At 46.7% G+C, this 115343-nt stretch carries 98 protein-coding genes, 1 pseudogene and 1 riboswitch (1 of these 100 only partly in view); of the genes and pseudogenes, 71 read left to right on the forward strand and 28 right to left on the reverse strand.

Features of this window, described 5'->3' with window-relative positions; genetic code table 11:
* Positions 1-85: 85 nt before the first annotated feature.
* Together ACTJKB_RS25390 and ACTJKB_RS25395 are read right to left on the reverse strand one after the other, a co-directional pair.
* Positions 86-1072 (reverse strand): hypothetical protein, encoded by a 987-nt coding sequence (locus ACTJKB_RS25390; RefSeq protein WP_440837120.1) that lies wholly within the window; start codon positions 1070-1072, stop codon positions 86-88.
* Complete coding sequence (locus tag ACTJKB_RS25395) at positions 1050-1967, reverse strand: helix-turn-helix domain-containing protein (protein ID WP_440837121.1); 918 nt, start codon at positions 1965-1967, stop codon at positions 1050-1052. Before ACTJKB_RS25395 ends, ACTJKB_RS25390 begins: the two co-directional genes overlap by 23 nt.
* 156 nt (positions 1968-2123) lie before the next feature.
* On the opposite strand from ACTJKB_RS25395, the gene ACTJKB_RS25400 reads away from it, so the two are divergent.
* Genes ACTJKB_RS25400 through ACTJKB_RS25420 form a run of 5 tightly spaced genes read left to right on the forward strand, consistent with a single transcriptional unit; the run spans position 2124 to position 7044 of the window.
* Entirely contained in the window at positions 2124-2366 is a 243-nt protein-coding gene (locus ACTJKB_RS25400; RefSeq protein WP_440837122.1) for an acyl carrier protein, read from the forward strand.
* Positions 2363-3703, forward strand: a complete 1341-nt coding sequence (locus ACTJKB_RS25405; RefSeq protein WP_440837123.1) for a hypothetical protein — start codon at positions 2363-2365, stop codon at positions 3701-3703. The genes ACTJKB_RS25400 and ACTJKB_RS25405 overlap by 4 nt, the downstream gene beginning before the upstream one ends.
* A 16-nt stretch (positions 3704-3719) precedes the next feature.
* Complete coding sequence (locus ACTJKB_RS25410; RefSeq protein WP_440837124.1) at positions 3720-4841, forward strand: UDP-glucuronosyltransferase; 1122 nt, start codon at positions 3720-3722, stop codon at positions 4839-4841.
* Positions 4841-6034 (forward strand): radical SAM protein, encoded by a 1194-nt coding sequence (locus ACTJKB_RS25415; protein WP_440837125.1) that lies wholly within the window; start codon positions 4841-4843, stop codon positions 6032-6034. Before ACTJKB_RS25410 ends, ACTJKB_RS25415 begins: the two co-directional genes overlap by 1 nt.
* Entirely contained in the window at positions 6031-7044 is a 1014-nt protein-coding gene (locus tag ACTJKB_RS25420; protein ID WP_440837126.1) for a Gfo/Idh/MocA family protein, read from the forward strand. The genes ACTJKB_RS25415 and ACTJKB_RS25420 overlap by 4 nt, the downstream gene beginning before the upstream one ends.
* A 67-nt stretch (positions 7045-7111) precedes the next feature.
* On the opposite strand, the gene ACTJKB_RS25425 is transcribed toward ACTJKB_RS25420, so the two are convergent.
* From ACTJKB_RS25425 to ACTJKB_RS25450, 6 genes are all read right to left on the reverse strand, one after another.
* The gene (locus ACTJKB_RS25425; protein ID WP_440837127.1) at positions 7112-7900 is read right to left on the reverse strand and encodes a nucleotidyltransferase domain-containing protein; all 789 of its coding nucleotides are present in this window, start codon (positions 7898-7900) and stop codon (positions 7112-7114) included.
* 98 nt (positions 7901-7998) lie between these two features.
* On the reverse strand, positions 7999-9297 hold the full coding sequence (locus ACTJKB_RS25430) for an MFS transporter (protein ID WP_440837128.1): 1299 nt from the start codon (positions 9295-9297) through the stop codon (positions 7999-8001).
* A gap of 303 nt (positions 9298-9600) precedes the next feature.
* The gene (locus ACTJKB_RS25435; RefSeq protein WP_440837129.1) at positions 9601-12186 is read right to left on the reverse strand and encodes an ABC transporter permease; all 2586 of its coding nucleotides are present in this window, start codon (positions 12184-12186) and stop codon (positions 9601-9603) included.
* Positions 12183-12869, reverse strand: a complete 687-nt coding sequence (locus ACTJKB_RS25440) for an ABC transporter ATP-binding protein (protein ID WP_440837130.1) — start codon at positions 12867-12869, stop codon at positions 12183-12185. The genes ACTJKB_RS25435 and ACTJKB_RS25440 overlap by 4 nt, the downstream gene beginning before the upstream one ends.
* Before the next feature lie 82 nt (positions 12870-12951).
* Positions 12952-13941 carry a sensor histidine kinase gene (locus tag ACTJKB_RS25445; RefSeq protein WP_440837131.1) on the reverse strand — a complete coding sequence of 330 codons (990 nt, stop codon included), beginning with the start codon at positions 13939-13941 and terminating at the stop codon, positions 12952-12954.
* Entirely contained in the window at positions 13928-14614 is a 687-nt protein-coding gene (locus tag ACTJKB_RS25450; protein WP_440837132.1) for a response regulator transcription factor, read from the reverse strand. The genes ACTJKB_RS25445 and ACTJKB_RS25450 overlap by 14 nt, the downstream gene beginning before the upstream one ends.
* 224 nt (positions 14615-14838) lie before the next feature.
* Here ACTJKB_RS25450 and ACTJKB_RS25455 point away from each other — a divergent pair, with 224 nt between their 5' ends.
* From ACTJKB_RS25455 to ACTJKB_RS25495, 9 genes are all read left to right on the forward strand, one after another.
* Positions 14839-15828, forward strand: a complete 990-nt coding sequence (locus ACTJKB_RS25455) for a tRNA dihydrouridine synthase (RefSeq protein ID WP_440837133.1) — start codon at positions 14839-14841, stop codon at positions 15826-15828.
* A gap of 132 nt (positions 15829-15960) precedes the next feature.
* The gene (locus ACTJKB_RS25460) at positions 15961-16530 is read left to right on the forward strand and encodes an SF0329 family protein (protein ID WP_440837134.1); all 570 of its coding nucleotides are present in this window, start codon (positions 15961-15963) and stop codon (positions 16528-16530) included.
* Between the two features lie 178 nt (positions 16531-16708).
* Positions 16709-17017 carry a hypothetical protein gene (locus tag ACTJKB_RS25465; RefSeq protein ID WP_440837135.1) on the forward strand — a complete coding sequence of 103 codons (309 nt, stop codon included), beginning with the start codon at positions 16709-16711 and terminating at the stop codon, positions 17015-17017.
* A 345-nt stretch (positions 17018-17362) separates the two neighbouring features.
* A complete protein-coding gene (locus tag ACTJKB_RS25470) occupies positions 17363-19171 on the forward strand; it encodes a cache domain-containing sensor histidine kinase (protein ID WP_440837136.1) in 1809 nt (602 codons plus the stop codon).
* A gap of 4 nt (positions 19172-19175) precedes the next feature.
* The gene (locus tag ACTJKB_RS25475) at positions 19176-20030 is read left to right on the forward strand and encodes a response regulator transcription factor (protein WP_440837137.1); all 855 of its coding nucleotides are present in this window, start codon (positions 19176-19178) and stop codon (positions 20028-20030) included.
* 236 nt (positions 20031-20266) lie between these two features.
* On the forward strand, positions 20267-21562 hold the full coding sequence (locus tag ACTJKB_RS25480) for an ABC transporter substrate-binding protein (protein WP_440837138.1): 1296 nt from the start codon (positions 20267-20269) through the stop codon (positions 21560-21562).
* 117 nt (positions 21563-21679) lie between these two features.
* Entirely contained in the window at positions 21680-22564 is an 885-nt protein-coding gene (locus tag ACTJKB_RS25485) for a carbohydrate ABC transporter permease (RefSeq protein WP_440837139.1), read from the forward strand.
* 12 nt (positions 22565-22576) lie between these two features.
* Positions 22577-23404: a carbohydrate ABC transporter permease gene (locus tag ACTJKB_RS25490; RefSeq protein ID WP_440837140.1), complete on the forward strand. Its 828-nt coding sequence runs from the start codon at positions 22577-22579 to the stop codon at positions 23402-23404.
* Between the two features lie 45 nt (positions 23405-23449).
* Complete coding sequence (locus tag ACTJKB_RS25495) at positions 23450-25060, forward strand: bifunctional metallophosphatase/5'-nucleotidase (RefSeq protein ID WP_440837141.1); 1611 nt, start codon at positions 23450-23452, stop codon at positions 25058-25060.
* Between the two features lie 75 nt (positions 25061-25135).
* Here the strand turns inward: ACTJKB_RS25495 and ACTJKB_RS25500 are convergent, their stop codons facing one another.
* Positions 25136-25477: a DUF1801 domain-containing protein gene (locus ACTJKB_RS25500; protein ID WP_440837142.1), complete on the reverse strand. Its 342-nt coding sequence runs from the start codon at positions 25475-25477 to the stop codon at positions 25136-25138.
* 209 nt (positions 25478-25686) lie between these two features.
* On the opposite strand from ACTJKB_RS25500, the pseudogene ACTJKB_RS25505 reads away from it, so the two are divergent.
* From ACTJKB_RS25505 to ACTJKB_RS25535, 7 genes and pseudogenes are all read left to right on the forward strand, one after another.
* Positions 25687-26170: pseudogene (locus ACTJKB_RS25505) on the forward strand (SF0329 family protein).
* A 414-nt stretch (positions 26171-26584) separates the two neighbouring features.
* On the forward strand, positions 26585-26779 hold the full coding sequence (locus ACTJKB_RS25510) for a hypothetical protein (RefSeq protein ID WP_440837143.1): 195 nt from the start codon (positions 26585-26587) through the stop codon (positions 26777-26779).
* A 233-nt stretch (positions 26780-27012) separates the two neighbouring features.
* Positions 27013-27231, forward strand: a complete 219-nt coding sequence (locus ACTJKB_RS25515; protein WP_440837144.1) for a type I restriction-modification system subunit M N-terminal domain-containing protein — start codon at positions 27013-27015, stop codon at positions 27229-27231.
* An 8-nt stretch (positions 27232-27239) separates the two neighbouring features.
* Positions 27240-28574 (forward strand): type I restriction-modification system subunit M, encoded by a 1335-nt coding sequence (locus tag ACTJKB_RS25520; protein WP_440837245.1) that lies wholly within the window; start codon positions 27240-27242, stop codon positions 28572-28574.
* Positions 28571-29833, forward strand: a complete 1263-nt coding sequence (locus ACTJKB_RS25525) for a restriction endonuclease subunit S (RefSeq protein ID WP_440837145.1) — start codon at positions 28571-28573, stop codon at positions 29831-29833. Before ACTJKB_RS25520 ends, ACTJKB_RS25525 begins: the two co-directional genes overlap by 4 nt.
* A gap of 1 nt (position 29834) precedes the next feature.
* Entirely contained in the window at positions 29835-31031 is a 1197-nt protein-coding gene (locus ACTJKB_RS25530; protein WP_440837146.1) for an AAA family ATPase, read from the forward strand.
* A 36-nt stretch (positions 31032-31067) separates the two neighbouring features.
* On the forward strand, positions 31068-34166 hold the full coding sequence (locus ACTJKB_RS25535) for an HsdR family type I site-specific deoxyribonuclease (protein WP_440837147.1): 3099 nt from the start codon (positions 31068-31070) through the stop codon (positions 34164-34166).
* 544 nt (positions 34167-34710) lie between these two features.
* Here the strand turns inward: ACTJKB_RS25535 and ACTJKB_RS25540 are convergent.
* The 3 genes from ACTJKB_RS25540 to ACTJKB_RS25550 all read right to left on the reverse strand — a co-directional run bounded on the left by ACTJKB_RS25540 (position 34711) and on the right by ACTJKB_RS25550 (position 35436).
* Positions 34711-34848: a hypothetical protein gene (locus ACTJKB_RS25540; RefSeq protein ID WP_440837148.1), complete on the reverse strand. Its 138-nt coding sequence runs from the start codon at positions 34846-34848 to the stop codon at positions 34711-34713.
* 62 nt (positions 34849-34910) lie between these two features.
* The gene (locus ACTJKB_RS25545) at positions 34911-35051 is read right to left on the reverse strand and encodes a hypothetical protein (RefSeq protein ID WP_440837149.1); all 141 of its coding nucleotides are present in this window, start codon (positions 35049-35051) and stop codon (positions 34911-34913) included.
* A 136-nt stretch (positions 35052-35187) separates the two neighbouring features.
* Complete coding sequence (locus tag ACTJKB_RS25550; protein WP_440837150.1) at positions 35188-35436, reverse strand: helix-turn-helix domain-containing protein; 249 nt, start codon at positions 35434-35436, stop codon at positions 35188-35190.
* 152 nt (positions 35437-35588) lie between these two features.
* Here ACTJKB_RS25550 and ACTJKB_RS25555 point away from each other — a divergent pair, with 152 nt between their 5' ends.
* From ACTJKB_RS25555 to ACTJKB_RS25605, 11 genes are all read left to right on the forward strand, one after another.
* Positions 35589-36086 (forward strand): hypothetical protein, encoded by a 498-nt coding sequence (locus ACTJKB_RS25555; RefSeq protein ID WP_440837151.1) that lies wholly within the window; start codon positions 35589-35591, stop codon positions 36084-36086.
* 184 nt (positions 36087-36270) lie between these two features.
* Positions 36271-37056 (forward strand): TatD family hydrolase, encoded by a 786-nt coding sequence (locus ACTJKB_RS25560; protein WP_440837152.1) that lies wholly within the window; start codon positions 36271-36273, stop codon positions 37054-37056.
* A gap of 127 nt (positions 37057-37183) precedes the next feature.
* Positions 37184-38350, forward strand: coding sequence for a cobalamin-independent methionine synthase II family protein (locus tag ACTJKB_RS25565; protein ID WP_440837153.1), 1167 nt, complete (start codon positions 37184-37186; stop codon positions 38348-38350).
* Between the two features lie 151 nt (positions 38351-38501).
* Complete coding sequence (locus tag ACTJKB_RS25570) at positions 38502-40235, forward strand: ABC transporter ATP-binding protein (protein ID WP_440837154.1); 1734 nt, start codon at positions 38502-38504, stop codon at positions 40233-40235.
* Complete coding sequence (locus ACTJKB_RS25575; protein ID WP_440837155.1) at positions 40232-41956, forward strand: ABC transporter ATP-binding protein; 1725 nt, start codon at positions 40232-40234, stop codon at positions 41954-41956. Before ACTJKB_RS25570 ends, ACTJKB_RS25575 begins: the two co-directional genes overlap by 4 nt.
* Positions 41957-42021: 65 nt before the next feature.
* Positions 42022-42588, forward strand: coding sequence for a DUF4256 domain-containing protein (locus ACTJKB_RS25580; protein WP_440837156.1), 567 nt, complete (start codon positions 42022-42024; stop codon positions 42586-42588).
* 146 nt (positions 42589-42734) lie between these two features.
* Entirely contained in the window at positions 42735-43304 is a 570-nt protein-coding gene (locus ACTJKB_RS25585; protein ID WP_440837246.1) for a GNAT family N-acetyltransferase, read from the forward strand.
* A gap of 176 nt (positions 43305-43480) precedes the next feature.
* Positions 43481-44011 carry a DUF3841 domain-containing protein gene (locus ACTJKB_RS25590; RefSeq protein ID WP_440837157.1) on the forward strand — a complete coding sequence of 177 codons (531 nt, stop codon included), beginning with the start codon at positions 43481-43483 and terminating at the stop codon, positions 44009-44011.
* Between the two features lie 175 nt (positions 44012-44186).
* Positions 44187-44396 carry a hypothetical protein gene (locus ACTJKB_RS25595; RefSeq protein ID WP_440837158.1) on the forward strand — a complete coding sequence of 70 codons (210 nt, stop codon included), beginning with the start codon at positions 44187-44189 and terminating at the stop codon, positions 44394-44396.
* Positions 44397-44574: 178 nt separating this feature from the next.
* Positions 44575-45738 carry a DUF4317 domain-containing protein gene (locus ACTJKB_RS25600; protein WP_440837159.1) on the forward strand — a complete coding sequence of 388 codons (1164 nt, stop codon included), beginning with the start codon at positions 44575-44577 and terminating at the stop codon, positions 45736-45738.
* A gap of 90 nt (positions 45739-45828) precedes the next feature.
* Entirely contained in the window at positions 45829-47076 is a 1248-nt protein-coding gene (locus ACTJKB_RS25605; protein WP_440837160.1) for an MFS transporter, read from the forward strand.
* 6 nt (positions 47077-47082) lie between these two features.
* Here ACTJKB_RS25605 and ACTJKB_RS25610 read toward each other — a convergent pair whose 3' ends face one another.
* On the reverse strand, positions 47083-48024 hold the full coding sequence (locus ACTJKB_RS25610; protein WP_440837161.1) for a helix-turn-helix domain-containing protein: 942 nt from the start codon (positions 48022-48024) through the stop codon (positions 47083-47085).
* Positions 48025-48184: 160 nt separating this feature from the next.
* Here ACTJKB_RS25610 and ACTJKB_RS25615 point away from each other — a divergent pair, with 160 nt between their 5' ends.
* The 3 genes from ACTJKB_RS25615 (at position 48185) to ACTJKB_RS25625 (ending at position 52161) form a co-directional block, all read left to right on the forward strand.
* Complete coding sequence (locus ACTJKB_RS25615; RefSeq protein WP_440837162.1) at positions 48185-49204, forward strand: glycoside hydrolase family 88/105 protein; 1020 nt, start codon at positions 48185-48187, stop codon at positions 49202-49204.
* 11 nt (positions 49205-49215) lie between these two features.
* Positions 49216-51390, forward strand: a complete 2175-nt coding sequence (gene gnpA, locus ACTJKB_RS25620; RefSeq protein WP_440837163.1) for a 1,3-beta-galactosyl-N-acetylhexosamine phosphorylase — start codon at positions 49216-49218, stop codon at positions 51388-51390.
* A gap of 144 nt (positions 51391-51534) precedes the next feature.
* The gene (locus ACTJKB_RS25625) at positions 51535-52161 is read left to right on the forward strand and encodes a type 1 glutamine amidotransferase family protein (RefSeq protein WP_440837164.1); all 627 of its coding nucleotides are present in this window, start codon (positions 51535-51537) and stop codon (positions 52159-52161) included.
* 2 nt (positions 52162-52163) lie between these two features.
* Here the strand turns inward: ACTJKB_RS25625 and ACTJKB_RS25630 are convergent, their stop codons facing one another.
* From ACTJKB_RS25630 to ACTJKB_RS25640, 3 genes are read right to left on the reverse strand one after another with little or no spacing between them, the layout of a single operon-like run.
* The gene (locus tag ACTJKB_RS25630) at positions 52164-52823 is read right to left on the reverse strand and encodes an ABC-2 transporter permease (protein ID WP_440837165.1); all 660 of its coding nucleotides are present in this window, start codon (positions 52821-52823) and stop codon (positions 52164-52166) included.
* The gene (locus ACTJKB_RS25635; RefSeq protein WP_440837166.1) at positions 52823-53683 is read right to left on the reverse strand and encodes an ABC transporter ATP-binding protein; all 861 of its coding nucleotides are present in this window, start codon (positions 53681-53683) and stop codon (positions 52823-52825) included. The genes ACTJKB_RS25630 and ACTJKB_RS25635 overlap by 1 nt, the downstream gene beginning before the upstream one ends.
* A 2-nt stretch (positions 53684-53685) precedes the next feature.
* A complete protein-coding gene (locus ACTJKB_RS25640) occupies positions 53686-54063 on the reverse strand; it encodes a GntR family transcriptional regulator (protein WP_440837167.1) in 378 nt (125 codons plus the stop codon).
* 202 nt (positions 54064-54265) lie between these two features.
* Here ACTJKB_RS25640 and ACTJKB_RS25645 point away from each other — a divergent pair, with 202 nt between their 5' ends.
* The 9 genes from ACTJKB_RS25645 (at position 54266) to ACTJKB_RS25685 (ending at position 66571) form a co-directional block, all read left to right on the forward strand.
* Positions 54266-55348: a nucleotidyltransferase domain-containing protein gene (locus ACTJKB_RS25645; protein WP_440837168.1), complete on the forward strand. Its 1083-nt coding sequence runs from the start codon at positions 54266-54268 to the stop codon at positions 55346-55348.
* Between the two features lie 23 nt (positions 55349-55371).
* Positions 55372-56298 (forward strand): serine hydrolase domain-containing protein, encoded by a 927-nt coding sequence (locus ACTJKB_RS25650; RefSeq protein WP_440837169.1) that lies wholly within the window; start codon positions 55372-55374, stop codon positions 56296-56298.
* Between the two features lie 26 nt (positions 56299-56324).
* Positions 56325-57308, forward strand: coding sequence for a phosphotransferase (locus ACTJKB_RS25655; RefSeq protein WP_440837170.1), 984 nt, complete (start codon positions 56325-56327; stop codon positions 57306-57308).
* A 38-nt stretch (positions 57309-57346) separates the two neighbouring features.
* Positions 57347-57955: a Crp/Fnr family transcriptional regulator gene (locus tag ACTJKB_RS25660; protein ID WP_440837171.1), complete on the forward strand. Its 609-nt coding sequence runs from the start codon at positions 57347-57349 to the stop codon at positions 57953-57955.
* Between the two features lie 64 nt (positions 57956-58019).
* Positions 58020-58829 (forward strand): SDR family oxidoreductase, encoded by an 810-nt coding sequence (locus tag ACTJKB_RS25665; RefSeq protein ID WP_440837172.1) that lies wholly within the window; start codon positions 58020-58022, stop codon positions 58827-58829.
* A 332-nt stretch (positions 58830-59161) separates the two neighbouring features.
* Positions 59162-61258, forward strand: a complete 2097-nt coding sequence (locus tag ACTJKB_RS25670) for a CAP domain-containing protein (RefSeq protein WP_440837173.1) — start codon at positions 59162-59164, stop codon at positions 61256-61258.
* A gap of 39 nt (positions 61259-61297) precedes the next feature.
* Positions 61298-64666 (forward strand): HEAT repeat domain-containing protein, encoded by a 3369-nt coding sequence (locus tag ACTJKB_RS25675; protein ID WP_440837174.1) that lies wholly within the window; start codon positions 61298-61300, stop codon positions 64664-64666.
* 302 nt (positions 64667-64968) lie between these two features.
* Positions 64969-65607: a glycoside hydrolase family 11 protein gene (locus ACTJKB_RS25680; protein WP_440837175.1), complete on the forward strand. Its 639-nt coding sequence runs from the start codon at positions 64969-64971 to the stop codon at positions 65605-65607.
* Positions 65608-65695: 88 nt separating this feature from the next.
* Positions 65696-66571, forward strand: a complete 876-nt coding sequence (locus ACTJKB_RS25685) for a formylglycine-generating enzyme family protein (RefSeq protein ID WP_440837176.1) — start codon at positions 65696-65698, stop codon at positions 66569-66571.
* A 40-nt stretch (positions 66572-66611) separates the two neighbouring features.
* On the opposite strand, the gene ACTJKB_RS25690 is transcribed toward ACTJKB_RS25685, so the two are convergent.
* The 3 genes from ACTJKB_RS25690 to ACTJKB_RS25700 all read right to left on the reverse strand — a co-directional run bounded on the left by ACTJKB_RS25690 (position 66612) and on the right by ACTJKB_RS25700 (position 68595).
* The gene (locus ACTJKB_RS25690) at positions 66612-67154 is read right to left on the reverse strand and encodes a CDP-alcohol phosphatidyltransferase family protein (RefSeq protein WP_440837177.1); all 543 of its coding nucleotides are present in this window, start codon (positions 67152-67154) and stop codon (positions 66612-66614) included.
* A gap of 17 nt (positions 67155-67171) precedes the next feature.
* Positions 67172-67594: a VOC family protein gene (locus tag ACTJKB_RS25695; RefSeq protein ID WP_440837178.1), complete on the reverse strand. Its 423-nt coding sequence runs from the start codon at positions 67592-67594 to the stop codon at positions 67172-67174.
* Positions 67595-67755: 161 nt separating this feature from the next.
* Positions 67756-68595: an aminoglycoside 6-adenylyltransferase gene (locus ACTJKB_RS25700; RefSeq protein WP_440837179.1), complete on the reverse strand. Its 840-nt coding sequence runs from the start codon at positions 68593-68595 to the stop codon at positions 67756-67758.
* A gap of 220 nt (positions 68596-68815) precedes the next feature.
* On the opposite strand from ACTJKB_RS25700, the gene ACTJKB_RS25705 reads away from it, so the two are divergent.
* Positions 68816-69721, forward strand: a complete 906-nt coding sequence (locus ACTJKB_RS25705) for a GNAT family N-acetyltransferase (protein WP_440837180.1) — start codon at positions 68816-68818, stop codon at positions 69719-69721.
* Between the two features lie 116 nt (positions 69722-69837).
* On the opposite strand, the gene ACTJKB_RS25710 is transcribed toward ACTJKB_RS25705, so the two are convergent.
* The 3 genes from ACTJKB_RS25710 to ACTJKB_RS25720 all read right to left on the reverse strand — a co-directional run bounded on the left by ACTJKB_RS25710 (position 69838) and on the right by ACTJKB_RS25720 (position 74518).
* Positions 69838-71613 carry an ABC transporter ATP-binding protein gene (locus ACTJKB_RS25710; protein WP_440837181.1) on the reverse strand — a complete coding sequence of 592 codons (1776 nt, stop codon included), beginning with the start codon at positions 71611-71613 and terminating at the stop codon, positions 69838-69840.
* Positions 71600-73375: an ABC transporter ATP-binding protein gene (locus tag ACTJKB_RS25715; RefSeq protein ID WP_440837182.1), complete on the reverse strand. Its 1776-nt coding sequence runs from the start codon at positions 73373-73375 to the stop codon at positions 71600-71602. Before ACTJKB_RS25715 ends, ACTJKB_RS25710 begins: the two co-directional genes overlap by 14 nt.
* A gap of 153 nt (positions 73376-73528) precedes the next feature.
* The gene (locus ACTJKB_RS25720; protein WP_440837183.1) at positions 73529-74518 is read right to left on the reverse strand and encodes a DUF4003 family protein; all 990 of its coding nucleotides are present in this window, start codon (positions 74516-74518) and stop codon (positions 73529-73531) included.
* Positions 74519-74703: 185 nt separating this feature from the next.
* Here ACTJKB_RS25720 and ACTJKB_RS25725 point away from each other — a divergent pair, with 185 nt between their 5' ends.
* Together ACTJKB_RS25725 and ACTJKB_RS25730 are read left to right on the forward strand one after the other, a co-directional pair.
* On the forward strand, positions 74704-76257 hold the full coding sequence (locus ACTJKB_RS25725) for a glycosyltransferase family 39 protein (protein ID WP_440837184.1): 1554 nt from the start codon (positions 74704-74706) through the stop codon (positions 76255-76257).
* A 2-nt stretch (positions 76258-76259) separates the two neighbouring features.
* Positions 76260-76556 (forward strand): hypothetical protein, encoded by a 297-nt coding sequence (locus ACTJKB_RS25730; protein ID WP_440837185.1) that lies wholly within the window; start codon positions 76260-76262, stop codon positions 76554-76556.
* Here ACTJKB_RS25730 and ACTJKB_RS25735 read toward each other — a convergent pair.
* The gene (locus tag ACTJKB_RS25735) at positions 76484-77065 is read right to left on the reverse strand and encodes a ClbS/DfsB family four-helix bundle protein (protein WP_440837186.1); all 582 of its coding nucleotides are present in this window, start codon (positions 77063-77065) and stop codon (positions 76484-76486) included. The genes ACTJKB_RS25730 and ACTJKB_RS25735 overlap by 73 nt on opposite strands.
* A 523-nt stretch (positions 77066-77588) precedes the next feature.
* Here ACTJKB_RS25735 and ACTJKB_RS25740 point away from each other — a divergent pair.
* The 9 genes from ACTJKB_RS25740 to ACTJKB_RS25780 all read left to right on the forward strand — a co-directional run bounded on the left by ACTJKB_RS25740 (position 77589) and on the right by ACTJKB_RS25780 (position 89286).
* Positions 77589-79490, forward strand: coding sequence for an AAA family ATPase (locus tag ACTJKB_RS25740; RefSeq protein WP_440837187.1), 1902 nt, complete (start codon positions 77589-77591; stop codon positions 79488-79490).
* A 5-nt stretch (positions 79491-79495) separates the two neighbouring features.
* Positions 79496-80797, forward strand: coding sequence for an McrC family protein (locus ACTJKB_RS25745; RefSeq protein WP_440837188.1), 1302 nt, complete (start codon positions 79496-79498; stop codon positions 80795-80797).
* Between the two features lie 55 nt (positions 80798-80852).
* Positions 80853-82322, forward strand: a complete 1470-nt coding sequence (locus ACTJKB_RS25750) for a type I restriction-modification system subunit M (RefSeq protein WP_440837189.1) — start codon at positions 80853-80855, stop codon at positions 82320-82322.
* A gap of 1 nt (position 82323) precedes the next feature.
* The gene (locus tag ACTJKB_RS25755; protein WP_440837247.1) at positions 82324-83445 is read left to right on the forward strand and encodes a restriction endonuclease subunit S; all 1122 of its coding nucleotides are present in this window, start codon (positions 82324-82326) and stop codon (positions 83443-83445) included.
* Positions 83446-83514: 69 nt separating this feature from the next.
* Positions 83515-86862, forward strand: a complete 3348-nt coding sequence (locus ACTJKB_RS25760; protein WP_440837190.1) for a DEAD/DEAH box helicase family protein — start codon at positions 83515-83517, stop codon at positions 86860-86862.
* A gap of 34 nt (positions 86863-86896) precedes the next feature.
* Positions 86897-87643 carry a Fic family protein gene (locus tag ACTJKB_RS25765; RefSeq protein ID WP_440837191.1) on the forward strand — a complete coding sequence of 249 codons (747 nt, stop codon included), beginning with the start codon at positions 86897-86899 and terminating at the stop codon, positions 87641-87643.
* 191 nt (positions 87644-87834) lie between these two features.
* Positions 87835-88062 carry a hypothetical protein gene (locus ACTJKB_RS25770; RefSeq protein ID WP_440837192.1) on the forward strand — a complete coding sequence of 76 codons (228 nt, stop codon included), beginning with the start codon at positions 87835-87837 and terminating at the stop codon, positions 88060-88062.
* A gap of 16 nt (positions 88063-88078) precedes the next feature.
* Positions 88079-88258: a hypothetical protein gene (locus ACTJKB_RS25775; RefSeq protein WP_440837193.1), complete on the forward strand. Its 180-nt coding sequence runs from the start codon at positions 88079-88081 to the stop codon at positions 88256-88258.
* Between the two features lie 32 nt (positions 88259-88290).
* Positions 88291-89286 (forward strand): hypothetical protein, encoded by a 996-nt coding sequence (locus tag ACTJKB_RS25780; protein ID WP_440837194.1) that lies wholly within the window; start codon positions 88291-88293, stop codon positions 89284-89286.
* On the opposite strand, the gene ACTJKB_RS25785 is transcribed toward ACTJKB_RS25780, so the two are convergent.
* Both ACTJKB_RS25785 and ACTJKB_RS25790 read right to left on the reverse strand, forming a co-directional pair.
* Positions 89220-90584 carry a M56 family metallopeptidase gene (locus ACTJKB_RS25785; RefSeq protein ID WP_440837195.1) on the reverse strand — a complete coding sequence of 455 codons (1365 nt, stop codon included), beginning with the start codon at positions 90582-90584 and terminating at the stop codon, positions 89220-89222. The genes ACTJKB_RS25780 and ACTJKB_RS25785 overlap by 67 nt on opposite strands.
* A complete protein-coding gene (locus ACTJKB_RS25790; protein ID WP_440837196.1) occupies positions 90581-90940 on the reverse strand; it encodes a BlaI/MecI/CopY family transcriptional regulator in 360 nt (119 codons plus the stop codon). Before ACTJKB_RS25790 ends, ACTJKB_RS25785 begins: the two co-directional genes overlap by 4 nt.
* A gap of 189 nt (positions 90941-91129) precedes the next feature.
* On the opposite strand from ACTJKB_RS25790, the gene ACTJKB_RS25795 reads away from it, so the two are divergent.
* Positions 91130-92827 (forward strand): hypothetical protein, encoded by a 1698-nt coding sequence (locus ACTJKB_RS25795; protein ID WP_440837197.1) that lies wholly within the window; start codon positions 91130-91132, stop codon positions 92825-92827.
* Positions 92828-92902: 75 nt separating this feature from the next.
* On the opposite strand, the gene ACTJKB_RS25800 is transcribed toward ACTJKB_RS25795, so the two are convergent.
* Both ACTJKB_RS25800 and ACTJKB_RS25805 read right to left on the reverse strand, forming a co-directional pair.
* Positions 92903-93466 (reverse strand): GNAT family N-acetyltransferase, encoded by a 564-nt coding sequence (locus ACTJKB_RS25800; RefSeq protein ID WP_440837198.1) that lies wholly within the window; start codon positions 93464-93466, stop codon positions 92903-92905.
* Positions 93467-93939: 473 nt separating this feature from the next.
* Positions 93940-94821 (reverse strand): LysR family transcriptional regulator, encoded by an 882-nt coding sequence (locus ACTJKB_RS25805; protein ID WP_440837199.1) that lies wholly within the window; start codon positions 94819-94821, stop codon positions 93940-93942.
* 99 nt (positions 94822-94920) lie between these two features.
* Between ACTJKB_RS25805 and zwf the strand changes: the two genes are divergently transcribed.
* From zwf to gndA, 3 genes are all read left to right on the forward strand, one after another.
* The gene (gene zwf / locus ACTJKB_RS25810; RefSeq protein ID WP_440837200.1) at positions 94921-96432 is read left to right on the forward strand and encodes a glucose-6-phosphate dehydrogenase; all 1512 of its coding nucleotides are present in this window, start codon (positions 94921-94923) and stop codon (positions 96430-96432) included.
* Positions 96433-96471: 39 nt separating this feature from the next.
* A complete protein-coding gene (gene fsa, locus ACTJKB_RS25815; protein ID WP_440837201.1) occupies positions 96472-97140 on the forward strand; it encodes a fructose-6-phosphate aldolase in 669 nt (222 codons plus the stop codon).
* Between the two features lie 236 nt (positions 97141-97376).
* Positions 97377-98792: an NADP-dependent phosphogluconate dehydrogenase gene (gene gndA, locus ACTJKB_RS25820; RefSeq protein WP_440837202.1), complete on the forward strand. Its 1416-nt coding sequence runs from the start codon at positions 97377-97379 to the stop codon at positions 98790-98792.
* Positions 98793-99076: 284 nt separating this feature from the next.
* Here gndA and ACTJKB_RS25825 read toward each other — a convergent pair whose 3' ends face one another.
* Positions 99077-100054, reverse strand: a complete 978-nt coding sequence (locus ACTJKB_RS25825; protein ID WP_440837203.1) for a transcriptional regulator — start codon at positions 100052-100054, stop codon at positions 99077-99079.
* A gap of 227 nt (positions 100055-100281) precedes the next feature.
* Between ACTJKB_RS25825 and ACTJKB_RS25830 the strand changes: the two genes are divergently transcribed.
* The 11 genes from ACTJKB_RS25830 to ACTJKB_RS25880 form a co-directional block, all read left to right on the forward strand.
* The gene (locus ACTJKB_RS25830; RefSeq protein WP_440837204.1) at positions 100282-100848 is read left to right on the forward strand and encodes a TetR/AcrR family transcriptional regulator; all 567 of its coding nucleotides are present in this window, start codon (positions 100282-100284) and stop codon (positions 100846-100848) included.
* Positions 100849-100909: 61 nt separating this feature from the next.
* Positions 100910-102745, forward strand: coding sequence for an alpha/beta fold hydrolase (locus ACTJKB_RS25835; RefSeq protein ID WP_440837205.1), 1836 nt, complete (start codon positions 100910-100912; stop codon positions 102743-102745).
* Positions 102746-103385: 640 nt separating this feature from the next.
* Positions 103386-103733, forward strand: coding sequence for a YciI family protein (locus tag ACTJKB_RS25840; protein WP_440837206.1), 348 nt, complete (start codon positions 103386-103388; stop codon positions 103731-103733).
* Between the two features lie 48 nt (positions 103734-103781).
* Entirely contained in the window at positions 103782-104267 is a 486-nt protein-coding gene (locus tag ACTJKB_RS25845) for a VOC family protein (RefSeq protein WP_440837207.1), read from the forward strand.
* 258 nt (positions 104268-104525) lie between these two features.
* On the forward strand, positions 104526-104600 hold the full coding sequence (locus ACTJKB_RS25850; protein WP_440837248.1) for a hypothetical protein: 75 nt from the start codon (positions 104526-104528) through the stop codon (positions 104598-104600).
* 226 nt (positions 104601-104826) lie between these two features.
* Positions 104827-109554 (forward strand): InlB B-repeat-containing protein, encoded by a 4728-nt coding sequence (locus tag ACTJKB_RS25855; RefSeq protein ID WP_440837208.1) that lies wholly within the window; start codon positions 104827-104829, stop codon positions 109552-109554.
* Between the two features lie 200 nt (positions 109555-109754).
* Positions 109755-109886: a hypothetical protein gene (locus ACTJKB_RS25860; RefSeq protein WP_440837209.1), complete on the forward strand. Its 132-nt coding sequence runs from the start codon at positions 109755-109757 to the stop codon at positions 109884-109886.
* 226 nt (positions 109887-110112) lie between these two features.
* Positions 110113-110267, forward strand: a riboswitch (cyclic di-AMP (ydaO/yuaA leader).
* A 159-nt stretch (positions 110268-110426) separates the two neighbouring features.
* Complete coding sequence (locus ACTJKB_RS25865; RefSeq protein ID WP_440837210.1) at positions 110427-110999, forward strand: hypothetical protein; 573 nt, start codon at positions 110427-110429, stop codon at positions 110997-110999.
* Positions 111000-111022: 23 nt separating this feature from the next.
* Entirely contained in the window at positions 111023-112444 is a 1422-nt protein-coding gene (locus ACTJKB_RS25870) for a flotillin family protein (RefSeq protein WP_440837211.1), read from the forward strand.
* 195 nt (positions 112445-112639) lie between these two features.
* A complete protein-coding gene (locus ACTJKB_RS25875) occupies positions 112640-115021 on the forward strand; it encodes a GH36-type glycosyl hydrolase domain-containing protein (RefSeq protein WP_440837212.1) in 2382 nt (793 codons plus the stop codon).
* A 52-nt stretch (positions 115022-115073) separates the two neighbouring features.
* On the forward strand, positions 115074-115343 hold the 5' portion of the coding sequence (locus ACTJKB_RS25880; protein ID WP_440837213.1) for a GGDEF domain-containing protein. The gene runs 957 nt beyond the window's last position; the window shows 270 of its 1227 coding nt (coding positions 1-270); the start codon lies at positions 115074-115076; the stop codon falls past the right edge of the window.

The raw sequence follows: 115343 nt of genomic DNA on the forward strand, positions 1-115343 counted from the left end.
ACTTCGTCCAAATGAAAAGAAGACGCAGGAGACTCCTAATTCCTGTCCGTCTTCTTTTTTTATGCTTGTACAGAATAAAGGAGAACTAATATTGGTTGTTGACGATCATTGTTAACTGTACCAATTCATCCAGAAGCTGCTCTTCCAGGCTGATGATCTCACACATCTTCTTATGAATCTTCACCCGTGCAGCCGGCTTATTGCCGGAACACATCACCTTGATTATAAATTGATTAATCAGATCCCACTGCTCCCCTGCATGCCGGTAGCCCTCGATGGCCCGGGAGAGTGCGGGCACATTGGCCTCGCGGTTAAGCAACTGCAGGAACAGGCTGAACCGGATCCGGCTGATGGGCAGGGCGTTCGCGTACAGCTTGAAGGCAGAGCTGGCTTCTGCAGTCCCATCGGCGGTGATCCCTGTCTCCAGATAGGCGTCGGCATAGGCGGTTAGCTGTGCGGCAACCTGGTCCGGCTGAATCTGATGGGTTGGATTCGTCAGCATTCCTTGAAGCGTAGTCTGCCAATCGGTGTATGAACGCGAAGCATCACAAAGATCAAATAAGGCATAGAAATGGCAGGCTTGCTCAAGGAGATCAAAATCCACAGCTTCAAGCCCTTTGCCATAGTAGGCATCCGTCAGATAAATGATGTTGCTCGAACGGTCCAGTCCAACGGCGAGACAGGCATGGCTGGTATGCAACCTGCGGAAGGCCACACACCAGTGGCAGTCATAAGAATCGAATCCGACCAGAACCGGCATTCCTGAAGACAGCTGGCTCTCCAGGATGCCAAACAGAAAGTCCTTATCCATAGCCGGCCCCTTCCGTTCTATATAACTGAACCTAAGGCCATGGTACGCAGACAGGGATTCTGTACTGATCCGTGGCAGCACTAACCGTTCAATCAAGGGCTGATCCGGGGACTGCTGTGCTTCAAAGGACATCTTCCAGGCATTTCCATACATGCACTTGCTGTCCTTGCCCTGCCATTGCGCAACAGACTGGATGCAGTCATCAATACAACTGCGCAGAGTAGGGTAGGGGGTACTCTTAATCGGAGCAATGTTCAACACTGCTCATCATCTCCTTCGCCGACAAAAAGTGACTATGCAACCGGTTTCGATAAGAAGCCGGAGTCATACCGCTATACTCACGGAAAAGCCGGTAGAAATATTTCATGTCGTAAATTCCGACCTCCAGGGCAATAGACTGTACTCCAAGCTCCGTGAACATGAGCAGGATGCAGCTGTATTTCATGCGGATTTCCTGAAGCATCTGGATGTAGGATTTGCCGGTCTTACTCTTGAATAATCTCTGAAACTGGCGGGAGCTTACTGCAATCTGCCTGCTGATCTCCTTCAGCGTGATTTTCTCCCTGAAATGACTGATCATATACAAGATGACGTCATGCAGCGGATCATAATCCATCTCTGACTGCTGAGCGAAAGGAACGGCGGCTGCAGGCATAATGAGGTTCGCCAGTTCGAACAGCAACGGGTACAGCTGCTGATCCCCGAGTGAGCCATAGCTCTGCCTCTCATGTATACGCCGGAGCAATAAGGCCAGCTCCATGCAGTTGTCCCTGTATCCGAACCATTGCTTCACCTCCAGAAGCTTCAGGAGCGGCAACATCTCCTCTTCAGAGAAGGGTCCCGGCAGCTTGCTGAGAATCCTGCCAAGCTTAGGCCTGAGCATGCAATTGAAGATGAGGAGCGGCTCAGCGCCAGTCAGATCCTGCGGTTGAAAGACATGGGAAACCCCGGGAGGTATAACTAACAAATCCCCTTGCATAACCTGCATTTTATCCTCACCCGCCAGATGGATGCCTTCCCCTTGAACTACATAAGCGAGCTCCAAAAAATCGTGCTGATGACGGACGGAAGTGACCGTTTCCTGAGTCAGGAGCATTTGTACCGGCGAACAGGAGTTAAATAAATATTCCCCAGTAAATACCGGAAAAATTTCCATAATCAAACCTCCGTTTTCTGCTTCCTGATGATGGACTTCTGGAATCCACCCTAGTATATCTGAATATTTTGGCGCATTCAACCATATATTAACAAATTCAATTTTGGTATATTCATCCTATTCATTCCTATTATGCATACTGAAAGGGGTATTCACATGCAGCAGAAGGTCATTGAGATTATCGCTGAAATCAAGGAGGAACCGGGCCTGCTTCAGACACTGAATGGAGCTTCCGATCTGACAATGGACGCCGCACTAGATTCGCTGCAAATCATCAACTTTATTCTGAGAATCGAAGACGAATTCGATGTCGAAGTAGATTTCGATACCTTTGATCTTGAACATTTGAAATCTGTTGACCGTTTCACCGATTATGTCGCGGGGCTTGCGGTACGATGAAGAATACTGTGCACTGCGGCAGCCTGGAGTCGGAACGCTACTGGCGGGAGGAAGACTTGGCTGCTTTGCCATCCGTTCCTGATGCGAAGGCTATGGCTATCGTGCAGGCCATGGATGAAATGCTGTTTGTCTTCTGCGGAAGTGGAGACATTCTATTAACCCGCCATGGGATGGACAAGGCTCAATATGACTATCTGCAGTCTCTCAATTATTCATTCAGGACCAATATGAATCCGTTAACCCTAGGAGTGGAGGAGCCTGGCACAGCACAGAATGCACTGAATGTATTTGAATTGCTGGGCAGGCTGAATCCCGGGCAGGAAGCGGGCAGGTTAATACCGGAGGGATCGTTGCTTGAACCTTTTGCCGTGCTTCCGGGGACGCATGAGGCGGTTAGGCGATATAAGCTTCTGCCCGTGCTCCCGGATGAACAGACTGTACGCCGAGTGAACACCAAAACCTACTCTGCAGCTATACGGGACAGGCTGCTGCTGCCGAATATCGCTCTTGTCGTTCATAGTATGGAGGAGCTGCTGCAATCAGGAGAAGCTCTGCTGGAGAAGGGGGCTTTTCTGATCAAGGATGAGTATGGTGTCTCGGGCAAAGGCAATCAGCTCGTGGACTCCGGGCGGATGCTGCGCAGAATTGCCGGGTACCTGGAGTCCAGCCGCAACCAGGACAAAAGAATAAAGTTTGTGCTCGAACCCCTGCTGGACCGGGAGACCGACTTCTCTTGTCAATTTCATATTGATCCGGAAGGCCGTATCTCAATATTGTCCGTTCAGCAGCTGGTCAACCATGGCTTTGCCTTTGGAGAGTCCCATTCCCCGGAGCCGTCTCTACTTGAAAGGCTGGACCGGGAAGGGTATTGGGAGACCATGCACAGTATTGGGCGGGAGCTATATTCAGACGGTTATTACGGTGATGTATGCGTGGATTCCATGCTGCTGCGCGACGGAAGCCTCACCCCTCTGGTGGAGATCAATGCGCGGAAGTCGATGAGTCTGATCAAGCATAATGTAGACCGCCATTTCAAGCAGGAGGGAATGAATACCTGTCTATTACAGGTACCGCTGGCAACCCTGGGGGAGGTTCATTATGAAGATCTGCTGGGGCGGCTTGCGCAAGAAGGCATATTATTTTCACTGGGAGCGGGGGAAGGAGTGATTCCCCTGACTTCAGGTACACTCCGGCCTCCTGACCCTTCCCGATCTGCCGGTTCCGCCAAAGGCAAGCTGTATGCAGCACTCGCTTACCGGAATGAAGACAGCAAGAACAGACTCACCCGCAAGCTGGACGAATCGCTTCTGCGCACGGGCTACACTATATTGCGATAAAGAGAGGAACCCTCCAATGAATAATACCGTGACTATTCTATGTTCTGGTTTCGGTCTGGGCTTCTACGTCCCCGGTCTGTTGATTGAACGGGAACTCCATGCACTTGGAATCCAGGCGGAGATTGAAGTCTTTGAAGCACTCATGCCCGACAGCAAAAAAAAGCAGACGGACAACAGCCGCAAGGCGTACCAGCAGAATTTTGCCGTAGCCTTGACTTCACAGAAAATACCGTCGGATATCCGGAGCAGTCTTGATGCTGCAGCCGTTGAACATTTATTGCAGCAATGGAAGCAAGAAGCAAGGCAACGCTTCATTGTATTATCCGGGCACTGGGTGCATGTGATGGACAGGTACCGGGAGATGGCCGGCTATCCTGTAGATACTGACTTGCTCTATATTGATGCCGAGCTTTCGCCGTCATGGAAGAATCTCCGCAGGCTGAACCCCGGTTACTCAAAAGGTTACCGTGAAGTAAGTATGTATGATCCTGTGAAAAGGGAGATTCTATACAGCATAGCTGCCGGACCCAAGGAAGTGCTGCCCGCATCGGCAAGGAATGGGAGATTGGTTGTTCATGGCGGCGGCTGGGGAATTGGAACCTTCCGCGAGAAGTTCGATGCCCTGGAGACGGCAGGATATGAACTGGATATTGCCGCTTACAGTTCGCAGGAGATTGGAGCGGCCATCCAGGGAAGACGGTATTATATGAACGACCCCGAATGGCGGACCTGGAAGCGCAACAGCAGCAGGCAATATACCTTCCCACCTTTTGCAGAGGTAACCGGGAGCCAGGCAGACCGCTTTCCGCCTTGCCGTCACTACCAGGACGGGATGTATGGTGTTATCCGGCAGGCATCCGCAGTCATCAGCAAGCCGGGAGGCGGCGCCTTGATTGATTCACTGGCTTCGGGCACTCCGTTGGTGCTGCTGGACCCTTTCGGTCCGCATGAGAAGGTTAACAGCGATCTGTGGGTAGAGCTTGGTTACGGCATCCGTTACGGGGAGTGGGCGGAAACGGGCTTTGACCGTGGGGAATTGCGTAAGCTGTCGGATAACCTCCAGTCAGCCAGGGGCCGTTATCCGGATTATGCGGCAAGCTATGCGGAACAACGATCCGCAGCGGAAGGGAGAAGCTAATGCAGCCTACCAGTAGAGTGAACCTGGATGCCAAGTCCTTTGAGGCGCTGAAACGCACGATCAAGAATGTCGTAATTCCGCACCGGGAGCGCAAGCATGATCCCGGGTTCAGAACCGTTATGCCGGAGATTATATCCCTGAAGCTGACCAACCGGTGCAATCTCCGCTGCAAGCATTGCTACCAGTGGAATGAATCCGGATATCATCATGATATGGACATTGCCGAGCAGAATCTGGATATGGATCTGGAGATGATCCAGCGGCTTCTGGAGGAGACGGATGAAGCACAGTCCCGTTTGTATTTATGGGGGGGCGAGCCGCTTTTTCACCGGAATACCCGGCAGATTCTGGAGCTGCTGAAGGAGCATCCCCGGGATACAACGATCTGCACCAATGCCTATCTGATTCCTAAGTACGAAGAGGAGCTGTGTGCGATCTCTGACAACCTGGAACTGCTGATTCCGATAGAAGGGTTCGAGGAGGAACATGATTTGCTGCGCGGCAAAGGTTCCTTTCATAAAGTGGTCGAGAGCGTCGAACGGCTGCTTGAACTGCGCAAGCAAGGCCGCTTCCGCGGCCGGATCTCTGTGCACAATGTGATTAATGACAATATGATCGGCCGATTGTACGAGCTGGTGGAGTTTTTTGAGCAAAAGGGTGTCGATCTGGTCCTGCTCTGCTTCCCGTGGTATATCTCTGCGGAAACCAGTCTGGAAATGGACCGCTTCTACGATGAACACTTCCAGTGGCTGGCGGAGCTTCCGCCGGATCACCGGAGCAGCTGGCATGCCTTCAAATACCATATCAAGCCCGAGAATGTCACTAAGCTAACCGAAGACCTGCAACGGATCAACAGCAACACTTGGCATAATACCCGAATCCGTTACCAGCCGGGGCTCGACTTTGATGAAATCGAAGATTTTGTGGCCGGCAAGCCGATGAAATCCCGCAGTACGTCGAAATGTCTGGCGCTCAGTACCCGGGTGGATATTGCTCCCAGCGGTATGGTGAGTGCCTGCAAGTTTTTTGGCGAGCTGGCTATTGGCAATGTGAAGGAGCATTCGCTGACCGACATATGGAATTCAACCCGCTACGACAGGCTGCGGCGGATTCTGGATGAAGGATTGTCGCCGGCCTGCTCCAAATGCAATGTGCTGTACCTGAATACCTATGCTGCGCTGACGCATGTATGAAGAACGTGGGTGAACAGCTTGTCTATAAGCTCGGAATCTTGGGTTCGGCGAGGATTGCTGTACCGGCCATACTGGAGCCTGCGCGGGTTGTGGAGCAGGTAAGGATAACCGCAATCGCCAACCGGACCCTGGATAAAGCGGTGACAATGGCGGAAGCGTACCGGATTCCTTATGTGGCGGGCAGTCTGGAGGAGCTGCTGGAGCTTGGCGATCTGGATGGAGTATATATTTCACTCAGCAATGAGCTTCATACAGAATGGGCCGTCCGGGCTCTGAAGGCGGGTAAGCATGTATTGGTAGAAAAGCCGATGTGCCTACATCCCGAAGAAGCTGAGCGGTTACGGCTGGTAAAAGAACAATCCGGTGCTCCGAAGCTCGCCGAAGGGCTGATGATCGCCTTCCACCCCTGGCAGCAGGCCTTGAAATCCATTGTTGACTCCGGGCAATTCGGTCCGCTCCACAGGATCAGCACAAGAATTTCGGTGCCCGCCAAAGACAGATACGCCGGGAATTACCGCAGTGCCAAGGCGAAGGGCGGAGGCGCTTTTGCCGATCTGGGCTGCTATTGGCTGCAGTTCCTGCAGACCCTGGTCGGTCATCAGCCCCGAGAGATTAGGGCGCAGTCGGCTTTTGACGGGCCGGATGGCTGTGATTGGACCTTTCGGGCGTCGCTGCAATATGAGAACGGTCTGGAAGCGGAGTGTCTCACTTCCTTTGAGCTTCCTTTCCGGGCTTCGCATACCTTGTATTTCGAGCATACGGTGCTGACGGTCCCGGATTTCTTCCGGCCGGTCAAAGGATTCTACAAAATCAAAATACGACATGATCTTCCGGACAACCGCAGCACCCTGTGCGAATTTGAGCCGATGAACTATTATGTCAACCAGCTGGAGGCTTTCGCAGAGATAATGAGCGGGCAAAGGGTAGAAGCGCTGGAAGCTACGTGGGAACGCGTACACCTTCAATCCCTGATCATGGCCGAGGCCCAGCAGTGCCGGGTCTATCCATGAAGCTGCGTATCCATAGCCCAAACGCACAACAGCGCCCCCCCGTCACCGGAGGGGCGCTGCTTTTGTCTTAACGGTCCTGCAAGGAAGGAGGCTGCTCTGTCCAGAAGCGCTCGTTGTTCAGCACATAGATCCCTAGCGCCTGCTCGAAGGAAAGCCCGTGATTATAGAAAGCCAGCATCCTCGCAGCAAAGCGCATACTCTTATCCGCACTGGGCGATTGCAGCAGCTCTGTTGCCAGCTTACGGAAGTCCTTCGGCTTAGCTTCTGCAGCAGCTACGGCATCCAGCAGCCCCTTGTGGCTTGGAAAGAGCAGCCGGTTATATGCCAGAATCATTCTCCCGCTGAAGAAGACCAGATTACTGGCGCTGTGAGCGAGCAGATAGGCGTCATTCTTCCGGGCGGCCTCTTTGGCGAAATAAAAAGCGTACAGAAAGATCTGGGCGCAAAAGTCCCTTAGATTGCAGTCCCGGTTCTCTTCAGGATAGATAGGGATTCGGGCTACCAGTTCATCCAGCTCCGGAATTCTGGAGAACACAACCTCAGAGCCGGTAAAAGCATACCTCGTCGGCTCGTTGCCCTGCCCCGCGGCAAGCTCCAAAAACCGGAGGTTAATCACTTTGATATCGGCGTATCCGCCTTCATAGGTACTGACTTCCCGGTCCACGTAGGACAGCATATGATCCTGGTCATATGCTGCGTAGGCTTCATCGGATAATACGAGGTGAACATCCACATCCGAGGTCTCCTTGGCGGTTCCTTGGGCTACCGAACCACTGGTGATTACTGCCAGGCAGGAAGGGTTCTTCTCAAGCTTCCCCACCAGCTTCTCCAGCGTCTGTCTATGGTGCTCATACATCTCTTTCATCCTCCCTTAACGTGCTCATGCACATTAAGCGTACCCATTGGACAGCTTGCCAGCTATGGTCAATTCAGACATTTATTTACCCGGGACGACTATTCTTCCAATCTCCAGATATGTTTGTCCGCCCGGAACGGCAGACAAGAACATGCACCGAAAATTCCGATTACAAGAAATAGCAAAGCTGCTCCGGAACCTTTTCCTGCTCCGACCAGTGCGACCCACAGACTATCCATTGGTTGCACTGCCATAAACGGTTCAAACACCCTGTCAACCAAAACACCACCGCATAGATATCCCAAAGGAATGGTGAAAAACTGTAAGGTATTCCTTGCCGAATAGACACGCCCCTGCATCTCAATAGGGATTTTCGAGCGGAAAAGTACATCCATATTAGCGTTCATAACAGGAATGAATACCCATCCGAGGATGGCGCCCAAACACCACACAGGCGTACTCCTGCCGAAAGCAAGGATGAAATTCTCGGAGCTCATGGAAAAAAGCAAGCAATTCAAAATGACCCGAACCCGGCTTTTAGGCGGCGGCAGGATAGCTACCGAAATGCTTCCCATCATCATTGCTATCCCTGAAACGGTATTGACCATACCTAGCGCTAACTCTCCGCCGCCAACACGTGAGAGCATCATTGCGGGCAGGGCAGCATTGAAGATGGAGGCGGTAAAATTGATCACAGCCAAAAATAGGATTAGATCCAGAATTCCCCGGTTGTCCCGGAGATACCGCAAGCCGCTTTTAGCAGACTGCAATATCGTCTCGTTCCCAGCGCTGTCCCGTTTTGGAACTTGCGGGATATTGACAAAGCATAGCAACGCGATAAACGCTGTGGCAAATGTAATTAAATCAAATAGGATAACAAACCGAATACTTGTAAAGGAAAGCATTGAAGTGGCGAGTACAGGCGTCAGTATGGTGACCAACGAATTGGACAAGGAACGCATCCCGCTAACTCTCTGATAGTGCCTTTGCGGAGCCAGCAGGCTGATGGCTACATCCGACGCTGGCTGCTGTACAGTGTTCATCAGTCCGTTCAAGGTATTGATCAAATACAGATGCCAAATCTGGAGTTTGCCCGTTGTCAGCAGAATAAGGACCGAAACGGTACAAAGTGCCGCAAAGCTGTCACTGAGCAGCATGGTGGCCTTCTTGTTCCATCGGTCGCTCAGTGCACCTGCGAAGATACTCAGTAGGACATAGGGTGCATAGGAACAGATGGTCAAAAGCGAGGTAGTAAGAGCCGACCCTTGTTGCTGATAAGACCAGATCACCAATGCAAAGGCGGTCATTGCACTACCTAGTGCCGAAAATGACTGTGTAATCCATAAAATCAGGAAAGTACGAAGCTCTCTGATGTTCGTTTTGAATTTTTTTATCATGACTCTGCTCCTCTTTCAAAGATTCTTAGCGATTCAATGAAAGTGCAAAGTCGAACGGACGAACTGTAGTTCGCTCCGTGCAATTTCGTCCGGTTCAGACCTTGCACGGAGCAGTGCCACTGCATATTTTCATTTTATTCTCCTTCTTTATCGCTGGTAGTTAAATTCACCCGAAAGTAAATTCTTCTTTATTTTACCATAAGGGACTAACCTGGAGCCCAACTTTTACACGGGAAAAGCCCTTAGGATTAATCCTTTGGGCTTTAGTTAATTTTTTTGATTTTCTGTCAAGTCAATATCGAATTAATTCATGTCGTCCCGAAGCGCGTCAATAATATTTTCTCTTTTGATCTTGCTAATGGCATATAGCATTGTAATGAACACCACAAAGAACACGCTGAACACGCTGATTCCGATACTGCCCCACGGGAATACAAAATCGATATTGTCCTCCCCGCCGCCCATCCCTTTGTAAATCAGCCAAGAAGAGATTGCGCCTATGGGAAGCCCGAAGATTAGCGCCCTCATGCCATAAAAGGCACACTCGAAATTCATCATCTTTTGGAAACCGCGTTCAGACATCCCCACAGAGCGGAGCATGGCAAGCTCCCGCCGGCGCAGCTTGATATTCGTGGAAATCGTGTTGAACACATTGGCAACCGCAATCAGCGAAATCATAATGATAAAAGTATAAGCGAACACGTTGGCAATGAATATCATATTGCGGTTCTGATCAAGCATTTCAGAGAAATTGATCAGGGTGTAACTGGATGTAATCCCCACATCCTGAATCATCGTTTTCATTTCAGCCATCGACTGTGTGGGGTGCTTTGACCGAAAGGTCAAGCCCTTAATAGCCAGTTGGGTATCGGAGGTTTCAAACTTCTCTTTGAGCGAATAGGGGGCCATCACCTTAAAAATGAACGGATTCTTCGACCCGGAGTTTCCTGGGATCGGAGGGCCATCAGGCGGCACGGTATTGACAAACTTAATACTTACGTTTCGCCCCTGTTCCATCTTCGGCTTGCCATTGGTTTCGGGAGCGATGGTAAAATTCATGGAAGAACTCTTGAACATATCTATAAACTCGTCAAGCTCATGCTCCCGATTGGCTTTCATGTGGTTTGTCATTTTTGCAACGGCGATCATTTTCGCACTTTGCCCGGTATATTCCTCTGCGGGCAAGCCCAAGCTTTTGATAATGTTCAGATAGGCGCTGTCATCAAGAAACTGAACTTCCATTGGCAGATTAACCGTTTCATCCGGCGAATGTGAACCCGCGTCCTCCCAGTAAGCGTCTGAAAGATCGCTTGCTTTGGCAACGCCTGAATACTTCATGAGCGCTTGATAAGAGCTTTCGTAAACCCCGTCGGCGGTTTTTAGTTTGTCGTAAAGCGACAACATTTCTCTATCGTCCATGTCCTGCGTGGCCAAACTGATGTCAATGTCAGTAGCCACTACTGCCCGCTCCGACGCCTGCTTCAGATCCGTTACAAAAGCACTGGCCGATATAAACAGCACTACGCTTAGAATAAGTGATAGCACAATGCTGCGATAGCGTTTCTTGTTTCTTTTAAAATTCTTTAGCGCAAGAGTTCCCTCCAAACCGTAAATACGCTGCGCCAGTTTTGACGTTTTCACGGCCTTGGATTCAACTTTGACTTCGTTTGACTGGCGAATACTCTCCATTACGGGAGTGTTTGCGGCCTTCCTGGCCGGGATATAAGCCGAAATCAGAATCGTAACCATGCTGACCGCCGCCGCAACGACAATGGCGGGGATGGACACCGTTAAGGTAAAAGGGAGGTTGCTGTAGAGAACGTCCTCAAAATTCTTGGCTACAACGGAAATCACAAGCCCGATGCTGCCTATGCCAACGATAACGCCAATGGGTATACCGGCCGCACCGATACAAAGCCCCTCAAACAGCACCGAATTTCGCAGCTGCTTTGCTGTGGCTCCCACCGACGAGAGAATCCCGAACTGATGTGTGCGTTCGTTCAGCGAGATGGTGAATGCGTTATAAATCAGAAAAATCGAGCCGATCATGATGATGGCGACCACAATGCCGCCAACCGCGTACAGAAGCGTGTTGAAAATATTATCGTCCGAAAGACCCATGAAGCGCAACACATTATCGTTAAAGACGTAAGCTTGGCTTCCGGCTGTGCTGCTTGAGTAAGCGTGAACACCACGCGGGTTTTTAAGCGTGACAAATAGGCTGAAACTGTCCGCTTTATCTCCAGCATCTGCTTTTGTGATCAAGGTATAGCCCGGCGCGGAAGATTCCTCAAAGTAGGCTTTTTGGTAGATACCGACAACCGTGTAAGTTCTCTTGGCTTTTGGCACAAGAGTTTCTTGCCCCGAAATGTAAGGGGTGTGTTGACCGAGTTTCTTGTCGCCATTCATGCGGCTTCCAACACCAAGTGAAAGCTTGTCACCCACCGCAAATTTAACGCCGCCCTTTACTTCGACGCTCATTGGAACAAGAATCTCTCCGCTGTTTTCAGGCAGCCTGCCGGACATCAGGTTGATGGGCAAGGTATCAAAGGTTTTCTTGCTAAATCCGGCTATAAAAAGATACGGCTTGTTGGGGCTTTGCCCGTCCTTAAGTGCTGCGTAGCCGATATTTTCAAATGCAGCGGTGTTAGCGACCCCCTTGTCGTGGGTTCGTTCCTGTACGAAAGAAGAAGGGGCGTCCAAGAACTCAACGTGCCAATCGCCGTATTTCTGGGCCGCGCCGTTTGTCATATAGTTCAGCAGGGAAATGCCAAAGGTGAGTACGCCCGTGATCATAGCAGCGGACAGAACAACTCCGATAATCGTGACAATCGTTCGGGTACGGCTTTTTTTCAAGCTTTGCAGGGTGACTTTGTTAAAAATATTCATGGCCGCACCATTCTCTCATCCCGCACGACTTTGCCGTCTGATATGCCGATAATGCGGTCCGCTTGCAGGGCGATATTTTCGTCATGGGTGACGAGGAGCAGGGTCTGCCCATATTTTTTATTGCTTTCTTTCAGCAGCTTGATGATTTCATGTCCATTCCGGCTGTCCAAACTGCCCGTGGGTTCGTCGGCAAGCATGACCGCCGGGGCGTTCATCAAAGCGCGTCCTATGGAAACACGCTGTTGCTGACCCCCCGAAAGCTGATTGGGTAAATGCGTTTTGCGATCTTGCAGCCCAAGCATTTCGAGCAGGTCATTCAGCCGTTCCTCGTTGACCTTGCGCTTGTCCATCAGGATAGGCAAGGTGATGTTCTCCACCACATTCAGGGTGGGAATGAGGTTGTGAAACTGGTAAATCAGTCCGACCTGCCGTCTGCGGAAGATGGCGAGTTTTTCATTGTTTTTGGCATATACATCCTGCCCGTCCAAATACACCTTTCCGCCTGTTGGCACATCCACGCCGCCGATGATGTGAAGCAATGTGGATTTACCGGAGCCGGAGGAGCCGATGATTGCGGTAAACTCCCCCTTTTCGATGGTAAGCGAAACATGGTCAAGCGCAGTAACTTGGTTTTCGCCCTTGCCGTAGACCTTGCATAAATTTTCGATTTTTAAAAATTCCATTATGTAAGTCCCCTATCTCATGGTTTACCCAAATAGTAGCACCTTCAACTTACATCTCTGTGACTTTCAGGTGAGAGATTCGTCACTTTGGGAAACGGATGGCAAAGTTCGCGCCGCCCTGGGGGTGGTTTTTTGCGGTAATCGTCCCTCCTTGACGGGTTATAATCATCTTGCAGAGAGCCAGTCCAATCCCGTAGCCTGTAGCGTTGGGGTTCTTCCCACGATAAAACCTGTCGAACAGATAGGGTAAATCTTCTTTTTCAAAGCCCGCGCCGCTGTCGTGGATGGCAATCTCGGTATACAGTGGGTTGTCCTTACATGCAATCGCAATCCTCCCGTTATCGCCTGCGCTTTCTATGCAATTCTTGAGGATGTTCTGAATGGCTTCCGCAAGCCAACCTGAATCCCCCTGAATCATCATCCCTTTCGGTGCATCTATTTGCAGATCAATATCGTGCAGTTCCATTGGGATTAGGAACGGGCGAAGCGCGGCGCGTATCAAGTTGTCGACATCGATCTGCTCGCTTTGGAACACCACAATGCCCGCGTCCAGGCGGGATAATTTCAACAGGGAAGTAAGCAGCCAATCCATCTGTACAAGCAATTCCTCTGTTTCCCGCACAAATGCTTTCCGGTCATTTTCGTCAGGGTTATTCTCTAACAATGACAGAATAAGGTTCACCGATGTGAGAGGGGTGCGGAGTTGGTGGGCTATGTCGGCCAATGAATCGGCAAGATGCTCTTTTTCTTTTTTTAGTGCGTCGTTTTGCTCCCGAATACGCAGCGTCATTTTTGTGATCTCGCTGTGTAGAATGGAAAGCTCGCCCTCGTCCGATTCACCAATATACAGATGGTCAGCGTTATGAAGCACAAGATCGATTTGATCTGAAATCTGCGCAATGCTTGTATAACGGGCTTTGGTAAACGCAAAAAACGCTGTGCCAAAGGCTGCGGAAGAAGCAATGGCAAGGATTCCAGCCGCTGTATGGATGGCAAATCCCAGCGCCACAGCGGCGGCTGCTATGAAGGAGAACAAAATGGCAAACTGCCGAAACTCTCTATTCCGCAGCATTCCCGTCCCCCAATCTATATCCTGTCCCACGAACAGTCAGAATGATTTGCGGGTTTGCAGGGTCGTTCTCGGTCTTCTCCCGCAAGCGTTTGATGTACACGGTCAGTGTATTGTCATTGACAAACTCGCCCGCAGCGTCCCACAATTCGTCAAGTAGCCTGCCCCTCGTGATAATACTTTTGGGGTTGCTAACAAACACCAACAACAAGCGGTATTCTAATGCTGAAAGAAAAACCTCGTTGCCGTTTTTTTTCACAACACCGCTTGCCGTATCGACATGAAGACCGCGAATTTCAAAATCCGACCCGGAACGCCCGCTTTTTCGCAAGGCGGTTCCAATTCGCGCGATCAATTCACGCGGACGAAAAGGCTTGGTGATATAGTCATCCGCGCCCATGTTCAGTCCGGTAACAACACTTGCTTCATCACCGGAAGCCGTCAGAAAGATAACGGGAACATCCTGCGTTTCTTTGATTTCCGTGCAAACCGAAAATCCATTTCCATCAGGCAAAGAAATATCAATCAACGCCAAGTCGAATTTATTCCCGGCAAGCGCTGTAAGAGCGTCACCACGCGTTGGGGCGTGAGTGACTGTAAATCCCTCCGAGCGGAGTAAAAGAATAAGGTTTTTAGCGATTGCCTTATCGTCCTCAACCAAAAATATCCGTTTCATTTATGTTCACCGTCCTTTATTTTACTGCTCCTATATCGCCCGTGTTTTATTATATTTCTTTTGACGGAAATATACAGGCTAGGTGGCGTTAAAGGTCAGTATATATTTTGAATGTATTGGGTGAGTATGCTTCTCCCGGGGTTATGATATACTTTGTCATGAACAGGTTCGTTTACTATTTCGGGATAAAGATTTGTCCTGGTATATATAGAGAGGTTAATGATATGACAAATAATTTCTGGCTTGATTTACCACGGCCTTTTTTCATATTGGCGCCCATGGAAGATGTGACGGATGTTGTGTTCCGCCATGTCGTAAGTAGAGCGGGTAGACCGGATGTGTTTTTTACGGAGTTTGCGAATTCAGAGAGCTATTGTCACCCGGAGGGGCACCATGCTGTGCGCGGGCGTCTGACGTTTACTGAGGATGAACAGCCGATTGTAGCGCATATCTGGGGAGATAAGCCGGAATACTTCCGTCAGATGAGCATCGGGATGGCCGAGGAAGGCTTCAAAGGCATAGATCTTAATATGGGTTGTCCTGTAGCGAATGTAGCAGAGAACGGGAAGGGAAGCGGCCTGATCTGCCGTCCTGAACTCGCAGCGGAGATCATCCAGGCCGCAAAGGCCGGGGGATTGCCCGTCAGTGTCAAAACAAGGCTCGGGTTCACTGACATCGACGAATGGCGCGGCTGGTTAACCCATATTTTGCAGCAGGACATTGTGAATCTGACCATTCATCTGCGCACCAGAGAGGAAATGAGCAAAGTAGATGCTCACTGGGAGTTGATTCCGGAGATCAAGAAGCTTCGTGATGAGGTGGCACCCCATACACTGCTGACCATTAACGGGGATATCCTTGACCGTCAAACTGGCCTGAAGCTCGCTGAACAATATGGTGTAGATGGGATTATGATCGGGCGCGGTATTTTTCATAATCCGTTTGCGTTCGAGCAGGAGCCGAAGGAACATAGTAGTAGCGAATTGCTTGATCTGCTGCGGCTGCATCTGGATCTCTATGATCAATACGCAGGACAGGCACCACGTTCATTCAGCCCGCTGCAACGATTCTTCAAAATCTATGTCCGCGGATTCCGCGGGGCCAGTGAATTAAGAAATACTTTAATGAACACCAAGTCCACAAGTGAAGTGCGTGCGCTGCTTGATGAGTTTGGGAGCAAGGAGCAGGACGGGGCGGGGGAGCTTGGGGATTAGGCAGCCAGAATTATTGAATTTCGAGCGGGAAATAGAATAGACGTAAAAAGAGTGTGAGGATCGGATGATGGGGAAGGGACAAGCCCGGAGCCAGCAAGCCGTTCCTCATTTTTTATATGGGAGGGGGATCACATGTCCTGGAGCAAATTGAAGCAACAACTGGAGGGCTTTCTCAGTCCTGCGTTACAGGGAAGGGTAGAATACCGCGCACCGGGGTACCGTTATCTGCCTGATAAATCAGGGATTTGTTATATCTCCGTAGATAAAAAGAACGTGCTCAATATGAGTGATAAAACGAACCCTATCAGATGGTATCAAACAGAACTGGAGATTAAAAATGATCCGGATATCCAAATTCCTATTAGCAATGACGACATAGAAGCGGTCAGACAAGCCACCAAGGGGCCAGTGCCGGAGGATCGCCTAATCGTAATGGCCAGAAGCAGAAAAAGTACAGAACACGCCAAGGAACTAATGTCAGCACAGGCTGCACTCGTTAAATCGAATTTTATCGTGGTGGCTAATCAGTTCTTAACGACGCCTATAGAGGAGAGCTTAGAGAGTAATGATATGGTATTGAATATTCTGGCTTTGGTGGACCGGAGAGTTGGGAAGAAGCGGATTTTAAACATGGCTGAGAAGATGGAGTTAAAGCATCCGGTTGTGCGGTATTTTTATGAGCTAAGGCGGGGGGCGTTGTGAGATATGATGCCTGGGAATGATCGCCCTCTCTTCACTGAGAGGGTTTTTCTGTTTGTCTAGGCTAGGAATGGCTGGCACATTTTTTCGGCAACTAAAAGTGAATATTTTGCGATAGGACGGAAATTCCAACATATGGTACGATGGGAACGAAGTTTAATTGGAGGTTGTGACTAGGCAAATGGATAGAATACACTCTCATCATTGTAATCTGAATATATGGGCTCATCTACCTGATGAAGTATGGAATAAAGTTGCTAATATATATGAGCTTATGCCTGGTTGGGTTGGGTACACAGATGGAATTCCACACTGGTTTGGGCAGGAAAATGATGATGTTTTTATTCAGGCATCCGTTGAGCCGAGCGGATTATCATTTTATGCACAGATGAATAAGAGTGAATGGGATTCTTGGATAGAACGCTTTAAATCAGAAGCAACAAAAGCATTAGGGTTTAATATTGGTGAACCTGAGGATGGGTTTCATTAGGTAATAGATGAGTATACAGAGGTACTTGGAGATTAAGCGGCCGGGATTGGAGAAATCCGTGTGAAAATAGAAAAAGACGCAAAAAGATCGAGGATCGGCAGAATGGGGAAGGGGACCAACCCGGAGCCAACAAGCCTTTCCTTTTTTTGATATTAAGGGGGATTACTATATCCGGGAGCCGGGTGGTTAAAATTTAAAGGAGATTTATGGAGACAAATTGCAGTCTTCCGATAGAGTTGAATGGGTGTGTATAATAGTGGGGGATAACAAGCAGGCAGATTATACTGAACGATTCAACAACCATCGGAGGGGAATATGAAGAAGCTACTGTCTCACCAATCCCTCTTGAAGAAATTCCGGGCGGGTAAACCTTTGGCGTTCAGACAGAATATGCCGCTTCGGAGGAAGATTCTAATCAGTAACATCCTTATTGTTCTACTGGCTCTGGTGATATTCGTTCTAAGTATTCATAGAATTGTCTTTAATCAGACGCTCGATAGAACCTCAGCCAGCTCGCAGCAGGAAGTGAAGCTGGTAAGCCAGTCTATGAAGACCGTGTTCCAATCGGTTCAGAACTTCTCGAAATTTGCTCTGATTAACCAGGATACACAGAATGTGCTTAGCCGGGATACCGGAGCAGACGGGGATGTCTCCGCGCTGAAGTCCATACATAACACGCTGGCTGCAATGCTGGAGACAGAGCCTAACATCGACTCGGTCATTATCGAATCGATCGGGGGCGATCTCTACTATACCTCCAACCTGACCGGTGTGACCTCGCAGAGTCTCGCCATCTATCCCAAAGATAAGATTGATGCGGCAAAAGGCGGTGCGGTCTGGGTAGATACGCTGAAGCCTTCATTTCTGTCGGGGATGACTGCTAAGCATATGATTAGTGTGTGCAGAGTCATTATGAGCATGGAGAAGGGGACGCCGATCGGTTATATTTATGTCAATATTGACGAACGGACGCTCGCCCGGCTGTACCATAATGAACAGGATAATCAGAATCCTACCCTGGTCATCAACCAAGAAGGAGTGGTGATCTCCGCGTATGAAGCTGCACTCGTCGGCCGCACCGTTGAGGATCAGTCGCTTGCCCGGTGGGTGAAGTCGGCATCGGGAGGAAGCCGGACCGAGCGGGTGGGAGACAAGCGTTATCTGGTATCCTTACAAAGGCTTGATCCCTATGGCTGGAAGGTAATCCACCTTGTCCCCACTTCGGAATTGACGAACGGGTATTGGAAGATCGCCTTATCTATAGCTGTTTTCGGGCTAATCAGCATGTTGTCCGCCATGGTCCTGTCGGTTGTATTCGCGCGCCGGCTGACCCGGCCCCTTAGTGAGCTCAGTGAGGTGATTGTTGAGGTGGGGGCCGGGAATTTCGAGAGACGCGCATCTGCCGGCAGCCATGATGAAATAGGCAGGCTGGGTGCGACATTTAATGAAATGGTCGAGCATATTCAGGACTTGATGCTAACCATTGAAACGGAAGAGAAGACCAAGCGGCTGTTGGAGCTGAGGCTGCTGTATTCGCAGATCAAACCGCATTTTCTATATAATACGCTGGACACGATTCGTGCGATGGCTGTGATGACCAATGCTAAGGAGATTAGCAGTATCTTGAAGGCGCTGGGGGAGTTCTACCGGATTTCACTTAGCAACGGACAGGAATTGATTGCGGCTGCACAGGAGAAGAAGCATCTGGAGAGCTATCTGTATATTCAGCAGATCCGCTTCAAAAAGCTGAATTACCGGATTTCGTTTGAACCGGGAATCGAGTCCTGCCAAGTACCCACGATGCTGCTCCAGCCTCTGGTCGAGAATGCGATTCACCATGGAATCAGGGGGATGCCGGACGGAGGTTTATGTGAGATTACCGGCTCTATGGAAAGTTCGGGAGAGGAGCGTATGCTGTGTTTTATAGTCCGTGACAACGGCAAAGGCATGAGCGAAGAGGAACAGCGGCAGATCTGGTTAAGTTCTAGTGAAGAAGAGGAGTACAGCTTCGGACTTAAGAATATCCAGGACCGGATTCAGCTGAGATTCGGCGAAGCTTATGGTATCGTCCTGTCATCTGAACCGGGACATGGAGTAGAAGTGAAGGTACGGTTGCCGCTGATTATGCAAGCGGACGAGCAGGGGAGGGGATAGCTGAATGAGAACTACAGCGCCGGCAGCACGCGTCCTGATCGTAGATGACGAATATTATTTCAGGCAGCTGCTAATCCATTTGATAGACTGGACTTCTGCCGGTTTCGAAGTGGTTGCAGAGGCAGAAGACGGTTCGGAAGCCTTGAGGATCATGGAGGAACAGCCGATTGATCTGATTATTACAGATATTGAAATGCCGAATATGAACGGGCTCGAATTTGTGAAGGCTGTCCGTGCCTTAGACTCAGCGGCTAAGCTGATTTTCATCACAAGCTATGATAACTTCACGTATGCCCAGCAGGCTATATCGCTCGGAGCGGATCATTATTTGCTGAAGCCCGTTGATGAGGAGGCGGTTGAACAGGCGCTTCATACCATCCGTGCGCAGTTGCAGGAGAAATGGGAAGAGGAACGTTATATTAACCGGCTGAAAATAGAGGCGGGTTACGGGGGACAGCCGGCCGCGGACCAGACTTCTGAGGATGGAGGCCGCCAGGTTAGCGGGAAACGGCTGATCCACAAAGCAGCTGCGTATGTAACTGCACATTATGCCGAGGATACCTTATCGCTTCAGAGCACAGCGAGTGCCCTCTTCGTGAATCCGAGCTACTTAAGTCATGTCTTCAAGAAGGAGACTAACGAGTCTTTCGTGGAGTATGTGACGAATATCCGCCTGGGCAAAGCCATGGAGCTGTTGCGCCAGGGGGCGGCCACCGAGGATGCTTCGGTTCCCAAGGTAGCAACGATTGCCCATCAGGTCGGCTACAGAGATCCGTTCTACTTCAGCAAATGCTTTAAGAAGAAGTACGGAATTACCCCGAATAAAGTATACGGAGGAACCTATTCCGGGAAATATTGAGCCATTGCCAGCAGAAGTCCGGTTATTCAACCGGGCTTTTTTGTTGATGCAGAACGGTTATTGTGTAAACCTGATGTTAATCACAAGGAGCAATGTAAAGTACATGTAAAGTAACGTAACATACCTAAAAATTTTACTGTCAAAGCCAATATATCTCCATTCGAACCTGGCCTCGTACTTGTTAAGATTGTACCTGTGGTTCGTATCCGTAAATTGTGAAAGGTGGTCCAAATCAGATGTTTGGTAAAAAGTTTGGGGTTGTTGCAGCATCCGCCGCGCTCGTCAGTGTAGTGCTTACTTCGTGCGGAGGTGCGGAAGCCAATAATGGGGGAACCCAGGGTCAGGAAGCGGCGGCAGCGGATAGTAAGAAATCTGTCACGCTGTGGATTTTCGATGCAGATCCGATGTACCAGTCAGCAGCTGAGGCTACCGCAGCGGAAATGGGTGTTGAACTGAAGTATGAATACATTCAAGATGAGACCTACAAAACCAAACTGAGTGTTGCGCTTGCCGCAAATGAGCTTCCGGATGTATTCCAGCAGCATGCCGGCAAGTCCTACCGTACCCCTGTTCTGCAGTCGAAGACAGTGGCTCCGCTTAACGATACCCTCGATTCCACGGGCCTGGGCGCACAATTCCTGGACAACCAGCTGGTGACGGAAAAGGATGGCAACATCTATTCGGTTCCTTCTAACATTAGTACAACCCTTGTTCTTTACTATAATAAAAAGCTGATAAGCGAACTTGGCGCTGCTGCTCCAGCAACATGGGATGATCTTCAGGCGCTGATTAAAGCTGCAAACGATAAAGGCGTGATTCCCATTGCACTGGGCGGAAAAGAAAGATGGCAAGCGGATCTGCTCTACAATATGCTCGTAGCCCGTGAGGATGTGAACGCCTTCGATGAGGCGATTAACGGAAAGGCGAAGTTCACAGATGCACCCTTCGTTGAGGCGGCGAATAAGGTGACCACCCTGGTGAATTCGAATGCCTTCCAGAAAGGCTTCCTCGGCTCTGCTTACCTGGATGCACAAGAGCTGTTCAAGAATGATAAGGCTGCGATGTGGATCGACGGAAGTTTTAACTTCTCCTCCCTGTCTAAGGCAATGGGTGACAATCTGGGCTATATTGCGTTTCCTAAAACGGGGGCAGAGGATGTCCTCAGTGCAACTATCGGCTTCCAGAACGCTGAAGCGCCATACTCCTTGTTCGTGAACAACAGCTCCGCAAATGTGGATGAATCGAAGGAATTTGCCATCCGTTTATCTTTGAAGCTTAATGATGAATTTGTCAGAAAGGGTCTCCCTGGGTACGCCAAGAGCGAGGTGAAGTCCGAATCCCAGAATAAGGAGCTCTCAGCGTATGCTGCGGATATTAAAAAGACTGCCAAAACACAGGCGATGTGGTTCGGTCTGTTGTCAGCAGATGTAGGCCAGGAATACCGTGATCTGACACAAGCATTATATGGCGGGCAGCTCACAGCAGGTGAGTTCACCGCTCAGTTGGAGACGTTGCTGCATGCAGCCAAGTAAGAAGGATTCCTTATACCGTTCCGCTCAAGGCGGCAGCGTGTAATACAATATTCCAGGAAAGTCGATGCAGTCACCAGGACCGCATCGACTTTCTGTAATTGGACAGGTGGGTAAGTGATGGAAAGAGCACTCTCTAATAAAAAAATAATTGCTTTGTTTTTATTGCCCGGATTATTCGTTTTTCTGATTTTTTATTTTGTGCCTATTGTGATGACCGCCTACTACAGTCTCCAGGATTGGGATGGCATTAACCCGATGACCTTCATTGGACTGGACAATTACACCAAGATGTTTACGGTGGATAAAAGCTTCTGGCAGGCGGTATGGAATAGCCTTGCTTTCTTGCTGGTAGGCGTGTTTATCCAGCTGCCGGTCTCGTTTGCATTGGCGCTGCTGGTCTCCCGGAAGATGAAGGGACGTAAATGGTTCCGCAATATTTATTTTTTCCCGGTAGTGATGTCAACGACAATGGTCAGCCTGCTGTGGGTCAAAATCTATGATCCGAACATCGGCATGCTGAACACCTTGATGGATACCCTTGGACTGGGTGCCTGGACGGGGGCCTGGCTTGGAGATACGAAGACGGCCCTGTTGTCCGTCCTGATCGTGACTACCTGGCATTATGTCGGTTACAATATGCTGATCTTGTTCGCCGGGATGCAAGGGATACCGGAGCAGTATTATGAAGCGGCGAAGCTGGACGGAGCGACAGGCTGGAAAGCTGTGCGTCATATTACTTTTCCGCTATTGTCCGATGTGCTGCGGATCTGTATCGTCCTGAATGTGATCTATGCCCTGAAGACGTTCGAAAGTGTGTACGTAATGACTAACGGGGGACCCCTGAATTCAACAACAGTGATTGCGCTGAAAATGTTCCAGGAAGCCTTCCTGAGGCAGAATTTCGGTTATGGCAGTGCGCTTGCGGTATTTATGGTGCTGGAATGCCTCGTGATTTCCTGGGTGCTAAATAAAATATTAACCCAAGAGAAAATTGAATATTAAGGAGGATCGGTCATGCTCAGAAAAACGAAGAATTCAAGCCTCTATATCCTGATGATCATTATCGCCGTCCTCCAGCTGTTTCCGCTCTACTGGCTTGTGATCAGTGCATTTAAGGATAATTCGGAGATTATTGGCGGGACCGTCTGGGCGCTTCCTACAGAGTGGCGCTTAAGCAATTTTACAGAGGCGTGGGTCAGTGCCAAGGTGAATCAATACTTTGGCAACAGTGTGATTGTCACGCTGGTTACACTCTTGTTTGTGCTGCTGTTTGCTTCGATGATGGCGTATGCGTTAACACGGATGAAATTCAAATATAACAGTCTCATATTGTTCATGCTTCTGATGGGCGTGATGGTTCCGATTCATGCTACGCTAATTCCGCTCTTCATGATACTCAAGAATCTGGGGATTCTTAGCTCAAGATTGTCCATTATTCTGCCGTACATCGCGGTGAATTTGCCTATTGGCGTATACATGCTGTCAGCTTTTCTGCGGACCATGCCGAAGGAGCTGGAAGAAGCCGCATTTATGGACGGCTGCGGGGTGGTGAAGTCCTTCTTCAAGGTAGTGCTGCCGCTACTCAAGCCGCCGCTTGCTTCGGTAGCGATCTTCGTGTTCCTGGCGGTGTGGAATGAGCTGTTGATGGCGGCCACCTTCATTCAAAAGCAAGAGCTGAGGACGTTGCCGCTGGGACTGATGAATTTCAGCGGTCAATACAGCATCAGCTGGGGGCCGCTGGCAGCAGCTATGGTCATATCCACATTGCCCATTCTGCTGGCTTACGTGCTGTTCAGTGACCAGATGGAGAAGAGTTTTACCGCAGGGGCAATTCTGAAGTAATTAGGGCGAAAGAAGGAAGAAGGAAGAAGGAAGAAGGATGAAGGGATGACTATACAGGCTGGTACCAGCACACTATTGAATATCGTAATAATCGCCACCTCGGATCTTCACGGAAATCTGTGGGGTTACCGGTATGAAGACGGCCACGAGACAACGAATGACGGGATGGCCAGAGTTGCCGCCTATGTCAGGGAAGTCAGAGACAGTGGAGCGGAAGTTATCCTCATTGATAACGGTGACGTGTTCCAGGGGAATATGCTGACTGATGATATCTACAATAAGCGGCCGGGTACTATACATCCGGTCTCGGCGGCGCTGAATGCAATGGGGTATGCGGCCATGACCCTCGGCAACCATGAATTTAATTTCGGACTTGGCCTGATCGGGAGGTTCAGGCAGGAGCTGGAGTTCCCTGTGCTCGCTGCGAATGCCGCGTATCACAGCGGAGAACGGTTCGCAGAGCCGTATACGCTTATTGAGATCCAAGGCGTCAGGATCGCAGTGATCGGACTGACTAATCCTAATATTCCGCGCTGGGACGCCGGGAAGGTGGATGCGCTGCACTTTGGCCCCATGGCTGAAACGGCGCAGCAGATTACGGCCTCCCTGAGGGCTGAAGGCAAGGCCGACATTATTGTCATCAGCGCTCATGCGGGAATGGTGGCCGAGTTCGATGAAGAAGGCGGCTCGGATTCCGCTGAACGCATTACGAATCTGGTTCCTGAGGCAGATGTGCTGCTCGTCGGGCATATGCATATTACCGTTAAGGAACGGATCGGGGATACCGTCATTGGAGGGCCGCGCGACCGGGGACGGGAGGTGGTCCGCTTCGACCTGACCGTGCAGCTGGAGGGTGCAAAGCCCCGGGTGGTGAACAAGGAAGTCTCGATTGTGGATATGGCCGGCTGGGAACCGGACCCTGAATTCCGGAAGCTGGTTGCAGAAGCGCATGAAGAGACGATGACCTTCAGCGGCCAGGGAGGCGGAGACTCATCTTCAGAAGCGGCCGGCAGCATCTTGGGTTATGCGGCCGCCGACTTCCAGCCGCAGGCCGGGACGGGCGGAGTACCGGCGGGAAGATTGCAGGATACAGCGGTCATTACGCTGATTCAGAAGGTGATGCTGCAGGCCAGCGGGGCGGATGTTGCCGCCACAAGCCTGTTCGCAGATACGGCGGATTTGAAGCAGGGGCCGTTAACTTACGCTGATGTGTACCGCATCTATCCATTCGACAATGTGCTGTACGTTGTGACGGTAACCGGCCAAGAGCTTAGAGCCTATATGGAAGTCTCGGCCACGCATTTCAACCAGTGGCAGCCGGGTGATCGTGAGATCACTGCCAATCCTGAGGTGCCCAGTTACCTCTATGACATGTTCGCCGGGATCGATTATCAGATCGATCTGTCTCAGCCAGCCGGTCACCGGATCATCAATGTGCTCTACCAAGGCCAACCGCTTGCCGATACGCAACAACTGCAGCTTGCCGTCAACAATTACCGCTATAGCAGCTTATTGAAGGCGTCCAAATTGGTTAGCAGGGCCAAACATTGGGAGTCGTCCTGCAGCGTCCGGGACATGCTGGTTAGCTACATCAAGGAACAGGGGACGTTATTGCCGGAAGTCGATAATAATTGGTCGATTGTGGGGGTAGGGTAGCCCTATAGAGTAGAGCCTAGAGAGTGTATGATTTAATAAGGGCTTCTGATTAACAGGAGCCCTGTTCTTATTGTGCTAGAGCGTCTGGGAGGCTTGTTTCACCCAATCGGTCAGCATTCCGGCATCGATCTGCTCACCATTTCGGAACTTGATCGTCTTCCGTTCGGGAGGGCCGTCGAACAATCCTTCGGGAAGCTCCAGCCCAGTCGCATTGAAGATCGTGAAGCTGACAGCATCCTTAGAAATAGAGATCACGGCTGCATATTTTTTGTTCTTCAGAAAATGAGGCTTATTGTATTGAATACGCTCCTGTACATCGGGAATTGCATTGTGAACGACCTGGCGTAATTCATGGCATAGACTGGCTTGCCACGGTTCCTTGACCTTCTCGATAAACTCGGTAACCTCTTGGCTCATTTGAACTTCTCCTCCCGTAATCCTTCGCGTATTTCGCGTCAGGGTTTTATATTAATATAAACACATCTTTCCAGGAAATATAGGTATAGTCATAAAGAAATCAGGTTTCTTCCTGACTTACAGGGTTATTAATATCATATCCTTCGTATATATCATTGGCGGAATGCTGAATTTCGCAAACATAGAAAAAAGATGTGAAAAGATTGAGGATGGGCTTTCTCAGTCCTGCGTTACATGGAAGGGTAGAGTACCGCGCACCCGGGTTACCGTTATATCTCGGTAGATAAAAAGAACGTGCTCAATATGAGTGATAAAACGAACGTCATTTGATGGTATCAGACAGAGCAGGAAATTAAGAATGATCCGGATATCCAAATTCCTATCAGCAATGACGAAATCGAAGCGGTCAGAAAAGATACAAAGGGAACAGTGCCGGAGGATCGCCTAATCGTGATGGCTAGAAGCAGAAAAAGTACAGAACATGCCAAAGAGCAAATGACAGCATAGGCTACACTCGTTAAATCGAATTTTATTGTTGTGGCTAATAAGTTTTTGGCTACTTCTATAGAGGAGAGCTTGGAGAGCAATGATATGGTATTGAATATTCTGGCTTTGGTGGAAAGAGTGGTCGGGGAAAGGCGGATTTTGAGCGTGGCTGAGAAGATGGGGTTGAAGCATCCGAGTGTTTTATGAGTTGCTGAGGGGTGGGTTATAGAGTGGGTTCAATTGCCATCGGAGTTTCGGCAAGCAATGATGCTAGTGTGACAGTCAATACAGGCCCTGCGGGCGGTATAAGTCTCTTTAACCACGGCACAGGACACTAAATATAAATTTCTGATTGGTATGAAGACTCCGTATGTAGCGGGGGGTTTTTGAGTTGGGGGTAAGCGGCTGTCTAGACGATCTGTCAGTTTTGAGGGGTTCCGATTGATCCTTTGTGAAAACTTAAAGATGTTATACAAATAATGAGAAGTTCATGAAAAAAGATATTGATTACGGCGTCGTAAGATTGATTGACATGAAACTCGCTGAACATGCTTTAAAGTCAGGTAATCTAGTTGATTTATGATATAATAAGATGTTTTCAATTATGAAGGAGTGTTATTGTTGTCAAAGCATTACACCGAAGAAGAAAAGGTAATTCATGATTGGGTAACTTCAAAAATTTTTCACCCTGATGAAATGAAAGCAATTACTCCAGCATTGTCACGAATTTTAGATCGAACTGATGGTGTTGTGCGGCATCAAATAGAGGATAGAAAGAAAGCACAAGGATTAAAAGGATGGATCATTCCTGAGTAGTATGTGGATTGTCAACAGAAAATCAAACAAATTTTTAAGGGCTACATAGCAATACTTCCATGACAGATATACAAATCATCACAAATGCCTTTAAACGCTACGCAAGAAGAAAAGACTAGAATATTGTATTTGTGTGTGAATATGGTAAGAAACTAAAGGTGGAAGGAAAACTTCAAACCTATTTAGAAATGCTTCTATAATAATGAATAAGAAGGAAAATCGGAGGTATACAAATGTCAAGTGCAGTACAACAACAACGTGCAGGATTGCAATCTCAAATCTGGAAAATAGCCAATGATGTTCGTGGATCTGTAGATGGATGGGATTTTAAGCAATATGTTTTAGGAACTCTTTTTTATCGTTTTATTAGTGAGAATTTTTCTAGTTATATTGAAGCCGGCGATGAAAGTATGAAAGTATTAACTATGCAGAACTTGACGATAGCATTATAACTGATGAGATCAAAGAAGATGCCATCAAAACAAAAGGTTATTTCATATATCCGACTCAATTGTTCTCCAATATTGCGAAAACCGCTAATGTAAATGAAAGTTTGAATACAGATTTAGCTGCCATATTTTCTTCTATTGAGAGTTCGGCAAACGGTTATCCTTCTGAATTAGATATTAAAGGGTTATTTGCGGATTTCGATACGACAAGCAATAGATTAGGGAATACGGTGAAAGATAAAAATAGTCGTTTGGCTGCTGTTATTAAAGGCGTTGAAGGGCTTAATTTTGGTAAATTTGAAGACAATCATATCGACCTGTTTGGAGATGCTTATGAGTATTTGATCTCTAATTATGCTGCCAATGCGGGTAAATCCGGAGGGGAATTCTTCACACCGCAGTCTGTGTCTAAACTTATTGCACAATTAGCGATACACAAGCAAGTAACTATAAATAAGATTTATGATCCTGCCGCCGGTTCAGGTTCATTGCTCTTACAAGCCAAAAAACAATTTGATACTCATATTATCGAAGATGGTTTTTATGGACAAGAGATCAACCATACAACTTATAACCTTGCTCGTATGAATATGTTTTTACACAATATAAATTACGATAAGTTTAATATTGCTTTAGGAAATACGCTTTTAGATCCTCATTTTGGTGACGAAAAGCCTTTTGATGCCATTGTATCTAATCCACCGTATTCCGTAAATTGGATTGGCAGCGATGACCCAACACTTATTAATGATGAAAGATTTGCTCCTGCAGGCGTATTAGCCCCAAAATCTAAAGCCGATTTCGCTTTTGTACTTCATACGCTTAGTTACCTTTCAAGTAAAGGTCGCGCTGCTATCGTTTGTTTCCCAGGTATTTTTTACCGTGGCGGAGCAGAGCAAAAAATCAGAAAATATTTGATTGATAATAATTTTGTCGAAACTATTATTTCATTAGCGCCCAACCTGTTTTACGGAACTTCAATAGCAGTTAATATTTTGGTTCTTTCTAAGCATAAAACCGATAATAAAACTCAATTTATAGATGCAAGTGGCGTAGATTTCTATAAAAAAGGAACCAATAACAATATAATTACAGATGAACATATTGAGGAAATTATGAAAATGTTTGAGAGCAAAGAAGATGTTGACTATGTTGCGAAATCCGTTGATTATGATGCAATCGTTCAAAATAATTACAACCTATCTGTGAGCTCCTATGTGGAAGCAAAAGACACAAGAGAAGTTGTTGATATAAATGAGCTGAATGCAGAGATAAAAATGACTGTAGCAAAGATCCACCAACTTCGTGCTGAAATTGATGACATTATTGAGGTGATTGAATCATGATTAAGCCGAATTACATGGAGAAACTCCTTGAGGGGGCTGAAGTCAAGTGGAGAACTTTGGGTGAAGTGGGTGAATTAGTTCGCGGAAATGGTTTGCTCAAAACTGATTTTACAGAATTTGGTATTCCGGCAATTCATTACGGTCAGATTTACACTTATTACGACACATTTACGACAGAAACAAAATCCTTCGTTTCGTATGAAACGGCTAAAAAATTAAAAAAAGTTGATACTGGTGATGTTGTTATAACAAATACGAGTGAGAATTTAGAAGATGTTGGAAAATCCGTTGTTTATCTTGGTAAAGTGCAAGCTGTTACTGGTGGGCATGCAACGATTTTTAAACCATCAAATCAGATTTCAGGCAAGTACTTTGCCTATTTTACACAAACAGAAATGTTTGCAAGTCAGAAAAGAAAATATGCAAAAGGGACAAAGGTTATTGATGTTTCAGCTGCTGATATGTCAAAAATAATAATCCCCATCCCCTCCCTCAAAATCCAAACCGAAATCGTCCGTATCTTGGATGCTTTCACTGAGCTTACAGCAGAGCTTACAGCAGAGCTTACAGCAGAGCTTACAGCTCGTAAAAAGCAATATACCTATTACCGTGATAAGTTGTTGACTTTTGAAAAGGCGGAAGTCGAATGGAAACGGTTGGGAGATATAGGGGAATTTATATATGGCTACGTTGCAAAAGCTCAGGATTCGGGTGATGCCAGATTTATCAGGATTACAGATATAAATATGAATGGCAAAATTATACCGACAGGCGCAAAGTTCGTTGATATTTCAGAAGAAAACGAAAGATTTATTCTGAAAAAAAATGATTTGTTGATGGCTCGCACAGGAGCAACCTTTGGTAAAACAATGATTTTTGAAGAAGATTACCCTGCTATTTTCGCTGGCTTTTTGATTAAACTTAGCATTGATAAGAAAATCATCAACCCCAAATATTATTGGCACTTTTCTCAAAGCGAACTTTTTTGGCATCAAGCTAACAAATTAGTGGCAGGTGGTGGACAGCCCCAATTTAATGCCAATGCAGTAAGAGAAGTCAAAATCCCAATTCCGTATCCAGATAACCCAGACAAATCTCTCGAGGAACAAGCACGTATCGTATCTATCCTCGACAAATTCGATGCTTTGACATCCTCAATTACTGAGGGTTTGCCTCGTGAAATAGAACTACGTCAAAAACAATACAAATATTACCGTAATTTGCTTCTTAGCTTTCCAAAAGAGGGGGTAGAGGAGTAGTATGAGCGTTTCATTAACCGATATCGCACAAACGTTAAAAGATGCTACACATAAAACTAAAGCTAAAAATGCGAGCGAATCTGATGTAACAGTTCAACTGATTTACGCTTTTAATGGAACTGGTAAAACTAGACTTTCACAAGCATTCAAATCTTTAGTGGCACCGAAAACAGATGAGGATACGGAGCTAGAGGAATCAGAAGCAGTGAGTAAAAAAATCTTTTATTATAATGCATTTACTGAAGATTTATTTTATTGGGATAATGACTTGAAAAATGATGTTGAATTAAAACTTAAAATCCATCCTAATTCTTTTACAAGATGGATTTTTGAAGAGCAGGGACAAGATAGAAATATTATTTCTAAATTTCAACACTATACGGATGAAAAATTAACGCCACATTTTAACGAAGAGTATATCATCAAAAATAAAGACGGGGAAAATGTAACAGTAGAAGCTTTTACAGAAATAACTTTTTCATATGAACGTGGTAATGATGAGCGTTCCAATAACATTAAAATTTCAAAAGGAGAAGAAAGTAACTTTGTATGGTGTATTTTTTATTCTTTACTTGAACAAGTTATTGATGTATTAAATGTAGCTGAACCAAGTGAGAGGGAAACAAATCAGTTCGACCAGCTAGAATATGTGTTCATAGATGACCCTGTAAGTTCATTAGATGATAACCACTTGATTGAGTTAGCGGTAAATTTAGCACAATTGATACGATCTAGTGAATCAAAACTTAAATTTATAATAACCACACATAATCCTTTATTTTATAATGTGTTACACAATGAGTTTAAGCAAGGTGCGTTTAAAAAATATCTTCTTAAAAAAAATGAAGATAGAGAATATAAATTAATTTCCCATAGCGATGATTCTCCTTTTTCCTATCATCTTTTCTTAAAAACTGAAATAGAAAAAGCTATTGAAACAGATCAATTGAAAAAGTATCATTTTAATTTTTTTAGAAATATTTTAGAGAAAACATCAACATTTTTAGGCTATGAAACCTGGGGGAAACTTTTAGGTGAAACTATGGAAGAGGATCCTGGACCTTATATTAAAAGAATTATTAATATTTCAAGTCATTCAAAACATTCAGGAGATGAAATAGCTGAATTATCAGATGATGATAAACGTGTTTTAGATTATTTACTAAAAGGAATTAAGAATACCTATAAGTTTAAATGAGATGAAAGAAAAGAAATTGCATTAGGGGGGAAATTAATGAGCGATTTCAAACCCATCGCAGAATCAAACAACTTTATAGTTTTAGATAAATATACCAAGATAGTTCAACAAGGCAATGGCTATCAAACAGAAGCTGATTTGGAACGAGAACTGATTCAAGATTTAGTAGATCAAGGCTATGATTATTTACCTAATTTAAATACTCCTGAAAAAATGCTTGCTAATATTCGATTACAACTGCAAGACCTTAATAAAATACAATTTTCAAAAGATGAATGGAACAGATTTTGTGAGCAGTTTTTAGATAAACCGAGCGATAACCATATTGATAAAACTCGTAAAATTCATAACGATTATATTTATGACTTTGTATTTGATGATGGACATATTCAAAACATTTACCTAGTAGACAAAAAGATTATGGCCAACAATAAAGTGCAAGTGATTTCCCAATTTGAACAAAAAGGAACGCAAGCTAACAGATATGATGTTACCATTTTAGTCAATGGCTTACCTTTAGTACAAGTAGAGCTTAAAAAGCGTGGAATTGCCATTCGTGAAGCCTTTAATCAGGTTCATCGATATAGTAAAGAGAGTTTTAATTCAGAAAACTCTCTTTTTAAATATTTACAGATTTTTGTGGTTTCTAATGGGACAGATAGCCGTTATTTTGCTAATACGACTAGACGTGATAAAAACAGTTTTGATTTTACTATGAATTGGGCTAGATCAGATAATACCCTGATTAAAGATTTAAAAGATTTCACCGCTACATTTTTTCAGAAAAATACTTTATTGAGTATACTACTGAATTATTCAGTTTTTGATGCGAGCGGTAACCTGCTGATTATGCGTCCTTATCAAATTGCTGCTACAGAAAGGGTTTTATGGAAAATTAAAAGTTCAGACCTAGCTAAAAATTGGAGAACCACTGAAAGTGGCGGATATATTTGGCATACAACAGGTTCGGGGAAAACACTTACGAGTTTTAAAGCGGCTCGTTTGGCTACTGAACTGGATTTTATAGATAAAGTATTTTTTGTTGTTGATCGCAAAGACCTGGATTTTCAGACGATCAAAGAGTATCAGCGGTTTTCTCCTGATAGTGTTAATGGTTCAGAAAGTACCGCTGGATTAAAGCGTAACATTGAAAAAGATGATAATAAAATTATTGTGACGACGATTCAAAAACTGAATAATCTAATTAAGAGCGAAACAGAGTTACCTATATATAATAAGCAAGTGGTATTTATATTTGATGAAGCCCATCGTTCACAATTTGGTGAAGCTCAAAAAAATATCAATAAAAAGTTTAAGAAGTTCTATCAATTTGGATTTACAGGTACGCCTATTTTCCCGGAAAATGCGTTAGGTTCTGAAACGACTGCTTCTGTCTTTGGTCGAGAGTTACATTGTTATGTCATTACGGATGCCATTAGAGATGAAAAAGTTTTAAAGTTCAAAGTAGATTATAACGATGTACGTCCCAAGTTTAAAACGATTGAAAAAGAACAGGACGAGAAAAAGCTATCGGCAGCAGAAAATAAGGGAGCATTACTACATCCTGAACGGATTAAAGAAATTTCCCAATATATTCTTAATAATTTTAAAATAAAAACCCATCGTTTAAATGCGAATGGAAAAGGATTTAATGCCATGTTTGCTGTGAGCAGTGTTGACGCAGCCAAACTCTACTATGAATCGTTAAATAACTTACAAAAGGGAAGCAGCAACCCCCTCAAGATTGCGACAATCTTCTCCTTTGCTGCTAATGAAGAGCAAAGTGCTATAGGTGAAATTCTTGATGAAACTTTTGAACCTTCAGCAATGGATAGTAGTGCAAAAGAGTTTTTAAGTTTAGCCATTAAAGACTATAATTCCATGTTTAAAACCAATTATGGCGTAGAAAGTAAGGAATTTCAAAATTATTATCGTGACCTTGCTAAACGAGTAAAAGACAAAGAGATTGATTTGTTGATTGTTGTAGGAATGTTTTTAACAGGCTTTGATGCTCCTACATTAAATACTTTATTTGTTGATAAAAATCTTAGGTATCATGGTTTAATGCAAGCTTTTTCGAGAACAAATCGTATTTATGATTCCACCAAAACTTTTGGAAATATTGTTACTTTTAGAGATTTAGAACAAGCAACCATAGACGCCATTACTCTTTTTGGGGATAAAAACACTAAAAATGTGGTGCTGGAAAAAAGCTACAAAGAGTATATGGAAGGATTCACTGATGTGGCAACGGGTGAAGCCCATCGTGGTTATGTAGACGTAGTAAAAGAGCTACAAGAGCGTTTTCCTAATGTTGAAGATATTGCTAATGAAAAGGATAAGAAAGAGTTTGCTAAGATCTTTGGTGAATATCTGCGCACTGAAAATATCTTACAGAATTATGATGAATTTTCAGGTCTAAAAGCTTTACAAACAGTAGATATCAATGACCCTGAGGCTTTGGAGAATTTTAAATCTACTCACTATGTAAGTGATGAGGATATAGCTGCAATGCAAGAGATTAAAGTACTAGAAGAAAGAACGATTCAGGATTATCGTTCATCATATAATGATATTCGTGATTGGCTTCGTCGTGAAAAAACTGGAAAAGAAAAAGATAATTCCTCTATTGATTGGGATGATGTTGTCTTTGAAGTAGATCTATTAAAATCCCAAGAGATCAATTTAGATTACATTCTTGAACTTATTTTTGAGAACAACAAAAAAGTAAAAGATAAGGGTTTATTGGTTGAAGAGGTACGTCGTTTAATTCGTTCTAGTGTGGGGAACCGTGCGAAAGAAAGTTTAGTAGTCGATTTTATCAATCAAACAGATTTAGACAATATTCAAGATAAAGCAAGTATTATTGATGCCTTCTTCTCATTTGCTCAAACTGAGCAAAAACGTGAAGCAGAAGAATTGATTAATACTGAAAATCTTAATGAAGAGGCTGCAAAAAGATATATTTTAACTTCATTAAAAAGAGAATTTGCCAGTGGAAATGGAACGGAGCTTAATGAAATTCTTCCAAAAATGAGTCCTCTTAATCCTCAGTATTTAACAAAAAAGCAGAGCGTTTTTCAGAAAATCTCTGCCTTTGTAGATAAGTTTAAGGGAGTAGGTGGAAAAATTTAATAAAACTAAAATAGAAAGTATAATGTGAAGAATTGTAATGCCCCAATGTCAAGACAAGATTTCTCGGAAAATAAGTTATGTCCTCCTTCCGGTGATTAGGATACGTGTTGCTTGGCTTCATGAGTGTAGAACTGAACGGGCGTGCTTCGCCGAGTGACTGGTACAGGCGCTCCTCATTGTAAAATTGGACATAGTGAGACAGCCCTTTACGAAATGCGCGAGGACCTTTGAATTCGTTGATGTAAATGCATTGTTACTTGAGGGAGCGGAAGAATCGCTCGGTACGGCTATTGTCTGTGGCCCGCCTTTGTCGTCCATTGAAACCTTGCCCCCTGCCTTATCCATCAGTTCTAGGTAGTCCTTGTTGGTAAAATGCAAGCCTGGATCACTATTCATGATTTCAGCCAACATCGGAGAATTCCCGTTTAAGAAAGCGCAACATTAATCCCTACTCTAAGGTGCTCGAGGGCTCATAATCGATGACCTTACGGCTGTACAAGTCAATGATGAGGTAAAGCCCTTGCCCATCCGCAAATACGTAATGTCAATTCCCCGACCTGATTCGGCTGACAATCACAAGGCCTCGGAGCAGGTTGGGACGAGTGTAGGTCGCAGGAAGCCGTTTGCTTAAGTTCTGCTTAGGGTAGACGGCTTCGATCTCATGTTCTGTATGAGTCGGCATATGCGCTTAGGCATGCTCCGGTTCCCCTATGGCTTTGCGCGAATCGGCAGATTCATTTAGGGCTAAATTTTTTTGAGCCAGTTGACCTCAACTGTAAGTTGACCAACCAGCTTTTCCAAGCGCTCCTGCTTGGCTTCATATTCCGTTTTCACTTTTTCGGTCTCGCTCGCCTTCTTCTTGAAGACGCTTGAAGCACGCTCCAATAAGTCGGCCCTCCACCGGCTGATCATAACCGATTTAATCCCATGCAAGTCTGTTCCCGCATACAGTGCATGTGGGATACTATTCACTTTAGATTGGAATGTAGATACCAAATGAGAAATTAGGATGCCCCTTTCTTCACCCACCCTCCCCCAACAACTCCCCAACAGAAACATCCAGCGCTTTTGCAATGGCAACCACCTCATAATCCTGCACGAGTCTATGTTGACCCTCCAAGCGCGATAAACTGGTTGGGCTGATGTCTAAACCGAAGGTTTGTAACCGGGCAAGGAAATCCTTTTGTTTCATTCGCTTTGCTTTTCGAATAGCTACAACTCGGGTCCCGATGATATTTTTGTCACCTGGGGGCTCTTTGCGATGCTTCATTTCGGCTTCACCTCACAATATTAACCAAATTGTATGCGAGGCAGGTATTGTTTTAATGCGAATATCGAATTAAAATAAAATAAACCGATAAACGCATTAAAATTTCTGTACATCGTCTACAGACATAGCTTTTCCAGGAAGGAGGGGACGTAATGCAACATCTGATACAGAAATATGAGGAGGAAAAGCACAAGTTAAATGAACTCGGACAGAAATCATTGGACCAAGGCATTCCGCTAAGCAGCAATGAAGCGGTTCAGGCCCAGAGTCGTAAGGTGGACGAACTCATTAATCGGATATATCAAGAAAAAAGCGGACATGCAGCGTCATTTCGTGTGAACTTCTGTCTTGGAGGAGATGTGATGAGCTTTCCAGCATGGTTTATAGAAACGATTCAAGGTCGTTTGGGTGAGGTAAGCGCACTGATTGAACATCAATCCGAGCCTAGGCAAGCTTTTGAAGAAGAGCGCAAAGCTTTTCAAGCGTTGTTTGCCTCCATGGATATTGCACGTAAGCCAGAGTTTGAGTATTGGGAGGATAAGCTTTCTTTAAAGCAATCTATTCTTTATGAACGTCTATATCTACAAGGGCTCAAGGATGGAATGCAGCTAGCTAATGCATTTGCTGCTCCCTCAGTTCTCTCGGATTAAGATCGAATTAAAAAGCATACGCATACTTATATCTGGACTGTCCGTGCGACAGTCTTTTCTTGTGAATTGTTTGACTTTAAACCCGGAATCTTTGACTCAAAACAAACATTCCCGTCCCCCGGACATTGGATAAGCCTATACTTAATTTAATGGCCGAATAGATAAAGGAAGGAGAATTACAATCATGAATCATACTATCACCGACATCGGCGTTAATCTCATGCATCGCAGCTTTCAGGCGGATCGTGAGCAGGTTGTTGAACAAGCGATAGCACATAACGTTACGCCTCTGATTATTACAGGAACAAGCCTGAGGAACAGCCAGGAAGCTGCCCGCTATGCCGGGCGTTATCCTGGGAAGCTGTACGCTACTGCGGGAGTTCATCCTCATGATGCGAAGAGCTGCAGCGAAGAGACGATGACGAAGTTAAAAGAATTGGCAGTATTCCCACAGGTGGTAGCCATCGGGGAATGCGGTCTGGACTATAATCGGGATTTCTCACCGCGGGATGTGCAGCGTAAGTGGTTCGCCGAGCAAATCCGGCTGGCGCTTGAGCTTAATCTGCCATTATTTCTGCACGAGCGGGAGGCCTTTGCAGATTTCTTGGCCATGCTTAAGGAACAGCCGGTGCAAAAAGCAGTGGTTCATTGTTTTACCGGGTCGCAGTCTGAGCTTAAGGCCTATCTTGAAATGGGGCTCTATATCGGAATCACCGGATGGATCTGTGATGAGCGGAGAGGTAAGCATTTGAGAGAGCTTGTCCGAATGATTCCGCTGGATCGGCTCATGATCGAGACGGACGCACCTTTTCTGACTCCCAGAGACTTACAGACAAAGCCTAAGGACGGGCGGAACGAACCCTCCTTCCTGCCGCATATCCTGCAAGCTGTAGCACGATGTACGGGCAAATCCATAGAAGAGGTTGCCAAGGCGACTACAGAAACGGCGGCAGAGTTTTTCGGCATTTAATCGAACCCCCCACTATACCTTTTCCCTATAACCAGATATCACTTTTAAGTGTTACTTAGTGGATAACCCTCCATGCTAGAATCAATGCATTAGAGCAAGTGATGTATTAGATGGAGGAGGAGTATTCATGTGCAATAGATTTCAAATCGTAGGCAGCCTGCTGCGTCCGGCGGATTTATTAGAATATAAAGGGCAGATCGAACACCGGGATGATATCCGGTATCCTTTTTACCAGGACTTCCAGGGGTATGAGCAGTGTGAGGCTGAGGCGATTCAGGCTGTAGTTGAACAAGAAAGTGAGAATGGCCTGACCATACTTACGGATGGCGAATATTCCAAATCGATGTGGCATCTGGACTTTGTCTGGGGCTTCCAGGGGATTGACCGCTACATTGCGGATCATGGATATTTCTTCAGAGATACAGATGGAACTTCCAAATATGAGACGAGAAAAGATATTGGTCTGCGTATTACAGGTGAATTGGGTGGAAAGAACCATCATTTCATTCAAGCCTATAAGAAGCTTCAGGCGCTTGCCGGCGACCGGGAGACCAAGCTATGCGTACCTTCGCCGTCCCATATTTATGGTGAATTATCCTGGTCGGATAACATTGGCGGCACAGAAGCTGTGTATAAGGACAGACATGAGCTGAAAGAGGGGCTTGTTAAGGCTTATAAGGAGTTTGTAGGGGAATTCGCTGCTGCCGGGGGACGTATTCTGCAATTCGACGATTGCTTGTGGGAACTATTTGCCGATGATAACCCGAACTCCCCATATACCGGCGAGAATATTAATCAAGCGGAAGTACAGGCGCTGGCTGCAGCATTTATTGACATTAACAATACCGTCATTGATTACGGTCATAGCTTAGGCCTCCTAATGTGGACGCATAACTGCCGGGGCAACTATGATTCCCGTAATATGGGCGGTGGCTCCTATGCCAAGATTGCGAATCTGTTCCTGAAGCAGCTGAAGTACGACCGCTTTTTCCTGGAATGGGATGATGACCGTGCAGGCTCCCTTGAGGCGCTTGCAGTGTTCAAGGATAAGCCGGAGACGGAAATTGTACTTGGGCTATTGTCTTCCAAGACCAGGACGCTTGACGATGAAGCACGTGTAGTTCAAATGCTGGATGAAGCATCGAAAATTATTGATAAGGACCGGTTATTACTGTCTCATCAATGCGGGTTTGCCTCCTGCGATGGCGGCAATGAATTAACGGAAGATGAGCAGTGGGCGAAGATTAGACAAGGACAAGAGATTGCCCGGCAGTATTGGGGTAAGCTGTTGTAATTATCGCAGACAAGAGACACGAACCCATTCGTGTCTTTTTTTTGCGCCGCAAATATGTAACAATCAGAAGTCATAAAATCATCACTCTCCCAAGCGAACGTTTGTGCTACAATTTCTTTTGTGAATATATGGAAGGGGGGTGCGGGAGCTAATGACTACAAGGCAATGGGTCACCAAATTTATACGGATGCATAAATGGGTATTCTTGTTTGGGTTTGTGATCACCACATTAATGACGATGGTCAATCTGATGTACCCGTTCCTGGGCGGGAAGCTGATTAATGTAGCTTTTTATGATAAAGACATGAGCGCCTTTATGAATCTGTGCCTGATCTATGCGGGGATCCTCTTGTTCAATCAGTTTGTTGTTGCGACGTTAAATAATCTCATTTCCTCGCAGATGATGACGGGGTTTGTATTTGATATCCGCCGGGCTCTGTTCAATAAGATCTTACATAAGAAGGGGAAGGACCTCTCCGGGATGTACAGCGGGGACATGATCAGCCGGATGAACCACGACGCTACGGATATTATGAATCTCGTCTTCTGGAGCGGACTGTGGGGGTATTCCAACCTTTTGCATATCCTGTTCGCTGTCGGTTTCATGTTTTACTACAATGTATTTTTGGGGGCTTTTACGGTCGTTCTGGTTCCGGCTGTGTTCTTCGCCTCAAAATATTTCAAGACCCGGGCGCAAAAGGTCAACAAGGATATTGCAGCCGAACAGGGCAAGCTATCCTCTTATTTATTTGAGATCGTGAAGAACCTGCAGGAGATCCGAATCCTTAATGCAGGCCGGAAAGTAACCAGCACCTATTTAAGAAAAACGACCTCGATCCATAAAATGAACGTGGACAACGGAAAAATCGAAGTGACGACAGAGCGGGTGAATTCGTTCATCACGCTGATTGCACAGCTGCTGATATTTACGATCTGTGCTTATTTCATTACAAAAGGCCAAATGCAGCTTGGCGTTTTTGTAGCCGCCGTAAGCTATTTCAATATGGCTGTGAACTATTTCAGCTCGATCAACAGCAAAATTGTCGATGTCTGGGGGCAGTCGGTCTCCTTGCAGCGTGTCGTGGATATTCTGAATGAAGAGGAAGAGGATTACCGGGAGAACCAGCCTCCGAAGACCATCCAAGAGGGCAGGATTGAGTTTAACAATGTCACCTTTGGATACACCGGAGACAGACCGGTTCTGAATGGATTCAATCTCCGTATTGAGGCAGGAAGCACGATTGGCATTGTCGGAAGGAGCGGCGCGGGTAAAACAACGATGGGGAACCTGCTCTACAACCTGTACAACGTGGACAGCGGCGAGCTTCTGATCGACGGAACGAATGTTAAGGAGTATAACCTGCATAGCCTGCGGAGCCAGGTGGGGATTGTCCATCAGGAGACGATCCTCTATGATCAGACCCTGCGCTACAATCTTTCCTTCACAAACTGCAAGGATAAGGATGACGCTTTGATGGAGGCCATTAAGAAAGCCGCCCTGTATGAGGTTGTCCAGGCCCTTCCTGACGGACTGGACACGCTGCTTGGGACGGGCGGGCAGGAATTATCCGGCGGGCAGAAGCAGCGGCTGGCTATCGCGAGAATATTGGTCAAGAATCCTAAGATTCTGGTCTTCGACGAAGCCACCTCATCCCTCGACAGCCGGAACGAAGCGCTGATCCGGAGCATGCTTGGTGAACTGTCGAAGGAACGGACGCTGATTATCATCGCCCACCGTTTTTCCACGATTAAGAGCTGTGATAAAATCGCGGTGTTAGCGGACGGAATTGTCGAAGGCTATGACACCCACGATGTATTGATTACAAGCAACAAAACGTATATAGACTTATTCAACGAACAGTTTGCAGGAGGTGAAGCGGTATGACACGATTAGAAACCTTCAAGGCCTTAACCCGGGATATAGACGGTATTCACAAGCCGCTCCTTGCGCTTGGCCTGTTCAAGCTGTGGAGCTTAATATTCGGGCTGATCCCTTTGTTCTTGTATTCGTTTTTGGTTAACCGTGTCCTCGTGGATCAGAAGTTAAATGAGCTTTGGCCTGTCATCGCAGGATACTTGGCTGTTTTCCTGCTTACGACCATCGGAATTGCCGCCGCCAAGCGGTTTTCCAACCAGTTAATCCTGAAATTCGACCTGCGAATCAAGAACAAATTGCTGAAGAAGTATATAAGTCTTGATACTGAAGTGTACAGCAAATATAGCATTGGCGACGTTAAAAGCCGGATTGAGAACGATTCTGCGGTTGCCGGGAAGTTTTTTACGACCCATGTATTGGACTTTATCTACGCTGTCGTTTACGCTATTGCGCTGGCCGTTATTTTGCTGTGCTACGACTGGCGGATTGCGCTCCTCAGTTTTATTTTTGTTCCGGTTTCTTTGGTTACGGTTAATTTTCTGGGAGGGAAAGCGAAGAGCACCGGTGAGGCCCTCTGGAAGCTGCAAATCCAATATGAAAGCTTTTTACATGCCAATTTTCAAAACTGGAAAGATATCAAGACCAACAACCTGGAGGACGCGCAACTCGCTGAATTAAACGGGCATTACAAGAAGATCAGGCCTATTTGGTTTCTTAACCAGCTCTATATGCATCTGGGGATTACCTACTCGTTCTTCACCAAAAACTTCATTACCCAGCTGTTTATCTATTTCATTGGCGGAGTATTTGTTATTAAGGGCTACTCGGAGGTTGGTGTGCTGCTTGTATTTATCAACTTTTACGGGCAGTTCTTCGGGTTCATCGAGAACATCAGCAATGCCATGATGAATTATAAGAGTGATTCGGTGAATATCGAGAAGGTGATCGGGATCTTAAATGTAGAAACAGACAAGAGGCCTTATAAGAAAATCGCCGGAACCGGATTAACCGTTGATAATCTGAGATTTGCGTATGAGGGAAACGATTCATTTGCGCTTGACGGGATTTCGTTCTCGGTGAGTAAGGGCGAGCATCTGGCCATCGTGGGACAAAGCGGCAGCGGCAAGTCTACCCTCGCGAAGCTGCTGACCGGGCAGATCAAACCGCAAGCGGGTGCTATACAGATTGGCTGTGTTGATATCCATACAGTGAGCGGCGAGAGTGTTTCAGGCAAAGTGAGTATAGTCGTGCAGGAACCCGTTCTTTTCAACATGACAATCAGAGAGAACTTATTGCTGGCAAAGGCCGGCGCAACCGACGCGGAATTGATTGGGTGCTGCCGCAGAGCGCGTATTTATGACTTCATTGAAACATTGCAGGATCAACTCGATACCATCATCGGAGAAAAGGGTGTAAAGCTATCGGGGGGCCAGAGGCAGCGTTTATCGATTGCCCGGGCTTTTTTACAGGACAGGGACATCATTATTTTTGATGAAAGTACAAGCGCCCTTGATAACGAAAATGAGAGTGACATCATTACAGAACTGAAGAGTCTCTCCTCTGGGAAAACCATGATTTCGATTGCTCACCGTTTGTCGACTATTGTGGACTGCGACAAGGTAATGGTGCTAAAGGACGGCAGGGTAGCAGCTTTCGATACGCATGACAACCTGCGTAACAGAAACGAACCGTATGATCTGCTGTTCCAGAGCCAGTATATGGCGGGGTGAACTGAAGTATAATTACGATGGTTCCTATTCAATATAATCGTTATACAAATTGAGGGGGTTTCATGATGACCAATGAAAAAAGAGAATTGTCACCAGAACAACGTGAAGAACTACTCGGAGCCTTGAAAGCCCGGTTTGAGAAACACATGACCCGCCATCCAGGTTTGGAATGGGCTAAAGTACAAGCAAAGCTGGAAGCGAATCCTGAAAAATGGTGGTCACTCCATGAAATGGAGGGAACCGGCGGTGAACCGGATGTGGTTAGGTATGATGAAGAGACCGATGAATACATTTTTTATGACTGCTCAGCAGAAAGCCCTAAAGGCCGCAGAAGTGTATGTTATGACCATAAAGCGCTGGAGTCAAGGAAAGAACATAAGCCGAAAAACAGCGCTATGAATATGGTGGCCGCCATGGGCATTGAGCTGTTAACAGAAGAACAATACCGGGAACTTCAGAAGCTTGGGAATTTCGATATGAAAACATCAAGCTGGGTGAAAACACCTTCTGAGATTAGACAGCTTGGCGGTGCTATCTTTGCTGATTTCCGTTACGGCAATGTGTTCGTGTATCATAACGGTGCGGATTCTTACTATGGCGCTAGGGGATTTCGTGGCTCGCTCAGGGTCTGACCAGCCGAGCCGAGTGATTTTCAAGCGGAATGTGGGTGAAGCGCGTTTTATGTAGAGCTTGGACAAATATGCGCATGGATTATCAAGAAAATAACAACCGATTATTGTATGATTTTACATACAATAAAACAGGGAGTGGTGCCGCAATGAACTTAGAAGCCGTGTTTGGGCAGTTTCCGATCCTGCAGTCAGATGATATCGTATTGAAAAAGATTGAGGATGATCATCTGGACGAAGTTTTTGAAATCTATAACAATGACCGTGTGTTTGAATACTGCGGCATCATCCCGAAACACAATAAAGATACTGTGAAGAACATGATAGGACATTTCGAGAGAGATTATCATAAAAAATCAAGGGTCAAGTGGGGAATCTTCTATAATTCTGAGCCCGGCCGGTTGATGGGGATTATTGAGGCTCAAGATTTTAATCAAAAGGTAAACGTGGTGACGATTGGCTACTTTTTGGCGGAATCGCATTGGGGAAAAGGGATTGCTGCCGGAGCGGTAAACCTGTTGCTCGATTTTTTGTTCAGGGACGTCAACGTCAACAGAATTCAGGCTGAAGTCATGCCTCGAAATGAGAATTCCAAGAAGGTTCTACTGAAGAACGGCTTCATCAAAGAAGGAACGCTAAGACAAGCCACCTTATGGTCAGGTAAAGGGATTATCGATATAGAAATGTACAGTATTCTAAGAGAAGACTATGTAAAATAATCTGGAAAGCGATTTAGGCCACAACTTAGAATAGGTTTAGGCAGAAATAGACCGTCTCCGTTCACCAGGGCTGTCTATTTCTTTTTGAGTTAGTTCACTCTTATTTCACGCGATTTCTCACACTATCACAGAAGTCCCAATATAAAATACCATAAAAAGGTTGGAGTTGAATAGCGATGACTCGATACTGGACAAACCAAACCCTTGAGGGCTGGGAAAAAGCCCGAGAACTGGGTTACTTAATCGGAAGTCTTGATTTTATATGGGAAGAACTACTTGAGGATTACTATTGGATGATGAGACAGATGAAAAAGAGAATTATTAATTATTCTGGTGAATTCCCTATATGGCTATGGACGGAAAAACCAGATCTTCGAAAAAGCGGTCATTTTATTGCTGGTACTCCTGCTGTAAGCCTTGAAGTAGAGATACCGAGTGAAGGAGTATTATTATCTGATTTCGATGCATGGCATTGTGTTTTAAACAACAGCTTTTTAGCTTTAGATGAAGTTGAGTGGGAAGCCTTTTATCGGAATGAATTAAACATTTCGAAGGGAAAAAGTTGGGAGCGGATATTTGATCTTGAACTGCTTAGAGGATCTTCTTGGTGGAATTCTGAACCATATCTCCAAGGAGTTAGTGGGAGAATAGAGATTTCACAAGTACGAAAGGTCAGGAGATTTATTGCTAGGGGTAGGGCAATTTAGTTCTGATCACCTTGTAACTCCAGTTTCATCATAATATTAAAACTGATAGACATATGGATAAAATAGAGAAGTTTGATGCCTATAAAGGAGTGACGAAGTAGTTGTGTTAGAAATTACTAAATCGGAGTTTTCTTTATAAGTTTAGATCTAAGTTCCATTGAGGAGGTACTTATTAATGGCCACATATAAGCAAATCCAAGATTACGTAAAGCAAAAATATGGCTATGTTCCTAAAACATGCTGGATAGCGCATATGAAAGAATTAAGTGGTCTTCATCCTAAAATATCACCCAGAAGATATTCTTCCAATGCTAGAGTGCACCCTTGTCCCATAGAAAAACAAGATGCTATCAAGGAATCATTCCAATATTTTAAAATGATCTAAAGCGGAATATTAACTAGGAGCCTTTACCCAAGTGGTAAAGGTTTTTCTATCTCTCTAACTCACCCCTGCCAAAGCAAGTACCTCGATCCATCCTAAATACTAACCCCCTAACCCATTTCCGCCCCTATCGTTTATACTAAATAAAGCAAAACACTTCTAAGGAGCTGCTGAACCGATTATGAATAAGAAAGAAGTCGCACACATTCGCAAGCAATTCAAGCTGGACCATGAAATGCTCAAGCTGTTTGATATTCTTAACGTGTATATTATGAAGGAGACGAACGAGATTTATCATTGGGAGCGCCTGCCGTTTGGTCTCGTGGACAGAGAGAAGCAGGAGCTGTATATTGGCAATTTCAAAAAACTGCTCACCGGTGAATTGGATCATAAGCTGTTCGAGTTGAAGTTTCAGGAGGACGCGGAGGATCCGGCGCGGGTCATGCTTCACCAAGGCCTGGTGACAGGTGATCCTGAAGAATGGCAGGACCTGATGATGCTGCTGGTGGACAAAATGCTGGCAGATGCCAAGTATGAAAAGGACATGGTGGTCACTTTTGTACGCGGGCAGTATTACCGTCCGACCAAGTCCAGAAATGATGAAGCCGAAGAGAGTGAGAAGAACGAGATGTTCGCGCATCCGTTCATTCTGTGCAGCGTGAATTCCACGGAGCAACAGCGCAAGAACCTCATGTTCGATTATGTGGAGCGGGAATTCAAGTACAATATAATCGTCGATCCGATTGTTAAGCTCAGTACGCCGGAGCAGGGGTTCTTTTATCCGAGTGTGACGGACAACTATTCGGATGTGAACCGCATTCTGTATTGTACGGGAAAATCGAATTATCCCGATCCACAGTTCATCGAGCAGGTCTTAAATGCCGAAAGATCCGCAACGGCTCTGGAAGTGAGAACCATCTTTGAGGAGATCGTGAAGGAAGTGGCGGGCGAACAGCTCGATACGACCACTCTTGCTCAGATGTATGAGGAAATCCAGCAGGTCATCGAAGATAACGAGGAGGAGGAAGCTCCCAAGCTGGATTTTAAAGATGTGGAACGCGTCCTGAAGGTAAGCGGAGTGGAGGATGTGACGGCGGAAAAGGTGGAGCGTGCGTTCGAGACGATCATCGATGACAGAAACTACGAACTCAAAGCTACCAGTGTGATTCCGAAGTTCACCTCGAAGTCCATCAAGATTGAGACAAAGGTCGCAACCATTTCCATCAGCCCCCAGGATCTGAGATATGTGAAGCAGGTGAACTATCAAGGGAAACGCTGCATCATGATCGAGGTGGACGAGGATGTCGTGATCGAAGGATTTACACTCAGTACGGAGACGTTATAGGTAGCATTGGTGATTTTACATCCGCTTAACATGCCTCATATGATCACATGATATAACAGTAATTAACTAGTGATAAGAGGTGGATGTTGGATGAAGCTTAGCAAAGAAGAGAAATCATGGATTCTGTATGACTGCGGCAATTCGGCGTATTCGATGGCGGTGACCACAGCGCTTTTGCCCATAGTATTTGGCATGTTTACGAATGTGAACAGCAGCATGGATCTGGGGTATTTTAATTCCATCGCAAGTATTCTGGTGGCGATCCTCAGCCCGGTTTTAGGGACGATCGCTGATTATAAGGACACGAAGAAACGTTTCTTCGTGTTTTTTACTATGATCGGGGTGTTGGCTACCGCTTCGCTGGCCTTCGTAGCACCTGCGAGCGGACAGTGGCAGCTATTAATTGTATTCTATATCCTGTCAGCCATCGGTTTTGCCGGAGCTAACATTTTCTATGACTCCTTTCTGGTGGATGTTACGAAGGATGAGCGGATGGATAAGGTATCGACCCGGGGGTTTGCTTTTGGCTACATCTCCAGCGTTATTCCGTTTGGGATCAGCCTGCTCTTGATTCTTGCTATGGGGATGGATAAGGCCACCGGTTATCAGATTGGATTCATCATTACGGCCCTTTGGTGGGGGCTGTTGACCATACCCATGATCAGAGACGTGAAGCAAAGACACTATATTGAGCCTGAGCCCAGACCGGTGATCCGCAGCTTCAGAAGACTGGCTAACACCTTCAGGAATATCAGGCAGCACAAAATGGTCTTTGTTTTCTTGTTAGCTTACTTTTTCTATATTGACGGGGTAGATACGATTATTAAAATGGTAGTGCCTTATGCGACGTCCGTTCTGGGCGCTGATGCCTTAGACACATTTTCCTTGCTTGGCATTCTGCTGGTGATCCAGATTATTGCTTTTCCATGTGCGATTCTCTACGGCAATCTGGCCAAAACCTACTCCGCCCGGACGATGATTATTGTGGGGATATTCACCTATATCATTGCCTGTATCGCGGCTTTCTTTATCACTTCCGTCTGGCATATTTTTATTCTTGGGGCGTTAATTGGTTCGGCTCAGGGCGGCATTCAGGCGCTCAGCCGGTCTTATTATGCGAAGATTATCCCTAAGGAAAAATCCAATGAATTCTTTGGCTTTTACAATATCTTTGGCAAATTCGCGGCGATCATCGGTCCTGCGCTTATGTCTCTGACAACTACCTTAACGGGCAATGCCAACCTTAGTATTCTATCGGTGATCCCGTTATTTATCATTGGATTTGTCATCTTTATCACTCTGCCGAAGCAGGAGCCCGGAGTACTCAACAAACCGTGATCCGAATTACACCCACCCTGTATACTCCAAAATAGACGCCTTCGCGGACTGTGCCTCGGACTGTGCACCCTTACGCCATTCCTTGGGTGACACCCCCATTAGCCTGGAGAAAGAGCGGTTGAAGCTGGAAATGGAGTGAAATCCCACTTGTTCGGAGATGGAGAGAATGGAATCTTCCGTGCTCTTAAGCTGCTTGCAGGCTTCTTCAATCCGGGTACTGCTCAGGAAATCGAGAGGGGCGGTGCCCATGATCTCATGGAATTTTCTCCGGAAATGCGTGGTGCTTAAGTGGCACAGATCTGCCAGGAAATCGATGGTCATGGGGATCATGTAGTTTGTGGTGATATACTCCAGAGCCTGGGAAATGACAAAATCGCCCTTCAGGCTATGCTCTGTGTCTTGTTCCGCCAGCGTTTCATTCGTGGAATGGATTCTAAGGAGTTCGATATACAGCGATAACAACAAGCCGTAGGCACTTTCCTGATAGTAGGGGTTCTGCTGCTTCAATTCCTCGACGACGGATGTGGCCAGGGAATAGACTTTGGGATACTGCGCCTTGTTCAAAATACAGTTTTTCCCCTGCACCCGCCACAGATTCGGTTCGAAGCTGCTGTAGGCACTTTTGAAGGAATGCTGGAACAGATCCTCCGGCGAGAAAAAGAGATAGGACCACAGACTGGCTTCACCCGGCGAACTGTACGTCGTATGGGGAAGATACCGGGGGAGAAAGGTCACATCACCGGCTTTAAAGGGGACGGCTTCTCCTTTGATCTCCATGATGCCGCTGTCTGAATAACAAATACCAATCTCCAAATGATTATGGAAATGCAAATGCTCAGATTTGATATCGGAAATCCTCCAGCGGTCTCCGCTCAGCAGCAGGATAGGGAAATGGATCGGCAGGCTGTAGTGGCGGTACTCGATGACGGGTTTCTTTTTTCTGGGCATCTGTGGTTGCTCCTTCTCCCTAACAATAAATGGTCGAAACTGCACACTTTTGCTGCGAATATGCTTAGATGTAGACCATTTTACTGCTTACAATAGAGTCTGTAAAGCGCTTGCACGCATATGGACGGATATGAAGTGTTCGACAAGAGAGGGGATTAAGATGGATAAATTAACGTATGACAAGGAAGAAATTCTACGCATTATCGACAAAGTGACCCGAAAAACCCTGGCTATGGATTTAACGTGGGAATGGCCTTGCGGGGTGGCGTATTATGGGGTGTCCAGAGCTTATCAGACCACAGGCAATAAGGACTATCTGAACATGCTGATCCAGTGGGTGGATGAATATATCGAGCTTGGCCTGCCGGACTGGACGGTGAACACTTGTGCCATGGGCCATATGCTGATCACCTTATATGAAGAAACAGGCAACCAGAAATATTGGGATATTGTGATGAGCAAAGTGGATTATCTCCAGCATAGAGCGCTAAGATTCGGGGACAATGTGCTGCAGCATACGGTATCCGTATCGAATGATTTTCCGGAGCAGGCTTGGGCGGATACGCTGTTTATGGCGGCCTTTTTCCTGCTGCGGGTGGGAAGCAAACTGAAGGATCAGGCTATAATTCAGGATGCCCTGAATCAATATTACTGGCACATTAAATACCTGCAAGACCCAAGCACCGGGTTCTGGTACCATGGCTACAATAATGTGAAGCAGGATCATATGTCCGGGTTGTACTGGGGGAGAGCGAATGCCTGGGGTGCCTATACCATGTCGCAGGTCAAACCGCTGCTGGGGGACTGGTATCTGTATCCGCAGTGTATGGACGTGGAGTGTTCGTTGCGGGATCAACTGGCCGCGCTGAAGCTTGTACAGACGGAGAACGGCTTGTGGCGGACGGTGCTGGATGATGAGGAATCCTACGAAGAAGTATCTGCATCCTGCGGGATTGCGGCGGCGATGGTGGGTAACGACAATCCGCTGCATACCAAATATGTGCAAAAGGCCCTGAAAGGTATTTTGGACCATATCAGCGAAGATGGACGGGTACTCGGGGTATCGGGCGGAACCGCAGTGATGAAGGACAGGGAAGGGTACCGTAATATTCCAAAAGACTGGATTCAGGGCTGGGGTCAGGGCTTAGCACTCGCTTTTCTGTCCGATATGCTTCAATAGGAGGGAGCACGTTGTCCAAACATAGAGCGGGAGCCTTTACGCTGCCGGGAGAATCCGGTTATGAGGCGCTGACCCTGGAACTCGCTGAACGGTGGGGTGCCGATGTCATCCGTGACAGTGACGGCACGAAGTTGTCCGATGAGATTATCCACGCAGGATACGGCATCTATTCTACCCTCTGTATTATTAGGGATCATAACGTGTGGGCTTCGCGCAATCCGGATAAGCTGCAGCAGTGCTTTCTCATTACGAATCCGAAGGTAGCGGTGCAGGGTTATGTATCCATCTATCTGATGGAGGATTTTTTTGCTGAACAATTCAGAGTGAATGATTCCAAAGAGGCGTTTATGTATTGGCAGGTTATTGACCGGACGACCGGGGAGGAGGTTCCCAGAGAACAGTGGAATTATGAACGGGAAGCGGGGAACGTGGTCCTTACCGGAATTGCGCCTTGGCATAAATACACGGTCAGCTTCATGGCCTACCGGATCTGGGAAGAGATTTCCATGTACAATCACACCACGAATCATTGGGATAAAGAGCATTTGATGCAGATTGACCCCATGTATGCAGACACGCAAAAGTATCTGCTGGACTGGATGGAAGACTGGTGTCTGCAGCATAAGGAAACAACGGTTGTCCGGTTCACTTCGCTTTTTTATAATTTCGCCTGGATCTGGGGCAGCAGTGAGCGCAACCGTCATCTGTTCTCGGACTGGGGTTCATATGACTTCACAGTAAGTGCAAGAGCGCTTGATCTGTTTGCTGAGAGATATGGCTATTCGCTGTCGGCTGAGGATTTTGTGAATGGCGGGAAATACCGCGTCAGTCATATCCCGGCTGAGCAGCGCAAGCTCGATTATATGGCTTTTATCAATGATTTTGTCATCGGATTTGGCAAGCAATTGATTGACCTTGTGCATAAGCACGGCAAGCTGGCGTATGTCTTTTATGATGACAGCTGGGTGGGCATGGAGCCGTACAACGACCGTTTTCAGGAGTTTGGCTTGGACGGGATGATTAAATGCGTGTTCTCAGGCTATGAGGCAAGGTTGTGTGCCGGGGTGAAAGTGGATACGCATGAGATCCGGCTGCATCCGTATCTGTTTCCGGTTGGTTTGGGCGGAGCGCCTACTTTTATGGAGGGCGGGGACCCTACGCTGGATACCAAAAAATACTGGATTCATATCCGGCGGGCCCTCTTGCGTGAGCCGGTCGACCGGATTGGACTGGGCGGATACTTGCATCTGGTAGAGCCTTACCCGGATTTCTGTGATTATATCGAGAAGATTGCGGGTGAATTCCGGGAGATTCAAGAGCTTCATCAACAGGGCAAGCCGTATCAGATCAAGACGAAGGTAGCTATTCTGCATGCTTGGGGCAAGTTGAGATCGTGGACGCTGTCCGGCCATTTTCATGAAACGTTCATGCATGATCTGATTCATATCAATGAGGCCTTATCCGGATTGCCGGTAGATGTGCAGTTTATTGATTTCGAGGATATCCGTCAGGGGAAGCTGCAAGAGTGCGATGTAGTGATCAATGCCGGCTCTGCCGGTTCAGTCTGGAGCGGCGGGGACTACTGGAAAGACAGCAAGTGCGTGGACGTCCTGACCCAGTGGGTGTATGAGGGCGGTACCTTTATCGGAATCAACCAGCCTTCGGCGGTCAACGGGTATGACAGCTTTTTCAGAATGGCACATGTTCTGGGTCTGGATGAGGACACAGGCTCAAGAGTAGCACATGGCCGATGGACCTATGAGGTGAAGGCTGAGCAGGGATTGGTGCCTGAAGGGGCCAGCCTAACGCCCAAGCCTAATATTTATCTTACCGACGGGTCCGCGACAGTGATGGATGAAGCAAGCGGAATGATAACCCTGTCCACTCATGCCTTCGGTAAAGGAAAGGGAATCTACCTTCCTTCTTTCGAATTCAGCTGGGAAAATACACGATTGCTGCTGAATCTGCTTCGCTATGCGGGCAAAGAGCTGCATGAGACGAAGTACATTACGGACAATTTGTATACAGAGTGTGCTTATTATCCGGAAAGTAAGAAGCTCGTTGTGATGAACAATAGCGGCCAGCTGCAAAGGACTACGATCAATACGGAGGATGGAGAACACACCATGGAATTGGCTCCGTATGACACGGTTATCCTGACTATAGGGACTATAGGCGGTAAATAGAATTCATTGGCTAAATAATATATGTTAAATCAAACGGTTTGACTGACAGTAGGTGTCAGTTAAGCCGTTTTATAATAGGGATAATAATTGATCGCTGTTGATGATTGGTTATCACTTGATAATTTATATTGGGAGGATTTATTAATGAGTAGCACGGTATATCTTTATGTATTTGACACAATGGCAGACTGGGAAATAGGTTACTTAACTTCCGAACTGAACTCAGGAAGATATTACAGAAAGGGACTCTCCCCATCCAAAATAGTTACCGTGGGAATTGAAAAGACTCCTGTAACTACAATGGGCGGATTGAAAATACTGCCTGACCTCCAACTGGATGAGTGCAGCATTGAAAGTACAGATGCATTAATTTTACCCGGTGGAAATACATGGACAGAATCCATTCACCACCCCATCTTAAAAATTGTTGAGAGTTGTTTACAGGAAGGGGTACTGGTTGCAGCCATTTGCGGCGCTACAATAGGACTAGCCCAAGCTGGACTGCTGAATTCACGCTGTCATACAAGCAATGATCTGGGATATCTTAAAATGATCTGTCCCGCTTATACGGGCGAACAGTATTATCAAAAGGATTCCACTGTAACCGATGGAAAACTGATCACGGCTTCTGGAATAGCTCCTTTGGAATTTGCTGCACATATCCTGAAAGCTCTGGATGTGTTTTCTTCCCAAACATTAGATGCCTGGTATAGTCTTAATAAGACTCACGATCCCCAGTATTTCTATGAGCTGATGGAATCAGTCCAGTGAGGTTATGAATACAAAAGGTCCTTCTTTGAGAAAATCACATAGCTGATTTTGTACATCGCCAAGTTCCACGCCAGCGCGATCACCGGGGAGCAGTACAGCAGGATCAACTGAAGCTGATCTGTAAAAGAAACACCAAAGAAGATCAGAATCTCATACACACCAAAGCAAATCGCAGCGGGAATTATAAAGGACACAAGTGACAGCGTACGAGCCTTTTCTGTACCAAACTTAAATAACAGAGGGATGGACAGACTTCCTAAGATTGTCGCAATTATAAAACCAACTACAGCGATACCCGGCAGAGTGAGGATATCGCTCATGTTGCTGTAATCAACTTTACCGGTGATGATGCCACCAATGAAACCAATTACTAGACCGGTAACAACACCGAAACCCGAGAAAATCAGCAGAACAATAAATTTGCTGGCCACCAAGTCCCTTTTGGTAACTGGGGTAACCATAGCGTATTTCATCCACTTGGAGTTGTCATCAAAGCTGAACGTAGTCATAACCATCATGCTGCATAGAACTCCACTCGCGATAATATAGGCTTCCGGTCCGCTGAAAGGGACAAAAATTAGGGCAAAAACAAATAGCATAAAGAACATGGATTTGGCGTTGTGCCCGATGTTATACAAATCTTTTAAAATCAAGCTTTTCATTACACCGGTTCCCCCTTTACATAGAGAAGAAGAATATCGTCAATAGATGCGTCGTCCACTACTGCGGTCTTATATTTGCGGCGAGCTTTTTCCTTATCGGCAACCAGCACATCCCACTGATAGTCGCACTTCCGGCAGGCAAGGATCTCCGATTGGTCAATCTCTGCAAACAGTGCTGCCCCACAGCGAATAATGCCGTAGTTGTAACGAAGTTCGTCCTTTGCTTTACAGAACAGGACTTTTCCCTCATGAATAAAGGTAATGTTATCAGCCACTTTCTCCAAATCCGTTGTGATGTGGGAAGACATCAGGATAGAGTGGTTTTCGTCCTGGACAAAATCCAGAAAAACATCCAACATATCGTCACGCATGATAGGATCAAGTCCGCTAGTCGCTTCGTCCAGGATCAAGAGCTTTGGCTTGTGGGAGAGTGCTACAGCAATACAAAGCTTCATCTTCATGCCTTTAGAAAATGTTTTAATTTCTTTGTCGGAAGAGAGCTGGAACTTTTTTAAATAACCGCTGTAAATGGCATCGTCCCACTGTTTATAGGCAGCCGCTGAAATTTTGCCGACCTTGGCCGGTGTGAGGGTCTCATAGAAGTTGATACCGTCAAATACAACCCCTATGTCCTCCTTGATTTGCTTGGGATTAGAGGACAGCTCCTGACCCCAGAACGTGACGATCCCTTCATCCTTTCGGATGAGATCTAAGATGGCGTTAATCGTGGTGCTTTTACCGGCGCCATTCTCACCAATCAGCCCCATAATCGTGCCTCTCGGAATAGAAAAGGACACCTGATCCAGCTTGAAGTCAGGATATTGTTTGGTCAGGTTCTCCACCTGCAAAATAGGTTCCATAGTTACTCCTCCTCTTGGTAAAACATTGTCAAAAGCTCAACCAGCTTACTGAGTGGTATACCGCTGGTACGCGCAATATCTGCAGCCTCCTGCAAATGTGCTTCTGCTTTTCGCTGTTGTTCCTCTTGGAAAAAATCCTTGTTTTGCGTCGATACAAAGCTGCCCCGCCCGACCGTCGTTTCAATAAAGCCATCCCGCTGCAAATCCTCGTAAGCCTTTTGTACGGTAATGACACTGACATGAATGGATTTGGCTAATGCACGCATGGACGGAATGGGGTCGCCTGTCTGTAGTTCTCCGCTCATAATCATTGCCTTAATCTGTGAGGTGATTTGTTCATATATAGGCTTGCTCGTATTACTGCTGATGATGATTTCCATACGGCCCTCCTTTACAGTGTGTTGTAGTGTACTTGTTCAATAAGTACATTATAGTTAGGTGAAGTTTATTTTGTCAAAGGAGTTTTATTTGTAGCTAGCAGTTGGTATAGATTGAATATAGATAAAGTCGGGATATCCCTTATTCAGGCAGGTTGATACAATACAATCAATTAGAGGATCTGACTGAGAGGGGACATGGAATATGGATGATGTGAGTAGACAGAAGATTTTATTTAAAAATGAAAAACTGATTAACATGGTTATTGAACGTGCGAAGAGAGATTTTCCTGAGGATATTGCAATCATTGGGCTTACAGGTTCTTTTAGTACCGGAGATTTTCATGAAAAAAGCGACCTTGATCTAATTATCATTAATAACACGGACCGGGGCTGGGGGATCTCTTCTTGTTTTATCCTGGAGGATGTTGGATATGACATCTATTGTACGCCGTGGGAAACAAGAATAGAGGATGAAGCAAATCTCGAGAGTCCCATGATTTCACATCTGGTAGATTTACAGATAATATATTGTGCAAAACCCGAATACATGGATAAGTTTAACCTATATAAACAGAGAGCACTCGATGCTTTAGCCAAGCCCATAGGGAGAGAATGTATCCGTAGAGCGAAAAAGGACTTAGACATAGCAAAACAGGAATATACGAATACCTTACTATCTGAAGATTTAGGAGCAGTAAGGTATGCTTCATGCGGAGTTTTATACAATTTGGTAAATGCTCTAACGAATTTGAACAATACCTATTTTAAACGGGGGCTTAAGAGATATCTGGAGGAAATAGGTACATACCGTTATATTCCTGGTGATTTTGAAATGATATACATGGCTGTGATAGATGCGAAGACTACCCAGGAAATCAGAAGTGCATCCTATAAAATTCTTAAGAGCGTGAATGATTTATATCATAAAATGGATAAAGATTTTGTAGTGCAACCTATCCCGAGCTATGATAATCTTGCCGGTACCTATGAGGAGTTGTGGTGCAACTGCCGCAATAAGATTATAGCAAGTGTGGAATTAGAGGATAAATCCTATGCCTATCATGTAGCAATGGGTACACAAATTTTCCTTGATGAAATGACAGAAACGAGAGGAACAAAAAAGTTTGATTTAATGCAGTATTTTGATTCGGATAATCTTAATTTATTTAAAGATCAGTTCCTGCAGGCCATGGATGAATATCTGGAAGAATACAACAGGGTAGGGAGAAAGGTCGAGCGATACGATACCCTTGAGCAATTATATAACCAATATATGAAGCTGTAGGAAATAACTTGGAGATGATTAGAATGAATAATAACTTGCTGAATGATTTGATAGTGTCCGTAAAAAGTCAAAATCTTCAGGTGCGAAATGTTCTGGTTAGGCAAGAGGGTCAGATCGCAGCGAAACATGATTTTGAGGAAGAAAAACCTGCTCCTTTGTGGTCAGTAAGTAAAACATTTACTTCAATGGCAGTCGGGATTGCTATCAGTGAGGGTTACTTCAACATGAATGACCGAGTTATTGATTTTTTTCCTGACATTCCAAATGTACCTTTAAATCAATATTTAATAAAGATGACGATCCATGATTTGCTGTGCATGGGAACTGGACAAGCAGAATGCCCGGTGGCTAAGGCAGATTGGGGAAGCGATACAAGTTGGGATATTGCTCAGTTGTTCTTTGAAGAACCGGTTATTTTTGAGCCGGGGACTCATTTTACATATAACAACTCTGCAACTTACATGCTATCAAAAATAATAAGCAAGACTACAGGGACTAACTTAGATGATTACTTAGATAAAAGAATATTTCAGCAATTGGATATACCGAAACCTAAATGGGATACTTGTCCAAAGGGAATCCCGCAGGGATTTGCAGGATTATATTTAACGGCAGAGCAATTATCCAGATTCGGGCAATTAATTCTTGATCAAGGGGTCTGGCAAGGTAAGCAGCTTATTCCTTCAAGTTATATCAAACAGGCAACATCTGTCCAAATTCAAACCAAAGAATTCACCCCGGACTTTGCAACCGCTGACCATCAGCAGGGATATGGCTATCAAATCTGGATGAACTCCTATCCTAATTCATATCGAATGGACGGTTTATATGGTCAATATGTTGTCATGCTTCCAGATAAGAATGCCGTTGTTACCTATATTTCAAATGAACCACACAACATGACAGGGGTTCTTGAGCTGACCTGGAATACGCTAATAGATAAGCTATAGGGCAGTGCCAGCACCTGATCAAGCAGATGGATCAGATGCTGGCCGGTTGGATGTGGATTGGGAGGGTAGATATGAAGCTCGAAGCTAACGGGATTTTAGAGTTGATACAGGAATCGACGAAGCAATTCATTTCCAATACGGCAATGGTTCTTGAAATGGAAAGCACCCCGCTAAATACAGGATATCAAGCGGTCGGCCTATCCCGGCATAAAGTTCTTATTGATGACGAAGGCACCAAAGAATACATTTCATTGATCACGAAGATGGCGAATACAACGGAGCGCCGAATCCTCCACCGATTATTTTTGCAGTCAGCTAACGTCCCCTACAGTAGAACGCATGACCTCGATTCAGATGATCGGGCCCTTCTCTGTATTCAGGATGTGGATTATAAGACTAATTACCAAAGCCTTAATTTCGAGATGCTTCAAGAAAAGGAAATGCATGCATTGGCTTATATTCACAAAATGAATCACGGATCAAGGGAGGAATTATCGTGGCTTCCCTTTGCTAATTATGACCATATCGAACAAATGATTTACGGGCGATGGAAACCTGTATGGGAAGAAGCTAAACATAATGAACAGTTTATGGAGACTTTCGGTCAGTATATTCCTGAAGTCGAAGCTGTATCTGGCAGCATAGTTAATGACATTGAAGTGGTGTTGAACGATGAACGTTCGCACACGTTAATCCATAATGACCTAAATCCCGGAAATGTATTGGTGCACAATAATGATGATGTTTTTTTCATTGATTGGGAGGAAGCAAGGTATGGGTCCTTTTTCTTAGACATCCCATTAAGATTTGAATTGAAACAAGCGAGAGCATATCAGGATGTGTTGGCTTCACTTGGATTAGAGACTCCTGTAGACCGATTTGAACAGTTGTATGCGATCGCTTCGCGGTATCTCGGACTACGTTTTATGACTTGGAATTTGGGAGCGTGGACAAATAACTCAAGTGCAAAGGAGGGGTTGCAAAAATATTTGAACATGGCTACTTCATAAACAGTTGTAGTACCACACAGAAGAAATGAGGTTTTTGTGTGAATGGGAATCAATACGACGGTGTATTAATGAATCTTATGAAAAGTAAGGCGATTTCTCTCGATGAGGTCGATGAGAAAAGCATTGCTTTATTGGGGGATGTTTTTAAGCCACGGGTAATTCAAAAGGATATGTTCTTTTTACAAGAAGGTGAAGAATCTACCGAAATAGGGTTGATTATTAAGGGGATTTTTCGCTCTTATTATATGGATAAAACAGGTAATGATAGAACAAAGTATTTTTATGCAGAAGGTGCAGCACTGTTCTCTTACGCAGCATATCTGTCTCAAAAAGAATCTATGTATTACATACAGGCATTGGAAGACAGTGAAATTCTAGTAGCGAAGATTTCTGATTTTGAGGAAATAGTCGAAGGTAATTATCAACTACTTTTACTTTACAAAAAAATGATTGATGGGGTGCTTGTAGCGAAAGAAGAACATGCGAGTAGTTTTAAGCTATTAAACAGTACTGAGCGCTATAAACAATTCCTTGCTGCATATCCAGGGCTGGAAGAGCGGCTTAAACAATATCATCTTGCCTCCTATTTGGGAATAACCCCTGTGTCTCTTAGCAGAATAAGAACAAAACTAAAGCTTAACAAATGATAATGCAAGCAATCTCCATGCGCCTTATGATGAAGCCAATTTTATTTCATGGAGGTTGGTTATATTGAAAAATGAAACAGTCGTTTTAATTACCGGATGCTCTACAGGGATTGGCCGAGAACTCTGTAAGATTTTATTTGACCAAGGATATACAGTCGTCGCAACTGCGAGAAATGTGGAAGCCTTAAAAGATTTACCTGCATCCTTGAAATTATCGCTGGATGTCACCCAAAGAGAGTCCATTTATGCTGGGATAAACGAAGTGATATCGCGATTTCATAAAATTGATATCCTCGTAAATAATGCGGGTTACTCCATTAGAGGAGCTTTGGAAGAGATTAACGTAATGAGTGCGAAAAGTATGTTTGATGTGAATGTACTTGGCATAATTAACATGATTCAGGCAGTTGTTCCAGAAATGCGTAAGAAACGATCGGGTAAGATTATTAACATTGGGTCGATTTCAGGAAAATTTGTTCAACCAATTAATGGAGCTTATTGTGCATCTAAATTTGCAGTTGAGGCATTAAGCGATGCATTGCGTTTAGAGTTGCACAGCTATAATATCCAGGTAACCGTCATCGAACCGGGACCTATAAAAACCAATTTTTTCAAGACACTAGATAACAATTCAATTGATCTTATGTCAAACCTAAATTCTTGCTATTCCGGTTTTTATGAATCAGATGCAAGAATGAGAAACACACAGATTCCAACTGACCCTGAAGTAGCAGCAAAAGCAATAAGTGATATCATATCGAAAAGACGGATGAATCCCCGTTATAAAGTTGCTGTTCCATTTACATACAGTATGATTACACATTTTCCTGATTCTCTAAAGGAATACCTATTGAAAAAATTGTATATTCGATGACTTCGCCAGCTTCACTGACAGCAAATGACAGTGAAGCTATTTAATTTTCCTTGTAGGAATAGAGCACGAATAATCTTCGTTAGCTAGTTTAGACTTTTCCAATCTCGCCAATCTTCACGCTCATTCACTTCATACATACCGTTAATTCGGTTCACGAATTTGTGTATAAAAATTTTGCTGGAAGATGTTTCAATATACCTTGTTCAGTAAAAAAATTCCGAAATACAGACTTCTGTAACTTCTCGTTCATGGACAACAGTAAACTCTGCTCATATAGAGGAAAAATATTGAAAAACGTCGAATAGGTAACTTCAGAAAAAAGGGGGATAATCATGTTATTTGTCGGAAAAAAACGAAATCAGGCAGTTCGCACTCCTCGTATGCGCTTCATCCATTATACTGTCCTTTTCGTACTGCTATTCGGAGTTGTAAGTACAGGGTTATTTAGTGCAGCAGGCAATATTGTCGCAGCAGATCCAGCCAGTGAGGGGACCGGGTATACCGCAGATCAGCTGGAAGGTCTGCAATTCCTCAACGAGGTGAGGACCCGGGCAGGGATTCCTCCCGTTCAACTGAATGCAGCGATTACTAAGGCGGCAATTTCGCATGCTGAATTTTATAATAACAATCAAGCGGATCTTCCAGGCCTGAGTGCTCACTCTGAAATCTCGGGAAAGCCAGGCTATACGGGCCAGTCGGTAATGGCACGGATGAAGGCGGCGGGTTGGGCGTCGGGATCGCAGGGTTATGCAACGGGGGAGGTCATGCACTTCCAACAAAAGAGCAGTAAAGCAGCTATTCAAGGGTGGCTCGATACAGCCTATCACCGTGATATTATACTGGACCCCCGCTATACAGAGATTGGAATTGGCCTGGTTCACGGAACTGCCGTCTTGGATGCCGGCGGTCCTGGAAAAACACAGCCTGTAGATGGAGGTATCTCCGTATACCCTTACGATCAACAGACCAACGTACCTGTCGGGTTCTACGGAAGTGAAATACCGAATCCACTTGAACAATTTGATGCCAAGTACTCGGGTTATATTATATCTGCAGCTGCAGATAAGGATATGATCTCGCACCAAACGGTACTTACCGATGAGAAAGGAACGGAGGTTCCTTATTATGAAGAATTTAAAGACGATGATACTCTTTATATATTTCCCAAGTCGGTATTAAAAGGGAATCACAAGTACACCGTATCCCTGGAATACCAAGTAGAAGGCTCTTTGGATACCCAGACGAAAGTATGGTCTTTCACCACCGGAAAAGGTCATGTACTAACACAGTTGGTTCCAACCTATAAAGAAATCGTGATCAATGAAGGCGGACCATTCCAGCTTCAAATGGAAGGCAACTATGATGATGGAACAAAGGATGTGCTCTTGGGCGATGAGGTTAAATATTCCGTTAACCGGACTAATGGTCTAAGTGTATCCTCCTCGGGAGCAATAATGGGTGTTAAATCAGGGGAATACATCATTACAGCATCTTTAGGTGCCCTATCTTCACAGCTTAAAGTAAAAGTATATCCAAAATTAAAATCAAAGATCTACCCTGCTGCCGACCCGGGCAAATTGACGGATATTGCCGGGAACAAGGCGTTCCCTGCCATTGAATGGGCACTAAAAGCAGGCATCATGACCGAAGCTGGAAAGGGACTCTTTAAACCCGATGCAGCAGTAAGCGAAGCTGAATTCTGGACCATGCTCCTAAAAGCATACAATGTGAACATTGAAGCTTATCAGCCAGTCAAAATAAAGCATTGGGCAGATGCCGCTTACCTGATCGCCAAGGACCGGAATTTCCCGCTGGATGGGTTATCCAAACTGCCCGCAAGGGACAGTCGAATTACCCGGCTAAAGATCGCTGAGATTATAGCTGCAGCAGATGGGCTAAATTTCAAAAACTATGATGCTGTGAAGTTCGTGTTAGGGAAGGATTATGTGAGGGGAGTTACCGAGCTATCCTTGTCAGGGTATCAGGGGGATAAAGGAATTACCCGTGCGGAGGCTGCTCAGATCCTTCAATATTTGCGGCCCAAGCTTACTGAATTACGGGGACGGCCGGCGAGTGCAACACCAACTTCAGTTTTAGCAGAGCTTCCCCCAAAGGTAGTGTACGTTAAGCCGGATATGTTCACCAATCAAACCCTCTTTGCAGATTTCCACGGAGATCATACGCTGACTGTTGAAGGAAAGTTCACCCAATTCGCCGGCCAAAGTCTCAAAGTGCGTGTACAAACAGGGGGAAAGCATCCTAAACAGATAGAAGATGTGACTGTAACCTTAGACAGTGAAGGAAAGTTCAAAGTAGAGTCTGGTCCCTACGAACAAGCCTCTTTGAATCTATATTTTGAAACTCCCGAAGGTAGTTATTATTTAGATATACAATATAACACCATGAACGAGAATCAATATTCCAGTTGATCCAGTTGAATGAAACGAGAACAGCGGAGGAGGCGGCTTATGATTTTCAAAAAAGATCCCCTGGATAAAAAGAGCTTGCTAAAAGAACTGGATGCACTGAAATATTCAGACAGAATCCATAAAGTAGCCATTCTAGGCCGTGATCATAATGGCTCCACGGAGTACTCCAAATTGCTGTCTTCCTTACTGGAGGGGGGTGCCTATGAGGCACAGCTTGCATTAGCCGGTGCGGATGTCACTCAAGATGCTAAAGTTGTTTTGTCAGCCCTCCGGCATCCTGCGGCAAGTGTCAGAAATACGGCAGCGGGGCTTTTGGCCAAAGTGGGTTCAGACCTGGATATTGAACGCGAGCTTCCTAACCTATCGCATGATTGCCGCCGAAAGCTGCTGCGCTGTGTTTCATTGATCAATCGTCAGGAATTGGCGGAGCGGTTATTGCCTTCTGTATATGCTAGCTGGGGAGCGGAAGAGGCATCCCTATTACTATCTGCATGTTATAAGGAAACGGTTCGCAAATGGCTAGTGGATATTGGATATGTCATTCACAATTGGCGTAAATTAGCTAGTCGTCATCTAGACGTGGTTGCAGAGTATTTCAGAACCACATTGGAGAGCACACCTCCTAGAGAAAAGGGATATGTGTGGTGGAGATTCTCATCGGCTATCGAAATTTTAGGCCATTCCAAGGCGGATTTACTTTTAGAATGTGCTATGAACCATGGACCCATGGGGACCATAAATCCTATGCTAAAAAAACAACTCGGCCTGTTGGTTCGAATCCATCCTGATGCAGTGTATATGCTGCTTACAAGAAACGAGTCGCGCAGCGATCTGCTTGCTCATGGCGTACCTGATGAGATTCTAAAAAGAAGAAATTATTTATCCATCGATCAATGGATTGAACTGGCTAAATTACTAGCAGATCGTCCTATGCAAATAGCGAAGCTGCTCCATCATATGCCCCCTTCCAGCCGCAAAGTGATTTTTGATGCGGTGTATGCAGAGGATAGACGCCAAGAGCGTATTTTTCCGGAAGGATTACTGTATGTATTGCCGCATACGTTGCGTGACAAGGAAGCCACCCGAATGCTGGGACTTCGTGAAATCAAGGATGACCGGGACCGGACGATTAGAATTATGGCTTGCCGTTCTATTCATCATTCCAGAGCGAAGCTTGAACAAGCCACACAGGTATCGAATGCAGACGAACGCGCCACGGCGCTTATGCAGCTGATCAGGAGTACGGTTCTATCGAGACAGGGCATGAATGAGACGTTGCTGTTCTTGCGCCGGATCAAAAATGACCAGGACCCTGTCCGGGGCGCAGTGTTTAAAGAGCTGTCGGATAGTCCTGCGTCTGTGTTCACGGATGCCCATGTCCAAGAACTTGCCTTGCTCGTTGATAGTGTTATAGATGCGAGAGATACATCATATGGTACAAAGTATTGCATCCAACAGCTGGCATTTGCAATTCTGCGGCATCATGCCTTCCATCCTCATGGTGAGCTATTCAAATTCGCTGTAGATACGATCCGGAAACTGGGCAAGCAGAATGGTCAGCTCGCACTGCCATCCTTAGAGAAGAATATACCCCGGGGGATCGAAGGGAGTATCTTCGACGCCATTTATCCATTAGCTGTGCAAGCCAACCGGAGAGAAGACTACCATCTGGTGATTAGCCTGGCTAATTCATTCGGCAAACGGGGCTACGGCATCAACAGACTTCAGAATCTGTTAAAGGAAGCTACGGGAGCAAAAACAGATTCTACAGCTATACAAGCGGCCAGACATTGGCTTGCCCCGCATACCACACGTGATGAAAGAGTTAAAGAGTTGCTGGCTTTGGATAAATCGTTCATTACAGTCTATGAAGTGTTCCTCCATCTGCACCGGAAACGTCAAGAGTGGCTGGATCCATTTATTACGGGGACTGCTATTAAAGGCAGGTTTTTATCGGGTAAAACGATTTATCTTCTGCCGGCTGCTGACGGGTTCAACAGGTGGCTGCCAAGGCAGCAACAATCATTAAGTTCCTTATTAACAAAAGTCGCCTTCGATGCCAAGCGCAGCCTGACCGAGCGTTCAAGAGTCATTAGGATCATGGCAAGTATGCCTGATCTTGGTCCCGATCCCTTACTGGGGCTTGTGCAGGATGAAGAGGTAACCGTAGCAGAAGCTGCACTTCATGCCCTTTCACTCCTGGAAGAGCCGGAAAAGGCACTCCCTGTTCTGCTGGAGCATCTGGATGGGGACCGGGCCCGTGTAGCCATGTACTCCATACCCAGATGCATCCGCAGAGTGAATCCGGTATTACTGACTGCAATGCTTAAAGAACTGTTAAACCGGGACAAACTGAAAATCACGGTCAGAAAAGAGGCTATCCGGTTACTGGGTACCTATAGAAGCAGTGACAGCATCCCGCTATTGATGGACGAGTTCGCAAAAACAAACGCGCACAAGGATGTAATGATTGCCATCGGACATGCAGCGAGACAGCTTTTGGATGATGAGCGCGGATGGACTATATTAAAGGCAATGGCTTCTTCAGCAGAAAGTGACATCGCGATAAGTCTGTTATCTCAACAGCCTCATGGTCTTCCGCTAGACTACAGACCGCGCTATTTGGCATTAATCATTGAAATTGCCAGTCATCCGGATGTGTTTGCCGGCAGGCATGCTTTCAGTTGTATGATGCAGTGGACAAGTGGAAATGAAGGTGTCATTGCAGCTGCTACGGCTCAGGCGATTACGGATTTGGAAGATAGCACTAGGTGGGAGTTTGCCATGAACACACTGATCGAAACCTGCCGTGATGGTAAGGTCAATGAGGTGGTAATCAGTGTTTGTCAGAAGCTGGCCAGTGCAGCGATAAGTGATAAATGGAATGCAACTGCCACAAGAGATTTGCCTCATCGGCAGCGTCTCCTGAAATTTGCAGACCAGCTGACGTCATTGCCGAAGATCACACGTGTACATCTGATCCCTTTGTATACGGGGATTGTTGATGTTCTGGCATCTGATGAGACTTTGCAGCAAGTGGCGATGAAATTGTATATAGCTGCCATAGACTGGAATGACGTGGAGGAATCCGCCGCTTATCTGAACCAGATGGTTAACTGTATTTCAAATCAGCCACAGCTGTTAAGTGATGCCTATAACCAGGTCGCATATCATTTAAATGACAGTATGGGTTATTGGAATCCCGAATCCCTATTAGAAATTGTAGATCTTCTAGGGGCTGAAGGGAATGGATACGAGTCTCAGTATCTTGGGCTTTCTGTGCTCGAAGTTTCCGGAAGTGCTCTATTGTGGAGTCCAGAGTGTGCAGACCGTCTGAGGCTGTACAGAAATCACACGAACCTTGCGGTTCGCTCCCATGCGCTTAACATTTGGACAGCGCTGGATTAGTTCCCAAAATGCTTAGCCGTCCCATTAGTGGGGCGGCTTTTTGCGGGATGAGACAAACAGATATGGATGACTTTCCAAAAATTAGTGAAAAAAATAGGGGGTAAATCTTGAATTTGTTAATTTCAAATGTATGCGCTTACTTCCTATAATTTACATATACAAGACGTAACTTGTCTTGCATATATTAGATAAATTTTTTTGCTGGGGATGACTCACAAATGAGGGGGAGTGATTCACTTAGAGTGATAATCTAGTGGATTAATGTACGGAATTACAAATCAGAAAATATGGGAGGTAAAATCATGTTTAAGTTTAACAAAAAAATCCTGACGTTAGTTATGGCTGTTTCAATGAGTTGTACAGGCCTGTTTGCTGCAACTGCAAGTGCAGATACAGACTACTGGCAAAATTGGACCGATGGTGGTGGAACAGTAAATGCTGTGAATGGATCTGGCGGAAACTACAGTGTAAATTGGTCCAATACCGGCAATTTCGTTGTCGGCAAAGGTTGGACTACCGGATCTCCCACCCGGACCATTAACTATAATGCTGGTGTCTGGGCACCTAGCGGTAATGGATACTTGACTCTCTATGGCTGGACGAGAAACTCACTCATTGAATATTACGTCGTTGATAGTTGGGGCACATATAGACCTACTGGAGCGTATAAAGGCACTGTGACCAGTGATGGAGGCACTTATGACATCTATACGACTTTACGAACCAATGCGCCTTCCATTGACGGCTACCAAACATTCACCCAGTTCTGGAGTGTAAGACAGTCTAAGCGGGCAACGGGAAGCAACGCCGCCATCACATTTAGCAACCACGTTAATGCCTGGAAGAGTAAAGGAATGAATCTGGGCAGCAGCTGGGCTTACCAGGTGTTAGCCACAGAGGGATACCAAAGCAGCGGGAGCTCTAACGTAACGGTGTGGTAACAGACTATTAATCTACGGATAGGTAAGTCCTGCCGGTCTCACGACCGGCGGTATTCATTTTAAAATATGGAGTGAAAGGGCTGAATCCATGAGAAAGCTATCCAGTATCCTTTTTGTGATGATTATGATTGTTCTCAGCGCTTGTTCACAAGAAAAGTCTGACAACCCGCAGAGGAAGCCTGACAACCCGCAAGAAAAACCAGATCATTTGATATTCGTTCAAGGCGGAACTTTTATGAATAGTAAGTCCAGCTACTACGGGAAAAATGTAACCCTAACAGACTTTTATATCGGAAAATATGAGGTCACTCAAAAAGAGTGGACTGAGGTCATGGGGAATAATCCGTCAGCTTTCAGAGGCGACTATTTGCCGGTAGAAATGGTAAGCTGGTATGACGTTGTGGAGTACTGTAATAAAAGGAGTATACAAGAGGGCTTAGAACCCTATTACAATATAGACAAGAATAAAAAAGACCCGAATAATAAGAGTGATATCGATGATGTCAAATGGACAGTAACGATCAATGCAGGAGCTAATGGTTACCGGTTGCCGACAGAGATAGAGTGGGAATATGCTGCAGGTGGAGGCCGGATGAGCAAGAGTTATACATACAGCGGCAGCAATAATGCAGATGAAGTGGCATGGTATTGGAGAAACGCTGGAGATCAATACTTATCTGGTGATTGGAATTGGCCTCTGATAGAAAATAATCATAATCAAACCAAGGCTGTCGGTAACAAGAAGCCCAACGAGTTGGGACTTTATGATATGTCGGGCAATGTCAGAGAATGGTGCTGGAACTGGTACGGAGACTTGAATAGTAATAGCAGCGGCTCTTACCGGGTTCTTAAAGGCGGCGGTTGGGTGGGCGATGTCAGGAGCAGCGAGTTAACGTACCAGGGCAAGTTCGAGGCAAATGGCATAGGCCCTGATCAGGGCTTTCGTGTGTTTCGCAGTGAGTGAGCGGGAAGAAGGCTTGCCGGTTAGTTCTTTCTTAAATTCCTCACTTTCTAAACATCCACCCCGCGTCATCCCTTAATAGCTCTTTGGATTTTATGTTGATAATCAGTTCTTCCACGGCCGAGCAGCTGGCTAATCCGCAAATTACTATGGAGGTCGCGGTGAGTCCGAATATGCTGTACAGAAACGGGAAACTGAATAGCGCTAGTCCTGTTGCTTTGTTTGCATAGGTATGAAGGAAAGACAATGCGTGGTATTTTACATATCCGACCAGCAATGAGCTCAAGCGAATTAGAACAACAGAGGTTATCCAGCAGACGACCCACAAGGAGAGCTGAAGAATCGGAAGGAAGACAGCCAGCAGAGCTGTTATAAAAACAACATCCGCGACACTGTCTATACTGGCACCTAAAGGACTGGCGCTGTTGGTCTTTCTTGCGACATATCCATCGAGCACATCACTTGCCCCGCATACGAGATAGAGGCCAAAAAACATGGAGGATAACGGTTGCACAACGAGCAGCAGCAGAGAGCACAGTATCCTCAGGGCAGAGAGTATATTGGGTATATGCTTTATTCGTCCCACCTCATCACACGCGGATTCTATGTATCGGTCTGTTCCGTCATGAGTCCCCAGCGGATGCCAAACTTATCGACAAGGGTAACCATACAGGAGCTATAGGTCGTACTGCGCAGCGGATGAATGATCGTGCCTCCAGCCTTCAACACCTCGTAGGCCTGTTTTACTTGAGTGGCGGTTTCAAAGGTGATCGTAAGAAATAATGATGTGCTTGCAGCAGCAGCTGGTGCTAATTCATCCGAAAGCATGATACGCTGTTCTCCGATATATGCCTCAGCATGATACACATAGCCTTTTTGTTCTTCTGTCAATTCATGATTCCAGTCCTGTTGGTTAGCGTCCGTATAATGCAATATGAAGTCAATTCTGATGTCAAAGGCTTGCTGATAGAGTCCAAGGGCCTCTTCGCATTCACCATGAAAATGTAACGTAGGTGTTATAATCATCGCTTCATCTCCAGTCCTAGTTGATTGGCAGTTCATCTCATTAGCGTAAATAGTATAGCATATTCATTTTGGCACCTTGGGATAAATGGGCGCAATGATTTTTGAATTCAAGGTTTGAGCCATATGATTCATGAACCTCCAATGAAAAGTTGGCAGGCCCGTCATTGATCCTCAGAATCTATTTTACTATGAAAGTAAGCAATAATCTGCTCGGCTATGCGGTCAGGGTAATCCATTCCTTTGGCCTGGCAGATCTCAGCTGCATCCTGTTGAAAGAATGCGATGCCTCTTTTGACGGCTGCCTGCAAATCATGAATTTCCGGTTTAGCAAAATAGGCTTTCAGATGCTGCTGCTTCTCCTCCGGCACACACAGCTTGACTTTGCTCTCCCATGCACCCCAGTCCAGCGTATCATACCGGCTCAATAAAAGGTCCACATGCGCATGGAACAGAACATCCATATTCTTGATAATTTTGAATAGATCCTTTCGCTTAAAGTACTTAATCAGCATCTCGGTATGCATCCAGAAGGTATCCATGGTTCTTATGGTATCGGGCAACTCATTCTCTGTGCGATATCCCTTATCCAGGAACGCTGCAGTTTCACCGGACCGGTCAAAGATAAGGTTGTCCCGGGTACAGCCCTTGCAATGCTGCCTGCACATCCATGCATCGGGATAATCCGCGTTGATGATGAAGAAGTCCATTTGATGCAGTTGGCTTCCTATACGGATGACACTGTTATAATTTTTGAAATGAGCGTCATTGAAGCTTTCACCCCAGAATAAGACAAGCTCATCGGAAGCTGCTGCAAGCACTTTTGGGGCATCTGCGGCAAAGGCTTCAAAGTCCGTATCCACCAGAAACACAGCATCATAATCCGAATACTGATCGTCAGTACTTCTGCTGATCGAACCATAGTGCCAGCCGCCTTTGCAGCGCTGGTCATTTTTCATTATCTCGATAACTCGGGTAAAAGCGGATTCCAGATCCTTGTGCATAAGAGACACTTCCGTCCTTAGGTGATGCCTCCATACTATCATAACCCAATTGGGAAAAATTGCTCATTTCCAATCGGTTGTTGCACAATTTTAATCATGGAGCGATATTCTCATCTTTGAGGTGAAAATGCCTATATTGAAACTCTACCTTGCCGGATTGAGCCTGCAAGCCCATTATTTAGATTATAGTATTCCAAATGATAGGAGACGATGTTCGTAAATGGATGATTTTGTAATCCGCAACCCGCAAGAGGAAGATGCAGTGCAAATTGAAAGTCTGGATTTTGTTCTTAACATGCTGTTTCTGTATCATGGCGATATGGATAAGCAAAATATGTTCTGCGCAGTCAAAGGAGCTGGGGAAATTGTAGCCGTGGCCCATCTGATGGAGCATGATACCTTTCATGCGGTCCGGCAGGCGGATGACAGCAGCTTTGTCCGCTATCTGACTTTTGATATTATCTTTGCGGACAATAGGGAAGATGGGCGTATCAAGGATGCTCTGACAGCTGCATTGATTGGGCGGTCCAGAGACATCAAAGCGCAGTATCCAAATAAGCGTATTGTGTTGGCTAACTATTTTGACACGGATAACCTAAAAGAATTGAGCTATTATCTCGCACGCGGATTTACCATCTTTGATACGATTGTGGTGTTCAAGTATGATCTGGAGCAGGAGATTCCGAGGTATCCATTACCTGATGGTGTGCAGGTACAGCCCTTTGTACTGGATAACAGTGAGGCTCTGGAGAAGTATCACCAAGCGGAACTTGCTTCCTTTGACGGTGTGGCGTGGAGCATGAACCAATTAAGCTGGATGCAGGGAGCGCAGGAAATGGTCAACTTCTGTGCGTTTCATGGCAGCGAGTTGATCGCCAATACCTCGACCTGGAGAATATCAGAGGAGAGAAGTGCAACGGAGAATGTATTTGTCACTCCGGAATGGCAGAAGCATGGCATTGCCCGGAGCATCATCTGTACTGCACTGGATTACCTGAAAACGCAGGGGAAAACCATCGCGACCCTGGGCACGCATGGAAACAATCAGAAGGCCATTCGCCTCTATACGCAGATCAGCTACGAGCTGTATGGATTTAGACTTACGGTTGGCTATGAGATCAGTTAAACCGGATGCGGACAGCCGGACGTGTAATGGATTACCTGTTATGACTCAAAGGGACATAAGAAAACCCCGGTTCTTGGAACCGGGGTTTTCTTTCTGCTATTGGAGCCTTACTTGTCTCAGGCTTCCATCTTTTGCGCCGAATACAGCCGGTAATACAGACCCCGGCGGGCGAGCAATTCATCATGCGAGCCGCTCTCCGCGATACCTTTGTCCGATACATACATGATGCGGTCGCAGTTCCTAACGGTGGAGAGGCGATGCGCAATAATGAATGAGGTTCGTCCCTTGAGCAGTTCGTTCAGGCCTTTCTGCAGCAGACGTTCCGTCTTTGCATCGATGGACGAAGTGGCTTCATCCAGGATGAGAATCCGCGGATCGGCCAGCAGCGTTCTGGCAAAAGAGATGAGCTGCCGCTGTCCCTGCGACAGCTTGGAGCCGCGCTCATTGACCTCGGTCAGGTAGCCCTGATCGAATTCGCGGATGAAATCGTCGGCACAGACCGCTTTGGCGGCAGCGATGACTTCTTCTTCGGTAGCATCGAGCTTCCCGTAACGGATATTGTCCAGAATGGTGCCCGAGAAGATGAAGCTGTCCTGGAGCATGATCCCCATTTGGCTGCGCAGAGACTTTAGCGTTATCTGCGAAATATCCTGGCCGTCGATCAGAATTCGTCCTCCGGTCAAGTCATAGAAACGCGAGATCAAATTGACGACGGTTGTTTTGCCTGCACCTGTCGGTCCAACAAGGGCAATGCTCTCCCCGGGCTTGACGTCGAAGGAGATATTCTCCAGAATGTTGAGCCCCGGGTCATAGGCGAAGGTCACATCATCGAAGGTGACCCGGCCTTGAACGGGCGGAAGCTCCTGAGCATCCGGAATATCACTGACGGTAACCGGCTCATCCAGCGTTTCAAAGATACGCTCCAGATAGGCTACGGCATTAATGAAGTTATTGTACAGGTTCGAGAGATTCAGAATCGGCTGCCAGAAGCGGGCAGCGTAGCTGCTCATGGCCAGAATGACACCAAAGGTTACGTCCTTGGGGTCCAGGGTCAGCAGACCTACAAGAAAGATCAAGGCTGTAACGATGGTGGACAGGTTATCTACCGAAAAAGGAATCAGCATATTGTAAGATACCGCCCGCATCCACTCCTTGCGGAAATTGCCGGACAGGCGTGTGAAAATCCCTTCATTCTGCTGCTCACGGGAAAAGATCTGTGTCACGCCAATACCGGTAATGCTCTCCTGTGTATAGGCGTTCAGATTGGAGCTTTTGTTGGATACGGCCTGCCATGCGCGCCGCTGCCGGGTTTTGATCAGCAGCATAATGCCTAGGAACACAGGCAGTCCTGCAAGAATGACGAAGGAGAGCCTCACATCCACGGCGAACATGAAGGCGGCGATAAAGATTAAATTGACAATCTCCAGAATAAAGTTGATGATCCCGTTCGATAACACATCGGAAACCGCGTTGACGTAGTTCACGACCCGGATCAGGATTTTACCCTGCGGGCGGTCGTCGTAATATTTGAAGGGCAGCTCCTGCAAATGTGCGAACAAATCCGTGCGGATGTCAAAAATAATATCCTGCCCGACGCTCGTCATGATCCGGGAGCGGATGGTAGCCAGAATGACGCTGACCACGATGGTCAGCAGCATCAGCAGCGACCACCCCAGCAAGTGAAGCTTCTCCTTGGCGGGGATGGTTACGTCTACGACATGCTGCAGGATCAGCGGTGCCGACAATGCGATGGCTGCCGAGAGGGCGCTAAGTATAAATGCGACAATCATCGGCGTCTTCTTCCGCCTGATATAGATCATCGCACGGCGGAAGTGCCTAATGTCAAAAGGCGACTCCAGATTCTCGTCGACGTCGAATTTATTCCTGGCCACGAGCCATCACCTGCCTTCCAATACCCTCGTTCTGCAGCATAAATACATCATAATAATAACCCCGCTGTGCCAGCAGTTCGGCATGGGTGCCTTCTTCAATCAGCCGTCCGCCATCCAGGATAAGGATGCGGTCAGCCTCAGCAGTGGTGGATACCCGCTGCGCGATGATCAGCTTCGTGCAGGGATAATTCAGCCCGCGCAGACTGTTCTGAATGTGCTCCTCCGTCTCCAGATCCACAGCGGAGGTGGTATCATCCAGAATCAGGATGGACCGCTGGACGGCCAGGGCGCGGGCGAGCGCAATACGCTGCTTCTGCCCGCCGGACAGGCCGACACCGCGCTCCCCGACCACGGTATCATACCCTTCAGGCATCCGGACAATGAAATCGTGGGCGGCTGCGAGTCTGGCATAGGCTACGACCTCTTCCTCTGGAAGCTCGGGTTCGCCATAGGCAATGTTTCCGTCGATGGTATCGGAGAACAGAAGAACGTCCTGAGTGGCCATACCGATATTGCCGTGCAGCTCGTCAAGCTCCAGCTCACGGACATCAACCCCGTCTACCAGCACACGCCCGCCGGACACATCATAGAAGCGGGGAATCAGATTGATGAGAGTTGTTTTGCCTGACCCTGTCGAACCCATAATTGCAATGGTTTCGCCGGGCTCTACCGTGAAGCTGACATCATCCAGAACTGTAGCGCTGTCATATTTGAAGGTGACATGCTCGAACGTGATCCGGCCTTCATAGCGGCGTTTGGTGGTAGCCTTATGCTCGTTGACAATAGACGGCCGGGCGTAATAGATCTCGACGATCTTGGTCAAGCTGGCAAAAAAGCGCTGGATGTCGTTGATAATAATGCCGATGTTGCGCATGGGGTTCGATATGGCCCAGACCAGTGAGGAGAAGGCAGCGAATTCGCCAAAGGTGATCCGGCCATCCATCAGGTAGAGCCCGCCCACCAGCATCAGGATGACGTTGAAGCCCTGGGCAAAGGTTTCCAGATACGGGAAGTAATCGAGCCATACAAGCGCGGCTTTTTTGTTCGCGGTCGAGAAGTTGACGTTCTTTTCAGTGAATTTCTCGATTTCGTACGCTTCACGGGCAAAAGCCTTGACCACGCGGTTGCCGGAAATATTCTCCTGTGTGGTCGTGTTAAGCTGAGACAGCCGCTCGCGAAGGTCCACATACATGGGGCGTACATGCTTAGCAAATATGTAGGCTACGACAAAAATTAGCGGTGACAGGGTGAGCATCCACAACGTCAGGCCGGCATCGATGCTGAAAAAATAGATCACGGCGGCCGCGAAAATCGTGAGCGATTCGATGATCGTTTTGAAAATCCACGCCATCGAGTGGCGGACCATGTCCAGATCCCCTGTCATCTTGGTCATGAGATCACCGGTACGGTTATGGTCATAATACTCCCGGTCCTGTCCTTGAATCTTGTTGTACAAATAGATGCGGATGCGGTACAGCATGTTCTGCGAAGAACGCTCATATTGCATGGTCGTAAAATAAGCCAGACCTGTGCGCAGCAGGGAAAAGCCGATCATCCCCAGGCAGAGCATGATGAGCAGCCCGCGCTTATCCGTCAGATTCTGCACGGCATCGTCTCCGGCAATGAACGTATCGACGATACGCTGGCTGAGGTACGGATTCACAATCGTCAGACTTGAGCCCGCCACCGATAGACATAGCGCCAGAATATACCGGGTCCGGTTTCCCTGCAGATTCTGCCACAGCCATTTCAGTTCAAACATTTGATCACCTGTTTCTGCATGTTCTTTCACCCCTGCCATACAGGAGTGAGTGAATAAATCAAAGTGATTATAACACTTACATGCAACCAGTAACTGGAATTGAATAATTTTCTTGTTACAATCGATTGAACTTTTGAATGCGCAACCAAAGGACTAACTTGAAGCTGAAGATGCGCTGGCCGCCGATGCGGCGGCAGCGGCGGCAATAGCAGTCTGCTGCGCGATGACAATGTTGGTGATGCTGGTGGTCAGCGTCGTGGTCACCACACCGTTTTTAGCCTCTTCTACATATTTGAAAGCTACCATAGCAGCCGACAGCAGGAGCAGTTCCTGCTTCGTAATGGACCAACTGCCGAAGCCCTTTTGGGTGCGCAGAAACTCATAGGTCTCCGAGACATCATTCACGATCTCCCCCTGGGTGCAGGGCAGCAGCGATAATACGCCAAGAGAGGATAGGGTATATTCTTTATCCAGCCGGAGTCCTCTTGCGCGAAACGCCTCGCGCAGGGCAAGTACGTGGGCCGCTGTTTCCGAGGCATCTTCCCCAAGAACCAGCACCTGCGTCAGTGCCTGTACGCTGTTTCCGGACAGAAACTCGGGTTTCAGCACAGCATATAGCTGTTCCATCCGTTCTACTCCGCTCTCCACATCGATACCAGAGAGGCCAAGCATGGCAGCGAAGATATAGTCGTCACGACCCGTAAGGAAAGGGTGTCTGGACTTCATGCGGTCATAGAACGCTTTTGCCCGTTCCACTGTGCTTTGATATTGATCTGAAGTTGTATTCACAGCGATCTGATAGGCGGCCACGACAAGATAGTCAGAGGCTCTGAATTTGGCATCCTTGAGCATTTCATAGACAGCCAATGTGTCTGTGAGCTGCCGTTCTTGTTCAGCAGATAGGGAGAGCAGGGCGGCAATGCTGATTGCGGTAGTGCCTCTAAATGTAGAAAAACTTCCGGTATGTTCCTTAATCAATTCATAGCTGGCACGAATCGCGTCACTGTCGGCTATTTTGTTCTCGGCAGTATACAGCAGTGCCGCCAGGCGGTTAACCTGCGCATTTTTCCAGGCAAATCCTTTTTTGATCCGCTGTGCATTCTCAGCAAATAATTCAAGCTTGGCCGAATAGGGTTCTTTCATCGGATACACTCCTTATCTAGACCGTATTTAGTTTCATATGCTCTCTTACGTATGTTCATTCTCTGCCGTTCCTGTTCAGACCTGCGTGACTTTCATCAAATTTTCAGATTGGACCATTATACTGCTTCTATATATCCAGGCATGTGATAAATACAACACTGGCACTGCCGCTAGGGAGGTTGTCCATGGTCAAGGGAATTCAACGAACATTGTATGTCATGCTGGCTCTTTTTATAAGCCTGTTTATCGCTTCCTCCTTTTTTCTCCGGGCGGAGTACAACTATTTTGCATACGGCGACACGCCGGTTCTGGAACGGCAGAAGCTGCTTATGTTCATTGTGCTGATCTTAGTCGTCCTTGCTGCAAGCATCGTTCTGTATAGAATGTGCCTGAAGCTCGATAAGTACCGTCCGAGGATTGTCATTCCGCTCACGCTGCTTTTTTCTTGTGCCATCCAAATCGTGATCATCTTCCTGTTCACCCGCTTGCCCACGGATGATTCCCAGACGGTGCTCTCACTGGCTATGGATATGCTGTACCGGAACGATTATTCTTCCTTTGAGACAAGCGGCTATCTGCATATGTTTCCGTTCCAATTCTCCATCGTGCTGTATTTGAAGACACTGCTGTACCTGTTTCCGGATAATTATCTGGTGATCAAGGGTTTCAATATCCTGTTTTCACTGGTTACTACACTAATGATCTACTTGCTGTACAAAGAGTTCAACATGAAGTCCAAGCGTAATGACTATGGAGTCCTGGTGTTTGCCGCCACTTACATCCCCTCATTGTTCATGAGTAATCTCATCTATAACGACGTGATTGCCACCGCTTTTCTGACCAGCGCATTCTATTTTGCAATACGATTCATAAGAACTCATTCACTGAGGGATATCCTCTTCGCAGCTATTCTGCTGGCAGTAGGGAACTATTTCCGGAGTATTGGCGTTATTTTTCTGATTACGGTGCTGCTAACCCTTCTGTTTCACATGCAGACCCTGGGGCTCAAAAAACTCATCATCGCAGCAGGCATCACAGTTGTATTCTTCAATGTTCCGGGTTGGACGCAAAATGCTGTGCTGCAGGCAACACATGTTGTGGAAGAACCGGTCAATACCAACTCAGCGCCTGTCTACATGTGGCTGAATATGGGCATCAATCTGGAGACGTTCGGCTTCTGGGATAACCGGGAGAGCTACCGCATTTACCAGCAGGATGCAGGCTATAACAAGGCGGAAAGTACGGAGCTGTTCAAGCAATCCATCGCGAATAAGTTCTCTGCGGCCACGGCGGGCGAGTTAGTGAATATGTATTATAAAAAGCTGATATGGACCTGGACCGAAGGCACGTATCAGATGGAGCGGTATGGGATAGGCAATGACGGCTCGTCCAGCAATGGCGGAAGAATGGGCTTTGTCATGGACCGCTATGTATATACTACATTTGCATCGGACTGGTTCAAGGGAGATTCGGATGCTAGAAGAGGAATGATCTGGATGATGTATGTCCTGAATATGGTGATGTATGCTGGAATTCTTGTTCGGTTGATCGGCGGAATAAAGGCTGGACGGTATACCGAAACCCCTCTGATTCTGGTGATTCTGGGGTTCATCGGATTCTATCTGTTGTGGGAGATCAAGTCCCGCTATATTTATCCGGTGTATCCGCTGCTGATTATATTTTCCTACATGGGATTCAAGGACGTATACGACTATATATTCAGAAAGAAGGTGTCATAGGGATGCGGAGCAAGAGAGCCTATATATCAGTGCTGCTTCTAATGCTTAGCTGTTCCATGGTGCTTGTCTCCTGTGACACCATTACCGCCCAACAAATCCCGAGTACCGACTCCGGTTCAAGGATGAACGTATTCCCGGGAATGAACGGCGGCAAGAACTTTAATGGTGGGGGCCGGGGGAACGGCGGCTTTCCTGGCATGAATGGCGGGACGCAAAGAAACGGCGGTCAAGGGACGGACGGCGGATCGACGGGCGGATCGACGGGCGGATCAACCAGCGGATCAACGGGTACCAAGTGAACGTGTTTCTTCCACTTTCTGAGCTTTGCCCGGAAGCTGGTGAAGGGTGCCACCGAATTGATGTGAATCCATCTTGCCATCGGCCAGTTCTCTTTGCTGCCGGTCCAATGCCGGATGCCCTGCGTAAAAAGCTCTTCTTCCGTTAAAGTGCCCACCCAGTCTAACCACTGCTGTTCCATCTGCCGGAATAAGTCCCGCAACTCGGGAAGGGAATATTCGGCGTATGTTCTGTAAAAAGACTGGTACAGTCCGCCAAGCTGGTTCCATTTGTAGCCCGGGGAGGGCATACTCACGGCCCGGCCTTCCTGTTCATCCTTATCCCAGCCCATAACAAGCTGAAGCCAGCCTATCTGGTAGGCGATGACCTCGGCAGGCGTTTTATCTACTTCCGGTATTCTCACATCTTTCTGGCTGTTATCGATGTCCTCGAATTCTGCATCCAGAATGATATATTTAGTGTGAATGGCCTCTAGTAGATCCTCCTTGGACAAATACTCATAGCTTGCCATAGTTTTCGCACCTCGTTTTTGTTTTTGTTATATCATAGAGCAGTGACAGCAGTATGTCATATTTATCCTATTGGTATGGATTAATACATAACCCGGTTACCTCCGCGATGGGAGAGTAGCCGGGTTTTCTGTGTGCTTTCTTTTGGCATTTAGATAGTTTGGGAGTGTGTGTATCGAGTTGAATTGAGGAGTTGAGAAATTGAGAGGAATTGGGGAATTGAGGGGATTGCAGCCGCTCTTAGTGGAAAAAGTATCACTAATTGAACTCATTGGATTCGTGGAGGACTCTTAGTTGGAAAAAGTCTCACTAATTCTGCTGAAACCAGCCGAAAGGTGGAAATCGTCTAGAATTAGGTGTCCAAAATCCAACTAATCCCCTTTGTAGTCGCGATTTCAGGGAATTAGGTTTACTTTTTCCACTTCGCTTCAGATCATATAGCATGAAAATATTGGTATCTTAAACCAATGTCATATTATAATAGTTTCCAAAAGCAGGATTTTTGTAGCAGAGGAGCCTAATATAATGAGTGACTTTTCTAAACTTCAAAAAAAACGATATGCAGATTGGTTGAAGCAAAAAACCAAATCAAACGGTGAATTGTACTCAAAAAATACGGTGGGCTCATATGTTTCTTCATTATCGACGGCGCCAGCAAGACTTGCAGGCATTGAGCTGGAAACTACCGATATATTCGAGGTCACTTCGGTTGATCGATTTCATAAGATGAGGCTCCTGATGGAAGGGGCCGGGAACTTCGAGCAAGTGAACAAAAAGGCCGCGAATAGAGCCTTTCAGTACACGCTTGTGCACTACGAAGAGTTTCTTCGTGAGCAGGAGAGTGAAGTCTATGTACCGGGCGATGTCTCTATAGAAGAATCAACACCAGCTCAGGAAGCAGATTATATCGATAAAAATATCATTCTATACGGTCCACCTGGAACTGGGAAAACCTATAATACAGTGGCCTATGCCGTTGCTATCATTGAGAACAAGACTGTAGAAACCGTGCTCGAAGAGGCCGAATTTGGTAACTACGAGGCCATACTAACACGCTATCGCGTCTACAAAGAGAATGGGCAAATCGAATTTACAACCTTTCATCAATCATATGGATACGAGGAATTTATCGAAGGAATTAAGCCCAAGATACTGCCGGATAGTGATACGGAACAGAGTAACGATCAGATTGCTTACGAGATCAAGGCAGGAGTCTTCAAGCAGTTCTGTGAAAGAGCGCAGACCCCTGTGATTCAAGACCATAATGCTTATGGGATTCGGCAGAACCCGACAATCTGGAAGGTTTCACTGGGAGGCTCAGGGGAGAACTCGGTCAAGCGGGACTGCTTCAATCATAATAGAATACGCATCGGCTGGGATTCCTATGGGGAGAGAATTACAGAGGAGACTGATTTTCAGGACTATGGGGGCAAGACCATTCTGTCACGCTTCATCAGCGAAATGGTAATCGGTGATATTGTGTTGGTACTGCTTGATGAGCAAACCATTGATGCGATTGGTGTTGTAACCGGTGAATATGAGTGGCTGGATGCAATGGATGACTACAAAAGATCCCGCAACGTGAAGTGGCTGGCCAAGGATATCCGTGAGAACATTTATGAGCTTAACGGGAACAAGGTGATGACATTAGGGTCTGTATATCGACTGAACAGGATTGTTCTGGCAGACGTCCTGAATATGATGAAGAAACAGAATGAAGTGCTGAACACAGCTATTGAGGTGAACAGTAATAACTACGTGTTCATTATTGATGAGATTAATCGTGGCAATATCTCCAAGATTTTTGGAGAGTTAATTACATTAATTGAATCCACGAAGCGGATCGGACAAATGGAAGAAATTAGATTGCGCCTGCCTTATTCGCAGAGGGATTTCGGAGTTCCGAGTAATGTCTATATTATGGCGACTATGAATACGGCTGACCGCTCAATTGCCCGATTGGATACTGCTCTGCGCCGCCGATTTCATTTTGTGGAGATGATGCCAAGGCCGGAAATGTTGCAGGAAATGGAGACGGATGAAGGAACGATTGTGCTTTCTGACATGTTGGACAGGATCAATCAGCGGATAGAGTTCTTGTATGACCGGGAGCATATGCTTGGGCATGCTTATTTTATGGCGTTGGATGCTGACTCGTCGTTGGAGCAGTTGGGCCGTATTTTCCGTAATGCAATCATCCCTTTGCTGCAGGAGTATTTCTATGAGGATTATGATAAGATCCGTCTGGTATTGGGAGACAATTACAAAAGTAAAGAAGACCAGTTTATCCAAGAAAAGGTACTGAATGCGAACGAACTGTTTGGTAATTCAGGCGGCTATGATATGGAGAATGAGGTGATTTATATGATGAATGAAGAGGCCTTCACCCGTGCTGCGGCGTATCTCAAGATTTACAGTAACGTGTGACAACGATGAAGATGAAATATACGCTTAAAGAATATGATTCTTTTACCAAAAATCCAAATATAACATCTGCAAGCTATCAGGTGCTTCCTGAGTCTGTCTTCGATCAACTAGAGGAATTCGTGATATCGAACCGTCAGGTGTCAGCTACTGAGACAGAAGCTACAGAATTAATGACAGTAACAAGTAAACGGGGAATCGGTAAAGTCATCAGCGCCCGCAACTATGTGGGGATGATCACCATGACGAACGGGACGGAAATAGAGATTCTACCCAAGATTTATTCCCGCACCGACGCAAGCTCCGAAGAGGACACCAAGAAGATATTTCTGCATATGCTGAAGTTCCTTAAGGACATGCCTTTTAAGCACTTTAATCTCTCGAACCTGAATCTGGAGAAGCACAGCATTCTGGAGATTTTCATTCGAATGTTCATTGAGGAGGCTTATGAGCTGGTCAAGCGTGGCCTGAAGTCTGCGTACACCGGGCATCAGGATAACGAATATTTCTATAAAGGAAAACTTCAGTTCTCTGAACATATTCGCTTAAATGCGGCGCACAAGGAACGCTTCTATATCGAATACGACATCTTCAGTATTAATCGACCTGAGAACCGTCTAATCAAAACAACAATAGAGCTTTTGAGGAAAATCTGTTCCAGCACAAAGAACCAAAAGGATTTAAATACCTTGTTGGCTGCTTTTGATGCCGTAGATCTATCCTTAGATCATGCTCAGGATTTCGCCAAGGTGACTTCCGACCGGAATATGAGTGAATACGTGAAGATCCTGCAGTGGTGCAAAGTGTTCCTCAATCGAAGCAGCTATACTCCTTTCAAGGGGAGCGGGGTGGCCTACGCGTTATTATTCCCGATGGAGAAGGTATTTGAGAGTTATGTTGCCGGACAACTAAGAGGAGTTTTGAAGTATCCTGGTACCTCGCTAAAGACACAGGATCGCCGTCATCATCTGTATGACGATCCATGCCGGTTCTCGCTACGCCCTGATATTGTTGTGGGCAGCGGTGAAGGCACAGTAGTTCTGGATACCAAATGGAAACGGTTATCTCCTTTCAGAGACTACGGCATCTCTCAATCCGACATGTACCAAGCTTATACGTATCATAGCAAATACAACGCCCGTGCTGTGATTCTCGTCTACCCGTGGACAACTGAATTATCCGATATTACAGCGCCCATCGTTTACCGGAGCAATGACGGAGTTACGGTTCGAATCTACTTCATAGATTTGACCTTGGGAAGCGGCAGTATAGGGGAATTGGGTGCTCTAATTGAGGAGATCAGTGTATAATATAGGAGATATTATCGAATGAAGAATGATTATGGAATAGAATGGAGCAAGATGCATGCTAACAGGCGAAGTCCGCAACAAGGTTGATAAAATATGGTCGGATATATGGGCAGGCGGGATCAGTAACCCCCTTACCGTGATTGAACAGCTTACCTATCTGATGTTTATTCGTTCTCTGGATGAGAAGGAATTGGAGAATGAGAGCTTCGAAGCTTTGAGCGGCGAGAAGCTGCCGAAGATTTTCCCCGAGGACGAAGAGGGACAAGAGCTGCGCTGGAGCAAGTTCAAAACCAAAGATGCCCGTATCATCTATGATACTGTCGGCACGAAGGTATTTCCTTTTATCAAAACCATGAATGGAGCGAACACGACGGCCTTCTCGCGTTATATGCAGGATGCCATGTTCCTGGTTCCAACCCCGCAAGTATTGCAGAAGATGATCACAGGTCTGGATGAGCTATATGAACATGATATCAAGAACCTGGATATGCAAGGCGATCTGTACGAGTACATGCTGGGCAAGCTGGCTTCGGCTGGACAAAACGGCCAGTTCAGAACACCCAAGCATATTCGTGACTTAATGGTACGCCTGCTTGCGCCTACACCGAGTGACAAGATCGTTGACCCGGCTTGCGGTACAGCGGGTTTTCTTGTCTCTTCTGCCGAATATATTCGCGAAAAATATGAAGCTGAGATGACCAGCGAGCATTGGGAGCATTTCTCGGGTGAAATGTTCTCCGGTTATGATACCGACAGAACGATGCTCCGCCTGTCTGCGATGAACTTGATGCTCCATTCCATCAGCCAGCCGCATATCGATTATGTGGACAGTGTGTCCAGACAAAACAATACGGCCTCCGCCTATGATATTGTGCTCGCCAACCCACCTTTCACTGGAACGGTGGACGCGGAGAGTATCAACGATAACTTAAGAACAATTACAGATACCAAAAAAACGGAGCTGTTGTTCGTGGCCCTCTTCCTGCGCATTCTTCGCAAAGGCGGACGTTGTGCGTGTATCGTGCCGGACGGCGTTCTGTTTGGTTCGACCAAAGCGCATAAATCCCTTCGCAAAGAGCTGGTAGAGAATCATCAGCTTCAGGCGGTAATCTCCATGCCAAGTGGTGTGTTCAAACCTTATGCTGGGGTCAGCACAGCGATTCTGTTGTTCACCAAGACAGGCGCTGGCGGTACGGATAAAGTATGGTTTTATGATATGAAAGCCGACGGTTATTCACTGGACGACAAACGTTCTCCTATCACGGCTAACGATATCCCGGATATCATTGCCCGTTATCATAACCTCGAAGGTGAAGCGGATCGCTTGCCGACAGAGCCTAGCTTCCTGGTAGACAAGTCTGCGATTGAAGCGAATGACTATGACCTGTCGATTAATAGATATAAAGAGGTAGTGTATGAAAAGGTAGAGTATGACAAGCCTGAAGTGATTATGACTCGTCTGGATGAGTTGAGCCTTGATATTTCTTCGAAGATGGAGGAGTTGAGGGGGTTGTTGGGTGAGTAAAATGAAACTAGGCAATATTTGTAGTATTCGAAAGGGTACTAAAATTGAACAAATTGATGCGGGCGTTGATACGGAACGATATATTCAAATTGATGATCTGAGAAATGACGATAACTTAAAATACTGCGCGGCAAATAAGAAATATGTTTTTGCAAAACCTGATGACATTATTATTGCTTGGGATGGAGCGAACGCAGGAACAATTGGTTTTGGCCTAAACGGGGCAATAGGTAGTACTTTAGCGGTCATTAGTTTAAATAATAACAACTTTGATACTAGGTATATAGGACAGTTATTACGAAGTAAATTTATATATTTAAGAGATAACTCTACAGGTGCAACCATTCCTCATATAAACAGAAAGTCACTTGAGAATATACAAATTCCAGTAAAGCCTCTCGCTACACAAAGAAAAAATGCAAATATATTAGCTTTAACTGCAGAACTGCTTGCCATGCGTAAAAAGCAGCTTTCTGAGCTGGATAACCTAATTAAATCCACCTTTTACAATATGTTTGGTGATCCTGTTGCTAACGTGAAGGGGTGGAAGGTAAGAAGAATGGTTGAGGTATGTAGTAAAATTACAGACGGAAAACATGGTGATTGTGAGGATGAAGTAGCATCAGGTTATTATTTTATAAGTGCTAAAGATATTAATAACGGAACAATACAATATATCAAATCACGTGAAATTACAAAAGCCGATTTTGAGGATACAAATAAACGAACCAAGTTGAATCCTGGCGATTTAGTAGTGGTTAATACTGGAGCTACAATAGGTAAAACAGCAATTGTAACAGATGATGATCGAACGTACAGAACTACTTTTCAAAAAAGTGTTGCGATTATTCAAGTTATACCCTCCGAATTGTCAAACCAATATTTGCAGTACCATATAATTATTGACAGAGATAATATTTATAAATCAGCATCTGGCTCTGCACAAAAAAACTGGTTACTATCTCAAATGAGAAATTATTCAGTTCTTCTCCCACCAATACAGTTGCAAATCCAGTTCACTAAAATTACAGCCAAAATCGAAGAACAAAAAGCCCTCGTCAAACAGGCCATCGACGAGACGCAGCACCTCTTCGACAGCCTGATGAGCGAATATTTCGAATAACGAGCGGATTGTAACAGCTGCTCTTGTACATCGCATCTCTACCACCATCCTACCCGTGAGGTGAACCCAATGCCTGCAAATTTTGAGTTCTTACTAGGGCAACCGGAATATAAGTTATTTGCCAATGCCTGCATCGAAGCGGAGCGGGTGCTTGCCACCTCTCCGGCGATGGCGGCGGTGGGCAGCCGCAAGGCTTTTGAGCTTGCAGTGAAATGGGTGTACGCTGCCGACAACACCATCACCATGCCCTATAAGGACAATTTGCAGGCGCTCATTCACGAGCCCACCTTCAAATTCGCCATGGAGAACCAGACTTGGGGGAAGCTGCCTTATATCATCAAGCTGGGGAATATGGCAGTACATACAGACAAAGCGGTCAGCCCTAGTGATGCCGTTTTGTCGCTTGCTGCATTATTTGAATTCGTACAGTGGCTTGATTATTGCTACGGTGTCAACTATGAAGAACGCCATTTCGCAGAGGGGAATATTCCTGTAGAGAAGGTAGTTCTGGATGAAGCCCGCATCAAGGAGAAAGACAGCTTAATCGAGCAAAAGGAATCTGAAATCGAAGCGCTGCGTGCCCAGATTGCGGCAATGAGTGACCGGCTTACTGCCGACAAAGAACAGCATCAGGAAGAGCGCCACTTTACGCCGGAGGATATCTCGGAGTTCCGCACGCGCAAGAAATACATAGATGTGGATCTTAAGCTGCTGGGCTGGACACTCGGGGATGATGTAAGAGAAGAAGTCGAATTGTACGGGATGCCCAATAATGAGGGAAAAGGATATGCCGACTATGTGCTGTACGGCAAGGACGGCCTTCCACTGGCGATCATTGAAGCCAAACGCACCTCTAAAGACCCGAAGGTTGGCACCCATCAAGCCAAGCTGTATGCCGATTGCCTGGAGCAAATGACTGGTAGACGCCCCATGATGTTCACCTCCAATGGCTTCGAAACCAATCTATGGGATGACGTTACCTCTCCACAGCGTAAGGTGAGCGGCGTGTTCTCCAAGTCGGATCTGCAGAAGCTGATGAATCGGCGGAAGGAACGCAAAGTTTTAGACGAAGTGGTCATTGACGATAACATCACAGACCGTTACTACCAGAAGGAAGCGATACGTGCGGTTTGCGAGAATATCATGACGGGTCATAGACGTTCCTTGCTGGTTATGGCTACGGGCACCGGGAAGACAAGAACCGCTTCCAGTCTGACCGATGTGTTATCCCGCGGGGGATATGTGACCAATATCCTGTTTCTGGCCGACCGCAAGGCCTTGGTCAAACAGGCAAAGGACGACTTCAAGAACTATCTACCGGATATGTCTCTCTGTAATCTGCTCAGCAATAAGGATGACAAGACGGCCCGTATTGTGTTCTCCACTTATCCAACGATGTTGAATGCCATCGACAGAGCGAAGAGTGATGACGGCAAGCGGCTCTTCACACCTGCCCACTTTGACTTGATCATTGTGGATGAAGCGCACCGGAGTATCTTTAAGAAATTCCGCGCTATTTTTGAATACTTTGACGGCTATGTGGTGGGGCTGACTGCAACTCCGAAGACGGAAGTGGACCGCAATACGTATGACTTTTTCGAAATGGAGAGTGGCGTACCGACCTATGCCTATCCTTATGAGACGGCTGTAGAGATGGACCGTGTGCTGGTGCCTTATCATAATATTGAAGTGACGACGAAGGTTCTGGAACAGGGCATCACCTATAATACGTTGTCTGCGGAGGATAAGGCGCGCTATGAGGAGGATTTTACCGAGGAAGATGGTGAGATGCCTGAATTTATCCCTTCCCCGGCCATCAATGAATTTATATTTAACCAGGCTACGGTGGATCAGGTCCTTGAGAATTTAATGACCCAGGGCATCAAGGTATCAGGCGGGGACCGGCTGGGCAAAACGATTATATTCGCGCAGAATAAAAACCACGCCCAGTACATCGTGGAACGCTTCAACAAGCTATATCCGCACTATAAAGGGGATTTTGCCAAACGGATTGTATCGGAGGATGATTACACGCAAAGTCTGATTGATGACTTCAAGCTTGCGAACAAAAGTCCTTATATTGCCGTTTCGGTAGATATGCTGGATACAGGGATAGATGTGCCGGAAATCGTCAATCTGGTGTTTTTCAAGCGGATTCGTTCTAAGACCAAGTTCTGGCAAATGATTGGCCGCGGGACAAGACTGTGTAAGGATCTGTTTGGAGAAGGAGAGGACAAGACTCGTTTTGTCATTTTTGATTATCTGGGCAACTTCGAATTCTTCCGTCAGAATAAGGAGGGTTTGCAGGGGAATGAAGCCTACAGCTTGTCCGAAGCGATCTTTGCAAAGCGGGTCCGGTTAATCCAGCATTTACAGCAGTCCGTCTTCATAGATGAACCCTATCAATTGATTCGTACAGAGCTGATAGAGAGCGTAATCGGGCAAATTCAGGCCCTAAATACCGAATTGGCATCGGTGAAGCTGCAATTACAGCATATAGAGAAGTATAAGCATCAAGCGGCTTTTGTCTGTCTGCTGGAACAGGATCAATCCAATCTGATCAAATATGTGGCTCCTATTGTTTACATGGAGGATGCGGATGAGCACGCTAAACGTTTTGATAATTTGATGTACAGCTTAATGCTTGCCCAGGCCGAGGAATCGCCGCAATACAAAAAGTCGAAGAAACAGCTGATTGATGTAGCTACGACCCTGTTGCAGCGTGCAACCATTCCGCAGGTTAGAGACAAGATTACGCTGATCCAGACAATAGGAACGGATGAGTTCTGGGATAGCGCGAATCTGCTGAATTTCGAACAAGTCCGTAAAGAGCTGCGCAGTCTGATTAAATTCATTGTGGATGAAGGCGGCAAGAATCCGATTTATACCAACCTTGCTGATGAGGTTCTTGAAGTTCACGAAGGAAAAGCCATGTATGAGGCCTATACTTTCGAGGATTATAAGCTTAAGGTTAACCGCTATATCGAGAAGAACCGGGACAATCTTGTCATTCACAAGCTCCGCAATAATATCCCGTTAACGGTGCTGGACTATGAAGCCTTGGAGAAGATCTTTACAGGCGAGCTTGGTACGGCGGAGGACTATAAGCGGGAGTTCAAGGATACTCCATTCGGGCTGCTGGTGCGCAAAATTGCCAAGCTGGAATATGAGGCAGCCACGGCTGCATTCTCAGAATTCATCAATGACCAGTCGCTGAGTCAGGGACAGATCGTATTTGTCAAAAAGGTTATCGATTACGTTGTGCAGAATGGTTATATTGACAATGTATCCGAGCTGATTAAGCCGCCTTTTGACAAACCCCAGAGCTTTGTTAAGCTGTTTGATGGAACGAAGCAGAGAAGACTTGTAGAGATGGTTACACAGATTAAAGAGAATGCGGTCAAGATTATCGGGTGACACTGAGTTAATACCTAACAGAGGAGTGAGCCGTGTGGACTATTCTGAAATCCTGCGTAAAAAAGCCTTGTACGAGCAGACCAAAGATACACTCCCGGATGTAACCGTCAACAGTTATGTACAGGCGTTTGAGCTGGAATATACGCATAACTCCACAGCGATTGAAGGCAATACCCTTACTCTTCTAGAAACCAAGGTAGTACTGGAGGAAGGGCTGTCTGTAGGCGGCAAGCAACTGCGGGAAATTTACGAGGTCATTAACCATAACAAAGCCTATCAGCATGTAAAGGCCTGTATCGAACAGGGGCTTCTGCTGGATGAGAACATCATCAAGGACATTCATGCCATTCTGATGGAGAACATTATGGTGGGTGGCATCTACCGCAATGTTGAGGTGTATATCTCTGGAGCAGCGCATACACCACCTGTACCTAATGAGATGTACCGTCAGGTGCACAACTTTTATGCTGATGTGTCTGATAAAAAGTCCACTAACGTTATTGAGCTTGCGGCGTGGACGCATGCGGAATTTGTGCGTATCCATCCGTTTGCGGATGGGAATGGGAGAACCTCGCGGCTGATTATGAACTACCAGTTGCTGGCGAATGGTTTTTTACCCATCTCGATAGCCAAAGAAAGCAGACTGGATTATTTTAATGCACTGGAAGCCTACGCCGTACATCGCGATCTGGAGCCATTTGCTGACATGATCGCCTTGCTCGAGGAACAGCAATTGGACCGATACCTGGGGATGATCGAGAGGCAAAGAGAGCAGCAGTAGAGTTTCTACAGTACATACTTGAAGCATTTACCCCGACACGTGCGGATTTCCTGAAGAAATATCAAAAGTGTGAGAGAACATGCCGAACCGTTTAATCAGGTGCTCAGAAGCTGATGAAATGTGACCGGCGTGTTTTTTTGTTTTCCAGCGGAGGGGGCGTGTGATAAATTAGGGCAGAAGGGAGGAAAAGTATGTTTGTGATTGAAGCGGGAAAGGGAAGGCGAAGTTGGATTTCTGGTATTTTTGAGGATGATGATCGGGTCTATTTTAACTTGTACTACATCACCCAAGACTTCGAACCCAAAATTCCAGGAAGTGACTATATGGGGGCCAATAAGCATCTTCATATTGATAACAGCTTCTTAAATTCCTACGCAACCTATGGAAAAGACTTATTAGTAAGAAATCATATGGCTTGAACGAAGGGAGCATCAAATGTCCGAGAACATCATAAGGCTGATCCCTGAGGAGAACTATACATTGATACCGGCTGCGCACATGATTCAGAATCTGAGAAGTCTTCTGGATGACCACGCGATCACTTACGATATTCATGTCTTTGATTCCAGAGATGGAAAGACGGTTAGGGTTCAAATTAACAGTGGTATGGGCTAGGTATTAGTATTTATTTTGAACGGAGGATACAAGTGGGTCAAAGGGCAAATCTCGTCATTGTCAGGAATCGAACTTATGAGTTGTATTATAGCCATTGGTGTGCGAATACGCTGCCACGTGACCTGTTCTGGGGGCCGGAGTATGCTACCCCATTTATTGCAATGCAGACTAAGGTAGATGAATCCGGGTGGCTCAATGATATATGGGCTGAAGGCGGTGCGGTTCTTGATGTAGACAAGAAGAAATTGTTACTCTACGGGGGTGAAGATATAAGGTTTGACATTCCGCTTCGAAATCTATATTTACAGCTTTTGGGGAAGACGTGGGCGGGTTGGGAAGTGGAATGGGCTTCCGGCGGCATTGCCGATATTGCCTCTTATGTAGGCTACCCCAAGGAAAAGGTGCTAACCGATCATGAGGATGATTTAAAAGATATAAGTTTAGCACCTCCTGAATATCGGGACTGGGTTGAAACCATAGCCAGTGTAAGCTTCTCTGCAAATGAAATGCTAATGTTCCCCTTAGGGGGAGGGATTGATGAGTATTTATTTCATGGCCCTGAAATGGTCCAGAAGATCAATAAAGCATATGGCTATCCCAAGCTTACGCTTAGCGAATGGAAGAAAGACTTTCCTCTGGGTGGCTTCCATCTGGATATTCCGCAGAAACGATTGGAATTTTGGCATGCTGATGTGATTTCCGACTTATCCAGGCAGCTTCAGAGTACATGGCCCGGCTGGGATGTCATTGAGAACTATAGTGATTATGAATCACAGCTCCGGAGCACTCACGGGTTGCTGCAGTTCCAATCTGTCCATGAACAGCAGTTATTAGACGAACTAACGATACATCTGTTGAATGAATCAACGAGTCCATTAAATGGGCTGCTCTATATGGCTGAAAAGATGGCTGAGGAAGGCAAGGAGGTGGAGATCAATCCAAGTGCTTTGATATTTCACAATCAGCCCTTAACCCAGGAGTTAAAGGCAGAGATACTTGCTTCCGTACTAAAAGGCCTATCCTCATAAACCGTGTGATACTCTGCAACCACGAGTTTCCCGTCCTCAACCGTAAAGGTAAGGCTCTCTTCCGTTTGGTAATGGGCTGGCTCGCTGGTTTGGGTGAGGTAAGTGATGCGGGCGGTGTGGCCCTCAATGTGAATTTTGTAATCGACTACCCAAGGGCTGGACGCGCCGATGTTGTAATTCCAGTCCTGGCCGCTTCTTGCGATTTGCTCTTGCTTGAATTGCTCCTTCATGGCGGCCGACATCATCTCGTAGCGGGGGTGACCGTCACGGGAGACGAGGGCATTCGCCCAGACGGAAGCAAGCTTGCCCGGCTGATCCACTGAACCTTCCTGCTTGCCGGCCGGGTTGGCGGTAAACCCTACCATGAAGACCAGTGATACCACACAGGCTGCGGCAACCGCTCCAACCTTTGGCTTTTTATAGTTCAGGATATTATTAATTCTGGCATGAATGCTGCTCTCGCCAAAAGCAAGCGGACTGCCGGACAGCGGACGCCCCCGTTTTACGGAAAATGCCAGCAGCGAGCGGGAATAACCGGCTTTTGCCCCATTACCCAGTTTGCGCAGCACACTTTCGTCGCAGGACATCTCCATATCCTTGCTCATCAACATGAAAGAGATCCACATCAGCGGATTGAACCAGTGAAGAGTAAGCACCAGGAACGCAAACGGCTTAATCAGATAATCCCGTCTACGGATATGCGTCAGCTCATGCTCCAGGATATAAGTCAGTTCGTTGTCCCTGAGGCCAACTGGAATCACGATTCTGGGCCGGATGAAGCCATAGACAAAAGGTGTAGTGACCCGATCCGATTCAAAAACATATCCATCCACAAGCGTAGCCGTTCTCACTCTGTCCAAGAGTTTAAGGTAGGAAATTACACTGTAGCCCAGCAGCAGCACGATGCCAATCAGCCAGACTATGGCGGCAAGCTCCATAATGATTTGCATGGAATTCACACTTCCGGAAGGGGTGGCAGGGGGCAGCGAAGCATTAACTACTTGGTTGACGATATCGGTCCCGATGTTGACCATAGGGGTATTCATTAGGCCGATCTGACCTGAGACATATTCCATCGCTCCGCTTCCCGTCTGAACATTAGGTACCAGAAAGCTTAGGAGGCTGAGGCCGGAACTATAGCTAAAAGGGAGTATCAGCCTTATGAGCACAGCCGCCCATAATACATAGGAAAAGGTTTTGGGGGCTTTACGCAAAAACAGGCGGACGATGATCACGGCCACGGCGACATAACTGGCGGTAATGCTCATATTCAGGATGGCGGTGAACCATGCGATCATTGGGTTGCCTCCTCAATGATGCGTTTGAGCTGCTCTGCTTCTGTGGGGGTGATCCGGCGGTTGCCCAAGAAAGCGGTTAGGAACTTCGGCAATGAGCCGTCAAAGGCTTTGTCGAGCAGGGCTTCACTCTCATATCTTTGGGCATCCCCGCGTTTGATCAGGGCTGTCACTATAGTCTTTTCATTTTGCAGAACCCCGCGTTCACACAGCTTCCTTAGCACGGTATAGGTCGTGGATTTTTTCCAGCCTAATTCGCCTTGGCACAGCTTCACCAGTTCAGTTGAATTCACCGGTTCGTGCTCCCAAATGAGTGATACAAATTTATATTCCGCATCAAACAGTTTATACGGCTCCATTTCCTCTCACCTCAAGCCTTAAGTTTATTGCAATAGACCTTTGACTAGGAGTTTATTGGAGTAGACCTGATTTGTCAAGGGTGGAGGGCTCCGGGGTGGGGTGATTAGATGCTGCCGGATAACCGATAAAGACTATATGAAGCCCAAGCGGCTTCTGTACTTTGAATGAAGTAATGGAGGAAATGAAGAATGAGAAGGTTGATGAAGTTACTGCTGGTCCTTTTATTGCTTGTACCACTACTAAGCAGGCCAGCGTCTGCCGGCAATACTGCCCAGGCTGTGCTGACAGACAGCAAGACATACTTTAATGGAGAGGAACAGTCACTGTACGGCTTCAACATAGCGGGCAGCAATTATTACAGTCTGCGGGATATTGCGAAGCAATTATCGGGAACAGCCAGTAAGTTCGATGTGACTTGGAACAAACAGCAGAACGCAGTAGAGATTATAACAGGACAAGCCTATACGCCTGAAGCGTCACCCAACAGCACCTATTACAGCCGCAGTAAAAAATACATAGCCTCACTCTCCACGTCCAAGATCCTGGTCGATGGAAAGCAGCAACAGATTACAGCCTATACGATAGACGGCAGTAATTATTTTCAATTAAGAGATTTGTCGGGCAAGATTCCATTTGATATTGAATACGATAACCAAGCCAATCAAATATCGGTATTCTCGAAGCTTCCTGACAACGCTTATCGGGTGAAGACAGCGTTTGGGGCCAAGGATAACGGAGAAACTTCTGATTTCCCGAGATGGAAAAGTCCGGTCACCTCCTACCTGGTCAATAATCAGGATCAGACGGTGAGTGTCATAGAGGCGAATAAAGAGATTACGATTGAAACCTATAATGAGAAATATGAGTTGATTGCCAGCAACAAGCTGGATTACGAGCTTCCGCTGTTCGGGGGTTTTTATAGCGGCGGGAAATATAACTATATCGTTTTTGGGCAAGAGAATACGGAGGAGAACAACGATAAAGAAGTGATTCGTATTGTCCGGTATGATAAAAGCTTCAACCGGATCGACAGTGTCTCTGTTAAAGGCGGGGAGAGCTATACGATAGAACCTTTTGAAGCAGGTTCCGGCCGGATGGCAGAGTATGGAGATACCCTGGTGCTACACACTGCACGTAAAAGATACACCACACCCGATGGATTAAATCATCAATCCCAGCTTACGATTATGGTAAATACCTCAACCATGAAGGTGACCAATGATCTGGGGAGATTCCAGAAAAATCATGTCAGCCATTCCTTCGATCAATATGTGTTGTTCGACGGCAGTGCTCAGGTACTTGTGGATCATGGGGACGCCTATCCCCGCTCGGTCGTGCTGAGTAAAGGGGACGGGAACAGCTACAGTAAGGTGGATTTGTTTGCAATTCCGGGTGCGATTGGAGCGAATGCTACCGGTGTTTCTATCGGCGGATTTGAAATGTCTTCGGGCAGTTATATCGTCGCCATGAACAGTGTGGACCATTCAGCTGTTACGGAATATACCTCATATGAGATGGTAGGTCTGGAAACAGACCAGCGGGATATCCTGCTTAGTGTGCTGCCCAAGTCCAGTATGTCCAGCGCTTCTGTCCAGCACATCACTTTGGCTAAGTATGTTGGAACAGACAAGATCGCATCCATTCCTAAATTAGTTAAAATCTCGGATGACAGGCTGATGGTGCTGTGGCAGGAATTCGATAAGAAAGGGAATCCTGGCGACCTGAAATATGTATATATTGATGAAAGCGGGCAGGCCACAGGAGGCGTTCAGACCCTCGCGCATTTCGCCTTATCGGAGACCAATCCTATTCTGGTTGGTGATAAAATTGTGTGGTATATCAACAACAAGGGCAGCCGGTTGTTTTATTCTATTCCGTTGAAATAATGTGGGAGGCGCTTGATATTAAAATCGGCATTCAAACTGATCAAAGTTTGAATGCCGATTTCTATTATGCTGATATTAATCACTATACTTTTTTAGATAATAATCATCAAAAGGTACAAAGGTGTTATTTTCTATTTTTATGAAATGATTCTCCTCTAAGGCTTGAATTCTTTGAATATCAGCTGTTGTGGCTTTCGTAATAATATTTTTTATCCCAAAATCCATGTAAAAATGATCAGTTACTATTTGTAGAATCCCGGAAAAAATGGCCCGATCCTCAAAGGATGAAATCATGTCAATTCTTAGAATGCCTGATTGGCATACACCATCCAGAAACCTTGTTGTATTAGGGATAGGTGCTATTTCAATGGTTCCAATTATTTTATGCAGCTGTTTGTAACGGACACTCCATCGAATAAAAAATCCGGCGTCGAATTCTTTATTCCATGCATTAATCGCTTGTCTAACATGATCTATACTGGGACAATCCCATTCGCCACCACAATTATCATTATTCATATGACCTTTCGTTATCGGGTCGGAATAACATTCAAAAAGTTCTTTTGCATCTTCTTCTTTAACTTTTGTGAATACTAAATGATCGGTTTCATAGATTGGACAATGTTCAAATGGATTCATAATATTCATCCCCTTGATTCACCTTCCCCATTAATGTAGATCCTTAGCATAGAACACTTGTTTGTAATTTTCAATTAAAAAATACATTTTTCCCATATTGTTCACACTGCAAAGAAATTGGAAGGAGTGTTTCGTCTGCTTCGTAAGCGGCAGCTTTTCCAAGAGCGCACATTGAAGGAACCGGGTTTTGAGAGTCTTTTAGGGAAGGATGATGTTCTTTCGTTCTGGTTCATCGTCCAAGGATGAAATCGTACGGGAACAACGGCAGAAATGCCGTTGTTGAAGCCCCAGGGGCGGGTTTGAGGTGGAATAACGGCAGAAATGCCGTTGTTGAAGTCCCAGGGGCGGGTTTGCGGTGGAATAACGGCAGAAATGCCGTTGTTGAAGCCCCAGGGGCGGGTTTGCAGAGGAATAACGGCAGAAATGCCGTTGTTGAAGCCCCAAGAGGCGTTTTCGTTCCTGCCCCAGTCTTCCTACTTCGTAAGCTCAATGAACTTGCTCGCCGCCGTCGTTAGCGGCATGTTGCGCATCGTCATCATGCCCACCTGGGCAGGGGGCAGCTGCACGTCGAGCTTAATCTCGAAAAGAGAGCCTTCTTCCAGCTCCTTGGACACGAATTCACGGGTGACGAAGGAGATGCCGAGCCCTTTGCGGGCGAATTCGATCAACAGGCCAACGCTGCCGACCTCAAATTCAGGCTTCAGATCATAGCCGTACCCCTGGAACAAGTCCGTGATCGCCATTCGTGCCCGGCTGCTGCGGGAGAAGAGGATGATGGGATACTGAAGCAGCTCCTTGATAGAGAGTACCCTCTGGTTCAACTCGGCATAATGGCAGCCCGCGATGAAGCAGTCCTGCAGTTGTAGCCCCTGCCGCACCTCAAGCTGGGGATCGGTGATGGGCATGCGAACCACGCCCAGATCAACGAGCCCTTCTTTTAAGTAGGAGATGACTTCCGGTGTGGTTCCGTGGATCAGATGCAGCCGGATGCCGGGGTAGCGCTGATGAAAGATTTCGATGAAGGGCAGCAGATAATGCTTGAACAGGGAGTCGCTGCCGCCAATCCGCAGCTCTCCATTGTCGAGGTTTTTGAGCTCGGTCATCTTCTTCTCCGCCTGGGTGATCAGGATGTGCGACTGCTCAATATACGAGTACAGGGTGGCTCCTTCCGGTGTCAGGGCGACACCTTTGGAATTCCGGGTAAACAGGGTCAGGCCAAAGCTGTCCTCCAATTGCTTAATGGCATGGCTGACGCTCGGCTGGGTAATATACAGGGATTTGGCGGCTTGGGTCAGGCTTCCGGTTTTGGCTGCCCAGTAAAAAACCTTGTACAGTTCAAAATTGTTCATAGACATGGTCTATAGCTCCTGTGAAATATATTAATTACTTGTATAGGTCGTATTTGTATTATAGTGTAACCAGGAAAGATAAACCAGAGCAGAAGGAGAATGGAGATGGAGGCAACCACATTTGTTTTGTTTGGAGCGACAGGAGATTTAGCCAGAAGAAAAATCTACCCTGCGCTGTATAATCTGTATCTCGATCACAAGCTGCACCATTCATTCTCTGTGATTGGTCTTGGCAGAAGAGAAGTGGCTGATGAAGCCTTTCAGGCTATGGTGGAGCGGTCGATCCGGGACTTTTCCCGGCGGGAAGTAAATGATTCTGCGTCCGTACGCAGCTTCCTGAAGGCCTTCCGATATAATGTGCTGGATGTAGGGCACACAGAGGATTATCTCAAGCTCTTGCAGCGCGTTGAACAGCAGGAAGAGGGCATGGGGAAATCCCCTAACCGGATGTTCTATTTGTCCGTTGGTCCTGAGTTTTTTGAACCGATTGCCTTAAATATTAAAGAAAGTGGTCTGGGTGCCGCCAAAGGCTGGAAACGTCTCGTGATCGAGAAGCCCTTCGGCCATGATCTGCAGTCTGCGCAGGAGCTGAATTTGAAGCTGAGCGAAGCTTTTTCAGAGGATGAAATTTTCCGGATCGACCATTACCTCGGCAAACCGATGGTGCAGGAGCTGGATGTGTTCCAGCAGACGAATCCGGTGCTTCATGCACTGTGGAACAACCGCTACATCGCCAATGTGCAGATTACCGCAGCGGAAACTGTGGGCGTGGAGGAAAGAGCGGGCTATTACGATCATGTGGGTGCGCTCAGAGACATGTTCCAGAATCATATGCTTCAGCTGCTCATGATGCTGGCCATCCGTTTGCCGAAGGACAGCTCTGCCGAAGAAGTCCGCTTCAAGAAGAAAGAGGTTATGGAAGCTTTGGAGCCGCTGGAAGAAGCGGATGTCCAGTTCAATGTGATCCGTGGGCAGTACAGTGCAGGCTATATCCAGGGTAAACCAGCCCCAGGCTATACGTCTGAACCGGGAATTACAGCAGGATCTAAGAACGATACTTTTATTGCAGCCAGACTGCAGATCGATGATCCTTTCTGGAAGGGTGTTCCTTTCTATATCCGGACCGGGAAAAGAATGAAAGAGAAATCGACGCGTATTGTGATTGAGTTCAAAGAGCCCCTCAAGCAGAACTCGTCCGCCGCCGAGGATGATATCCCCAATCTTCTGGTGTTCGAGATCAGCCCGAACGAAGGCATTACCCTGCAGCTCAAGGCAAGAGATCCCCGGCACAAAGGGAAGTTCAAGGCGATGCACATTGACTTTCATACCAGCTCTATTGAAGTGCCGGAGGCTTATGAGAACCTGATTTATGATGCTTTGAATGGAGATCCATCGTTCTTTGCGCATTGGAATGAGGTGGAGCTGTCCTGGAAATGGGTGCAGCCGATCTTGAATGCCTTTGCAAAGAATAGCGTTCCTCTTTATCCGTATGCTGCGGGCACGTTCGGACCAGCTGAATCGGATCAGCTACTGGCCAAGGATGGACATCACTGGTGGCTCGATTCTGCAATTGAAGAAGAAATGGAATTGCCATTGCCTGATGCTTCAAATTTTTAATACAGTAATTAATTCAACTAAAAATGGAGGTTTATGAATATGAAATTTTTTATTGATACGGCAAATGTGGAAGACATCAAAAAAGCATACCAAATCGGTGTCCTGTCCGGTGTCACCACGAACCCATCCCTGGTCGCTAAAGAAGGCGTGAAATTCGAAGACCGCATTGCAGAAATCCTGCGCACTGTGCCTGAGGTGGAATCTGTATCGGCCGAAGTTACACCGGATGCCGTTACTGCAGAAGATATGATTGCACAGGCTAACGAGCTGATCAAGATCAACGATTATGATAAAAACATTACCATCAAGCTCCCGATGACACTCGCAGGTCTGGAAGCCTGCCGCTACCTCACCAAAAAAGGCGTAAAAACCAATGTAACCCTGATCTTCACTGTGAACCAGGCGCTGCTGGCTGCCCGTGCAGGAGCCACCTATGTATCACCATTCCTGGGCCGCCTGGATGATATTTCGGAGGATGGAGTCCAATTGATCGTGAAAGTCGCCGAGCTGTTCCGTATTCATAACTTAGGCGCGCAAATTATCGCCGCTTCGGTCCGCCATCCAGACCATGTGACTCGCGTAGCGATGGCTGGTGCACATATTGCCACCATTCCGTTCAGTGTCATTGAGCAAATCTCCAAGCATCCGCTGACCGATCAGGGGCTGGAGAAGTTCGCCGCCGACTGGAAAAAGGCTCCGCAGGTCTAATACGGTTAATAAAGTAATCAAAGAATGATTAAGGGGCTGAAGTGACGGAGGGGAAGTTTGGAACTGGAGGAGCGAAAGCGACCGCCTTTGTCTGCGGATTTCCACTGCGAAGAGCAGTTTAAATCTAGAAATCTGCAGACAACAGCGGCCGGAAGTCCAAACATTCTCCGCAGTCACAGCGTAAGCCCCTTGATCATATTCTTGGCTCAGCACATATAAAGGGAGGTCTATTAACGATGAGTAAACAGCAGATTGGTGTGGTCGGCTTGGCCGTTATGGGCAAGAATCTGGCCTTGAATATGGAGAGCAAAGGGTTCTCGGTGGCCCTGTACAACCGTTCCCGGGAGAAAACGGATGAGCTGCTTGCAGAAGCAGCAGGTAAAAACTTCGCCGGTGCTTACAGCATCGAAGAGTTTGTCGAATCACTGGAGACGCCGCGCAAAATCATGATCATGGTCAAGGCCGGCAAACCGACAGATGATACGATTCAGCAACTGGTGCCGCATTTGTCTCCAGGGGATATCCTGATTGACGGCGGGAATGCTTTTTTCCCGGATACGCAAAGACGGAATAAGGAGCTGCAGGCCCAAGGCTTCCGGTTTATCGGCGCAGGGGTATCCGGCGGTGAAGAAGGAGCGCTGAAGGGACCGGCGATTATGCCGGGCGGACAAAAGGATGCCTACGAGCTGGTGGAGCCGATCCTGACAGCCATTTCCGCCAAAGTGGACGGAGATCCTTGTTCAACCTACATCGGGGAAGACGGCGCAGGACACTATGTCAAAATGGTGCATAACGGCATCGAATACGGCGATATGCAGCTTATTGGCGAAGCGTATCAGCTGCTGAAGGATGTATTGGGCCTGGACACCCATGAGTTACATGAGATTTTCTCAGAGTGGAACCGCGGGGAGCTAAACAGCTATCTCATCGAGATCACAGCCGACATTTTCGCCAAGGCTGACCCGGATACAGGCAAGCCGATGGTCGATGTCATCCTGGATTCCGCCGGACAAAAGGGAACAGGCAAATGGACAAGTCAAAATGCCCTCGATTTGGGCGTTCCGTTGTCTATCATTACTGAATCCGTCTTTGCACGGTTCATCTCGGCGATGAAGGAAGAACGCGTGGCTGCAAGCAAACGTCTGAAGGGCCCTGAGGTCAAGGGTTATGACGGCGATGCCAAGGAATTCATCGAAGCGGTCCGCAAAGCACTGTATGCCAGCAAAATCGCTTCCTACGCCCAGGGCTTTGCCCAGATGAGAGTGGCTTCGGACGAATATAACTGGAACCTGAGCTATGGCAGTATTGCGATGATCTTCCGTGGAGGCTGCATCATCCGTGCAGGCTTCCTCCAGAATATCAAGGACGCCTATGACCGCGACCCTGAGCTGAAAAACCTTTTCCTGGATGAGTATTTCAGCGGCGTTGTTCACAACTACCAGGAAGCCTGGAGAGATGTGGTTGCGATTGCCGTTAAAAGAGGGATTCCGGTTCCGGCCTTTGCCTCCGGCCTGGCCTATTATGACAGCTACCGTTCGGAACGTCTCCCGGCTAACCTGCTGCAGGCCCAAAGAGATTATTTCGGAGCCCATACCTTTGAACGGCTGGATCAGCCGGGGAGCTTCCATTTTCAATGGATGGACAGCAAATAATTATCATATAGATTTAACTATGAAGTCCGGGCGAAGTTGCCCGGACTTTTTGTATAAGCACTCCCCAGTTCAACTGGAGGTTCAGGAAAGCTTATAGCTATAAGGAAGAAAATGAAAAACGCTCTCGAAAAAATCGAGAACGTCGGTTGGTTAGCCAGTGGACTTTCGGTGATAATGAGATTTAACTACCGCCGATACCATGTGACATGGTTTGGATCAACGCTTGAGTACTATCTGCTACGATTCCGATGTTTCCTGCAGGAAAAATAATTACAGCGACCAAACTACATAAAACTAGAAGCTTGATGAATTTTCTTGGCATTTGAATTCCGCACCTCTCTGATCAGAAGTTTGTATCTATCCATTTCTTCTTCTCTTGCTGCATACCGATATTGTTCAAACAGATCGACACAAGTGATTGCTATACTCTCATTATTAATCTTAGCAGATGATTCCAAACTTTGTAGTACGAAGGTAATTCCTTCATTTCGCTTATTATGTAAGTAATAGGCGGCCAGTTCAGCAAGAAATCTGGCGTGTTTGTCTGCCATAATCTGCTGATTGTATTCACCAAATTCCGATCTGTAGGATCGGTAAGGGATGTAGGCAGAGAAGCGCTCCAGAATGTGATCTACATTCCAATCGTACCGGTTAGCTGATTTGATAATATGGTACACCGCCGTAAATATCTCGTCCGGTTGTGTTGAGATATATTCCACATAGTCAGCTAGTACTTCCAGTTGTCCGTCCAGCACGCGATACAAATAGATGTTTGCCGTACCCCACTCCCGGAACTGGGCTAATGTCCGTTGCACTTCTTCATGATCTTCCTGTATCCAGCTTCCGTCCATATAGAGTGGCACGCGCTCTATCGCAGACTTATAGTCCCCATATTCCATGCAAATACTTGAGAGAAAGAGATAGGCGTTTAGAATATATAGGTATAGCGGTCTTTGAGGCATTTTTCCGTTGTCTTGTTTACGATTCGACTGGCGCTGTAGATTATAACGGAGTGTAGCCAGTCGGAGCATCTTCTGTGCGAGTTCCTCCACTTTAGGCCACTGCTGCAAGGAATAATAGACATTCAGCAGGTCTATTATTCCATCTAATTGATCAGCCTCATCCAGGCGATCTATGTAACACTCAAAGAGGATTGCCTCCCGCGAATTAATGCTCTGATCGTCACCCAGGGCAATTTTAAATAGGCGGTATTGACATAACGCCAGCCGCTCCGAATTCTGATATTTCTCACTGGCACTCACATTCTTATATAGCAGCGCTGCGGCTTGCCAGTGCCCCTGCTGATACAGCCCCTTTTGTTTGGGGAGGTGGCCTAAGCTTGCTTACTTATCCTCTCTGGCCCTGATCCCTAACCTTTTTTTTCAAAGTTGACATGTTCAAGAAACATGAAATTTCAGTTGCACTATCTTCTCACTTGCAACATTTGAATTAGTACTGTATAGTTCTAGTTATGACAAAGGGAAAAACTATGAATCAAAAACGTGTGATTGAAGTAGCGGCAACATTATTTTTAGAAAAAGGATTTGCTTATACAAGTATGGATGAATTAGTGCGTGTAAGCAAAGTATCAAAATCTAATGTGTATTATCACTTTTCTGATAAGGAAGAATTGTTAGCAGGGGTCGTTGATTATTGGATTGAAACGTATCAGCGTGCAATGGATCAAATACTTTCTCAGAACCAATTATCAGTTGAAGATCGTGTCCAGATGTTTTTAAAGCAGTTATCGCAGGGAGTTCAGTCAAGAGAGTATAAGGGTGGTTGTCCATTTATTACTCTTTATATTCAAAGTCCGGCACAAGCTACACACATAAAAGAAAAAATAGGTCTCTTTTTTACAGGATTACAAATGAAAGTCTCTTTATTACTAAAACAAGGAGTAGAAAAAGGAGAGTTTAGAAATACGATTCATATTGACGAGGTAGCGGCACTTTTTATAACGAATCTTGAAGGAGCGCTGTTTCTTTCAGAAATATTGAAGGATGCAACTGTTATCACGAAAACAGCCAACCAATTTTTCAACTTGCTTCGATAAGAGAAGCATTTTTTTTACACAAAATTAGTACTACGCAGTACTAAAAAGGAGAGCGGATGATGTGAGGACAATATTTTTAACAGGTGGAACAGGCTTTATTGGGAGGCAATTAGTGGAGGAGCTTCTTAAAGAGGATGTTATGATTTTTCTTTTAGTGAGGTCGAAAAGTAAAGCAACACGTGCTTTTCAAGAAAAAGGTATTTTAAACGAGGCAGCCATGCACTTTATTGAAGGTGATTTGACAAAAACAGATTTAGGTTTAAGTGATGAAGATAAGGGTAGGGTATTGAACACGGATGTTATTATTCACGCAGGTGGACAAATGGATATTCAAGCGACAAAGCAAGAGGCAACATCTGTATTTTTAAACGGTGCCAAGCATATCAGTGAATTCGCTAAAAGTATCCATCAATTGAAGGGTTTGCAGCAATTTATTCATGTAGTTGGATATATGACCCCCTTTGATGATAAGAATAGCAAGGTTGCGATTGATGTGTTTAAAGAGGGTCACGACTATTTGAAAATAAAAAATCCTTATGAAAGAACAAAATTTTTAGCAGATCTTTATATTCGACAGCAGGCATCCGCAATAGGCTATCCGCTTTCTGTGATTAATCCACCAACTGTAGTCGGCAGCAGTAAAACAGGGAGTACGGAGCAATTAGCAGGCTTAGGCTTGCTTGTGGCGAGTATGCGAAGAGGGCTGATGCCATTTATTCCTGGAGGCAAGGGGTATAAATTACCTCTTATTTCAAACGATGAGCTAGCGAAGTTTATTGTTCAGGTTTTTAAGCTGGAGCAATCGTCTATTCAAACATATACACTTGTTCAAGACAAACAGCTTGATCCGGATCTATCTGAATTATTAGGCGTTATGTCAGAAAGTATGAATATGGCAGCACCTAAAATCTCTGTGCCCATTCGCTTCGTGAAGGCACTTATGAAAAGTGGGATAAGTAAAATAACACAAATTCCATCTGATGGACTGAACTTTATTACAAATAGAAAGTTTTCAAATGATTTATCGAAAAAAGTCATGGGAGAAGATTGGTTTAATAAGACGGGGGTTATGAATTTTTTTCCAGTCGTAGTAGCGGATTTGGATTATCGCTTGATGAATCAAAATGACCTGCATAATCATGCATTTGAACGAACCTTAATCGGAAACACTGTGATTTATCAAATACAAGGAGAGGGTAAGCCATTTATTTTATTACACGGTTTGTTGAGTGATGGAGAGGATTTATTTCCTTTAGGGTTAGAGCTTCATGAAAAAACTGGTCAACCCGTATGGATTCCAGATCTTCCTGGTTTAGGACGTTCCCCTTTTAAACGAGAGAAAAATCTTCTAGATCTCTATTTGAATTTAGTGAAAGAGTTATTGGGAAAAGCTGCTGATGGTGCACATTGGATCGGCCATTCCTTCGGAGCAATTATTCTGCTGGAAGCATTAGTGCGAGAGTACATAAATATGAAGAATACTATTACTTTACTTCAGCCCCCTGTTGCGAAAAGAAATTCTAAATCGTTTAATGTTCCTCAATTTATGAACAAATGGGCATTGAAGTTAGCAACTGCTAATTCAATAGAACGTTATTTAATTGGTTATGGTCTGTTTGAAAATACGGAGAGCATTCCGAAACATTATATTGCAAAAGTAAGCAGTAGCTTTACTTCGCCTAGAATTTTAAATACAACTCTTCAGCTAAATCGTTTTCTATCGAAAGACTATCAAGGCGATTTCACCAAAGTACCAAGGTATAAGCTTCATGTTATTTGGGGAGATCATGATAGAAGCTATTCTGCTCCATTACATCTTGGTGAGATTGATGTTGTTCCATATGGTCATCATTTTCCTCTTAGCCATCCGAGGGAAACGGCTTCCTATATACTATGAAATTAATATGATATTTCCAAAATAGACCGGTCGGCATTTAAATTAGAGGAGTTGTCTAGTATGCTCATTTCAGTTCAACATATCCGGCACGCTACATCAATTCTAACCATAAACGGTAAACGTATACTGATTGATCCGATGTTGAGTGATGTGGGCGAACTTTCACCTGTGCCTTTAACTCGAAATTATCGTAAAAAGTAAATTGAGCCGAAATCAGCTTGCCAAGTTTCTGAAGGAACAACATCTGGAGGGCTCCGTTTGGGTTCCTGAAGACGGCGAGGTCGTTTCTTTTTGACTCTCCTTTCCTTTTTAGCGTATACTCCGCGAGGTGAAAAGGTCAGCGATATGTATAAGGGTAAAGATCCTGTAGATGTAATTCTAAAGATTAAGACGGAAGAAATGCAAAAATCCACAATCTCATGCGGTTATGGATTTACATGGTGGAGTCGAACGTTCCTGCATCCCTTTCCAGTAGGCCAATTCGTTTTTTGTTATGTTAGAACTTATAGGGTTTCGGGGTTATTTTAGCAATCCATAAGAAATGAAAGTCAGCCTTTGTTCTATAATGAAGGGGAGCGTCTTAAGATTTGGGTCATGGGGAACGCTAGAAGCTAAGGCTAGAAGCCAAGGAGGCAAGTCAATGAACACATTTCTGCTTGTATTCCGTATGGATATCACCACTCCAGAAGCGCAGCCGACGCCGGTGCAAATGCAAGCTTACATGGAGCAGTGGGGAGAATGGATTAGCAGTCTTGCTGCACAGGATAGACTTGCAGCAGGCGGGAATCATCTATCCGCCGAAGGCAGAGTTCTGCGGCCCCATGGCATAACAACGGATGGACCCTACACCGAGCATAAAGAATCCATGGCCGGGTATATCCTGGTTAACGCAGAGGATATGGAGGAAGCGGTTCAGCTTGCGAAGGACTGTCCGATTCTGCTCGGTGAGGGGACCAGTGTCGAAGTGAGACCTGTTGCCGGAATGTAGAACAGCAGAACGTTCTAACTGCACAACAACATTTAGGAGGGATCTGTAATGCCGAAAATTGTCACGAATCTATGGTTCGATACGGAAGCGGAAGAAGCGGCGAAATACTATACCTCGATTTTTAAAAATTCCAGAATCTTGAATACCTCTTATTATGGAGAAGGCGGCAGACGTCCTGCCGGATTGGTGATGACAGTGACGTTTGTACTGGACGGACAGGTCTACACTGCACTCAACGGTGGCCCGGAGTTCAAATTTACGGAAGCGATCTCGCTGATGGTGAACTGTGAAGGGCAGGAGGAGGTCGACGAGCTGTGGGACAAGCTGTCCGAAGGCGGCTCAGAAGGGCCGTGCGGTTGGCTGAAAGACAGATACGGTTTGTCCTGGCAGATTTTTCCGATCGAAGCGGGGAGATTGCTGAGTGATCCGGATCCTGTCAAAGCACAAAGAGTCATGCAGGCCATGCTCCAGATGAGCAAGCTAGACATTGCCGCGTTAGAACGGGCTCGTGAGGGCAGCGGAGAACAGCTCTAAGGAATGGACAACTGGAATAGAAGTGTACAAAGGGCTGGCCCGTAATGATATGCTCCCCATATAGTAGACAGGTGAAATAATAAAAACCTGTTACTGTATGGGGAGCATTTTTATGGAACGAAAGAAGTTTACAGCATTCGCCGAGGAACTTCACATCGAAGCTATTCCACGTAGCTATAAACAATGCTGCTCCATGTGCAAGTCCGACCAAAACGTCATTCGTAAGGTGAATAATGGAAAACCCGGACGGTCAGGCATTTGCCGGTATTCGCGAAAAAAGCCTTTCTTCACGTGCCTTCCATTCGCTTGTTCTGCACAAATTGTGAAGTATAGCACTAACATCACTTTCATTCTCGGACACCTCGGAAATCCATTCATTCCATACTTTTTGCTCTATTTTAAAGGAAGATACTCCGTAATAGGTATAGTGAATTTATCCGGCTTGATCTATCTTGTTAACAGCATGAAGAGATATGGGGGGGAAGGGCTAGATCATCTTGTGGGAATCAAGCCACCCGTTGAATGGGTGATACTGTGACTAACTTCAGTGGAGGTAATTATGACTAATAGTTTAAGGCGAAAAGCAAGAATTCTCAGTTCGCAAGTAAACGTAGTAAAGAAGGTTTTTATCCTCGTATTGGTTCTTGTATTTGGAACGAACACGTTAATGATTGCAAGTGCTAATACTCCCGTAAACGGAAGTACAGATTTCAATTCAGTTAGTGGACCGGTCATCGTATCTGGATCGTCTACTGGTCCAGGACTAATGGCTATTGATATTAATGGATATGATTTTCTGCTCAAGTCAAGCAGCGCAACAAATTGCTACATTGGTGCACAAGACCTAACAGGTCAAACCAATCTTATAAGCGGAGTGACCAATGATGGAACTCCATTATCCTATATGGAAGTGTCTTCAAACAGCGGACAAATATTTGATCTCCAGTTCGTAGATATTGCAATGTCTGGTGTAAGTGCGGGAACAAGTGGAACTATTCAACTCATAGGATATGTAAATGGCTTAGCCGTTCCTGGAGCAGTCATGTCTCTAACTGTAACCGATGCATATCTTGGAGGACAACTTGTTACTTTTAATGTATCTTCCAATACTAAATTTGTAGGTATTGATAAATTTCGTATCCAGACCGATGGATCTTATCAAGTTACCGGGGCTTTTGGAATCGACAATATCAATGCAGTTAATTTCAGAAACACAAACACAGCACCTGCTTTTATTGGTGCAACAACCAGTTTTATCGTAAATCAAGATTCAAGTGCAACCGATATCAAAGGTCTGCTTCATGTAAGCGATACTGATCCCAGTCAGGTAGAGACATGGTCACAAAGTACGCCTCCAAATCATGGGACACTCAATTTCTTAAGCGCAACAGCAGCCAGTGGCAGTACTGATATTGCACCAGGAGGAACCATTACCTACACACCTAACAGCGGATATGCAGGGACTGACAGTTTTGCTATTCGAGTTAGTGACGGTACGTCAACTGCGACAAGGACAATTACGGTTACAGTGAATGCCAATCCGACCTTCACCGTAACGTACAACGGAAACGGCAACACCGGCGGTACGATTCCGGCCGACAGCAACAGCTATCAGCAGGGGCACACAGTGACGGTGCTAGGGAACAGCGGAACGCTGGTGAAGACGGGCTATACGTTCGCTGGCTGGAACACCGCCGCTAACGGAAGCGGCACCAACTACGCGGCGAATGCCACCTTCAGCATGGGAACGGCGAATGCCACCCTCTATGCAAAGTGGACGGCCAATCCGACCTTCTCCATAACGTATAACGGAAACGGCAGCACTGGCGGTACGGTTCCGACCGACAGCAGCAGCTATCCGCAGGGGCACACCGTGACGGTGCTGGGGAACAGCGGAACGCTGGTGAAGACAGGTTATACGTTCGCAGGCTGGAACACTGCCGCTAACGGAAGCGGCACCGACTATACAGCGAATTCCACCTTCAGCATGGGCACGGCGAATGCCACTCTTTATGCGAAGTGGACGGCCAATCCGACCTACACCGTAACGTATAACGGAAACGGCAGCACTGGCGGTACGGTTCCGACCGACAACAACAGCTATCCGCAGGGCAACATTGTGACGGTGCTAGGGAACACTGGAACCCTGGTGAAGACAGGGTATACGTTCGCAGGCTGGAACACCGCCGCTAACGGAAGCGGCACCGACTATGCAGCGAATTCCACCTTCAGCATGGGCACGGCGAATGCCACTCTTTATGCGAAGTGGACAGCCAATCCGACCTACACCGTAACGTATAACGGAAACGGCAACACCGGCGGTGCAGTTCCGACCGACAGCAACAGCTATCCGCAGGGCAACACCGTGACAGTACTAGGGAACAGCGGAACTCTGGTGAAGTCGGGCTATACGTTCGCAGGCTGGAACACCGCCGCTAACGGAAGCGGCACCGACTATGCGACGAATGCCACCTTTAGCATGGGATCGGCGAATGCCACCCTCTATGCGAAGTGGACGGCCAATCCGACCTACACCGTAACGTATCACGGAAACGGCAGCACTGGCGGTACGGTTCCGGCCGACAGCAACAGCTATCAGCAGGGGCACACAGTGACGGTGCTGGGAAACAGCGGAACGCTGGTGAAGACGGGCTATACGTTCGCAGGCTGGAACACCGCCGCTAACGGAAGCGGCACCGACTACGCAGCGAATGCCACCTTCAGTATGGGATCGGCGAATGCCACACTCTATGCGAAGTGGACAGCCAATCCGACCTACACCGTAACGTATAACGGAAACGGCAACACCGGCGGTACGGTTCCGATCGACAGCAACAGCTATCAGCAGGGGAGCGCAGTGACGGTGCTAGGGAACACTGGAACGCTGGTGAAGACAGGCTATACATTCGCAGGTTGGAACACTGCCGCTAACGGAAGCGGCACCGACTATGCAGCGAATGCCACCTTCAGCATGGGTGCGGCCAATGCCACACTCTATGCGAAGTGGACAGCCAATCCGACCTTCTCCATAACGTATAACGGAAACGGCAACACCGGCGGTACGGTTCCGGCCGACAGCAACAGCTATCAGCAGGGGCACACGGTGACGGTGCTGGGGAACACTGGAACGCTGGTGAAGACAGGCTATACGTTCGCAGGATGGAACACGAAGGCGGACGGAAGCGGCACCGACTACGCGGCGAATGCCACCTTCAGCATGGGATCGGCGAATGCCACCCTCTATGCGAAGTGGACAGCCAATCCGACCTTCACCGTAACGTATAACGGAAACGGCAACACCAGCGGTACGGTTCCGGCCGACAGCAACAGCTATCAGCAGGGGAACACGGTGACGGTGCTGGGGAACACCGGAGCGCTGGTGAAGACGGGCTATACGTTCGCAGGCTGGAACACAAAGGCGGACGGAAGTGGCACCGACTACGCGGTGAATACCACCTTCAGCATGGGATCGTCGAATGCCACCCTCTATGCGAAGTGGACAGCCAATCTGACCTTCACCGTAACGTATAACGGAAACGGCAGCACTGGCGGTACGGTTCCGACCGACAGCAGCAGCTATCCGCAGGGGCACACCGTGACGGTGCTGGGGAACAGCGGAACGCTGGTGAAGACGGGCTATACGTTCGCAGGCTGGAACACGAAGGCGGACGGAAGCGGCACCGACTACGCGTCGAATGCCACCTTCAGCATGGGCACGGCGAATGCCACCCTCTATGCGAAGTGGACAGCCAATCCGACCTTCACCGTAACGTATAACGGAAACGGCAACACCGGCGGTACGGTTCCGACTGACAGCAACAGCTATCCGCAGGGGAACACGGTGACGGTGCTGGGGAACACTGGAACGCTGGTGAAGACGGGCTATACGTTCGCAGGTTGGAACACTGCCGCTAACGGTAGCGGCACCGACTACGCGGCGAATGCCACTTTCAGCATGGGATCGGCCAGTGCTACCCTCTATGCGAAGTGGACGGCCAATCCGACCTTCACCGTAACGTATAACGGAAACGGCAGCACCGGCGGTACGGTTCCGACCGACAGCAGCAGCTATCCGCAGGGGAACACGGTGACGGTGCTGGGGAACACCGGAACGCTTGTGAAGACGGGCTATACGTTCGCAGGCTGGAACACGAAGGCGGACGGAAGTGGTACGGATTACAAGGTTAGCGGCAGTTTCGCAATGGGTGCGGCCAACGTTACCCTCTATGCGAAGTGGACGTCATCAAATGCGCAGTTGTCCAGCTTGTCAGTGGATCAGGGGACATTGACACCAGCATTTGCAGCAGCAACTCTGAAATATAACGTGAATGATGTAGCTAATTCCGTTTCAAGCTTCAATCTTTCTTTTACCACAGCGCATTCCCATGCGACGTTTACCGTTTCGGGAGCCGTTTACAGTTCCGTAACCGGCAATATGTATACGTATAGAGCCAACAACTTACAGGTGGGCGCGAACCTGATTCAGATTAGCGTAATGGCCCCAGACGGGACTGGCAATACTTATATGGTAACTGTGAATCGGGAAGATGTATCCAGGCAACCATCACAGGGTGGTCCGCCGGCGGATAGTATAACGCCAACAGTGACACCTGGACCTACGAAACCAGCGGTTGATGTATTCAATAGCGGCATTATTAATGTAATAAACTTAGTTAATGCTTTCGAGTCCAAGGTAGAGGAAGCTAAGAAATCTAATGTTAAGGTTGAACTTGCTGATACGAAAGGGCACTGGGCCGAAAAAACTATCGATACTTTCGTAAAGCTCCATGTGATTGAAGGTTACAACGATGGTACGTTCAAGCCAGATGGTGAGATCACGCGCGCTGAATTTGCAGTGATTCTGAGTCGGGTATTCGATATCAAAAGCGGCAACAATACTGGTGTTGCATTTAAGGACGTTGGCAATCACTGGGCGAAAGGCGCAATCGAGAAGCTTGCAGAGGCAGGGGTTATCAGCGGCTACGAGGATGTTACGTTCAAGCCAGATAAAACAATCACCCGCGAGGAAATGGTTGTCCTTTTGTCCCGCATCTTAAACCTTAACAACGTATCGAAGGACACCACCAAAGGCAATTTCAATGACCTGAGGGGTTCCTATGCAGCAAACGAGATCAAAGCTGAAGCACAAGCTGGTATCATAAACGGCAAAGCAGATGGGAAATTTGATGCTAAGAGCAACGCCACACGCGCAGAAGCTCTACAGATCATCCTGAATGCGCTGAAGCTCAACCCGCAATTGAAGACGCTGTTGGATTCACTTAACTAATGCCGGTTCTCTGAGAAAAAGGGACAAGTGTAATTTGGGGCTGTTGATAAAAGGGGCTGTCCCAAAAGTGGTTTTTCTTGGCGGAAGGCAGTTCTCTTCATTCTTAAAACCACAAAAAGTGAGCAGAGCAGCGATTCTCCTGTTATTGAGGGATCGCTGCTCTGTTTTTTTTGGTCATGGGTGGCTTGCTTTAACAGATTATGGGCAAGCCTGTCTCTGGTATCGTTGTCGTTCCCCGCTTAAACAGCGGAGAGGACGGACTGATTGTGGAAAAGTGGCAGCGGTCGCCTTTGTTTCCGGATTTTTTGACCCGGCTACTGCCGACACCGTAAGCACCTAAGGTTTATAGTGCGTGCGGCCTTGGCTTTGGACGATTGGGACAGCTTGCGAGAAATGGAGCAAACGCGAGCAAATCATCGGCCGCTTAAGGGCGAAACCAAAGAATGCGCCTTCATTCGCGGAGGGAAGGCGTTTTTGGCTTCTTTTGTCATCCGGGGCGTTTTACAATAAATGGCCACAGGCGTAAGATTCAAATCAACAACCGAATGTAAATTAACTGTTCTCATATGGCTGAATTCCGTAATTGGGAACGGGGGAACCAATGATATATGGGGTGAATCCTTGCCGCGTGCTGAATAGGCGCTATGGCAGGGTAGGGCAATCTCGCTGCCCGAATCCGTCAGCTAACCCCGTAAGCCTCGAAGAGAGAGGATGAGCGCCATGATCGATTAACCGACCACGGAGAGCCCTGCCGCTTCTGTGGTCTTTTTGCTGCGTGTGCAGGAAGGAAAAGCAGTCTGTACAAGGGACTAAAAATCTCATAACAACGATAATTAGATAGGTTAAGCGTTGTTTTAAATGCCCTATTTAAAATGCCCTATTTAAAATGCTTCAAAGGGGGGATTCTTATCGTTACTGTATTTATTGTGTGCTTCTGGGTTGGACTAATACTCCTCCTCAGCGGCGGATTTCATGGGCATGGCCTGGCGGGTCATCTGCATGCGGGCGGCGGCGATGCTGGTGGTCCGGGCTTTGTGCCCATACTCCCTCTGATGGTGTTTGTCACAGTCTGGGGCGGTACAGGTTACGTGCTTTCCCGGTTCAGCGAAATGAGGATGCTCGCAGTGGTGCTGATTTGTACCGTGCTCGCTCTACTTCTGGGATGTGTGATGTATGCGGTGCTGGCCCGGGTGATGACCCGGTATGACAGCAGCATGAATGAAAGGGATTATGAGCAGGTAGGGCAGCTCGGGTACATCAGTATACCTGCAGCAGATGGAGCGGTCGGGGAAATGAAATATGTACTGCACGGAACCATGCGCTCCATTGGAGTAAGAGCAGAATCCGGCCAACTGCTCTCCAAAGGCGACAGGGTGATTATTTTGAAGGTGGATAAAGGAATGGCGGTAGTCACCCTCTTCGAGAGGGAAATCGGACAATTATAAATCACGGGGGAGAGTCGAACATAATGGTTATTCTTTATTTAATCTCGGCAATTGTTGTTGTTATCCTGCTGGCTTTGTTCAGTATCGTGAACGCTTATAAAAAGGTTCCGCCCAATCAGGCGATGATCGTCTACGGCCTTGGCGGAAAAAGAGTGGTCCAGGGCGGCGGGACATTCGTCATCCCCGGCTTCCAGAACAATAAGACCATCTCCATGATGCTGATGAGCTTCGACGTCATCCCGGCGCAGGCGATGTTCTCTAAGCAAGGCATCAAGCTCAACCTGGAGGCGGTGGCTCAGATTAAGATAAAAAGCGATCCTACTGCTATTCTGACTGCCAGTGAGCAGTTTATCGACCGGCCGGAAGAAGACCGCGAGACGATTATCCTGCATTCGGTGGAAGGCCATTTGCGCGGCTTAATCGGACAATTAACGGTGGAATCCATTCTAAAGACTCCTGACGAAATCAACAGCAAGATGCGGGAGACCTGCTCGGAAGACCTCGACAAGATGGGGCTTGAGGTAGTCAGCTTCACCATTAAGAAAATTACGGACGACAAAGGGTATATCGACAATATGGGGGTTCCGGAAATTGAGCGCATCCGCCGGGATGCCAGCATCGCCAAGGCGGAAGCGGAACGCGACATTCAGATCAAGCAAGCCGAGGCGGAGAAAGAATCCTCCATTGCCAAAGCTAATGCGCATCAAGCCACCATTGAAGCGGGAACTGCCGCCCGCGCCAAGGAATCTCAGTTCGAGAAGGAATTGAATATTAAGCAGGCGGACTTTAAGCTGGAGACCGAAGTGAAGAAAGCGCAGGCGGATCTTGCGTACGAATTGCAGCAGAACAAAATCAAACAGTCGCTGGTTACCGAGCAGGTCAAGATCACGCAGATGGAAGCGGAGGCAAACCGGACCGTCCGGGAAATCGAAGTTGAGCTGAGACAGAAGGAGCTGGAGGCAACGGTGATCAAGCCTGCTGAGGCGGAGAACCAGGCTACGATTATGAGAGCGGAAGCCGCCAAGCAGCGGCAGATTCTTGAGGCGGAAGCAGAGGCGGCCACCATGACCAAACGGGGGCTGGCAACAGCGGAAGCAGAGCTGGCGAAGGGGAGAGCTAACGCAGAAATTGTTCAATTGGCCGGAGCGGCGGAAGCAGGGGCGCTGGAGAAGAAAGCCGAAGCGTACAAACAGTTCACGCAAGCCGCGCTTACAGTAGAATTCCTGAAAGTGCTGCCGGAGCTGGCTGAAAAAATCGCTTCCCCGCTCGCCAAGGTTGATAAGATTACAGTGATTTCACAGGATGGAGCTTCATCCGGGGTGAATAAAATCACAGGTGATATCGCTAAAATCATGGCCCAGGTTCCTGAACTGACTCAGTCGCTTACCGGCATGAATTTTACAGAGGCGCTCAGCGGGCTGCTTGGCCGGAATAAAGAGCAGTAATTCTATAGCGTTATACCATACTATAATACTTCCTACTCGTAAAACAGCGGGGGTGTCCCACTTAGGGGACATCCCTTATTTTGCTGCTCCCGAGAGCGTTACCACTCCACAATGTACTATCTCTTCTATGACAGTTATACTAAAACTACTATGTGATTTAGGATGAATAATTGGTGAATAAAGGGAGGATACATGATGATTAGAGCCACACAAGACAATGAATATGTTGAATTGACGAGTCCCACTCAGCTCCCCAAAGCTTCAGGGTTTCTATGGAACGAGAAGATGATGATTCACGTCAATTGCCGCGGGTATGCGGTCGCGCAGTTTATGCAGCCTGAGCCTGCCAAGTATTCCTATGCGCCGAATTTGGAAGCGAAGACCTTCATGCAGCCGGAGCAGCCCTACTATGCCCATCATCCCGGCCGGTTTCTCTATGTGAAGGATGAAGAGACGGGTGAGATTTTCTCGGCACCGTATGAGCCGGTTCGTGTTCTGCCGGACCACTACACATTTGCTGTAGGGAAGCACAATATTGTCTGGAAGCTTGAGCATCTCGGCATTGCTGTGGAAATGACGCTCAGCCTGCCCAAAGACGAGGCCATGGAGCTATGGCGGGTGAAGGTGAAGAATCTCTCGGACCGGAAGCGGAAGCTCAGCATCTATCCTTATTTTACGGTGGGCTACATGTCGTGGATGAATCAGTCGGCGGAGTATCATGAAGAGTTGCAGGGGATGGTCTGTTCTGCGATTACCCCATATCAGAAATATCAGGACTATGCGAAGATCAAGCAGCTGAAGGACAAAACCTTCCTCCTTGCTGATCAGCCGCCGCGCGCCTGGGAAGCCAGCCAGGAAGCTTTTGAAGGTGAAGGTGGGATTGGCATGCCATCGGCCGTTCAGCAGGAGGAGCTCTCCAAAGGGGATGCCCGCTATGAGATGCCGCTGTGTGTCCTGCAATACAGTCTGGAGCTTGCGCCTGGTGAAGACAAGCTCTACCGCTTTATTTTTGGTCCGGCCAAAACGGAAGAAGAGATCGCGCAGATCCGCCAGCAGTATTTCCTGAATGCGGCTTCCGGCGGTGAGGATGGCTTTGCTGCGGCGGAGCGGGAATATGCGGGATATATACAGGAGGGCAAAGGCTGCATCGAGATTAAGACGCCTGATCCTGAACTGGACAACTTTGTGAATCACTGGCTGCCCCGGCAAATGTATTATCATGGCCAGACCAACCGCCTGACGACAGACCCGCAGACCCGAAACTATCTCCAGGACAATATGGGAATGAGCTATATCAAGCCACAGATGGCAAGAAATGCGTTTCTCACGGCGTTAAGCCAGCAAAATGCAAGCGGTGCCATGCCGGACGGAATCATTCTGCATGAAGCGGCTGAGCTGAAGTACATCAATCAGGTTCCACATATGGATCACTGTGTCTGGCTGCCCATTTGTCTGAGCACCTATCTGGATGAAACGAATGATTACACCATTCTAGAGGAAGAGGTTGCTTTTGCGGGCGGGGAAGAGACGGCTACCGTATATGAACATATCAACCGGGCGATGTTCTGGCTGATGGAGGCAACGGATGAGCGCGGTTTGAACTATATCGACCAGGGCGACTGGTGTGATCCGATGAACATGGTGGGCTACAAAGGCAAAGGCGTCTCCGGCTGGCTGACCATGGCTTCTGCTTATGCCTTCATGATCTGGGCGGACATCTGCGCTACAAGCGGACGGCCGGAGATGAGCAGGAAACTCGCTGCGGCGGCGGATGAGGCAAATGTGGTCATTAATCAATATCTATGGGACGGCAACTGGTATGCCCGGGGAATCACCGATGATAATGTGGTATTCGGCATCAGTAAGGATACGGAGGGGCGGATTTTCATTAACCCTCAAGGCTGGGCTCTGCTGTGCGGGGCTGCGGATGCCTCGAAGCAGGAGAAGCTGATGCGTGCGGTCAAGGAGCAGCTGGAAACCCCTTATGGTCTGGAAAAGCTCGCGCCATCCTACACTGCCATGCGTGAGGATGTGGGCAGAGTCACGCAGAAGCATCCGGGAACCGCCGAGAACGGGGCGGTGTATAACCATGCAGCAGCCTTTTATATCTATGCGCTTTACGCTGTGGGTGAACCGGATGATGCCTACCGCCTGCTGCGTAAAATGATCCCCGGACCAGACCCTGAGGATCTGGTCAGACGCGGCCAATTGCCTGTGTTCATCCCCAACTATTATCGCGGGGCCTACAGACAGTTTCCGCGTACCGCCGGACGTTCCAGCCATTTGTTCAATACAGGGACGGTGCCATGGGTATACCGCTGCCTGATTGACGGTCTGTTTGGAGTGCAGGGGAATGAGGCGGGGATCCGCATCCATCCGCAGCTTCCTGCACACTGGGAAGAGGCGTCGGTCAAACGGAGCTTTAGAGGGGCTGAGCTGCATGTTGCGATGAAACGGGAGGCGGGTGTGACTGCTGTAGAAGTGTATGTGAACGGCAACCGCATCGAAGATGGCATAATCAAGGATATGGAAGCTGGCAGGGAATACGACATTTTGGTGAAGCTGCCACCTCAATAAACCGATATAATAGGGAGCCATAGAAAAACTCCATGAAGGGAATTACCTAAGCTTGAGAACGACCATTACAGCTTTCTTTTCCAGAGCCATACCCTTTTTTCTCATTGCGGCAGCCTACTTTTTGTCTACCCGTACGAATGCCATGTCTGATTCACAGCTGGCGGTGGCGAGTCTTTCTCCGTATGTTATGTTTGGCGTGGGGGCCATATTATCCTGGAAGTTTAACCGTAGCCGGGAATTCTACATTCTGATTATTCTGGCGGTTTGCCTGGCCTCCACAACCTATTTACCGGAAATCCCGGGTACGGCAGTGCGGAAGGAG

The organism is Paenibacillus sp. 22594, from assembly GCF_052044425.1.
In the GTDB taxonomy this organism is placed as follows: domain Bacteria; phylum Bacillota; class Bacilli; order Paenibacillales; family Paenibacillaceae; genus Paenibacillus_AQ.

Bases quoted from the DNA above. Each gene is read 5' to 3' on its own strand.
- ACTJKB_RS25490 (WP_440837140.1), top strand. From the start codon at position 22,577: ATGCTCAGAAAAACGAAGAATTCAAGCCTCTATATCCTGATGATCATT.
- ACTJKB_RS25630 (WP_440837165.1), bottom strand. From the start codon at position 52,823: ATGAAAAGCTTGATTTTAAAAGATTTGTATAACATCGGGCACAACGCC.
- ACTJKB_RS25395 (WP_440837121.1), bottom strand. From the start codon at position 1,967: ATGGAAATTTTTCCGGTATTTACTGGGGAATATTTATTTAACTCCTGT.
- ACTJKB_RS25425 (WP_440837127.1), bottom strand. From the start codon at position 7,900: ATGTATGAGCACCATAGACAGACGCTGGAGAAGCTGGTGGGGAAGCTT.
- ACTJKB_RS25555 (WP_440837151.1), top strand. From the start codon at position 35,589: ATGCAACATCTGATACAGAAATATGAGGAGGAAAAGCACAAGTTAAAT.
- ACTJKB_RS25740 (WP_440837187.1), top strand. From the start codon at position 77,589: ATGAGTGACTTTTCTAAACTTCAAAAAAAACGATATGCAGATTGGTTG.
- ACTJKB_RS25565 (WP_440837153.1), top strand. From the start codon at position 37,184: ATGTGCAATAGATTTCAAATCGTAGGCAGCCTGCTGCGTCCGGCGGAT.
- ACTJKB_RS25700 (WP_440837179.1), bottom strand. From the start codon at position 68,595: ATGCACAAGGATCTGGAATCCGCTTTTACCCGAGTTATCGAGATAATG.
- ACTJKB_RS25480 (WP_440837138.1), top strand. From the start codon at position 20,267: ATGTTTGGTAAAAAGTTTGGGGTTGTTGCAGCATCCGCCGCGCTCGTC.
- ACTJKB_RS25725 (WP_440837184.1), top strand. From the start codon at position 74,704: ATGGTCAAGGGAATTCAACGAACATTGTATGTCATGCTGGCTCTTTTT.
- ACTJKB_RS25595 (WP_440837158.1), top strand. From the start codon at position 44,187: ATGGCCACATATAAGCAAATCCAAGATTACGTAAAGCAAAAATATGGC.
- ACTJKB_RS25685 (WP_440837176.1), top strand. From the start codon at position 65,696: ATGAGAAAGCTATCCAGTATCCTTTTTGTGATGATTATGATTGTTCTC.
- ACTJKB_RS25575 (WP_440837155.1), top strand. From the start codon at position 40,232: ATGACACGATTAGAAACCTTCAAGGCCTTAACCCGGGATATAGACGGT.
- ACTJKB_RS25460 (WP_440837134.1), top strand. From the start codon at position 15,961: ATGTCCTGGAGCAAATTGAAGCAACAACTGGAGGGCTTTCTCAGTCCT.
- ACTJKB_RS25720 (WP_440837183.1), bottom strand. From the start codon at position 74,518: ATGAAAGAACCCTATTCGGCCAAGCTTGAATTATTTGCTGAGAATGCA.
- ACTJKB_RS25625 (WP_440837164.1), top strand. From the start codon at position 51,535: ATGAGTAGCACGGTATATCTTTATGTATTTGACACAATGGCAGACTGG.
- ACTJKB_RS25845 (WP_440837207.1), top strand. From the start codon at position 103,782: ATGCCGAAAATTGTCACGAATCTATGGTTCGATACGGAAGCGGAAGAA.
- ACTJKB_RS25730 (WP_440837185.1), top strand. From the start codon at position 76,260: ATGCGGAGCAAGAGAGCCTATATATCAGTGCTGCTTCTAATGCTTAGC.
- ACTJKB_RS25500 (WP_440837142.1), bottom strand. From the start codon at position 25,477: ATGAGCCAAGAGGTTACCGAGTTTATCGAGAAGGTCAAGGAACCGTGG.
- ACTJKB_RS25680 (WP_440837175.1), top strand. From the start codon at position 64,969: ATGTTTAAGTTTAACAAAAAAATCCTGACGTTAGTTATGGCTGTTTCA.
- ACTJKB_RS25400 (WP_440837122.1), top strand. From the start codon at position 2,124: ATGCAGCAGAAGGTCATTGAGATTATCGCTGAAATCAAGGAGGAACCG.
- ACTJKB_RS25840 (WP_440837206.1), top strand. From the start codon at position 103,386: ATGAACACATTTCTGCTTGTATTCCGTATGGATATCACCACTCCAGAA.
- ACTJKB_RS25650 (WP_440837169.1), top strand. From the start codon at position 55,372: ATGAATAATAACTTGCTGAATGATTTGATAGTGTCCGTAAAAAGTCAA.
- ACTJKB_RS25695 (WP_440837178.1), bottom strand. From the start codon at position 67,594: ATGATTATAACACCTACGTTACATTTTCATGGTGAATGCGAAGAGGCC.
- ACTJKB_RS25855 (WP_440837208.1), top strand. From the start codon at position 104,827: ATGACTAATAGTTTAAGGCGAAAAGCAAGAATTCTCAGTTCGCAAGTA.
- ACTJKB_RS25600 (WP_440837159.1), top strand. From the start codon at position 44,575: ATGAATAAGAAAGAAGTCGCACACATTCGCAAGCAATTCAAGCTGGAC.
- ACTJKB_RS25805 (WP_440837199.1), bottom strand. From the start codon at position 94,821: ATGTCTATGAACAATTTTGAACTGTACAAGGTTTTTTACTGGGCAGCC.
- ACTJKB_RS25735 (WP_440837186.1), bottom strand. From the start codon at position 77,065: ATGGCAAGCTATGAGTATTTGTCCAAGGAGGATCTACTAGAGGCCATT.
- zwf (WP_440837200.1), top strand. From the start codon at position 94,921: ATGGAGGCAACCACATTTGTTTTGTTTGGAGCGACAGGAGATTTAGCC.
- ACTJKB_RS25675 (WP_440837174.1), top strand. From the start codon at position 61,298: ATGATTTTCAAAAAAGATCCCCTGGATAAAAAGAGCTTGCTAAAAGAA.
- ACTJKB_RS25580 (WP_440837156.1), top strand. From the start codon at position 42,022: ATGACCAATGAAAAAAGAGAATTGTCACCAGAACAACGTGAAGAACTA.
- fsa (WP_440837201.1), top strand. From the start codon at position 96,472: ATGAAATTTTTTATTGATACGGCAAATGTGGAAGACATCAAAAAAGCA.
- ACTJKB_RS25755 (WP_440837247.1), top strand. From the start codon at position 82,324: ATGAAACTAGGCAATATTTGTAGTATTCGAAAGGGTACTAAAATTGAA.
- ACTJKB_RS25535 (WP_440837147.1), top strand. From the start codon at position 31,068: ATGAGCGATTTCAAACCCATCGCAGAATCAAACAACTTTATAGTTTTA.
- ACTJKB_RS25860 (WP_440837209.1), top strand. From the start codon at position 109,755: ATGGGCAAGCCTGTCTCTGGTATCGTTGTCGTTCCCCGCTTAAACAGC.
- ACTJKB_RS25560 (WP_440837152.1), top strand. From the start codon at position 36,271: ATGAATCATACTATCACCGACATCGGCGTTAATCTCATGCATCGCAGC.
- ACTJKB_RS25705 (WP_440837180.1), top strand. From the start codon at position 68,816: ATGGATGATTTTGTAATCCGCAACCCGCAAGAGGAAGATGCAGTGCAA.
- ACTJKB_RS25550 (WP_440837150.1), bottom strand. From the start codon at position 35,436: ATGAAGCATCGCAAAGAGCCCCCAGGTGACAAAAATATCATCGGGACC.
- ACTJKB_RS25785 (WP_440837195.1), bottom strand. From the start codon at position 90,584: ATGATCGCATGGTTCACCGCCATCCTGAATATGAGCATTACCGCCAGT.
- ACTJKB_RS25870 (WP_440837211.1), top strand. From the start codon at position 111,023: ATGGTTATTCTTTATTTAATCTCGGCAATTGTTGTTGTTATCCTGCTG.
- ACTJKB_RS25640 (WP_440837167.1), bottom strand. From the start codon at position 54,063: ATGGAAATCATCATCAGCAGTAATACGAGCAAGCCTATATATGAACAA.
- ACTJKB_RS25830 (WP_440837204.1), top strand. From the start codon at position 100,282: ATGAATCAAAAACGTGTGATTGAAGTAGCGGCAACATTATTTTTAGAA.
- ACTJKB_RS25445 (WP_440837131.1), bottom strand. From the start codon at position 13,941: ATGCTGCGGAATAGAGAGTTTCGGCAGTTTGCCATTTTGTTCTCCTTC.
- ACTJKB_RS25795 (WP_440837197.1), top strand. From the start codon at position 91,130: ATGAGAAGGTTGATGAAGTTACTGCTGGTCCTTTTATTGCTTGTACCA.
- ACTJKB_RS25570 (WP_440837154.1), top strand. From the start codon at position 38,502: ATGACTACAAGGCAATGGGTCACCAAATTTATACGGATGCATAAATGG.
- ACTJKB_RS25635 (WP_440837166.1), bottom strand. From the start codon at position 53,683: ATGGAACCTATTTTGCAGGTGGAGAACCTGACCAAACAATATCCTGAC.
- ACTJKB_RS25420 (WP_440837126.1), top strand. From the start codon at position 6,031: ATGAAGAACGTGGGTGAACAGCTTGTCTATAAGCTCGGAATCTTGGGT.
- ACTJKB_RS25455 (WP_440837133.1), top strand. From the start codon at position 14,839: ATGACAAATAATTTCTGGCTTGATTTACCACGGCCTTTTTTCATATTG.
- ACTJKB_RS25745 (WP_440837188.1), top strand. From the start codon at position 79,496: ATGAAGATGAAATATACGCTTAAAGAATATGATTCTTTTACCAAAAAT.
- ACTJKB_RS25440 (WP_440837130.1), bottom strand. From the start codon at position 12,869: ATGGAATTTTTAAAAATCGAAAATTTATGCAAGGTCTACGGCAAGGGC.
- ACTJKB_RS25585 (WP_440837246.1), top strand. From the start codon at position 42,735: ATGAACTTAGAAGCCGTGTTTGGGCAGTTTCCGATCCTGCAGTCAGAT.
- ACTJKB_RS25590 (WP_440837157.1), top strand. From the start codon at position 43,481: ATGACTCGATACTGGACAAACCAAACCCTTGAGGGCTGGGAAAAAGCC.
- ACTJKB_RS25615 (WP_440837162.1), top strand. From the start codon at position 48,185: ATGGATAAATTAACGTATGACAAGGAAGAAATTCTACGCATTATCGAC.
- ACTJKB_RS25525 (WP_440837145.1), top strand. From the start codon at position 28,571: ATGATTAAGCCGAATTACATGGAGAAACTCCTTGAGGGGGCTGAAGTC.
- ACTJKB_RS25450 (WP_440837132.1), bottom strand. From the start codon at position 14,614: ATGAAACGGATATTTTTGGTTGAGGACGATAAGGCAATCGCTAAAAAC.
- ACTJKB_RS25790 (WP_440837196.1), bottom strand. From the start codon at position 90,940: ATGGAGCCGTATAAACTGTTTGATGCGGAATATAAATTTGTATCACTC.
- ACTJKB_RS25770 (WP_440837192.1), top strand. From the start codon at position 87,835: ATGTTTGTGATTGAAGCGGGAAAGGGAAGGCGAAGTTGGATTTCTGGT.
- ACTJKB_RS25865 (WP_440837210.1), top strand. From the start codon at position 110,427: ATGCCCTATTTAAAATGCTTCAAAGGGGGGATTCTTATCGTTACTGTA.
- ACTJKB_RS25750 (WP_440837189.1), top strand. From the start codon at position 80,853: ATGCTAACAGGCGAAGTCCGCAACAAGGTTGATAAAATATGGTCGGAT.
- ACTJKB_RS25540 (WP_440837148.1), bottom strand. From the start codon at position 34,848: ATGCCGACTCATACAGAACATGAGATCGAAGCCGTCTACCCTAAGCAG.
- ACTJKB_RS25430 (WP_440837128.1), bottom strand. From the start codon at position 9,297: ATGATAAAAAAATTCAAAACGAACATCAGAGAGCTTCGTACTTTCCTG.
- ACTJKB_RS25530 (WP_440837146.1), top strand. From the start codon at position 29,835: ATGAGCGTTTCATTAACCGATATCGCACAAACGTTAAAAGATGCTACA.
- ACTJKB_RS25605 (WP_440837160.1), top strand. From the start codon at position 45,829: ATGAAGCTTAGCAAAGAAGAGAAATCATGGATTCTGTATGACTGCGGC.
- ACTJKB_RS25775 (WP_440837193.1), top strand. From the start codon at position 88,079: ATGTCCGAGAACATCATAAGGCTGATCCCTGAGGAGAACTATACATTG.
- ACTJKB_RS25760 (WP_440837190.1), top strand. From the start codon at position 83,515: ATGCCTGCAAATTTTGAGTTCTTACTAGGGCAACCGGAATATAAGTTA.
- ACTJKB_RS25800 (WP_440837198.1), bottom strand. From the start codon at position 93,466: ATGAATCCATTTGAACATTGTCCAATCTATGAAACCGATCATTTAGTA.
- ACTJKB_RS25465 (WP_440837135.1), top strand. From the start codon at position 16,709: ATGGATAGAATACACTCTCATCATTGTAATCTGAATATATGGGCTCAT.
- ACTJKB_RS25495 (WP_440837141.1), top strand. From the start codon at position 23,450: ATGACTATACAGGCTGGTACCAGCACACTATTGAATATCGTAATAATC.
- ACTJKB_RS25875 (WP_440837212.1), top strand. From the start codon at position 112,640: ATGATTAGAGCCACACAAGACAATGAATATGTTGAATTGACGAGTCCC.
- ACTJKB_RS25410 (WP_440837124.1), top strand. From the start codon at position 3,720: ATGAATAATACCGTGACTATTCTATGTTCTGGTTTCGGTCTGGGCTTC.
- ACTJKB_RS25515 (WP_440837144.1), top strand. From the start codon at position 27,013: ATGTCAAGTGCAGTACAACAACAACGTGCAGGATTGCAATCTCAAATC.
- ACTJKB_RS25475 (WP_440837137.1), top strand. From the start codon at position 19,176: ATGAGAACTACAGCGCCGGCAGCACGCGTCCTGATCGTAGATGACGAA.
- ACTJKB_RS25415 (WP_440837125.1), top strand. From the start codon at position 4,841: ATGCAGCCTACCAGTAGAGTGAACCTGGATGCCAAGTCCTTTGAGGCG.
- ACTJKB_RS25655 (WP_440837170.1), top strand. From the start codon at position 56,325: ATGGATCAGATGCTGGCCGGTTGGATGTGGATTGGGAGGGTAGATATG.
- ACTJKB_RS25405 (WP_440837123.1), top strand. From the start codon at position 2,363: ATGAAGAATACTGTGCACTGCGGCAGCCTGGAGTCGGAACGCTACTGG.
- ACTJKB_RS25485 (WP_440837139.1), top strand. From the start codon at position 21,680: ATGGAAAGAGCACTCTCTAATAAAAAAATAATTGCTTTGTTTTTATTG.
- ACTJKB_RS25670 (WP_440837173.1), top strand. From the start codon at position 59,162: ATGTTATTTGTCGGAAAAAAACGAAATCAGGCAGTTCGCACTCCTCGT.
- ACTJKB_RS25715 (WP_440837182.1), bottom strand. From the start codon at position 73,375: ATGTTTGAACTGAAATGGCTGTGGCAGAATCTGCAGGGAAACCGGACC.
- ACTJKB_RS25435 (WP_440837129.1), bottom strand. From the start codon at position 12,186: ATGAATATTTTTAACAAAGTCACCCTGCAAAGCTTGAAAAAAAGCCGT.
- ACTJKB_RS25645 (WP_440837168.1), top strand. From the start codon at position 54,266: ATGGATGATGTGAGTAGACAGAAGATTTTATTTAAAAATGAAAAACTG.
- ACTJKB_RS25610 (WP_440837161.1), bottom strand. From the start codon at position 48,024: ATGCCCAGAAAAAAGAAACCCGTCATCGAGTACCGCCACTACAGCCTG.
- gndA (WP_440837202.1), top strand. From the start codon at position 97,377: ATGAGTAAACAGCAGATTGGTGTGGTCGGCTTGGCCGTTATGGGCAAG.